Origin of the sequence: Eggerthella guodeyinii (genome assembly GCF_009834925.2) — a bacterium.
Taxonomy (GTDB): domain Bacteria; phylum Actinomycetota; class Coriobacteriia; order Coriobacteriales; family Eggerthellaceae; genus Eggerthella; species Eggerthella guodeyinii.
This window is the reverse complement of the sequence record NZ_CP063310.1, coordinates 574,108-689,450: the sequence shown is the minus strand read 5'-3', so window position 1 is coordinate 689,450 and position 115,343 is coordinate 574,108. Positions and strand designations below refer to the sequence as shown.

Sequence of the window (115,343 nt, the reverse complement as noted above, 5' to 3'; positions counted from 1 at the left end):
TCGAGCAGTTCGACACGGGCGGATGCTCGCGTCTGTTCCCCGCGCCGTCGGGCACCGCGTTCAACGCCGACGTGTACGATTGCGAGGCCATCACGAAGGAGCACCTCGACTCGTTCTGGCTCGAGCCGCGCATTGAGAGCGGCGCGCTCAAGAAGTGCGACACGCTCGACGAGCTGGCGAAGGCCATGCGGTTCGACGCCGACCAGACCGCCGCGTTCAAGGCCACCATCGAGCGCTACAACGAGCTGGTCGCTGCGGGCGAGGACGTCGACTTCGGCAAGCCGGCCTACCGCCTGAGCGCCGTCGACGAGCCGCCCTTCTACGCCGCACGCATCGCCGGCGAGCTGCTGGTCACCATCCACGGGGTGATCACGAACGCCGATTCGCAGCCGCTGCGCAAGGACGGCAGCGTCATCGACGGCCTGTACGTATGCGGAAACGACCAGGGCGGATTCTATCCCCACAACTATCCCAGCAACTTCACGGGCATCAACGCGGGCCGCACCGCCACCTTCGCCCGCATCGCCGCCAAGCACGCTTTGGGCGTGTAATAGGCTCGCAAGCGGTACCCCCGCACAATCCTCCTTCCCTCGCAGAAAGGCCCCACCCGGGGCCTTTCTGACTTTCAGAGCTTGGCGAGCGTCTTGCTGCACCAAAAGCACGCGCGCCAAAGGTACGGTGGGTTCGACACATCGAGATCAGCCTTTCCATGCGGTACGCCAACCAAGTTCCCGAGTTATGCACACTCGTGGCATCGAAAACCCTCCAAAAATGCCGGGTCCGCGAGTTATGCACCCTCCTGCACGCCTCAGGCACCATGCGGTCAACTTGCGACCTGGGAATACGCCATGCTTCCAATCATGAGAGCACCCAACCGAATGCAATCCTGCCTGACAATGGGGTGCATAACTCATGAACCGAGCGTGCGTCGAAGGCGTTTCGAAGGGACAGGGGTTCGACATGCGTCGAGGATTCCTTCGTTCACTCGACCGGCCTCCTCCAGATCTCCAGCGACGCACTCCATGTCCCATTTGGGGACAGTCCCCATTTGGGACAGATGCGACCCCTCAGTGCACCAAATCGATGAGCTCTTGGCGGGAGTGGACGTCGAGCTTGGCGTAGACGTGCTTGGCGTGGGTGGCGGCCGTCTCGCGCGAGATGACGAGGGCGTCGCGCACGTAGGGGATGGAGCGCCCGCGCGCCAGCAGGTCGAACACCTCCGTCTCACGCGGGGTGAGGCCGCCGCGCTGCGCGAGCTCGAGGATGCGAGCGGTCAGCTCGTCCACCTCCGACGCGGCATCGGCGACGGAATCGCCGGGGAGCGTCGGCGAAGGAGCGGACTCGCCGAGCGCCGCGGCCGCGACGTCCTCCTTGCGCGCACCGAACGCGAACGCGCGGCCGTCGCTGAGCACGAACATGGTCGCGCTCACCAGCAGCGCGATGGACACGGCAACCACCTGGTCGAGCGAGAACGCCCCCGCCGCCACGCCGGACTCGACCAGCACGAGCGCCACCACGCCCAGCAGGTCGCCGAGGTGCACGAAGATCCATCCCAAGCCGTACGATTGCACGGGCGTCGCCGCCCCCTGCACGGCGTAGCGCGCAAAGTACATCTGCGTGATCAGGCAAAACGCGAAGCGCGCAGCGATGGCCACCACGTAGGCGACGTACGCGCCCGCGCCCTCCCCCAGCACGATGAACGCCGCGAAACCCACCACGAGCGCCGGGCACATCCACCGGTAGAGGAAGGACAGCGACACGCGACGCGGCCCCGCCGTGGCCGACAGGCCCACCACCAGCATGAACACGATGCTCACGACGAGCGCCACCTGGGAGGCCGTCGCGTCGCGCCCCGACGCTCCCGGCCAGAACGAGCCCTCCACGCACACGAACAGACATGCCGCGAGGATGCCGAACCCGGCGCGCCCCATCGACTTCAGCACGCGCGGCAGCCCCTTCCGCGCGCTGTCGTGCGCCTCCGCGAATGCGCGCTGCTCGGCGGCGCCCCGGTACTCGGCCGTAGCGTCGCGCGCCTGCGCGTCGCGCCACGACAGCAGCAGGCACAAGCCCGACAACAGGGGAAACGCCGTCACCACCGCGAGCGCCATCCAGCCCTGCATCGCCGAAACCACCAGCACGAGCACAGCGGCCGCCACGGCTGACGCCGGCGCGAGGAACTCCACTTCCTCCTGGGTCACCTTCGCGTAGTACTCGCCCCACATCACCCACATGAAGCCGCTGCCGAACCCCGTGAGCACCGCGCCCACCACGAACAACGCCGCCGTCGCGCCGAAGTCGGGCAGCTCGCAGAACAGCAGCGGCGTGGAGACCGCGGTGGCCAGCGGCGCGATCCAGAACAGCGCCGCGTGCTGGGTGGGCGAGCCCAGCCGCTTCTCCAACACCACGATGAGCACGAGCATGACCACCGACATGGACACGGGCAGCCCCGTAAAGAACAGGTCCCAGCCCGCGCCGCCCGCCAGCGTCGAGGCCTTCGCGCCGGTGTAGCCGCTCACCGCGTTGGTGTAGAACACGCAGAACACCCAGGCCAGCAGGAACGCCCAGCCCAGACGCCGCAGCGGTGCGAACCGCTCGACCGCCGCCACGAGCGACCGCTCGCGCCGTCCTTGCGCGCTCTCAGCCATCCATCTGCCCCTTTCGCCGCCCGCTTTCCATCCGGCATTTGTACCACAGGCGACTCCACTTGGCAAAAGGGCTTGCACCGAGGGGGGGGGGCAGCTGATACAATGACAGGCAGCCGACCGCACGAGAAAGGAACGCCCGATGAGAAGCAGGGTCTTCGCACTGCCTGCGACCCTCACGTTGTGCTGCGTCCTGACAGGCTGCTCGGGTCTCGCCACTGCCGAGCAAAAGTCGATCTATCACGACGACGCCCGCATCGCCCGGGGGTTCGACACGTACACAGTCGTGGACAGCAGGGGCTCCCTCTTCGACCGCCATCTTGGCGAGCTGACCGGTCTGGAAACATGGCTCCAGCTCTCGGTTCCCGAGGAAGGCGGCACGTTCCGCGTCGACTACGACGTGACCGTGCAGGCCGGCGACTTCAAGATCGTGTTCGTCGACGGCAAGAATGTCGACGTCGTCTGCGAAGGAACGGGCGTCGGCAGCCGCACCTTCACGTTGGAGCCGGGCGACTACGCCCTCAAAGCCGTCGGCACGCACGCAGGTGCCGACATCGAGCTCGAGCTGCAGGCGAGCGAGGGCGTTACCGCCGTCGACCCCGACGGCCCGCTTGGCGATCCGCGCGACGTGGAGCTGGAACCGCTCGAAGACAACGCGTAGCACACGGCTCCCGCGCGGTCGGGCACGCGAATTCGCCCATGCTAAGCAATTTTTTCGTTTTGCGTACGATTCGGCGCTTCGAAGCGTCCTTGGATGCCGACCCTCGAAGGCAACTTTTACGTTTCCGCAGGTCGCGCGATCCGCGTTCGACCGTTGCGGGACAACACGCCCCTCAAACGCACGCAAAACGCAAAAATTGCTTAGAACTCGGCGATTTGCGCGCCGCGCAGCCGTGCCTATCCCGCGCCGCCGCCCCTACCCCGCCGCACGCATGACCATGCGCTTGACGTCTTCCCGGTGCTCGGGGCGCACGAGGTAGTACGCGTAGGCCTCGAGCACGGTTTGGAAGGCCACGCCGCGACCGACGATCTTGCAGTACCCGATACCGTACGAATCGTGAAGGTCGCGCACTTCCCGGTCGGTGAAGATCACCGGATGGCCCGGCTCGTGGTCGAAGAAGTCGGCGCGCTTCGCGATGCACTCGAACGGCCGCATGACGCCCGCCATCTGGTCCTCGCTGTTGTGCAGGTAGTGCTCCTGGCGATGCGGGCAGCGGTAGGCGCAGAACTCGTTCACCATGACCTCCACCTTGTCGCGGTCTTCGAGCGCCGCGAGGAACGCCGGGTCCTTGTGGCGGTTGTAGTCGAGCACCACGTAGTCGTAGCGCTTCGTCATGCGGTTCACCTCGGCCGCGTCCGCCAGCGCACGCGTGGTGGACAGCACGCAGCGCATGCCGTAGCGCTCGCGCACGTAGTCGCCCACGAGGTCGGCGTACACGATGGCCTCGGCACCGTAGCGGCTGGCGATGGCCAGCATCTCGTTCAGGTACTCGTCGCGCAGGTCGTCATCGCCGGCCAGCATGTTCGTCAGCGTGAGGCGCGCCTTCACGCCGTGCTCGGCCAGCAGCGAGAACGCCTCCTCCATCTGGCGGGGCGTGGAGCGCTCGCGCAGGAACGCGCGGCCGCCGTTCAAATTGCACGCGGGAAAGCATCCGTACACGCTGTCGATGCGCACGTCGTCCTTGAACAGCGCCGGACGCTGCTCGAGCAGGCGGATGAAGAACAGGTTGAGCCCGAGCCCCACCGTGAAATCCGGCAGCGTGTACTTGATCATGTCGATCCCTTCGAAAATCACCGGTTCCGACGGCCGTCAGGCCGCCGGAACCTTCTAGAACATGCACATCTCTAAGTCTTCGCCGAGCGTCGAGTGCAGCTTATCGTACATCGACGAGGGCTTGTTCGGGGTCCACGTGGGGCGTTTCATGGCGAAGCACACGGCTTCCTTGCCCATGAACTGCTTGATGGGCACGCGCCCGCTCACCGCGATGGCCTGCTCGGGGCAGATGCGCTCGCACAGGCGGCACTGCATGCAGGCGCTCGGACGGTGCACGATGCCGAACACGCCGTCCTCGTCGAGCTTCTTGATGGCTCCCGTGGGGCAGAACACCGCGCACATGCGACACGAGCTGCACCGATCGGCGTCGATGGACACGGCGCCGATCACGCGCGTCTCCACCTCGTCGGCCACCGGCTGGCCCACGTGCTGCAGATAGTTGTACAGGCGCACGCGGCGCGTGGGGACGAAGTGCGACAGCGTTCCGTCGGCCTCCACCTTGCGATACGCCGCGGGAACGGGCTCGGCTTCGGCCATCCCCAGCTCCTCGGCCACCGCCGCGCCGGCTGCACGGGTCGACGCGTCCTTGGCGGAGCGGAAGAAATCGCGCCGCCCCACCCCGTCGCCGCCGCCCTGGCCGTGCGACCCGCCGGACGCACCGGGTGCCAGCACGCGCTCGGGCACGCATTCCACCACGTCAACGGGCATGGAAGACCCGAACGCCTCAAGCAGGTTGCGCGAGCCTTCCACCACGTCGCGCATGAGCGCGCCGCCGGGAGCGTGCCGGCACGTCTCGCACGAGCCGCACGCGAGCGTCGCGTCGAAGGCGCGGTACGCCGCCAGCCCCACGAGCGCCGACTCGTCCATGCGGCCCAAGCACGGCACCACGCACGCGGCCGGCGCGTCGTCGGCCGCGACGTCGGCCGCCTCGAGCGCCGTCTCGCACACAATGACGGGATGGCCCTTCGTCGCCACGATGGAGTGCTTGAGCTGCGCCGTCAGCTCGGCATCCGTCGGGTTGCGCAGTTCGATGGCGCAGGTGGGGCACGCCGTGGCGCACGTGCCGCACCCGATGCAGCGCTCGGGCTCCACGAGCAGCTCGTTGTCGCGATACGCCAGCGCGCCCGACGTGCAGGCCTCCACGCAGCGCAGACAGTCGGCGTTGCGGTTGCGCACCGAGATGCAGCGCTCCTCGTGCACGGCGATGGCATCGCTCTCTATCTCGCCCAGCAGGGCCAACAGGCCGTTGATCAGGGACATGGCCTACCCCCTTTCCGGGATCTCGTCGTCGACGGGCAGCGCCGCGACCTGCGCCTGCTTCTTCGGCAGCAGCGGGAACGTGATGGCGTGCTCGGGGCACACGTCGGCGCAAGCGCGGCACTTGCTGCAGTCGTTGAGCGTGGTCTCGCCCGCCGCGATGTCGTGCAGGTTGATGCCCTCGGGGCACGCCTGCTCGCACAGGTTGCAGGCCTTGCCGCGGCCCTCGCGCAGGCACTTCTCGGCGTCCACCTGGGGGCGGAACGTCCGGTTCAGCCCGCTGAACAGCGAAAGCAGCGCGCCCAGGGGGCAGAAGCGCTGGCACCACTTGGGCAGCAACAGGACCTCCAACGCGATGATGACCGGGAAGGCGACGACCGTCCACGTGGCGTCGCCGAACGCGAACAGGCGCATGACCAGCAGCACCGTGGCGAACGTGAGGCCGATCGGGCAGACGAGGCAGAACACCGGGAAGCCGAAGATGAGCGTGGAGCCCAACGCCGCCGCGAGGATGCCGTGGCGGCTGTCGATCTTGATGCCCTTGGACTTGCCGCAGGGAGAAGCGCAGGTGGAGCAGGGAGTGCGGAGAGCGGGGACGGGGGCCGCCGCCTGCACCGCAGGTTCCCCTGCTTGCGCCGCATGGGAGACGGGTGAACCAGCGAAGTCATCCGCGGCGCCATGGGAGGGGGCGGGGACGGAGCCCGAGCCTCGCTTTCCCTTCTTCTTTCCCCGCGACATGAAGTGCACGGGGCATACCCAGGCGCAGAACACCTTGCCCAGCACGATGCACACCAGCAGCACGACCACCACGCTGATCACGGCCATCGGGATGGCCGTGCGCTCGGCGATCATGGCCAGCAGCGCGCCCAGGGGGCACAGCAGCGTGATGGACTCGAAGCCGATGCCGCAGAAGTTGCCGATGCCGCCGGCCGTGAAGTACCCCACGGCCACCACGGCGAGCACCGCCAGCATGATCAGGAACCGCAGTCGATAGGTTTTGAGCTTCTTCATCCCGCTCACGCCTCCACTTCTTCGGTCGGACGGACGACGATGGCGCGATCGGTAGCGCCGGCCGTGATGGAACCGGCCGACAGCGAGATGCACGCCAGCTCGCAGGCGCCGCAGCCGTTGCACGCGTCCACGTCCACCACCGGCACGTTGTCGGCGCCCAGCTCAAGCGCCTCGTAGTTGCACACGTCCACGCACTCGTGGCAGCCCATGCCCTTCGCGGCCAGGCACCAATCGCGGTTGAGCTCCGCCTTGCCGATGATCACCTGCGACGGGTCGGGGCACACGAGCGCATGCGTCGGACACACCGCGACGCACTTCGGCCCGCCTGGCTCGTTCTCGCAGAAATCGCACCAGCCGCTTTTGAAATCCATGCGCGGCGTGCGCGCGTTCAGGATGCCGTCCTCAAGATGAGCAGGCGCGATGGCGTGCTTCGGGCACACCTCGCGACACTTCTCGCAATGCAGGCACCCGCGCACGAGCTGCTCCTCGTCCTGCCCTCCCGGCGGCCTGAGCAACGTGGCGCTGGGCAGGTATTTCACGCCGCCCAGGCCGATGACGGCGCAGGCGCCCACGGCGCCCAGGGCGAACGTGCGGCGCGACACGCGGGGACCCGCATCGCGCTTGCGCTCGACATCGTGCTCGTCCATCATGCAACCTCGACTTCGACTTCGGCTTCGTTCTCGGACAGCACGGCATCCAGGAACTCCCGGTCGTTGCGCAGGAAGCCGTCGGTCAGCTTGCCCAGCCCCTTGTAGAAATCGGTTTGGGGGAATTTCTGCAGGTCGGCCGCCATCATGGGGTACCACGCCAGCAGGTGGTCCTCCAGGAAGTTGCGCTGCGACAGCAGCAGCTTCAGGCACTCGTCTTCGTCGCCGGCCTCGTACGCCGCGATGGCGCGCTCGCACAGGATCTGCTCGAACTCCAGCTCCAGCGCGATGTGGTCCTCGCCTTCCTTCCAGCTCTCCTGCTTGTCCAGGCCGAAGGCGCGGTACAGCACGAGCACCTCGTCGCGCGCGTCCTGCATCATGAGGCGCTTCGGGCTCGTGTACACCGACTCGTACGGGTAGGCGGCCGAGAAGCCGTCGTTGCCCGACCCGATGAACGCGCGCACGTAGTCCACCGCCAGATCGGTGAGCACGGTGCCGTCGGCCTGGCTCAGATAGCCGCAGATCATCCGATAGCCCTCGTCCACCAGCGCGTTGCCGGTGTTCGTCGGGAAGCGCATGGACACGAGCGTGTCGTGCAGCTCCTGGTCCACCTCCACGCGGAACAGGCGCGAGAGGAACTGGTAGGTTGCCCTGCGGCCGCGCAGCACGTCGGCGAAGTCGATTTCCTGATCATGGGACATGAGTAGCTCCTTCTCTAGCGTTCGGTCGAAGAGGTTGCGGCGAACACGCCGGACGCGAGCACGCTCCGGCCCAACTCGGTGATGGTCCAGCTGTCGCGCCATTCGATGGCGCCCGTCTCTTCCAACTTGCCGCGGAAGAAGCCGCAGAAGCGACGCGGCTCTTGGCACAGCGGGTCGCCGTCGACCGCCTGGTCGAGCTCCTTGGTGGGGCAGCCGCCCTCGCGCGCCGTCATCTCCAGCACGCGTTGGAAGATGGGCAGGTAGCGCTCGTCCTCCACGATTTTCTCCACCACGAGGCTCTCGTTGACGTGCGCCGCGATGGCGTCGAGGCCGGCACGGGTGGCCCGGTAGCGGCACGGCGCCGCGGGCGTCACCGAGATGAAGTCGCCCTCGTCCTCGGCGGGCACGGCGGCGTCGGCCGCATCCTCGGCACTCTCGTCCACGATGCGCTCGAGGGCGCCGTCGCGCTCGAGCAGCTGCACCACCTGCGCCGAGCTGTACACGCTCGTGGTGGTGGGATACGCCGCATCCAGATCGGCCACGGCCTCGTCCATCGTCTTCGGCTCCGTGCAGAACGCCACGGCGTGCAGCAGGCGGAACTGCTGGCCGGGGATGCCCGCCAACAGCTTCTCGATGCGCTCGGCCGGCGACAGCGGCACCACCGGAGGCACCACGCTCTTGTCGGCGTCGGGGATGGGCGGCAGGTAGTCGGCCTCGGCATCGTCCCGCTCGCCGTCGTCCAAACTCAAATCGGCCAGGGGATCGAAATCGTCATCGATCACGAATGCGTCGACATCGCTCATATCTATCAGTCCTTTCAAAACACCGGGGGTTGGGAATCGCGAGGGTCCGGCGGCCGGCAAGCCGCCGGAGCTCCTACATGGTCGTGGATGCGTAGAGCACCTTGGTGGGCAGCTCGCGCGGCACGTCGGGTGCCAGCGCCAGCACCTCGTCCGTGAGGGACGCGAACTCGGACGGCGCCACGCTCGCCAGGCGCTCGCCGTCGCGCATGAACACGCGCGTGGTCTGCACCTTGGTGAACGCGGTGTTCTCCAGGCGGTCGCGCGTGAAGCGCGTGCACACCGTGCGCTCGTCGGCCGTGGCCAGCACGTCGAGGAACAGGGCGCGCTCGCGCTCGAGGGCCACGCGCCGGTGGTCGATGGTGAACTTGTCGTCCACCGCGTCGTTCGCGGGAAGGAAGCCGTTCACGAGACCGGTGACGAACGCGGTGCGCACATGGCGCCCGTGGCAGCGCGCGTACGCGACGACGTGCACGGCGTCGCGCGCGACGTCCTCAACCGGGGCGCGGAACGCTTCGCGCGCCAGGTGCTCGACGTCGGCGTGCGCGGCATCGTCGCCCAGCAGCTCCACCAGGCGCGGGGACAACGGCATCCCGTGCGCTTCGAACAGCTCCACGGCGGCCGCGCGCGTCAAGCCGTCCGCGCAGGCGCGCTGCAGTTCGTCCAGCTCGTCGAGCGGGCCGTCGAACTTGCCGAAGATCGTCGAGGCGCGGTCGGCGTCCCGCTGCGTGCGCAGCTGCGCCACGGCCTCCGACGCGGCGATATCGCGTTCGCGAGCGTACGCCATCAGCTCCAAGAACGCATCCGAGCGCAGCAGCCAATCGCCAAAGCCCAACCACGAGCGCAGCGACGTGAAGTCGTGCGGGTCGAGGTGCAGGCGCAAGAAGGTGGCCAGCTTGAGGTCGGCGAAGCGGCCCTCGGTGCGGGGATCGCCCTTGATCTTCCCGCTGCCGAAGCCGCGCTCGACCGCGATGCCGCGCGCCTCGAGCGCGGCGGCCATGCGTGCGCCCCAAGCGGCGTTCGGCACCGCCACCAGCACATCGCGCGGAGCCACGCCGTCGGCCAGGCACTCCTCCACCGATGCGGCCACGAACGCGCATTCGGCCTCGGGGTCGTCGAGCGCGCGGCTCTCGCGCGCGGCCTCCGGCCGCTCGGTCGCCAGCGTCACCAGGCAGTCGGCCTCGTCGGCCAAGGCGCGGAACCCGTCGAAGCACGGGTACGGCTCCTCGGCGCTCGACGCGGCCAGCGTGCGGCCCGCCGCCACGAGGCCATTCGCAGCCAGATGGCGCACGAGGCGCTGCGACGCCTTGCTGAGCGACGCGTAGTCGTCCACCACGAGCGCCAGCGGCTCGGGCTCGACGCCGGCGGCCACGAGCCCGCGATAGGCCAGCGACGACACCTCGCACGGCAGCAGCGCGCGCCGCACCTCGAGGTTCTCGGTCAGGATGGCGTGCACGGTCTGCTCTTCGGCGGTGATGAGCCAGCGCTCGTCCTCGTCGGCGCACTCGCTCATGCTCTTGTAGAAGAACTTGAGCATCTCGCGCAAACGGCCGGGCTTGAGCCCGCTCACCTTCACGTCCTCCATGAGCACGGCCAGCTCGTTGTCGTCGAGCACGCGCGCGCCGCGGCCCACGGCGTCCTGCACCCGCGCGTCGCCCATGACGGCCAGGCCCAGCTCGCGCATCGACACCACGTCGGCGACGTTCAGCAGCGGGTCGTCGGCCAGCAGCGCCCGGTAGCGCCCGGCCGCCACGCCGTCGGCGCACACGATGCGCACGGGCGATCCAGCCGCGGCGATGCCGCGAGCGCACGCCAGCAGCGCCGGCGCGACGTCGTCGGACGCGTCGTGCTCCAGGCACGCGCGCACGCAGGCAGCCCCGCCGTCGGCTTGCGTTTTCAGTTCTTCAAGAAGATTGTTCGCCGCGTCTTCAACGGTCGCAGCAGTATAAGCACTCATATTCGGTCTCCATCCACGTTCTTCGGATGAAGCCCTTTGCTCGAAGCCCCCCAGCTTCATAGCGCTTTCACACCAACGAAGTATGCCCAACCGGCGCGGGCGCGTCTACCATCATTCCGAAACGGAATGGATGAAATCGAGCGCCTCCTGCTTGTCGCCCACGCCCAGCTTGCGGTACACGCCGCCCAGCACGTCGGCCACCTCGTCGCGCGACAGCCCCAGCTCGCCCTCGATGGCATCGAAGCCGCGCTCCTCCACGTACAGGATGAGCGCGCCCAGTTCGCGCTGGTCGAGCCCGCAGCGCTCGGCCGCGAGCCGGCACTTGCAGCGCAGCGCCGTGTCGCCCACGCCCGCGCGGGCCGCGCCCGCAACCCCCGCGCCCGCAGCCGCGCCCGCAGCCGGCCGCGCCGCCTGCCCGTCGCGCGCCGCGTGCACGAGCGCGACGGTGGCGCGCAGCAGCTTCTCCACCTGCCGCGCCTGGGCGTACAGCACGCCGCCCGCCTCGGTCAGGCTCACGCCGCTGCGATCGCGCACGAACAGGTTCGCGCCGAACTCGCGCTCGAGCAGGGCGACGTGCTTGCTCAGCGTCGACTGCGTAAGATGCAGCTCCCGCGCAGCCGCCGTGAAGCTGCCGCACTCGGCAACCTTCGCGAACTCGTGCAGGTACGTCGTCTCCATCGTCTCAGACCGCCTCGTCCTGCCCGGTCGTCTCGTGGGCCAGGTCGATGAGCTCCTGACGGTTGTCCACGCCCGTCTTCTGGTAGATGTGCCGGATGTGCGTGCTCACCGTGCCCGCCGAGATGAACAGCGTCTCCTGGATGCGCGAGATGGTGCGCCCCTCCAGCAGCAGCGGCAGCACGTCGGTCTCGCGCGGCGACAGGGCGAAGCGCTCCGAGATGAGCGCGCAGGGGTCCACGGGATCCGCCGGGTCGTCGGCGGGCACCTCCGGCTCCGCGCCCATCAGGCTGACCTCGCCGATGCCGATCTTGATGAGGTCCGTCTCCGTGAACAGGAACAGGTGCGCTATGAACAGCAGCGACACCGCCACCAGCGTGACCAAGGTGAGGTCGAACATGCTCACGCCCGTCGCCTCCAGCGAGTGGGCGAACAGCGACCCCACGGTCTCGCCGCCGTACAAGGCCACGAACCCCAGCCCGATGGTGCGCGCCGGGCTCACGCGAAAGCTCGACGCCACGTCGATGCATACCACGCACAGCACCAGCACGAAGCAGTGGTAGCCGCCGAAGATGAGCGCGCTCGAATACGTGTTGTTGTCGGACAGGAACGGCGTGGACAGGCAGCCCAGGCACAGCATCAGCATGGACACGCGGTACGAGAAGAAGATGCTGTCGCGATGCAGGAACACGGCGATCAGACAGATGGCGAGCGCCCCGACGAAGCCGGCCAGAAACAGGTACGCGCCGAAGATGTCCTGCACCGCATACGTTTTGAAGCCCGACACCACGTCGAAGAACCCCATCAGCATGCCGATGAGCATGGCGCCCAGAAGCGCCTTCGCGAACAGGGCGATGGTATGGCGCGAAAGCGGCTGCTCGGGCCCGCGCGCCAGCTGGGGCGTGGTGATCGAGCAGCGTCTGAGCAGCACCGCCGACAGCACGGGCATGGTCACGATGAGCGCGATCACCGGCACCGCCGGCCCCACGATCAGCACGAGCCCGATGGCGATCGCGGCGCACAGCGACGCCGCAAGCTCCACGAGCGCCAAGCGCCCGCCCAACCCCGACTCCAACTCGATCCAGCACAGGAACAGCACGGCCGAACCCGTTCCGGTCATGACGGCGCTCAAACCCAGCACGAGCATGCCGGCGGGCGTGGTGGGATCGGAGAACGGCGTGAGCACGCTGCCCACGCTCATCATGATGGCGGAACCCAGCACGATGGAGCGGTTGGCGCTCACCCGCTCGCGCCGCACAATGACGGCGACGAACAGCATGGTGACCACCATGGCGACGAGCGAAATGAGCAGGCTGGTGTACAGCGAGCCGCGCACGTCGGACGAGAAGCCGTACGGCACGATGCTGTAGAACATCATGAGCATCCACAGCCACTGTAGGGCGGCTCCCGCGATGCGCTTGAGCGACAGGCTCGTCCCCAACGCGGTATCCCATGCACTCCGAAGCTTTTCCATGCCTGCCCCACCCCCTGAGCCCGTGCAAAACGCTGCTCGCGTCGACCCCTCTGTCGACGCGTTCGATTATACGGAAAAGATGAGCGTCCCTCTTTGAGGAAATTATCCTAGTTTAGAGATAATTTATGATGACCGATCATCGTAATCCCAGATCAAACGACTATCGATTTTTTCATGATCACAAAATCATAAGAATTTATGATGCGGAAGATCGGCGCTTCCCAACCTTTGCACGATGCCCGGCAGGCCCTCGCATCCGTAAGGTCGGCTCATGCGATTCGGGGACTTTGCACCGCATGCGGCATCCAGCTTCACGCGGCAGCCCCCCTCCCCGTTCGCTCGAAGGTAGACGAGTAAGACGAGAACGAGGAGAAAGAAGGAGGAGGAGTATGGGTAACCTGACCATGTCACGACGCACGTTCGTCAAGACCGCCGCCATCACCGGAGCGGCAGCTGCGGCGTTCGGCGCTTCGACGCACACCGCGCTGGCCGAAGAGACGTACAGCAAAGTGTCCGGCAACGACACCGTGGCCGTGAAGACGTGCTGCCGCGGTTGCGGCAAGATGGAGTGCGGCGTCAAGGTCATCGTCCAGAACGGGCGTGCCATACGCGTCGAGGGTGACGAGGGAGCGTTCCAGTCCATGGGCAACTGCTGCACGAAGTCGCAGTCGTCCATCCAGGCGGCGTACCACCCCGACCGTCTGCACTACCCCATGAAGCGCACGAACCCGAAGGGCGAGGAGCCCGGCTGGCAGCGCATCTCGTGGGACGAGGCCATGCAGTCCATCGTGGACAACTTCATGGACATCAAGGCGAAGCACGGCGGCGAGGCCATCGCCTGCCAGGTGGGCACCTCGCGCATCTGGTGCATGCACTCGGAGTCCATCCTGAAGAACATGCTGGAGACGCCGAACAACGTGGAAGCCTGGCAGATCTGCAAGGGCCCGCGCCACTTCGCCACCACCATGGTGTCGCAGTTCGCCATGTCGTGGATGGAAACCATCACGCGTCCGCGGGTGTACGTGCAGTGGGGCGGCGCTTCCGAGCTGTCCAACTACGACGACTCCTGCCGCACCACGGTGGACGTGGCGTCGCGCGCCGACGTGCACATCAGCGTCGACCCCCGCATGGCCAACATGGGCAAGGAAGCCGACTACTGGCAGCACCTCCGCCCCGGCACCGACGGCGCCCTGGCCCTGGCCTGGACGAACGTCATCATCGAGAAGAAGCTCTATGACGAGCTGTACACGAAGAAGTGGACGAACGCCCCGTTCCTCGTGTGCGAGGACATGGAGCCCTCCGGCTTCCCCACCGTGCGCACCGACGGTTCGTACTGGGACGTGAAGACGCGCCTGCTCAAGGAAAGCGACATCAAAGAGGGCGGCAGCCCCTACAAGTTCCTCGTGTACGACAACAACTGGGAAAAGCTGAAGGCCGAGGGCGTCGAGCACGAGTACGGCGCGTTCACCTGGTTCAACGCTGACCAGGAAGGCGTCATCGACGAAACCGGCGGCTTCTGGGAGGGCGAGAACTACGACTCCGAGAAGGCGCGCGAAGGCCGCGAGGCTTCGCAGGACAACCTGCTGCCGGGCCAGACGCAGGGTTGGATCCCCGATCCCATGCCGTTCGACCCCGCCATCGACCCCGCGCTCGAGGGCGAGTTCGAGATCACGCTCAAGGACGGCAAGACCGTGAAGGTCAAGCCCGTGTGGGAGTACTACAAGGCCCGCGCCGCCGAGTACAAGCCCGAGGTTGCCGCGGAGATCACCGGCATCCCGGCGTCCGAGATCGAGGCGGCCGCCACGGCGTACGGCACGCGCATCGACCCGTCCACCGGCTACGGCAACGGCGGCATCCAGTACATGCTGGCCGTCGAGCACTTCTGCAGCGCCATCCAGAACTGCCGCGCCTTCGACAACCTCGTGGGCATCACCGGCAACATGGACACCCCGGGCGGCAACCGCGGCCCGACAATCGTCCCCATCGACGGCGACCTCCAGGGCTTCAGCGCCTGGGCCCCGGGCGCTACCACCCCGCCGGCGGAAGTCAACCTCAAGCAGGTCGGCATCGACAAGTTCCCGCTGCTCGGCTGGTGGCAGTACTGGTGCGACAGCCACTCGCTGTGGGATGCCGTCATCACGGGCGACCCCTACCCGGTGCGCGCCCTGTGGAACGAGTCCGGCAACTTCATGAGCCAGACGAACACCACCCGCGCCTGGGAGGCCCTGTGCTCGCTGGACTTCTACGTGGACCTCAACCTGTGGCACACGCCGCAGAACGACACCGCCGACATCATCCTGCCGGTGGCCCACTGGATCGAGCTCAACTCGCCGCGCGCGTCGCAGGGTTCCGCCGGCGCCATGGGCGCCACGGTCAAGTGCGTGCAGCCGCCTGCGGAAGCCAAGTACGACCCCGAGATCGTCATGGACCTCGCCAAGCGCATGAACTGGCAGTGGACGGACGAGCCCGGCAACGAGTGGCCCGACATCAACTGGCAGCTGGACGACTCCATCAAGCTGCTCACCGATGACGAGCTGACCTACACCACGTGGCATGTCGAGAACGGCAAGCCCACGTTCGAGCGCCACGGCGTTCCGATGGCCGAGGTCACGCCCAAGTACAAGACGTGGGACGAGTACGTCAAGGCCTTCCAGGAGCACGGCTGGTGGCAGGCGAAGGACATCGAGCCGCGCAACTGGGGCACGTACCGCCGCTACCAGACCGGCGCGATGCGCGCACGCGACCGCGTGTGGGGCCGCCTCGACTACACGGCCGGCAAGGGCATCGGCGACTGGAAGCCGGGTTGGTTCACCCCGACGATGAAGCAGGAGATCTGGTCCACCGTCATGGAATCGCACCATCCCAACAACCCCGAGTGGTTCGTCCCCAGCTACACCGAGCCGCCTCACGGCCCGAAGGACGGCGACCGCATCAAGGAGTACCCGCTGACCGCGACCACCGGTCGCCGCATCCCGGTGTACTTCCACTCCGAGCACCGTCAGCTTCCCTGGTGCCGCGAGCTGTGGCCCGTGCCGCGCGTGGAGATCAACCCGAAGACGGCTGCCGAGTACGGCATCGAGCAGGGCGACTGGGTGTGGATCGAAACCGAGTGGGGCAAGATTCGCGAGGTGGCCGACCTGTACTACGGCGTGAAGGAAGACGTCATCAACCTCGAGCACACGTGGTGGTACCCCGAGGTGAAAGACGCCGGTCACGGTTGGCAGTACTCCCAGGTCAACCAGCTCATCGACCACGGTGCCCAGGACCCGCACTCCGGCACGTCCAACCTGCGCGCCTACCAGGTGAAGATCTACAAGGCCACGCCTGAGAACTCGCCGTACAACAACCCCGTGCCGTGCGACAGCACCGGCACCCCCATCATCCATACTTCCGACGACCCCCGTCTGAAGGAATGGTTGCCGAACTACGAAGGGAGGGAGTAAACCATGACGAAGGCTATCATCACCGACCTCAACCGGTGCGTGGGCTGCCTCGCGTGCTCGGTCGCCTGCAAGGCGGTCAACAACGTGCCCATCGGCAGCTACTGGAACAAGGTCGTGCGCGTGGGGCCGAACCCCATCCCGGGCGGATCGGGACAGTATCCCGACGTGTACATGTACTTCCTGCCCATCAGCTGCCAGCACTGCGAGAACCCCGAGTGCGTGAAGGTGTGCCCGACCGAGGCGTCTCACGTTGCCGAGGACGGCTCCATCCAGATCGACAAGGAGAAGTGCATCGGTTGCCAGTTCTGCGTCATGGCCTGCCCCTACGGCGTCCGCTACCTCAACGAGGAAGAGAAGGTCGTCGAGAAGTGCACGCTGTGCGAGCAGAAGCTTGCCCAGGGCGAGCTGCCCCAGTGCGTCAGCCAGTGCGGCGGCAACGCCCGCTACATCGGCGACACCGAGGCCGGCTACGAGTCGTTCGAGGGTTCCGAAGACCCGTTGGGCAACCGTCGCAAGATGCTCGACTTCCTCGAGCCCTTCACCGACGCCGACGTGCACAGGCTGCCCGACGTGGGCAACAAGCCCTCGTACTCCTACATCCTACGCGACCATCACTGGGAAGGAGGTGATGAGTAATGGAAACTCAGTGGCCTCTCGTTATCTTCACGCTGTTCGTATGCTTGACCTGCGGCACGCTGGGCGGCATGTCCATCCTGGCGCTCAAGGGCGAAGGTAAGAACCTGCAGATGACCGCGCTCATCACGTCCGCCGTCTCGTTGGTGGTGGGCGGCATCGGAGCCTTCCTGCACCTCGAGCATTGGGAGCGCATCTTCAACGGCTTCGGGCACATCACGTCCGGCATCACCCAGGAGCTCATCGGGTGCGTGGCGCTGGCCATCATCATCGTCGTGTGGTTCGTGATGCTGCGCGGCGAGAAGCCGGTCTCCAAGGCGCTCGCCTGGGTGACCATCGTGGTGGCCGTGCTCATGGTGGCCGCGACCGCGCACTCCTACTACATGCCGGCCCGTCCGGCGTGGGGTCTGGCGCTCGTGGTGTTCTACCTGGGCAACGCCTGCCTGCTGGGCGCCGTGGCCATCTGGCTCATCTCCATCCTGAAGAAGGACGAGGCCGCCGAGGCGACGGGCATCCAGCTCACGTTCATCGCCGCTCTCGTGCAGCTCGTGGCCGACGTGGTGTTCGTCATCGCCTGCGCCCTGTCGAACTTCGCGCAGTACGGCTACTATGCCGACCCGACGTCCATGACCACGGCCCCGACGCACATCGACAGCCTGATGAGCGTCATGGTCACCGGCGCCGGCGCCCCGATGTTCTGGGGTTCCATCATCTCCGTCATCGTCGCGGCGGCGTGCGCCTTCGTGGCCAAGAAGAAGGTGGGCGCCTCCAAGACGCTCATGGTCGTCACCGCCATCGTGGCGCTGGCCACCTCCGTGATGTTCCGCGTGCTGATCTACCAGCTGGGCTACCCCGTGTTCCTGCTGTACTAGCACCAAGCACGTAACGTTCCACGATCCCGCGTTCCGGGGAGGAGCTGCAACCTCCCCGGAACCGATCGAAGCAAGCGGGGCAACCCCCTCCCTCCAGCCCCGTTTGCTTCGATCGCGCGCCGCCACCCCTCCCCTCATGCGGCGCAGCAGATCGACCCATCGGCCCGGCCGTCCGCCCCTCCCCCTACCTGCGGACCGCCGGGCATCCTTATGCCCCGGACCTTGCGCTGCGAGCGCGAGCGAGAATGCGGCTTCGCCGCAGGTGCAACACTACGCGCTCCGCACCCCGAGCTCGCGCTTCCGTCTCGAGTCGCCCACCAGCGGAAACCCTCATTTCGCGAAAAAGGGGTGATGCGCTTCGCCGGGCGCTTGCGTACGCTCGAACCGTCGTCGACGACAGCGATACGACACATCGGAGGGAAGGGGAACATCATGGGGAAGCACGAACAGCAGAACGGCGTTTCTCGTCGAAGCTTTCTGAAGGCATCGGGAGCCACCGCGGCCGTCGCCGCCGGCGCGCTTCTGTGGGGCTGCGCGCCCAGCAGCGCGCAGGACGGCGCCTCCACCGAGTCGGGCATCCCGACGTCGTGGGACGAGGAAGCCGACGTGGTGGTGGTCGGAGGAGGAGGCGCCGGCATGTCGGCCGCGCTCACGGCCGCCGAAGCGGGAGCCTCCGTCATCGTGCTGGAGAAGGGTCCCACCACCGGAGGATCGACCGCCCTGTGCGGCCAGGCCATCATGGGCGTGGGCACGTCCGTCCAGAAAGCCGCCGGCATCGAGGACTCGGTCGAGGAGGCCATGAAGTACTTCTCGGCCATCGGCGATGGGCGCGACGACCTCGTGCGCTTCGTGGTGGAGAACAGCGCCGACGCCGTGGAGTGGCTCATCGGCCTGGGGATGCAGGTGCCCGCCGAGATCGGCAACCCGGGCCTCGTGTTCGGCGGCCAGGAGAAGGAGCGCGCCGACCTCACCGCGCCCGTCATGCGCACGCACTACGCCGTCAAGCCCGATCCGGGCCTGTGGCCCGTGCTGCAGAAGGCGGCCGACGCGCAGGAGGGCATCGCCGTGCGCACGGGCACGCCGGTAACGAAGCTCGTGCAGCATCCCGACACCGGCGAGGTGCTGGGCGTGCTGGCGGGCGACGGGAGGCAGAAGGCCGTCAAGGCCCGCAAGGGCGTCGTGCTGGCGGCGGGCGGGTTCGCGCGCAACCCCGCCATGATGCACGCGCTCATCTCGCGCTACGACGTGCAGACCACCGCGAACGAATGCGACACCGGCGACGGCATGAACCTGGGCCTGTCGGCCGGCAGCAGCGTGGGCTACTTCGGCATGCTGTCGAACGTGCAGTTCTCCAAGCCCATCATGCCGTGCGCCTTCATCGTGCTGGGACCCGACACCATGGAGGGCACGCCGCCCTTCATCTCGGTGAACGTGCAGGGCGAGCGCTGGACCAACGAGCGCAAGTTCTACTCGTACATCTGCGACGACCTGCTGAAGCAGCCCGAAGGGCGCGCCTTCGTGCTGACGTGCGGCGACGCGGGCAAGGCGGGGTTGTCCCGCGCGGCCGACCAGGCGTTCTCGGGCGAAACCCTCGCCGAGGTGGCCGCCGCCATGAGCGTGGACGCGGATGCGCTGAGCGCCACGGTCGAGCAGTGGAACGCCTCGTGCGCCCAGGGCGCCGACGCGCAGTTCGGGCGGACGAGCGAGCTCTACCCGCTCGAAAGCGGCCCCTTCTACGCCGCCGAGGTGAAGCCGGGCGCCGCCTGCACGTTCGGCGGCGTGACCGTCGACACCGAGATGCACGCGATGCGCGCCGCGGGCGACGAGGCCATCCCGCGCCTGTACGCGGCCGGCACGAACAGCATGGCGCTGGGACGCTTCTACCCCACGTGCGGCGCCGCGGTTGCCACGGCGATCACCACGGGACGGCGCGCCGGCACGAACGTCGCGGCCGAAACGCCCTGGGAGGAGTAGCCCCGGCACGCATCCGTCATCGAGCATAGAGCAAAACGCGCGCGGAATCGCAGCTGAGCCGCGGCGCGTTTTGCTATGCTGGGCTCACCCCTCCGAACACCCGCATCGGACCCGAAGGAACGCATGAAACGCGCGCGCATCCATACCCTGCTCCTGCTTATGGGCGGCTTCATCGCCCACAAGCTCAGCATCCTGCTGGCATGGAACGGCGACGCCCTCGCCGAGCTTCCCTGGGGCGCCCTGCAGCCCGACTGCTTCGTCGCGCTGTTCTGCACCTGGGGCGTCGTCACGGGCGTCGTGCTGCTGGGCGCGTTGGCGCTGTTCGCGCGCAGGGGGCTGGGATGGCCGAGCGCCTCGCGGTTGCTGGCGCCCGCGTTCGCGCTGGCGCTGGGCGGGGCGCTCGCGTTCCTCTCGCTCGTGTTCTCCGGCTCGTCGATGCTGCTGGTCATGCTCGCAGCCGGCATCATGTCGGTGGGATACGCCCTGCTGCACTTCGTATGGGCCGTGCTGGCGCTGCGCTCCAGCCTGCTGACCGTCCTCGTCGCCCTCACCGTGGGGCAGCTGGTCACCTCGCTCTCGTTCCTGGCTCTCAAACAGGCCGGGACGGAGGTGCAGGCCAGCTTCCTCATCGCCTCGTGCGCCATCCTCTTCGTCACGGTGCACGCCCTGGCCGCGCACGAGGACGACGCCGACGACGGATCGCCGCTCGTGACGCCCGAGAAGACGCGCCCGCTGCGCGACCCGCTCGTCATCGGCATCGCCGCGTCCGCGCTGGGCGTGGGCATCCTGTGGGGCTCGTCGCCGTCGCTGCGCGATTACACGCTGTGGGTGTTCGGCGCCGTGGCGGTATGCGCCACGTTCTTCGCGGTGTCGCTCGCCCGCAAGCGCGAGGCGAACCCCGAGGCGCTCATCCGCCTCGTGTTCGCCATGCTGGGCATCGCCATCCTGCTGAACGCCGTCGTCCCCGACTGGCACGCCGTGTTCATGGGCGCGGTGTGGGTGGGCTACTCCATGCTGTCGCTGTGCGTGTTCCTGCTGGGCAGGAACGGCGGGGGCGCAAGCGACCGCCCCGACGGTACGCAGCTGGTCGTCGCCCTGGCCCTCTTCGACGTCTGCATCGCGCTCGGCCTGGCCACCGGGCGCGCCATGAGCGTTGCCGCGCCCTCGATCGAAACGCCCACCACGGTGGCGGTTGCGCTGCTGCTGGCGTTCATCTTCCTGTTCGGCACCCGCACGCGCGCCCGCGCGAACCGCGCGGAGACCCAGCCCGCCGACATCGAGGACATCAACGAGGTCATCCGCGCCCAGTGCCGGACGTTCGGCGCGCGCCACGACCTTACCGAGGCCGAATGCGACACGCTGTTCTACGTGGTGAAGGGGCTTACCATCAAGCGCATCGCCGGGGAGCGCTTCGTGTCGCTCAACACCATCAAATCCCAGATGACGAGCATCTACCGCAAGGTGGGCGTGCACTCGAAGCAGGATCTGCTGGCGATGCTCGAGCGCGAGCATCCGCGCGCGGACGCGTAACCGGAGGCCGCAGCATCATTTTGCGGTTTGCCGAGCCCAACTCGCTGCCGAAGTCCTACAATGTATCAAAGGGCTTGAGGACAGGAGATCCGATGCCGGGCAGCCGACAAAAGAGCGTCTCAACGCAAGGCCACACCTACGTCATCGATCGCTCGTACCGCGTCGTGTACCTCGACCGCGCGGCGCGGCGCGTATTCCCTGGCGGCCGCGTTGGCGAGCTGTGCTACGAATGCTTTCGCGGACAGACCGAGCCCTGCAAGGACTGCCCCTGGAACCCCGATTCCAGCGAGCACGCCACGCAAAGCGTCATCTACAGCGCGCGCGTGGGGCGCTGGTACGAGCTCACCTGCCTCGAGCTGGACTGGTTCGACGAGGGGCCCTGCGTGCTGTTCTCGGGCCACCCCATCGACGAGCACAGCCGCGGGCTGTTCAGCTCGCTGAGCGAGCCGTCCTCCTACGACGAGCTGTTCGAGCTCAACCTCACCGACGACGCGTACAAGGTGCTCTACCACGAGCCCGACAAATTCGTGGTCCCGGCCATCGAGGGACGCCTCAGCGTCATGTTCCCCGACGTGCGCGACCGCCTGATCCACCCCGAAGACCGCGATCGCTTCGCGGCGTTCTGGGATTTCGGCACGCTGCTCGGCCGCATCGAGGACGCGGGCGGCGCGCTGCGCGGGGAATTCCGCAAGCGCCTCGTGTCGGGCGGCTGGAACTGGGCGGCGCTGACCGTGGTGTCCGTGAAGCGCGGAGGCGGCGGCGAGCGCGTGGTGATGTGCTTCATCGCCGACGCCGAGGACGAGGTGCGGCAGCGCACGTCGCAGGCCGAGCGCTCCCAAATCCAGCTGCTGCGCGAGCGCGACCAGCTGACCGGCCTGTACAATGCGGCCACGTTCTACGACAAGGCCGAGCGCCTCGTGGCCGGCACGCCCGAAACCGCCTACGATGCCGCGTACATCGACATCGAGCACTTCAAGATCTACAACGAATGGCACGGCCGCGAAGCCGGCGACGCCATCCTGTGCGCCATCGCCGAGCGCATCGAGGCCATCGCACAGCGCCGCGGCGGCATCGCCGGCTACCTGGGCGGCGACGATTTCACGCTGATCATCCCCCACGGCCTGATCACCGAGGAGCGGGTGGAGCACGAGCTGAAGCAGGAGCCGTTCGACTCCGAGGACACCATCGGGTTCCAGCCGGCCTTCGGCGTGTGCGCCTTCGACCGCCCCGACGTGTCGGTGGTCACCGCCTGCGACCACGCGATGATCGCGATGAACTCGGTCAAGGGCACCTACACCAAGCGCATCGCCTGGTACGAACCCGGGATGACCGAGGAGATGGAAAACGAGGCGAAGATCCTCCTCGAGGTGAAGCGCGCGCTGACGAACCACGAGTTCGTGCTGTACTGGCAGCCGCAGTGCAGCACGCGCACCGAGCGCATCGTGGGCCTCGAGGCCCTCGTGCGCTGGCAGCACCCCTCGCAGGGGCTCGTGATGCCGGGCTCGTTCATCCCCGTGCTCGAGCGCAACAACTTCATCGCGAGCCTCGACCTGTACGTGTGGGACGAGGCCTGCCGGCACATCCGCTCGTGGATCGACCGCGGCGGCGCGCCCGTCCCCGTGTCGGTGAACATCTCGCGGGCCGACCTGTACGCCATCGACGTCGTCGAATCGCTCGAGGGGCTCATCGAGAAGTACGGGCTGGACCACAAGCTGCTGGAGCTGGAGATCACCGAGAGCGCGTACGCCGAAGATGAGAAGATGGCCGACGCAGTGGCCCGCCTCAAGGATCTCGGCTTCACCATCCTCATGGACGACTTCGGCAGCGGCTATTCCTCGCTCAACATGCTGAAGGACATCACCGTCGACATCCTGAAAATCGACATGGGGTTCCTCACGAGGCAGAACGAGTCGCAGCGCAGCGAGAGCATCCTCGAGGCCGTCGTGTCGATGGCGCGCTTCATGGACCTGCGCATCATCGCCGAGGGCGCCGAGACGAAGGAGCAGGTGGACTTCCTGCAAGACATCGGCTGCGACTACGCGCAGGGCTACTACTTCCACCGCCCCATGCCCACCGAGGCGCTCGAGGAGCTGCTGGCCCAGGACGATATCGTGGACCACCGCGGCGTGCTGAGCCCCAGCATGGAGCTCATCGACGTGAACGCGCTGCTGCACGACGACATGATCAGCCGCGCCACGGTGGACAACCTGATCGGCGGCCTGGCGATCTACGCGGTGTACGCCGACCACTTCGAGCTGCAGCAGGTGAACAACGAGTACTACCACGTCACCGGCTGCAATTCCGTGGACCTGCGCGAGCGGCAGCGCCTCATCTCGCGCCAGGTGCATCCCGACGATCTGGCGCTCGTCAACGCCATGTTCGACGAGGCGTACGAGCACCCCGTCACGGGCGCCGACGCCACGTTCCGCCGCTACCGCCTCAACGGCGACCTCATGTGGATGCGCATGCGCGCGTTCTTCCTGCGGCGCGAGCAGGATCGCACCATCTTCTTCGCCTCGCTGTCCGACGTGACCGAGCAGGAAGAGCAGGAGGAGGAGCTGCGCGCGTCGCAGGAAGTGCTGAGCAGCGCGCTGAACATCTCCTCCTCGCAGAAGTCGTTCGGCGACCTCACGGCCGACAACCGCCAGCTGGCCGCGCAGATCTTCATGCAGAACGCGCCCGGCGGCCTCATCGGCGGGTACTGCGAAGAGGGCTTCCCCTTCCTGTTCGCCAACGAGGAGATCGCCCACATGGCCGGCTACGACTCGTCGGCCGAGTTCATCGAAGCGCTCGACGGGCTGGTGAGCAACTCCATCCACCCCGACGACATGGCCCAGGTGATGGAGGACATCGGACCCGAGTTCTACGAGGGGCTCGAGTATTCCACCCAGTACCGCATGCTGCGCAAGGACGGGTCGTACTTCTGGGTGAGCGATCACGGCCGCGTGGTGCGCACGAAGACGAACCGCCTGGCCATCGCCAGCTTGTGCATCGACACCGACCACATGGTGAGCATGCAGCAGGAACTCGAGCTGGAGGACGAAATCCTGCACCGCATCATCCAGCAGTCGGACCTGAACGTGTGGGTGTACGACATCGCAACCGACCGCCTAGCGTTCCAGAACCTCTCGTCGAGCGGCATCGCCTCGCTGCTGGCCGCCTCGGCGGACGACGAGGACACCGCCAGCCTGGGCGACGACGTGAGCAACGTGCTGCGCCGTCTGTCGCGCGAGGCCATGTGGGGCCGCCCCGCCGCGCGCACGATCAAGGTGTGGTCGAACACGGGCGAGCCGCTGACGCTGCACATCGAGCGCGAGATCGTGCCCGATGCCAGCGGAGATCCCGCGCGCGTCATCGGCTACCTGGAGGATCCCACGCAGGATTCGCAAGCCAAGCTCACCCGCGCGAACGACAACCGCCTGCTCGACATCCTCAAGGGCACCGCGGTGGATCATTGGTACGTCAACGTCAACACGAAGAACTTCCTGAACTCGGCCGACCGCCGCGCGTGGCGCTACTGGGCCGGGCTGTCGCTGGAAGACTGGTCGAACGTCACGCTCGAGGACCGCATCGGGCCCTACCTCAAATCGAGCGAGGACACCGAGGCCATCGAGCGCTTCCTCGACTTCGACGACATGCTGCGGCGGTTCGCCGAAGAGGAGCGCTACGCCTCGCTCGAGTACCGGCAAACCGACGAGGCAGGCGAGCGGTGGATGGAGCTGAGCTACCGCATGGTGCAGCTCGAGGAGGGCGGCAACGTGTACGCCTACCTGTCGGTCACCGACATCGACGAGCGCAAGCGTCGCGAGCTCGACCTGGAGAACAAGGCCGAGCACGACGCGCTGACCGGCCTGCTGAACCGGCAGAGCGCCTCGCTGCGCATGACGGACGCGCTGGAGCGCACCGTGGAGCGCGGCTACCGCGGCGCGTTCGCCATCATCGACCTCGACGACTTCAAGCAGGTGAACGACACGTACGGCCACCTGTCAGGCGATACGGTGCTGGCCGGCGTGGCGCAGCACCTGCGCACGGCGTTCAGGAAGGGCGACCTCATCTGCCGCTGGGGCGGCGACGAGTTCGTCGTGTACTGCGAGGACATGGAGCGCGAGGACATGACGAAGCGCATCGCCGACCTGAGCGCGGGCCCCTGGAACGCGACGGTGCAAGGCGACCAGGTGATCGAGCTGTCGGTGTCGACCGGCATCGCGATGGTGCCGCAGGACGGCACCGCGTTCAAGACGGTGTACGAGCGGGCCGACCGCGCTCTCTACCAGGCGAAATCGAAGGGCAAGGCGCACTTCTGCTTCTTCGAGACGGGCTCGGACGCCTAAGGTGAGACAGGGGGACGGCGCTTTACACGCCGAGGCCCACCGTCATGTGCATCATGTAGAACGCGAACCGCATGATGAAGATGCCGCCGAGCATGAGCACGGCGGCTCCCACCGTGCGCGCGACGGACAGCCGGGCGCGACCCCACAGCGCCGCGGCGTCCAGGCCGATGCCCGCCATGCCCAGCACGCCGAACGCGCCGATCATCAGGCCGTAGGAGGGAACCAACTGCGCGGCCGTCAGGTACGAGTTCTCGATGGTGCCCAGGTCGGCGCTCTGCAGGCCGAACGTCACCACGTTGGCCGCCAGCGCGAGAGCGGCCACGACGGCCAGCACGCGCCCCATGCGCCCCTCGACGAGCTCGTAGCCCGCGATGCGCAGCCCCGCGATGGCGAGGACGGAGCCGCCCGCCAGCGCGTTGAGCACGAGGTTGAGCGGCACGTACGCGGTGTACCACGACACGATGGTGTCGGCGGCGTAGGCGAAGCCCACCGCCACCACGAACACGACGCCCGCCAGCATGGCCAGCGCGAGCCACACCCGCTGCAGCTGCCGTTTGGGATGCTCGACGAAGTTGTACAGCCAGTACAGGCCCGCCAGCGCGAGGAACACCACGGCGAAGAACACCTCGGTGGACAGCGGGCTGCGCCCCACGCCGATGAACACGTACAGCGCGTTGGCGGGGTTGCCCAGGTGGGTGGCCGACGCCACGAGCCCCACCATGGCCACGACGAGGGGCAGCCCCAGAAAGACGTTGAGCCGCTGGCGCAGGGCGTCAGACGCGCCGCCCGCCAGCGCGGGAAGCCCCATGCAGATGAACGCGACCACGCCCGACGGTGCCAGCGTCGTGAACAGCACGAGCGTGATCTCGCCGAGCGCGGTGTCGAATCCTGAAATCATGCAGGCGATCCTAGCGGTAGAACCTCGGGTAGACGACGTCCAGGGCCAGCTCGGCCTGGATGCCTTCGAGCGATGCTTTCGTGAGGCGCGCAAGCCCCTCGTAGAAGGGCTGGTCGGCCGCTTCGGCCAGCTGCTCGAGGAAGTGCGACGACCAGGTGAGCAGGTGCGCTTGCAGGAACTCGTCCAGGTCCTCGGGCTGGTTGCGCGCGATCCACGCCATGAGCACGAGCATGAGGCCGATGTGGTCCTCGGGGGTCTTGTCGTCCGCGAGGCGCGCGATGCCGCGCCCGCGCATCCACGCGCGCAGGGCCAGCGTGCTGGCGCCGAACACGACGCACTCGCGGTCGGTGTAGACCGAGCCCCAGGGAGGGGCCGGCTTCGGCGCGGGGCCGACGAACAGGCGGCGGTACTCCCACACGAGGTCGTCGGCCTCGCAGCCTCCGGCAAGGCCGCCCGTCATGAGGCCGAGCGCGGCGCGGGCCTCCCCCTCGTCGGCGAAGGGCCATTCGGCGGCGGCCTGGTCCGCATCGATCGCGGCCATGGCCGCGAAGGCGGGGCCGGCGTCGCCCTTCACCGGGTCTTGCAGGTAGAACGGCCCCAGCGTCTCGCCGACGAAGGCGATGGCCTCGCGCACGTCCTCGGACAGGGGCACGGTTGCTTCTTCGCTCATTCCATGATCTCCTTATCGGTTGCCCGAAATCCAACTTCCAACAGGTTCGCCACCGCGCCGTCCTTCGATTCCGCCGGGCGGGCGTCGGCGGGCGGCTTGATGAACAGGTTCGGCACCGTCGCTGCGGGGTCGGGCAGCGGCGCGACGGCGGCGCGCTCGCCCCGCTTCGCCATCTCCTCGGCAGGGCCGAAGTCCAGGGCGCGGGCCGGGCAGGCCTCCACGCACACCGGCTTCTCGCCCGCGGCCACGCGCGGGGCGCAGCCGTCGCACTTCACGCTGTGACCCTTGTCGCGGTCGACGCGCGGCGCGCTGTAGGGACACGACAGGTGGCAGTACCCGCAGCCGATGCAGCGTCGCTCGTTGACGCTGACCAGCCCGGTCTCGTCATCCTTGTGCATGGCCTCGGTGGGGCACACGCGCACGCACACCGGGTCGTCGCAGTGGTTGCACGCCACCGTCACGTTGTACGAAAAGCAGGTGGAGCTGAACGTGCCGTCGTCCGCGCGCACGGTGTCGCCGCCCGTGTACTCGTACACGCGACGATACGCGATGCCGACATCGAGGTCGTAGGCGTCTTTGCAGGCGAACATGCACGTCTTGCATCCTGAGCAACGCGTTCCATCGAAGAAAAAAGCCTGCTGAGACATGTGGCGACCTCCTCTCGTCAACACGGAACCGCAAGCACTCCCCCACGTCCAGAAAAGCGGGGCACGCCCATTCTAGCGTACCCCGCCCACACATGCGAACCGCCGGCTTTCCCTCGTGGCGCAGAGGCGGGGTTGCGAGCGAAGAAACGCACGCCGCGCCGGTTCGCGACGGACGCGGCATACGATCGGCGCGGCGCAGGACGCCCACATCCCGAATTCTTCGCCGCACCATGAAAAGCCAAGAAGGAAAGGCGGGCCTTATGGAGCAAGGGGCCGCTCGCGCGGCCCCCCGATGCTTCCTTACGCGACCTCGAGCGGGTTCACGATCTCGGCTGCGCCGACCGGCTGAGCGTCGGCGGATGCCTTGATGTAGATGTTCGGGCTCGTCTCGGAGGGGTCGGGCAGCGGAGCGATGTTGCCGCGCTCGCCCAGCTTCGCCATCTCCTCGGCCGTGCCGAAGTCCAGGGCGCGGGCCGGGCAGGCCTCCACGCACACCGGCTTCTCGCCTGCGGCCACGCGCTCGGCGCAGCCGTTGCAGCGCACGGCCTTCTTCTTCTCCTCGTCCACCTTCGGCGCGTTGTACGGGCACACGATGGCGCACGTGCCGCAGCCGATGCACTTCTCCTCGTCGATGGACATGAGGCCCGTGTCGGCGTCCTTGATGATGGCGCTCTGCGGGCACTTCTCGAAGCAGATCGGCGAATCGCAGTGGTTGCACGACATGGACAGCGGATAGCTGACGCACGTGGTGGTCAGGATGCCGTCGGCGTCCTTCACGGTGTCGCCGATGGTCACCTCGTACACGTGACGGAACGACAGGCCAACGCTGAGATCCTTGTAATCCTTGCACGCCATCTGGCAGGTCTTGCACCCGGTGCAGCGCGTGCCGTCAAAGTAGAATGCCTGTTGAGACATGGTATATCACCCTTTCTGCGGCTCGTCGCCCTACGCCTTGGTAACCTGGCAGATGTTCGTATGCTGAGGGTTGCCCTTCGACAACGGGGAGGGACGCTGAGTAGTCAGCGTGTTGATGCTGCCGCCCTTGTCAAGACGATCACCCGACATGTCGGCATCGTGCCACGCGCCCTGCGAGATGGCCACCGTGCCGGGAACCACACGCGGCGTAACCTTCGCCAGCAGCTCGACTTCGCCATGCGCATTCTTCACGCGGATCTTGTCGCCCTGCTTGATGCTGCGTTCCTTCGCGTCGGCGGGGTTGATCCACGCCTCCTGCGGGTTGACCTCCTTGAGCTCCTCGATGCCGCCCCACGATGAGTGCAGACGACCACGATAGTGGAAGCCGGTTAACGCCAGCGGGTACTCGTCCGTGGTAGTCTCGACGCCGTCCCACTCGGGAATATACACCGGAATCGGAGGCAGCGTGTCCATGCCGGGCAGCGTATCGCCCTCCGTCAGCTCCCAGCCGTCGGTGAACTGCAGCACGGCCTCGGAGAAGATCTCGATCTTGCCGGACGGCGTGTCGAGCGCGCTGCCAGTCGGATCGGAGCGGAACTTCTCCATCGCGATCTTGGGCTTGCCCTGGCGCGTGTAGACGCCCATCTCCATGGCCTCTTCGTACGTGGGAAGCGTGTCGTCCTTCTCGCGAGACTCCTCGTAGATGGACTTGATCCACTCTTCTTCGGTCTTGCCTTCGGTGAACTCTTCCTTCACGCCCAGCTTGTCGGCCATGAGCGACGCCATCTCGTACGCCGTCTTGCGCTCAAACTTCGGCGTGGTGCACGGCTGGCCGCTGATCATGTACGCGTTGTCGCCGCCGGTGCCGATCTGCGACACCTGCTCGAAACGGAACAGGTCGGGCAGGATGATATCAGCGTACTTCATCGAATCGCACATCGCTGTATCGATGCCCAAGATGAATTCGCACTTGCTCTCGTCAGCGAGGATATCGTGCGCACGGTTGATGTCACCATGCTGGTTCGTCAGGCAGTTGCCGGCGTAATTGATCATGTACTTGATGCCCGTGGAAAGCTGGTCCACGCCCTTCACGCCCGCGTTCTTCGACGTCATGTCGGGACCATGGTCGATAGCATCCGTGAACAGGAAGCATGGGATGGATGCCTTCACCGGGTTGTCGCCCTTGGGCAGACTGCTCAGCGACACGGAGTTGCTGCCCTCACGCGTGCCGTTGCTCGTGCCGGGGAGGCCGATCTGGCCGACGAGGCACGGCAGGGTCATGATAGACCACGCCGTCCACTCGCCATTGCTGCGGCGCTGCGGACCCCAGCCCTGGTTCACGTACAGCGGATGCGTGGTGCCGATCTCCTCGGCGAGGCTCTTGATGCGATCAGCCGGAATGCCCGTAATCTTCGCGGCCCACTCGGGGGTCTTCTCCACCATGTCGTAGCCTTCGCCCATAACGTACGCGCGATAGGACATGTTCTTGCCCTGGTACGCCTCGGGCATGGTCTCCTCATCGTAGCCCACGCAGTACGTGTGCAGGAAGTCGAGGTCCACCATATCGTTCGCGATGAGTTCATGCGCAATACCCGCAACGAGTGCCGCATCGGTGCCCGGGTTGATGGGCAACCACTCTTCGGAATGACCCATGATGGAATCGTTCATGCGAGGGTCGATCATGTAGATCTTCGCACTCGTCTTCTCGCGCAGATGCGCCCAATCGTAGTGCGATACGGCGCCACCCTGACGCGTCTCGGTCGGGCTGGACCCGAACACCAGAATGAGAGCTGCATCCTCGGCGGCAGACAGCGTGGAGCCACTCGACTGCTTCGAACCGTACATATACGGGGTGATGCAGGAGATCTGCGCGGTGGAATAGCTGTTGTAGAAGTTCAGATAACCGCCCACCAACGACAGCATGCGGTTGAACGGACGCGACGTCGTCGCGGACACGCCCGTTGCGTACGGCACGTACACCGCCTCATTGCCGTATTTGTCGATAACTTCCTGGAGCTTGGTGGCGGCGGTGTCGATCGCCTCGTCCCACGAGATTTGCTCGAACTTGCCTTCGCCGCGCTTGCCGACGCGCTTCATGGGGTAGTTGATGCGGTCGGGGTTCGCGAGCCAGCGGCGATACGTACGACCGCGCAGGCAGGCGCGAGGCTGCACCTCGTCGAAGCCGGCGTCCTTGCTCGTGTAGGTTTCCACCCAGGCGACCTCGTCGTCCTGCACGTGGAACTTCAGGCTGCAACGGCCGGGGCAGTTGATGGCGCAGTGGCCCCACGTCGTGGTCTCCTCGACGGCCTGCGTCGCAGCGGCGTCGCCGCCCTTCGCGCCGTCGGCGCTCGGCGAGCAGCCGAACAGCGACACGGCACCCGTGCCCATCGCAGCCGCACCCAGGCCGGCCAGCGCCGAGCCCTTCATGAACGTGCGGCGAGACACCTGAGCATTCTCCAACATGTTCGTCATGGTCCCTCCCTCTTTCACTCTCTCGTCCTGTGCTCCGCTTCCCAGGCGGAACGCTTCGCATTGTGGCACTCGCGCCCCTCCACCGTGTCACATAAAATATGCGAACTTGGAGTTTTGCCTGATCACAGGACAGCGCTTTGGTAACGCGTCACCCGTTCTATCTGACAATACCGTTATACTGGTGCGACGGGAACTATGAGCGGGCAACGTGACAAGCCGCGCGCGGGCGCGGTCTCGGGGGAGGATCTTTGAACGCAGCCACCATCGCCAGCATCTTGAAGCCGAACATCACCTCGCTCGGCTACGGCCTGTTCCTGGCCATCAACGCCGCGGGCGTGTGGGGCGGCGTGTTCCCGTTCCTGCCGCTGGAGTTCCAAACCACCGAGATCGTGTTCTGGTTCTTCCTCGCGCAATCGCTCGTGTTCTCGTTCAGCTACTTTGCCAGCGCCCTCGGGTCGTACTTCTTCCCCGGGCCCACGCGCACGTTCATCGTGCGGCTGGCCACCATGCCCTACCTTCTGGGATGGTGCTGCCTCATCGCGGCCATCTACCTCGACGCGTGGGCGCTGCCGCTCGTGATCGCCGGCGGGGCGCTGCTGGGGCTGGGGTCGGCCGGCTTCTACATGCTGTGGCAGCGGCTGTTCGCCAGCCAGGATTCCGACACCGGCAACCGCGACCTCATCCAGGGTACCGTATACGCGGCGGTGCTGTACTTCTCGCTGTACCTTATTCCGCAGGCGGTGACGGCGTTCCTCATCCCGCTCGTGTTCCTGCCGCTGTTCGGGTTGACCATCGTGCTGAAAAGCCGCGAGATCGACCTCGACCAAGCCATGTTCCAGGACGTGCCGCGCGACCACCCCCGCGTGTACCAGCGGCTCGCGAACGATTACTGGCGCAGCGCCCTGTGCGTGGGCGCGCTGGGATTCTGCACCGGCATCATGCGCTCGCTGGCCATCGGCGAGCCGGCGGTGGGGTCGCTCGTCAACGTGCTGTCGATGGGCGGCTCGCTGACCGCCGCCGTGGCGCTGCTGGTGCTGTGGCAGTTCAAGAACCTCAGCGTGAACGTGGTGGGCGCGTACCGCATCTTCTTCCCATTCGTCATCACGTCGTTTCTGCTGCTGCCGTTTCTGCCCGAGGAGTACGCACGCTGGCTGGCCGGCGGCCTGTACGCCGTGTACAGCGTGGCCATCATGCTCATGATGATCCAATGCGCGCAGGCTTCGCGCGACCGCGGCATCAATCCCGTGTTCACCTACGGGTTCTTCGGCGGCATCGTGTACGCGTTGCACGACGTGGGCTTCATCGGCGGAACGTTCGCCGAGCAGATCCTCGTGATCGGCATCGCGCCGCTGGCCGTGGTGGCGCTCGTGGCGGTGTACTTGCTGGGGCTCATGTACTTCATCGGCCAGGGCGGGTTCCGGCGCATCTTCAAGCACGGCGACGGCACCGATGCGGCGGCCAGCATCGAGCTTGTGGCGCTGCGGGCGCATGCGGTGGAGAAGAAGCCCGCGGTTGCCGAGGCCGATGCGGCGCCGGCCAAGAAGGCGGGCGGCAAGCGCGGCGAGCGCACCGCGCGACCCCGTCGCGAGGAGAAGGAGCGCGTGTACCTCGACCGCATCTCGAAGCAGGCCGCGCTGCTGCAGCAGCACTACCGCCTGAGCGAGCGCGAGACGGAGGTCATGGAGCTCATCGCCCTCGGCAACACCGTGGCGCGCATCGCCGAGGATCTCGTGGTGACCGAGAACACCATCCGCACGCACTCGAAGCGCATCTACGCGAAGCTCGACATCCACAAGAAGCAGGAGCTGCTCGACCTCATCGAGTCGTTCGACCCGAACGACCTGCAGGAGTAGGAGCCACGCGAAACGCGGGCGAGCGCCCTCCCCTAGCCAGCCCTCAACCCGTTCGAGGTCGTAATGCGCGATCTCCATTCTCGCACGGCGATCGGTTGAAGCCCCCCTATGTAACGTATATACTACAGGCGAGCCGCAGGGAGCGGTTACTCCCCACGGCTCTCGGATCGCCTTGGCGGTTTGGGTTATTGGTAGCGCTCCTTTCCCCTGCGGGTTAGGAGCGCGTCTTTTATCACCAGAACGAACTCGATGCCATCCCAGCATCTCGAAGCGCGCATGAAAAAACCGCCGGCACCCGATGGGTGCCGGCGGCTCGAGTGCCTCCGGGATGCGTGCGATGCTGTTACACCTGCAGGGCGTAGAACATGAGGCGCGCGACGAAGATGCCGATGAGCACGGCAGCGTTGCCGGCTACGAGCAGCGGGATCGCCGAGCGGATGCCCACGGGCGCGTCGGCGTCCACGTCCTCGCGATCGCGCAGCGGGATGGCCGCCGCAGCGCCCGCCGTCCGGCCCATCGCCGCCGCGTTGCGGCCGCCGGGCATGAGCGTGGCGCGCAGCGTCGCCAGCATGGCGACGAATCCCACGATGGAGATCACCAGGTACACCCACGAACCGGGGAGCACGTCGGCTCCCGGGAAGAACGCGCTGAACGTGGACTGGGCGAACAGCAGCTGGGCGCTCACGGCGACGATGGCCGCCACCACGCCGATGAACGCCGTGACGAGCGCCGCCGCGGGGAACTGCGTCCGGCGTGCCTCGGGCATCCCGCCCGCAACGGCCACGACGAGCGCGCCGAGCGGCACGCCGCCGGCTACGCAGAAGCCGACGATGCCGAGCGGCACGAGCGGCGAGTCCCAGGTGAGCACCGCGGAACCCATGTACATCACGCCGATGCTGAGCGACAGCAGCAGCGACGCCGCACCCACCACGGTGGCGAACACCTTGCGCGGACGCTCGTCCAGGTTGCCCGTCATCGCGATGATCCAGTACACCACCGCCAACGCCACGAACAACATGCCGGCAATGCCCACGAAGGACAGCGGTGCGATGTCGATGCCTTGGAACAGGCTCATCGCGTACTGCGGCGACGAGAGAGCCACGAACGACGCGATGTAGCCCACCGCCAGAATAGCAAGCGGCAGGAGCGTCCAGCGGTCGATGCGGGCGAGGTGCTCCTTGCTGAAGCGCGTGGTCAGAAACGCCACCGCCAAGCCGATGAATGCGCCCGATGCCATCGGCACGAGCGTGGTGAACAGAACCATCGGCAGTTGAAGCAGTGCGAGGTCCATACGCTTTCACCTCCTCAGGATTCACGACGAATCCTCTAGCTGTCATATCGAATGCGCCCCCATCGTAGGAGCATCAGCCGCCGCGTCAGCTGACTCGATATGACGTTTGGAGAGGCGTTGCCCACCCGTGGCTCGGTTGTCAGAGTGCCGCCCCCACCGACGGGGCGCAAGCTGGTACCGTAAGGTGTTCCACGAAAGGAGGGCCTGCGATGACCCGTATTCAAAGGAGCTGGGCGGTGGCCGCCGCACTGGCCGGAACCCTGTTCGCCTGCACGATCGCGCTCGTCGCAGCCGCCGCGATGCCGCCGGCCCCCGCAATCGCGCTGGCCCTCTTCGCGTTCGCCCTGTTCGTGATGGCGGCCCGCCAAGCGCGCCGCCCGTAGGCGGCGCGGAGGTCAGCGTCAGCCCAGGTCGAACACGTCGGCGATGCGGTAGACGCCGGCGGGCTTGCCGCACAGGTAGGCGGCGCAGTCGACGGCGCCGCGGGCGAAGCAGTCGTCGCTGTAGGAGTAATGGGTGATCTCCAAGCGCTCGCCGAAGCCGCCGAAGTACACCTTGTGGTCGCTCGTGATGTCGCCGGCGCGCAGCGAATGGAAGCCCACGCCGCCGGGCTTGCGCGCGCCGTGGCCGCCGCGGCCGTATTCGGCCAGCTCGTCCAGCGTGGTGCCCTTGAGCTCGGCGATCATGTTGCCGATGATGACGGCGGTGCCGCTGGGCGCGTCCAGCTTATAACGGTCGTGCTGGTCGATGATCTCGATATCCGTCTCGTCCACGAGGGCCCGCGCGGCGATCTCCACCAGCTTGAGCATCACGTTCACCATCTTCGACGTGTTGCATTTGAAGATCACCGGGATGCGCTGGCCCGCCGCCTCGAAGCGCTCGAACTGCTCGGGCGTGAACCCGGTGCTGGCGGTGACGAGGGCCTTCCCGTGCTCGACGGCCAGGTCGAGCGTGTCGAGGCACTGCTCCACGCTGGACACGTCGATGAGCGCATCGCACCGGTCGATGACGGATGCGAGGTCGTCCACCACGGGGATGCCCAGGTCGCGCCCGAGGCCCACCACCTGCCCGAGGTCGCGGCCGATGTAGTCGCGCCCCGCAGGGCCCACGCCGCCCACCAGCTCCATGCCCTCGCGTTCATCCACGAACCGGCTGATGGGCTGCCCCATCTGCCCATGACATCCGACGACGATCACCTTCATGCCGCGCTCCCTCCCCACCGTATGGCAGCGTCGCCTGCGGCGCGCTGTTCGTTGCCGTCAGTATAAGGGGTGCGCCCGGCGAGCGATAGCGCACGGCCGCGTCGGCGGCGTTCGGGCGGCGCGCGGCGCAAATCGCTCCGCGCCGCGAGCGCCCCGCCGCCTCACCGCCCCGCGCGCTACTCCCCCGCGTCCTCCTCGCCGAACAGCACGTCGAACAGGTAGCGCGTGATGGTGGCGCGGCGCACCACGCCGATGAGCTTGCCGTTCTCGTCGATGACCGGCACCTTCTTGAACTTCTTCTTCGCCAGCACGTCGGCGATCTCGCCCACGGTCTGATCGGCCGTGGCGCATAGCACCTTCTGCACGGCCAGCTCCATGACGTTGCGGTGCTTGAGCGCGCGGGCCTTCTCCTCGAAGGACTCGTTGTCGTACAGCACCATGTTGGCGTAACCGCCGCCGAAGATGGAGCGCGTCTTCTGCGCGGCCACTGCCTTCATGATGTCGCCGTCGCTGATGAACCCCACCACGTGGAGCTCTTCGTCCACCACGGCGAGGCCGCTCGTGCCCAGCTCGTTGAACAGGGCCACCACCTCGCCGAGATCCTGATCGTAGCGGCACGTGAACACGTCCCGCTCCATGATGGCGCCAATCGTCTGGTTCATCGTCCAGCCCCTTCCCGAGCCTCTTCCAAATCAACCGCGCGCGATGCCTCGACCTGCGGTGCGGGCGTCGCGGTCGCGCGGTTCTTCACGTTGCGCACCTTCAAGATGGCGATGATCAGCGCGATCGCCGCCACCGCCGCAGAGATGCCGTACGCCACGTCGATGCCCGCCGCCGTGGACAGCACGGGCCCGGCCTCGGCGTTCGCCGCGGTCACCATGGTCATCACCGTCACGATGAGCGCCGTGCTCACCGCTCCGCCCACCTGACGGCCCGTGTTGCTGATGGCGTTGCCGTGCGCGATCATGTCGTTCGACAGCGCGTTGATGCCCCAGGTGGTCACCGGCATGTTCGCCAGCGTCAGGCCCGAGGATTGGATGACGTAGAACACCACGAGGTACGCGACCACCGTCTTGTCGTCGACGAAGGACAGCGCCGCCAGCGAGGCGGTGAGCCCGGTCAGGCCCACGATGGCGATGACGCGCGGGCCGAACTTGTCGAACAGCATGCCGCTGATGGGGCTCAGGAAGATGGTCGCCACGGCGCCGGGCGTCATGAGGATGCCGGTTTCGAACGCCGTCAGCCCCAGGACGTTCTGCAGGTAGATGGGCAGGATGACGCTGCCTACGGCCAGCGCCGAGTTGACCACCGTCACGATGATGGCCGAGTATGCGAACGTGGGCGTCTTGAGGGCGCGCAGCTGCAGCAGCGGCTCGTCGATGTGCAGCTGGCGATGGATGAACCACACGAGCGCGACCACGCCCACCACGATGCTGCCAATGACCACGACGCTGCCCCAACCCAGCGTGCTGGCGCTGGAGAAGCCGTACAGCAGGCCGCCGAACGCGAACGTGGACAGCACGATGGACGGCACGTCGAGGTGCGGGCGCTTGAGCTCGCCCACGTTCGTGAGCAGGAAGAAGCTCACCACCAGCACGAGGATGGCCAGCGGGATCATCGCCCAGAACATCATGCGCCAGCCCCACGCGTCGATGATGCCGCCGGCCAGCACGGGACCGGCCGCCGGCGCGCAGCTCATCACGATGCCGGCCATGCCCATGGCCGTGCCGCGCTTCTCGGGCGGGAAGATGAGCATGGGCACCACGCCCACGAGCGGCAGCTGCACGCCCGCGCCGGCCGCCTGCAGCACGCGTCCCACGATGAGGAGCTCGAACGAGGGGGCCGCCGCGCACAGCGCCGTGCCCACGATGAACGAGACGAGCGAGACGAAGAACAGCTTGCGCGTGGAGAAGCGGTCGATGAGGAACCCGGTGATGGGCACCATGATGCCGTTGACCAGCATGTAGATGGACGTCACCCACTGGGCGGTGCCGGCCGAGATGGAGAACGCGTCCATCAGCTTCGGCAGCGCGGGCGACAGGACGGTTTGGTTCAGGATGGCGAGAAACGCGCCGGCCAGCACGATGCCGATGACGGTGATCTCCTTGCGGGTTACTTTGTGCTGCTGGGCTACCAGTTGTTGCTCGTTCAAGAGCGCATCGACTTCCTTTCGGACGCGTCGAGGACCAAGCCGATGCCCGACGTCGGGCGCATGGCAGCGCACGGCGACGGCGACCGGTCGTCGACTATGGGATTGAGATGGGGATGAGGGTTGCGGGACGCGTCAGCGCGGGCGCGTCACCCGGGCGAGCGCGTTCAGCGGTAGCCTTGCCACACGCCGGGACCGACCTCGCCCGCCGAACGGAACAGGGCCGTGCGCGAGCGACGCCTTGAAAGCTGGCGCTGGCTGGCGTAGCGCCGATATGTTTGCAGAAGCGGTTTCACAGCGGGCAAGTATACCGGAAGCCGAAACCCCCGTATCTTCGAGAAAGTGTTCCGCTTCAAGCGATTTCCACAGTTACGGCAAACATGGCAAGACGGCGCGGGGAGAGCGCGCTGGATCGCACGTCCTCCCCGCGCCGCAGAACAGGCGGGTGCCGAACAGGCGGGCGCCGTTACGCCTTCCGCACGTCCACCCAGAGGTCGAACTGGGCCGCGCCGCCGCCGATGGGGTCGGTGACGCCGCCTCCGCCGGCGAGCGTTTCCTCGGGCAGCAGCTCGTTCATGCAGAAGCCGCGGCCGCGCCCTCCGGCGAAGCCAGTCTTCTGCTTGCCGGGCTCGTCGCCGTCGAGGACGCCCTCTTCTTCCAGGTAGTCGGGTGCGGGGCCCACCGACGCGCCGTCGATGGTGACCGGGCGCGCGGCGTAACCCGCATGCCCGAACGAGTAGTTCGCGCCCACCACGCCGGGACGGATGCCCTCCGTCACGCGCACGTGGCCGGCCAACGCGCCCTCCGGCCCCACGACCTCCACGGCGTCGCCGTTCGCCAAGCCGCGCGCCTCGGCGTCGGCCGGCGCCATCCACACGAAGTTCTCGGTGGTCAGCTCGCGCAGCCACGACGAGGCGATGGTGCGATGCGTGCCGTTCGTGCGGGCCTTCCAGTTGATGAACGCGAGCGGGCGTTCGGAGGGACGCTCCATCGGCGTGCCGTCGGCGAAGGCGACGGGTGCCGCATGGGCCAGGCCGTCGAAGTTCTCGCCGGTCAGCGCATCTTTCAACGACGCGGTTTTCGGGTCGTAGAACGCGCACAGGCCGGCGTACCTCGTCTTGATGAGGTCGCCTTCGTAGCCGTCGTCCTTCGCGGGGTCGGCCGACGCGAAGCGCCCGCCGCGGTTGAGCACGTACACCACCTTCGGCCACTCCTCTTCCGTAACGGCGGCCTTCCACACCTCGAGGTCGAAGGCATCGCCCAGCGCGCGGGTGCGAGCGCGCTCGAACAGGGCCAGCTCGTCGGCATCGGCGTCGGGCACCGGCTGCTCGCCGGCGTACGCGATGTTCGCGGCCATCTTCAACCAGTAGTCGTACTCGGTTGCCAGCGCCGCCGCGGGGCCTGCGCCGTCCTTGCCCACCGGCACGGCATGCTCGCCCACGCCCGGCAGCTCGAGGCGCTGCATGATGTCGAGGTAGACGTCCTCCACCGAGCGCGGGCCCTCGTAGGCGCGGACGGCCGGCTGGCCCAGCTGGATGAGCTGGTACTGCTGGTTGGGGTAGAGGGACTCCTGGCTGAACCGCTCGAGGTAGGTCTTGTCGGGCAGCACGAAGTCGGCGAAGCGCGACGTATCGCCGATTTCCACGTCGAACGACACGAGCAGGTTGATCTTGGCGGGATCGCCCAGCACGTCGCCGAGGCGCTGGCCGCCCGGCGTGGAGTCCACGAGCGAGTGGCGGTGGATGAACAGCGCGCCCAGGTGGTCGTACACGTAGCCGGCGCGCAGCGTCGGGACGATCTCGTGCGACAGGTTGCCCGGCAGCGGGTACCACGGTCGCGGCGCAGGGTAGCCGTCCTGCTTGAAGTAGCTCGTCTTCTCGTACTCCGTCTTCTGACGCGTGATGGGAATGCCCCAGCCCGCGTGCGCGTCCGGCACGGTTTGCAGGTCGTAACGACCCGTGAACGGGGCGAACTTGGCACCGGCGGCGATGTGCCCGCCCTTCCAATCGTGGTTGCCGATGAGGAAGTTGAGGTAACCCACCGCGCGCACCGCGTCGAATCCGTTGGCGTGCATGGCCGGGCCGCGGTAGCTCATGACGCAGGCGCGCTTGCCATGCGACGTGAACTCGCGCGCGACCTCCTCCACCAGGGCGGGCTCGATGCCCGCGTCGGCGGCGTACTCCTCGAGCGTCCGCTCCTCGATGCGCTCCTTCAAAAGCCGGAACACGCTTTTCACGCGCGTCGGCACGCCCTTGACCTCCACCTGGGCGTCTGCCAGCAGATCGGCCGCGCCCTCCACGGCGTCGGCGGCGGTCAGCTCGCCGTCGACGAGCACGAACCGCGCATCGTCGGGCAATCCATCGTCCGTGCGCCCGAGCAGCTTCGCGGTGACGACGGGCCGGTTCGGCAGATCGACCGCCACGAGGTGCGTCGCGTCCGACCACGTGGGCTCGCCGAGCGCCGCAGCCGCTCTCTTGCCGGGCGCCGCCAAATAGCGGGCATCGTAGCGCTCGTTGGCGACGATCCACGACATCATAGCGAAGGCCAGCTCGGCGTCCTTGCCGGGCACCACGGGCAGCCACCTGTCGGCCTTCGACGCGCTGCGCCCCTGGCGCGGGTCCACCACATAGAGCTTCATGCCGCGCTCGCGCGCCGCCGACAGGCGCGGCGCCAGCCACGACGGCCCCTTGTTCGCTGTCATCGGCTCGGTGCCCCAGATGATGAGGCATTCGCAGTGGTCGATGTCGGCGTACATGCGCTTGTGGTTCGTCGTGGGATGCGTGCGCACGTTGGCCATGACGCCGGTCATGCCGCACACGCCGCCGTGGTTGAAGTTGTTGACCGAGCCGAACCCCTGCTGGGTGAGGCGGTCGCCGATGAGGAACATGCGGTCACCGCCGGCCGCGCAGAACAGGTTGGACTTCGGTCCCAGGTCGGGATGGTCCACGTCGATGAGCGTGTCGGCCCACTTCGCCGCGAACGCGTCTTGGGTCATCTCGCCGGATTCCACGAGCGCGGCGTCGGCCTCCACCTGCTTCTTCGGCGCGTACGCGTACCATTCGGCGATGCCGGGCGTGCCGAGGGCGGGCGATCCGTGCACGATCTCGTCGAGGGCCGTGTCCCAATCCACCGTCTCCCATTCGTCGCTTCCGCGCGCGCCGACGCGCCGCAGGGGGCGCGTGATGCGGAAGCGGTCGTGCGCCAGCTGGATGCCCGCCTGGCCCTTGAGGCAGATCATGCCGCCGTTGGCAGCGCGACCCGCAACCGCCATATCGTCGCCGGGAGCAAGCGCTTCCTCGGGACGCGTCGCATAGGGAACGGGCGCGTAGGGCTGCGAGTTGAGCGGCGAGTACGGGTTGCCGGCGATCTTGCGCACGAGCGCCGTGGCGCCCTCGTTCGCGCCCGCGCCGTCGGCCGCGTCGGCCACGCGCACCTTGATGGTGCAGTACGTGTTGCAGTTGTTGCACATCGACAGGATCACGTCGTCGGCCGCGTACGCGCCGGTGGCGGAACCGCGTCCGTGCGGCTCGTCGGTCAGCGGGTCGTCGGTTGCCATATAGGCGCCCAGGCCGCCGCCGGCCAGCACGGCGCCGGCGGCAACCGCGCACCCGGCGCCCACCACCGCGCGGCGCGACGGCGTGCCGAACACGCTCGCGCGCTGCGGCTCGCCTGCCGTGTCCCGCCGCTCTTCGTCTCTACGCTGCGCTTCCATCGCGCACCTCCTTGGTCCACGATCCCTCGCCGCTCGACGACGCACCCGCGTCGGCCACCGGTTCCGCATATGCGCTTTCCAACCGCTCCTCACCCTCGCTCGCACCCACGCGCTCGAGCGGCAGCAGCCGCACGGCCAGGCCGTAGCAACCCACGGCCAAGCCCAGCACGAACAGGGCCACCATCACCTCGCCCACGCTGGGCACGTACGCCGGCGCGGGCATGCCGGCCAAGAGCGGCACCGAGAACCCGGCCACCACCAGCACGTAGCGCAGCGCCAGCACGCCCGCCATGGCCGCCAGCGCGGCGGCCGCCGCCCACGCGCCTCCCGCGATCGCGGCTCCGCGGCCGCCGCGCGAACGCAGCGCGCCCACCGTCAGCAGCGCCGCGGGCGCCACGAGGCCCAACCCGATCTCGCCCAGCCAGAACAGCGGCGCCAAGGGGCCCGCCACCATCACCTGCACGGCCGCGGCCACCGCCGGGTCGCCCGACAGCAGCGCGGGCGCCACCTGGAAGAACACGCAGAATGCCAGCGCGAACAGCGACGCCGCCAGCACGCGGTTCAGCCCCACGAGCACGCCCGCGTCCGGCTGCGCGCCGCGCACGCGCGCGAGCAACCGATACACCACGATCAGAAACGCGGCGGCCGTCACGATGGCCATGACGTAGAACAGCACCGACGTGATGCCGCCCTCCCACAGCCCGCGGGTTTTCACCGCGGCGAAGAACATGCCCGTGCCGCCCGGAGGCCCCACGAACGACGTGGCCACGCCCACGCCGGCCAGCACGCGGATGGCCAGGTTCACGTTGCCGCGCCGCCTGAGCGCGTCGGCGCTCCCCGAGCCCGCAGCCCCGTCGCCATCGCCGCCCGCCGCAGCCTCCGCCGCGCGCTTGTCGTTCAGCAGCACGAGGGCGAACTGCACGACGGCGATCGCCATGAAGACCACGTACGCCTTGATCTCCCAGGCCAGCGGCGACGACCAGTGGAAGAACAGCAGCGTGCCCAGCGAATGCCGGATGGCGCCCAGGTCGATGCCGATGAAGATCATCGACACCGCAAGCGACACGATGCTCAAGCCCAGCGACAAACGCGCGATGGGCGCGAAGCGCGGCAGCCTCAGCAGGTACACGAGCGCCGACAGGAGGTACAAGCCGCCCGCCAGCCCCGAGAACCAGATGTACACCACCACCCACAAGCCCCAGGGCACGGCGTTCGTGGCCCCGGCCATGCCCAGGCCGTTCGCCAGCCGGTCGAACATGAAGAACGCGCCCGCTGCCAGCAGCACGCCCACGATAACGGCCCAGGCCGCGGTGGCGCGGCGCGAGAACGGCGCCGGCAGCGCGTAGGTCCGCAGCCGCGGCTCGCGCGACCCGGGAGCCTTCCGCGCCTCCCGATTCTCAGTTGTCGATGCCATAGCTCTTCACCTCGCTCATTTCAAGTAGTAGACAGACGGGTTCGTGCCCAGCTCCTCGCGCAGGCGGAACGCCCGCGGCGAGGCCGCCAGCTGCGCCACCTTCGACGCCGGGTCGTTCAAGTCGCCGAAGTACCGCGCATCGCCGATGCACGTCTCGCAGCACGCGGGCGCCTCGCCCTCGGCGATGCGGTGCGCGCAGAACGTGCACTTGCGCACCGTGCCGTACGTGCCGCGGTACGCGCCGCGCGCGCCGCGATCCACGCCGTACTCGGGCGCGGTCACCTGGTCGGCGGCCTGCATCTCAAGCGCGTACGACGAGCCCTCGTCGGCCGAGCGCGCGCCGTAGGGGCAGGCGGCGATGCAGTACTTGCAGCCGATGCACCGGTCGGCGTCGATCACGACGATGCCGTCTTCGCCGCGGTACGTGGCGCGCACCGGGCACACCGACACGCACGCCGGGTTCTCGCACTGCATGCAGGGACGCGGCACCGCCTCGATGCGCACGTTGGGGTACGTGCCCGTCTCCTGCTCGAGTACCACGTTGTACGTGATGCCGGGAGGCGTGCGGTTCTCGGCCTTGCATGCGACGGTGCACGAGTCGCACCCGACGCACTTCGCAAGGTCGATGACCATGCCCCAATGCGGAACGTGGGAGTCTTCCATGGATGGCACCTCGATTCGTCTGAAAACAGGCGGGCGCCACGCGGAGGGGGATGCGCGGCGCCCTGGGGAGGGGGAACGGCGGCTCCGAAGGGGATCGGGCCGCCCGCGTCCCGCCGGGGGGGGGTGGCGGGACGCGCGGATAAGCAGCGTAAGCGAACTACAGGAACAGCACCGGCAGCGCGGCCAGGATGACCAGCAAGCGCAGCATGAAGCCGCCCACGAGCACGCCGGCCTCGCCGATGACGCTCACCACGAGCGAGGTGGTCGACGTCTCGACGCGCTTCGCGATGAACACCGGGTAGCCCTCGATGAGGAACGGCGCCACGAGGCCCAGCAGCACGATGCCGCCCCAGAACGCCGGGGCGTACTGCCCGGCCACGAGCGACTGCACCGACGCCGCGCCCTCGAAGCTGCCCGCCGCAACGATGATGAGCATCGTGGCGAGCACCACCATCTCGATGGCCGACAGGATGACGTGCGACTTCTTGATGAGCCACATCTGCTCGAAGCGCTCGCGATCCACGATGAGGCCCACGAGTGACGTGGCCGCGAGGCCCGCCGACAATGCCGACACCACGAACAGGATGGGCAGGACGGCGTTGTTCCACAGCGGGTACGCCTTCACGACGCCCAGCAGGAAGCCGGTGTAGGCCGCCACGGCGAACGCCGCCACGATGCCGATCCACGTGAGCCACTTCGGCACGCGCTTCTTCAAGATCTCAAGCAGCGCCACCACGAGGGCCACCGGCATGTACACGCAGATGAAGTACACGCCCAGCGTCATCACCGAACCGGGGTTCGAGACGAGCCAGAAGAAACGCAGCGGGTTCATGAGCCCGGCTTCGGCGTCTAGCATGAGCATCAGCAGGCCGATGCCGACGAACACGGGAGCGATGATGCGGCCAGCGACGCGCATCTTCACGCTCTCAGGGTACTTGGCTTCGACGAACGCGGACGTCAGGAACGCTCCCGCCGACGCGCCGGCCAAAAACAGGTACCAAGCGATCATAGGTCCCCAAACCATGGTTCATCACCTCACGTAGTAGATCTTGGATACGGTCAGATTGCTGCCGAGCGGTTGCGCATGGTACTGCGCGATGGCCTGGTTGATCTCGCTCTCGGGATCGTCCAGGTCGCCGAAGATGCGCGCGCCCGAGATGCAGGTTCCCACGCACGCGGGCGGGTTGCCCGGATTCTCGCCGTCCCAGCAGAAGCGGCACTTCTCCACCACGCCGGTCTTCTCCTGCACGATGCGTGCCTGGTAGGGGCACGCGGCCATGCAGTACTTGCAGCCGATGCACTTGTTCTCGTCCACCAGCACCACGCCGGAATCGGTGATATAGGTGGCGTGCGTCGGGCACACGGCGGCGCAGGGAGCGTCCTCGCAGTGCATGCACTGGGTGGGGACGATCTCGTTGTAGACGTTGGGGTACTCCCCCGTCTCGATCTCGTGATACGTGATGAACGATTCCTCGGGTTCCAGATGGTTCTTCATCTGGCAGGCGATGCGGCAGGCCGAGCAGCCGACGCACTTCTTCGTGTTGATGAGCATTCCGTAGCGTGCCATGTTATGCCTCCACCTTCTTCACCGTGACGGCTACTTCCTGGCTCATCATGGAGCCCACGCCCGGCTCGGCGTCGAGGGGGATGAAGTCGTTCAGGCTGATGCCGTACTGATACGCGCGCGTCTGCTGCGGCGAGTCTCCGCCGTAGTGCGTGGGCAGGAACACCACGCCGGGCTTGAGGCGCTGCGTCACGCGCACCTCTACCTGGCCGGTGTGCTCGCTCGACGACACCTCCACCGTGTCGCCCGTCTGGATGCCCAGACCCTCGGCGTCCTTCGCGGCCATCCACAGGCGCTCCATGTGGTACTCGCGCGAGATGGCGTTGAGCGCGGCGATGTTCTGCGTCATGGTGTGGGAGTGGATGCCCTGCTTGCCGCCGATGATGGAGAACTCGCCGTCCTTCGGCGTCACCTTGCGCGGCACCCAGCCGATCACCGGGTTGAGGCCGGCCTCGCCCACCTTGTCGGTTTTGAACTCGAACGTGCCCGACGCCGTCTTGAACGCGGGCACGCCGTACTTGAAGCCCGGGTCGGGCAGCTCCACCACGCCGTCCTGCTTGATCTGGTCGAGCGTCACGCCCACGGTTTCCAGCTGGGCTTCGGCCCAGTCCTCGGCGGTGAACTGGAAGTACTCACCCACGCCGCAGGCTTCGGCCAGGCCGTTGAATATCTCGTCGCACGTCTTCGTGTCGGGGTGGATCTTGTCCAGCACCACCGTGCGCATGCCCACGTAGTGCTTCTTGCCGCCCACGAACTCGGGAAGCTCGAGGCGCTCGAGGTAGGTCACCTCGGGCAGCACATAATCGGACTGCAGCGCGGTCTCGGACATCTGCACGTCGATGGTCACCACGAGCTCGGCCTTCTCGAGGGCCTCGGCCCACTTCTTCGGCTGCGCATAGCCCTTCGCGGCGTTCGAGTTGTAGAAGAACACACCCTTCATCGTACCGTCGAGCATGGCCTGCAGCGCGGCGATGTTCGTGCCGGCGCTGGCGATGGCCAGCGGGTACTCCTGATCGCCCACGCGCTTGGCCTCGGGTTTCGCGGGCGCCTTGAAGCGGGCGTCCTCGATGGTGCCGGCCTTCGGCGAGGACGTCAGCAGCGCGCCGCCCTTCGCGCCCCAGCTGCCCAGCAGCGCGTTGATGGCCGTCGCGGCGCGCGCCGTGTCGAACGAGTTGTTGTACGAGCAGCCTATGACGGCGCGCCAGCCCGACTCGATGGAGGCCGCCGGGGCCGCCTTCGCCATGGCGCGGGCAAGCTCTTCGATGGTGGCCGCCGGGATGTCGGTGATCTTCTCGGCCCAGGCCGGCGTGTACTCCTTGGCCTGCGCGGCGAACTCGTCGAAGCCGGAGGTGTACTGCTCCACGAAGTCTTGGTCGTACAGGTCCTCCTCGATGAGCACGTTCGCCATGGCCATGAGCAGCGCCAGGTCGGTGCCGGGATTGATGGGCACCCAATCGCTGGCGAAGATGCCGGAGTTGTTGAGGCGCGGGTCGACGATGACCACGCGCGTGCCGTTCTCGGCCGCGTCGGCCAGGCTCTGCACCGACGAGGGACGGATGCCGTCGCCGTAGCTGCGGCCGATGAACATGACCATCTTGGCGTTGGCGAAGTCGTTCGAGTAGCCCGTGGCGCCGATGGTCAGCTGGTAGGCGCTCTCCTTCGACAGGTTGCACGACGAGGAGTGCGCATACACGTTCGCCGAGCCCAGCGCGTTCATGAAGCGGGCCGAGTACTGCTTGCCCGAGGGGCGCGGGTCCTGGATGATGGCCAGCGACTCGGGACCGCTCTGCGCGATGAGGGCCTTCGTCTTCTCGCCGATCTCCTGAAACGCGGTGTCCCAGTCGATGGGCTCGAACGAGCCGTCGTCCTTGCGGCGCAGGGGCTGCGTCACGCGCTCGTCGGAGTACGCCATCTGGGCCAGGCCGTGGCCGCGGCCGCAGATGCGTCCCTTCGCGTACGGGTGCGCCTCGTTGCCCTTGAGCGTCCACAGCTGGCCGTCCACCGTGGTGGCCACGAGCCCGCACTTGCTGGAGCAGCCGTTGCACAGCGACGGAGCCGTTTTGGTCGCGCCCGGTTCGGCCGCTACGGCGCGCTCCGCCTGCCATGAGCCGAGCGAGATGGAACCCGCCGCGCAGGCGAGCGCGGCCGTTGCGGCCGAACCCTTGAGAAACGTTCTACGCGATACCGTTGTCTCCCTCATTCCTTTCCTCCCTTTCTTGCCGTTCACTCGTCTTGTCTATCGCCTGTCGCCCTGAGCGCAGGCGCGAAGCGATGCGTCGCGCCCGTCCAGGACGGAGAGGGTTATCCTGTTCGCCAGCGCCGTGAGCGCCCGCAAGAACGCGATGCCGTCCAGCAGGTTCCGGCGGCGTGCGGGCTCGAGCGCCCCGTTGTGCGCCACCATGTCGGCGCGATCGGCCAGCGCGGCGTCGTAGTCGCCCAGCCAGTCGAAGTGGTCGGTTACCAGCTGGCGGGCGGCGGCGTCGTTTCCTGCCTCCAGCAGCAGCGCCAGCAGCTCCAGCTCGAGCGTCAGGTGGTCGGGCATCGAGGCGAACGCCTCGGGCACGCGGATGGCCAGCTGCTCGTACACCGCGCCGAGGTGTCGAGCCGGATCGCCCAGGTACAGCCCCCGGGTGGCGCCGAACGCGTTGCCCTCCTGCGCGGACCACGCCTTGTACAGCGACTCCACCGGCATCGCGGCCAGCGGCATGCCCGACACCAGCAGCTCGTTCTGGAACGACGAACGCGCCTCCCACGCCGGGAGCGCGAGCGCTTCGCCCAACGAGGGGCCCGCCGCAACGCGCACATCCTGCCAAGCCGCGTTTTGCAGCACATGACCGTAATCCTCATCCTTCAGGTAGGAAAACAGCGGCGCAATGAGCGATAATAGGGAGGCTGTGTTCTTCGTAACGGGCACGGTTCGTCCTTTCTCGACGTGGCCCATCCTAGGCGCGATGCGAGCGGGCCGGGTAATCAGTTTCTGGTGATTTGAATGTTTTGCCTGATAGGGGGCTTGGTTTGAGCACTCGGCTGGCGGTTGCGCGCGACCGACGCAGCATGCGCATGGTGTGGAAGACGTTGCGGTTCCGCCATGTCGGCCTCGCCTTTTTCTGGGCGTGCAGCATGCTCACCTTCCGCAGCTCCATCCTGCTGCAAGGGCCCGCCAACACGCCGGAGCTCGAGACGCTCGTCGTGCTCATCTCGTTCATCGCGAACATGACCACCCTGTTCGCCATCGCCGCGTTCATGGAGCGCGACCCCCGCACCTTCGACCGGTTGCCCGGCTGGCTGTTCTGCGCGTTCATCGTCGCGGGCCTCGTGGTCATCGACGTGGCGGGGCGCGCCGGCTCGGGCGGCGCGATGATGGCGCTGCTCGTGGGCGGTTCGGTGCTGACCGGCGTCGGCTACGGCTACTTCTGGGGAAGCTGGGCGGAGTACCTCGGGCGGATGCACCCCTCGCGCACGTCGTTCTACGTGCCGATGTCGTTCCTGCTGACGGCGGCCCTGTTCCTGCTCGTCTCGCTGGCGGCCGAGTACGAGAGCGTGCCGCCGCTCGTGCTCATGCTGCCCCTGCCCATCCTGTCGCTCGTGTGCCTGAAGCGCTGCCATGCGGAGGTGCCCGACGGGCGCTATGCGCGCACGGTGAACTCGAAGCGCTACCTGACGGCGCTCGCGTCGCTCGTCTCGCTCATCGTGGCCAGCCTCGTGCTGTCGCTGCTGTTCGGCCTCGTATGGGAGATGACCGTGCTGTCGGTGGGGTCGGTGAACGAGGCGCACCAGGCGCCGCTCGTGGCGAACCTCGTAGTGGCCGTGTGCCTGATCGGCCTCGTGCTGTACGCGCACAAGCGGTTGGATCTGGCGCTGGCCTTCAGCGTCATCGTGCCGGTGATCGTCATCCTGTTCGCCGTGCTGCCGTTTTTCTGGGAGACGAACCCCGTGGCGCTCAACGTCATCATGAGCGCGAGCTACGGGGTGTTCGACGTGATCATCTGGTACATGGTGGCATCGACCGCCTACGACTTCGCCGTGTCGGGCTTCGTCATCGGCGGCCTCGTGCGCGCGCTGTCCATCCTGGCGCGGCTGCTGGGCATCGGCATCGGCTACCTGCTCATGCTTATCCCCGGAAGCCCGTCGCTGCTGATCGTGGGCGTGTCGGTGGGCGCGGTGTACGTGCTGGCCATGCTGGGGCTGTTCTACCGCACGCGGCGCCGGGGCGCGCCGATCGTCGCCGCGGAGGAGCCGGAGTCCGAGACGGCCGCGCCGACGGCAGCCGCCGCAACGACGCCGGCCGAGCCCGCGGCCGCCGCCGTGCCCGTGCCCGCGGCCGCGGCAGCACCCAAGCCGCTGCTCGACGCGGAGGCGGGCGACGAGCCCGCCGCGCCGGGGCCCCTCAGCGAGGAGGCGGCGTTCGAGATGATCGCCGAGGACTTCAGCCTGACGCGCCGCGAGGCCGAGCTGCTGCCCTTCATCGCGCGCGGGCGGCCGGCGCGCGTCATCGCCGATGCGCTGTTCGTGTCCGAGAACACCATCCGCACCCACACCCGCCGCATCCTCGAGAAAACCGACCTGCACTCCAAGCAACAGGTCATCGACCTCATCGAGAAGTACCGCTAGCGCGGCAAACTGGCAGAGAACGCGCCAAATGTATGGATTTTCGAGCCGCGAGGCTGAGCGGGAAAGAGACGACCTGGGGTTTTGCAGGCAGCAGACAACCGCAGGCAGCGAGAATCTATACATTTGAGGCGATTTCTGCCATTTCGGGCCCTCGGACGGGGACGACCCTCCCCCACGGCGGCGCGCTTCGGCTCGCATAACGCGAAAGCGGCCCCCTCGCCGGTTCTCGGCGAGGGGGCCGCATGAGGGCGCCGCGGAGGGGGTTGCGGCACCCTGCGGATCGTGCGACTTAGACTTACAGGTACAGCACCGGCAGCGCGGCCAGGATGACCAGCAGGCGCAGCAGGAAGCCGCCCACCAGCACGCCGGCCTCGCCGATGACGCTCACGGCCATCGAGGTCATGGACGTCTCGACGCGCTTCGTGACGAACACCGGGTAGCCCTCGATGAGGAACGGCGCCACGAGGCCCAGCAGCACGATGCCGCCCCAGAACGCCGGGGCGTACTGCCCCATGATCAGCGATTGCACCGACGCCGCGCCCTCGACGCTGCCTGCGCTCACGATGATGAGCATCGTGGCGAGCACCACCATCTCGATGGCCGACAGGATGACGTGCGACTTCTTGATGAGCCACATCTGCTCGAAGCGCTCGCGATCCACCAGCAGGCCCACGAGCGACGTGGCCGCGAGGCCCGCCGACAGCGCCGACACCACGAACAGGATGGGCAGCACCGCGTTGTTCCACAACGGGTACGCCTTCACCACGCCCAGCAGGAAGCCGGTGTAGGCGGCCACCGAGAATGCGGCAACCACGCCGATCCACGTAAGCCACTTCGGCACGGGCTTCTTGAGGATCTCAAGCAGCGCCGAAACCAACGCCACGGGCATGAACACGCAGATGAAGTACACGCCCAGCGTCATCACGGAACCGGGATTCGCGATGAGCCAGAAGAAGCGCAGCGGGTTGTACAGGCCGGCTTCCGCGTCGAAGATCAGCATGACCAGGCCGATGGCCAGAAACACGGGAGCGATGATGCGGCCGGCCACGCGCATCTTCACGCTGTCAGGATACTTGGCCTCGACGAACGCGGACGTCAGGAACGCGCCGGCCGACGCGCCGGCCAGAAACAGGTACCAAGCGATAAGGGGTCCCCATACCATTGTTCATCACCTCACGTAGTAGATCTTGGATTCGGTCAGGTTGCTCGCGAGCGGCTGCGCGTTGTACTTCGCGATGGCCTTCGAGATCTCGCTCTCGGGGTCGTCGAGGTCGCCGAAGATGCGGGCGTTCGTGATGCAGGTGCCCACGCACGCCGGCGGGTTGCCCGGCTCGCCCTCGTACCAGCAGAAACGGCACTTCTCGACCACGCCGGAGTGCAGCTGGACGCGCACGCCGTAGGGGCACGCCGCCATGCAGTACTTGCAGCCGATGCACTTCTCTTCCTCCACGAGCACCACGCCCGAGTCGGTGGTGTACGTCGCGTGCGTCGGGCACACCGACGCGCAGGGAGCGTCCTCGCAGTGCATGCACTGCACGGGAACGTTCTCGGCGTACACGCTGGGGTACGACCCCGTCTCCAGCTCCTCGTAGTGGATGAACGCCTTGTCGGAGTCCAGGCCGTTGATCATCTGGCAGGCCACGCGGCAGGCGTAGCATCCCACGCACTTCTTCGTGTTGATGAGCATTCCGTACCGTGCCATGTTATGCCTCCACCTTCTTCACCGTGACCGCCACTTCCTGGCTCATGGTCGAGCCGACGCCCGGCTCGCCGCCGTGGAACGGCACGAACTCCGTCATGCTGATGCCGTACTCGTACGCGCGCGACTGGTACGGCGACGATCCGCCGTAGTGCGTGGGCAGGTACAGCACGCCCGGCTTGAGGCGCTCGGTCACCTTGCACCGCACCTGGTCGGCGTACTCGCTCGACGCCACTTCCACGAGGTCGCCGTCGGCGATGCCGCGCTCGGCGGCGTCCTTCGCGCTCATCCACACGCGCTCGAGGTTGTACTCGCGCGAGATGGCGTTGAGGGCCTCGACGTTCTGCGTCATGGTGTGGGAGTGGATGGACTGCTTGCCGCCGATGAAGTGCAGCTCGTCGCCCTGGGGCATGACGAGGCGCTCCACGTAGCCGATGACCGGGTTCAGACCCGCAGCGCCCGCCTTCTCACTGGTGAACTGGTACTTCTCGGTGGGCGTCTTGAACGTGGGCACGCCGTACTCGAACGCCTTGGACGTCACTTCGACGATGCCCTTCTCCTTGAGCTCGTCCACGCTCACGCCCAGCGTGTCCATCTCGGCCTTCGCCAGGTCCTCCACGGTGAAGTCGAAGTACTGGCCCACGCCGCACGCCTGCGCGAGACCGGTGAAGATCTCGTCGCACGACTTCGTGTCGGGGTGCACGCGGTCGAGCGCCTGCGCACGCAGCGCCACGAACTGCTTCTTGCCGCCGATGTAGTCGGGTGCCTCCATGCGCTCGAGGTAGGTGCACTCGGGCAGCACGTAGTCGGCCTGCATGGCCGTCTCGGACAGCTGCACGTCGATGGCCACCATGAGGTCGAGCTTCTCGAACGCCTCGGACCACACCTTCGGCTGGGCGTAGCCCTTCGCCGCGTTGGAGTTGTAGAAGAACATGCCCTTGATGCGGCCGTCGAGGGCGGCTTCGAGGGCGGCGATGTTCGAACCGGAGCTGCTCACCGCGCCGTACTCCTTGTCGCCGATGCGCTTGCCTTCGGGCTTCGGCGGATCGACGAAGCGCTCGTCGTCGATCTTGCCGGCCTTGGGCGAGCCGGTGATGAGCGCGCCGCCCTTCTGGCCCCACGAGCCCAGCAGGGTGTTGACAGCCGTCACGGCGCGCGCGGTGTCGAACGAGTTCTTATACGCACAGCCGAACGCGGCGCGCCAGCTGGGCTCGACGGCTGCGGCCGGGGCGGCCTTGGCCAGGGCCTGCGCCAGCTCGCGGATGGTGTCGGCGGGCACGTCGCAGATCTTCTCGGCCCACTCGGGCGTGCAGTCCTTCGCCTGGGCGGTGAATTCCTCGAAGCCCACCGTGTGCTGCTCGACGAACTCGTGATCGTAGAGGTCCTCCTCGATGAGCACGTTGCAGATGCCCATGAGCAGCGCCAGGTCGGTGCCGGGGTTGACGGGCACCCAGTCGGTGGCGAAGATGCCCGCGTTGTTGAGGCGCGGGTCCACGATGACGACGCGGGTGCCGGCCTCGGCGGCGTCGGCCAGGCTCATGGCGTGGGACGGGCGGATGCCGTCGCCGTAGCTGCGGCCGATGAACACGACCATCTTGCACGAACCGAAATCAACCGAGTAGTTCGATGCGCCGATGGTCTCGGTGAGGCCGGCTTCCTTCGACAGGTTGCACGCGGCTGCGTGCGTGTAGATGTTGGCCGAGCCCAGCGCGTTCATGAAGCGCTTCGTGTAGTACTTGCCCGACGGGCGCGGGTCGTGGATGAGCGCCAGCGACTCGGGGCCGTTCGCGGCGATGATGGCCTGCACCTTCTCGCCGATCTCCCGATACGCGGTGTCCCAGTCGATGGGCTCGAACTCGCCGCTCTCCGTGCGGCGCAGCGGCTGCGTGACGCGATCCTCGCTGTACGCCATCTGGGCGAACCCGTGTCCGCGGGCGCACAGCTTGCCCTTGGAATACGGATGCTGCTCGATGCCGTTCAGCGTGAACAGCGAGCCTCCCAGCGTGGTGGCCATGAGGCCGCACTTGCTGGAACAGCCGTTGCACAGCGACGGCGTGACGGCGCGGTCGCCGCCGGCCGCAAAGGCGCGGTCGGTGCGCCACGCGCCCAACGAAAGCGATCCGACCGCCGCGAGCGTGCCCGCCGCCGCCGATCCCTTCAGAAACGTTCTGCGCGAAACCTGAGATTCGAACATTCCTCCTCCTTGCTTCTCGTCTTCATACGCTGCGGCCGAGCCGCAGCGCCCTCCCTGCCGGCGCGTTGCCCTCACGCCGTGCCTTCGGCCCATCCGTGCACGGCTCCGTCGATCGAGCGAACGACACCGCGCATGAAAGCGATGCCCTCCGCAAGGTCGCGGCGCTTCTCCTCGTCGAAGGCCGGGGCGCCTGCAGCCTGCTCCGCTCGTGCAGCAAGCGTCGCGTCGTAGGCCCCCAGCCAATCGAAGTGGTCGTGCACCAGCATGCGGGCCGAAGGCTCCGCGCCGGCTTCGAGAAAGAACGCGAGCAGCTCCAACAGCAGCGTCAGATGATCGGGCATCGCCGCGAACGCCGGGGGCACGCTCAGCCCGCACGCGTCGCATAGCGCCCGCACGTGCTGCGCCGACTCGCCGCCGTACATGCCGCGCGAGGCGCGCATGACGCCGTCGGGCGTGCACCACGGCTTGTGAAGCGACTCCACCGGAAGCGCCGCCAGCGGCAAGCCCGCAACCAACAGCTCGCGCTCGAACGCGCGCCGCGCTGCAGCACGCGGCGTCGTCACCGCCTCGCCGGCAAGATGCGCCATGGCTTCCCACGAGCCGCGCTCGCCCGCCTCGTCGGGGCCCTCGAAACCCGGCGGCGCGAACAGCGGCGCAGCGTCCACGCAGGCGTTCCGCAGCAGGGCTGCGGGCGGGGCCAAAGGGGTTGCAGGGGCGTTTGCGGCGTTCGCATCGGGGTTCACGGGCGTCCTTTCTCGTCGGCGCAACACCCTAACCCCAGTGAATCGCTTGCTTATCATCAATAATTGATGATAATGGTGTTTAGGCTGATGAGGTATAGTATCGTCAGCGCGCTTCGAGGGAGGCGCTATCCGCAGCAGGGGTCGTGCGACCCCCGTCGAATCAAGCCCGGTATCGTCGAACGAGGGGAGTTTGCTGACCCATGCCCGAGTGTCCGCCCGAAGCGAACGAACGACGCAGCATGCGCATGGTATGGAAGACGCTGCGGCTCCGCCATCTCGGTCTCGCGTTCTTCTGGGCGTGCAGCATGCTCACGTTCCGCAGCTCCATCCTGCTGTCGGGACCCGTGCATTCCACCGGATATCAGACGCTCGTCGTGATCATCTCCTTCGTGGCGAACATGACCACGCTGTTCGTCGTGGCGTCGCGCATGGAGCGCGACCCGTCCTTCTACGACAAGCTGCCGCCTTCGGCGTTCACCGCGAGCATCGTGGCGGGCCTCGGGCTAATGGCCGGCTCGGGCGTCGCCGGGAGCGTCGGGCTGCTGCCCGCGTCGCTGGCCATCCTGCCGCTCGTGGCGGGCGCGGTGCTGGCCGGCGTGGGGTACGGCTACTTCTGGGGAAGCTGGGCCGAATGCCTCGGGCGCATGCACCCCGCGCGCACGTCGTTCTACCTGCCCGTGGTGCTGCTGCTGACCGCGCTGCTGTTCGTGGCGTTCTCGTTCTGCTCGGAGGAGTTGGGCGTGCCCGCGCTGCTGCTCATGCTGCCGCTGCCCGTGCTGTCGCAGCTGTGCCTGACGCGCTGCAACCGCGAGGTTCCCGACGAGCGCGCCACCCTCGCCGCCGATTCGGGCCGGTACCGCACGGCGCTCGGCTCGCTCGTGAGCCTCATCGTGGCCAGCCTCGTGCTGTCGTGCCTGTTCGGCTACGTGTGGCAGATGACCGTGGTGTCGGTGGACTCCGCCTACGAGGCGCACCGGCTGCCGCTCATCGCCAACATCGTGGCCGCCGTCGCGCTCATCGGGCTCGTGCTGTTCGCGCGGCGCCGCACCGACCTGGCGCTCACGTTCAAGGTGATCGTGCCCATCCTCGTGGTGCTGTTCGCGCTCATGCCGGTGTTCTGGAGCACGAACCCCGTGGAGCTCAACATGGTGATGAGCGCCTGCTACGGCGTGTTCGACGTGATCATCTGGTACATGGTGGTGTCCACGGCCTACGATTTCAGCGTGTCGGGCTTCGTGGTGGGCGGCATCGTGCGCGGCGTGTCCATCATCGCGCGGCTCGTGGGCATCGGCATCGGCTACGTGGTGATGCTCATCCCCGAAAGCCCGTCCATGCTGGTCATCGGCGTGTCGGTAGGCGCGATCTACGTGCTGGCCATGCTCGCGCTGTTCCAGCACACCGGCAACCGGTTCTCGTTTCTGAGCTTCGGCGCCGCGAAGGCGAGGGAGGCGGAAATCGAAGCGGCTCCCAGCTGCGCGGCGGCGTGCGGAGCGGCGTGCCCGCTGCAGCAGGAAGGCGAGGCCCCTGCCGCGCAACCCGCTTCCAGGTCTGCCGCCGAACCCGTCGAGGGGCCCGCGGACGCATCCGGCAACGCGTCCGGCGACGCGCCCGGCAACGAGCCCGGCGGCGACGTGTTCGACCAGATAGCGGCCTACTACGGGTTGACGCGGCGCGAGGCCGAGGTGCTGCCCTACCTGGCGCGCGGACGCTCGGCCAAGGTGATCGCCGAGGCGCTGTTCGTGTCGGAGAGCACCGTGCGCACGCACACGCGGCGCATTCTGGAGAAGACGGCCCTGCATTCGAAGCAGGACCTCATCGATCTCATCGAGAGGTACGAGTGAGCGCCATGAACCCCGCCCCGCATACCCCCTGCATCCGCGCCTGCACCGTCGGCGTCATCCGCGTCATCACGGAAGACCGGGAACGGACGGACGCGCACGGACAGCTCATCGAGCGCGCGTTTCCGCAGGTGCGCACCGTGTCGCGGTGCATTCCCGACCAACCCGAGGGCGTGCACGACGCCGCCACGAAGCGCGCGGCCGAGCCGAAGGTGGTGGCGCTCGCCTGCCAGCTGGTCGAGCAGGGCGCCGACGGCATCATCGTGAGCTGCGCCGACGACCCCGGCGTGGCCGAGGCGCGCGCCATCGTGGGCGTGCCGGTGGTGGGCGCCGGCGAGAGCGTGGCCGCCGCCGCGGCGCGCTTCGAGGGGCCCGTGGGCGTCATCGGCATCACGCCGGACGCGCCGCCCGCGTTCCCGCGCATCCTGGGGAAGCGCCTGCTGGCGAACCTCGTGCCCGACGGCGTGCGCGACACGCGCGACCTGAACGCGCCCGCAGGTCGACGGGCCGCGATCGCGACCGCGCGGCAGCTGCGCGTCGAGGGCGCAGCGGTCATCGCGCTCGCGTGCACGGGATTCTCGACCATCGGATTGGCGCCGCAGCTCGAAGAGGCAGTCGGCATCCCCGTCATCGACCCGGTAACGTGCGAAGCGCAGGCGCTGCTGCGCGCGCTCAGCCTTCGGTGACGTCGCCGGACTGGTTGAGGCTGATGGGGTCGCCCACGAACGTCGAGGGCACCTGGAACAGCGTCTTGAAGAAGTCCTTGGTGCGCGCGGGCACCTCGCGCAGGTCGTACTGGAACTGCTTGGAATAGTCGTGGTAGTCGCTGGCCACGCCGATGGCCTCGAGGCCGAGGCCCTGCGCGGCGTACAGCGCGCGGTACAGGTGGTAGGTCTGGGTGGCCACCACGATGCGCTGCGCCCCGAACACGTTCTTCGCACGGTACATGCTCTCGTACGTGGAGAAGCCCGCGTGGTCGCAGAAGATGTCCTGGCTGGGCACGCCTTGGGAGATGGCGTAGTCCTTCATCACCTGCACCTCGTTGTACGACACAGTGCTGTTGTCGCCGCTCATGATGAGCTTCGGCGCCACGCCCGCCTTGTACAGCGCGATGCCGTCGTCGAGGCGATCCTGCAAGATGCCCGACGGCGTGCCGTCGGCGAACACGGAGGCACCCAGCACCACGACGGCATCGGCGTCGAAGCCCTCGGCCGCCTGCGGTTCGACGATGCGATCCTTCGTCGTGGCGACCGTCACCACGTTCGTCACCGCGAACACGGCAACGACCACGAGTATGCACCCGAGCACCAAACCCAGCATCGTCTTCAACCATCCATGTTTCTTACGTCGTGTCATAGGGGTCGATGATAGCAAACCCGAACGGCGCGCTGCCCGACGTTATCCTGTTCGTCATCGAAATTCAAAGCCGATTACACGATAATTGCGCTTGCCCTCATCCCTCTTCAGTCCTCGATGCCCAGCAACTCGTACAGTTCGTCGCGGCTGTGCACCCCCAGCTTGCGGTAGATGCGGCTCGTGTGGGCCTTCACCGTACCGCGCGCCACGAACAGGTTCTCCTCGATCTGGGTCGAGGTTCCCTTGCGCGCGAGCAGCTGCAGCACCTCCTCCTCGCGCGGGCTCAAGCTGTGCTCGCGCGACAGGTCGGACACGCGCATGGCAAGCAGCCCCGGCGAGAACACGTCGTCGCCGTCGGAACTCTGCTTCAAGCTGATGCCCCATTTCGCCGACAGCCGCTTCTCCGTGAAGAACAGCACGGCGAACGCCAGCGCCACGATCGCCACGATGCCCAGATGCACCATCGTGACGGCGTCTTGCGGCAGGTAGAGCGAGGTGAGCGCGAACAGGCTCCAACCGCCCGCCTCCACCAGATAGCGGATGCCGCGCTCGATGCCGTTCAGCCAGGCCGCCGAGATGCCGAACCGATACGCGATGTTGCTCAAGACGATCATGATGAAGATGGACAGCATGGTGTACCCGGCATCGTAGCAGCCCGCCGCCGTCTGCGAGTCGAGCGAGAACTGCGGCGCGATGAGCAGGAGCCCCACGATCATGAGCGGGAACGCCAGCTGGTATATGGTGTCGAAGTTGAACCACTTCGACGACGAAAGCACGCCGAAGAACACGAACGCCGCAACCAGCATCGTGCCCACGATGTTCCCCGCCACCAAGGGCTGATCGGGCAGCACGCCGAACCCCGTCGCGAACGTGCATATCCCCATGAGGGCAATAGGCTTCCAGGGAACCTCGGAAAGCCCCGCCTTGCCCATGGGTTTGGGCAGGTCGATGTCCGGCAACCGCTTCATGGAACGGCGCACCCAATCGAGGGAGACGAGCGGAAGCACCACGGAAAACACGGCGATGTACGCAGGATCGAGCCCGCTGAACAGCCACTTGAGGATTTCCCCCAAGAAGATGGCACCGGCATAATACGCGGCCACGCGCATAGGATTGAGCGAGCCGAAAAACTCCGTCCACATGAGGATGAGCAATCCGAGACCCGCGCCCGCCAACACGAGCCCCGCATACTTGAGCGCCGCGATCTGCACCCAGAAGCACGCGACCACGCACAGCATCGACCCGCCCACCATGCTGACGGCGGTCAGCCCCACCGCGACCCGATTCGACCAGAGCGGCGTGATGCGGCGCGCAAGAAACACCACCGCGAACGACGCAACGCCGATGGCGCCCTCGAACAGAGCGTAATCGAAGAAGTCGATGGTCGGGAACGCATCGTAGCGAAAGAACGTCGCAAGCCACGCGCGATACAGCCCGATGCCGAGAAACGCAACGGGCAAAGCGCCGACGCGCACCAGCATGTCTTTCCAGCGGTCGAAAAAATCCTTCATGCAGATCCTCCCCTCCCTGCACTTCCGGTTTTTCATCTTACCTCGAAATCCCGCGACGCACGGGGCGTTTTGCCTGGGGTTACTGATTTAAACCAGGGTTGGGTTACCTATTGAACCCCGTATCAGGCGGCCGACGCGCCGCCGCGGTGCTATGTTTTCGTCGTCCCGAACAGAACGGCCGTAAAGGTCGGCACACCATGGGAGGCGGGACTGGAAACAAGGAGGATGAGCACGATGACAGGACTTTCACGCAGGCAGTTTCTGACCGGTGCGGCGCTCGCAACGGCGGGCGGCGCGCTGACGTTGGGCGGGTGCGCTCCGTCGGGAAGCGCCTCGAAAGAGCTTTCCGAGGACGCGAGCGTCGCCACCGTGGGCAGCGGCATGGGCAAGCACGGCGCCATCCAGATCGAGGTGGTCACGAAAGACGGCGCCATCGAGCGCATCGACGTGCTGGATTCCCGCGAGTCCGCAGGCTTGGGCGATGTGTGCATGGAGAAGCTGGGCAAGCTCATCGTGGACAACCAAACGCTGAACGTCGACGTCGTCACCGGCGCGTCCTTGTCCAGCATGGCGTACCTCACCGCCGTCGCCGAGGCGCTGGACAAGGCGGGCGAGAAATCGTCGGAATGGAAGAAGCGCGACAAGGCCGTGCAGCAACCGGCGAGCGACATCCCCACCGCTTACGACGTGGTGGTCGTGGGCGCGGGCGGCGCAGGGTTCACCGCCGCCATCAGCGCGGCCAACAAGGGCAAGAAGGTGCTGCTCATGGAGAAGCTGGGCGTGTTCGGCGGCTCAACGGCGCTGTCCGGCGGCGAGATGGCCGTGCCCGGCAACTGGATTCAGCAGAACTCGGGCCTGGCCGACAGCCCCGAGCAGCTGGCGAACGACATGCTGGAAGGCGGCGACAACCGCGGCGATCCGGAGCTGGTGAACGTCATCGCAAACGGCGTGTTCGATGCGGCGCAATGGCTCACGTACGAGGGCGGCATCTCCTGGGAGCACAACCTGCTGTTCTTCGGCGGCCATTCGGTCAAGCGCTCCATCATCCCCTCGGGGCACATCGGCAACGCCATGACGACGAAGCTGACCACCCGCGCCCAGTCGATCGACGACATCACGCTCATCGACAACACGAAAGCCACCGCGCTCGTGCAGGATGCAAGCGGAAGCATCAGCGGCATCAAGGCGACGAACACCGTCACCGGCGACGAGTACACGTTCGACTGCAAAGCCGTCGTGCTGGCATGCGGCGGATTCGGCGCGAACGTCGAGATGCGCGCGCAGGCGAACCCCGAGTTCGGCGAGCAATTCAACTCCACCGACTCGGTGGGAGCGCAGGGCGAAGGCCTCACCATGGCATCCGCCATCGGCGCGGAGCTGGTGGACATGGAGCTCATCCAAACCTATCCCATCTGCGACGTGGACACCGGCGCGCTGCTGTACCTGGACGACATGCGCTTGGACGAGCGCACGGTCATGTTCAACAAGGAAGGCAAGCGCTTCGTGGAAGAGCTCGGCCGCCGCGACGTGCTGTCGAAGGCCATTCTCGCGCAGACCGACGAGCGTGCCTACGAGATCTGGGATCAGGCCGCAGCCGACGAGACCAAGGTGGTCGACATCCATTCCGACGAGTTCGAGAACCTCACCTCGCGCAAGCTCTGCACGAAGGCGGACACGCTCGAAGAGGCGTGCGAGCCCTTCGGCATCGACGCCGCCGCGCTTGCGAAGACGATCGAGCAGTGGAACGGGTACGTCGACGCCGGCTCCGACCCCGATTTCGCCTATCGCGGCACCATGCACAAAGTCGATACGCCGCCCTACTACATCATGACCTACAAGCCGGCCGTGCACTACACCATGGGCGGCCTGCACATCAACCCGAACGCCGAAGTGCTCGATACCGACGGCAACCCCATCCCCGGACTGTTCGCCGCAGGCGAGGTGGCCGGCCACAAGATGGGCACGAACCGCCTGGGCTCCACGTCCATGGCCGACATTTACACCTTCGGCCGCGTAGCGGGCGACAACGCCGCCGACTACGTGGGCTAGCGCTCCGCCAACTCCCTCCCTCCCCTCAACGAAAGCGGCTCGGATTTCCGAGCCGCTTTCGCGGCTACGGCAGGATGCAGCGGTGGCCCGGCGAGGAGCTGCAGCCGTTGCACGAGACGCAGCGCGGTTTTGCGTGCGGGTCGATCTGCCAGCGATGGGGGAGGTCGGGCTCGCAGATGAGCGGGCGGCACAGGCCGAAGCCCGCGATGCCGCCCTCCGTCGCGAGGCGCTCCATCGCGTCGAAGCGGCGGTTGCCGCCCGTGAGGATCACCGGGATGCCCGCCTCGCGTGCGAGCCGTTGCCCGTAGGACGCGAAGAACGGCTCGCCGGCGTAATCCTTCGCACGACAGGCGCGCCAGTTCCCGCTCACCTCGATGGCCGACGCCCCGTGCGACGCCAGCAGCTTCGCCACCTCGACGCTGTCGCCCTCGGTCAAGCCGCCCTCCACGCCGTCGGAGCTGTTCAACTTCACGAGCAGCGGAAACGCCGCGCCCACCCGCGCTCGGACGGCGTCGACGACCTCGACGAGGAAGCGAGCGCGGTTCTCGAGGGAGCCGCCGTATTCGTCCGCACGCCGGTTGAACAGCGGGCTCAAGAACTGGCTGAGCAGGTAGCCGTGCGCCGCGTGCAGCTCCACGCCGTCGAACCCCGCAGCTCGGGCGCGAGCGGCGGCGTCGGCGAACGCGCAGGCGAGCGCCCGCAGGTCGGCAGCCGTCGCCTCCAAGGGGACGATGCCGGTCTTCGGGTTGGCGACGGCCGACGGCCCGAGGATGCGCGCGCTGGGCGGATCCAGCTTCGTCGCCGAGCCGCCGTACACGATTTGCGACACGACGCGCGCGCCACGTTCGTGCAGGTCGTCAACCAGCGCGCGATACTCGGGAACGAACGAGTCGTCGTAGATGCCCAGCATGCGCGGGTTCGGCTGCTCGTCGCGCACGACGTGCGCGTAGCTCACGATGATCGTTCCCGCCCCGCCGTCGGCGAGCTCCTCGTAGACGGCGCGCAGCTCCGGCGTCATATGCCCGTCGTCGGTGGCCAGCGCCTCGTAGGTGGCCGCCCGCACGAACCGGTTCCTCGCCCGCAACGACCCGATCTCCAACCCCTCGAACAAGACGCTCATGACATCGCCTCCTCATGCACGGACGCAGCGTCGGGAAGCGCGCCCTTCGTCGCAGCGCGCCTTGCGGCGTCGCGCAGGAAGAGCTCGCCGATCGAGCGCCAGCATTCCGGTGCCGAACTATGACGTACGAGGATATCCATGATCGCACTGTACCATCGAAGGCGGGTCGGCACCCCGATTCTGGCAGAAAACTACGTGGTCGGCGGCCCGCAAGAGCGCCCCGGCACGACTACGGCTGAGGCGTTTCCCGCACGCGCCAATCCATGAGCTTTTGCTTGCCGAAAGAAGTCAGCCGATAGGCGTTCTCCAGCTGCGCGCCGTTCTTCAAGTAGCGCGGGGTCACTTTGAGCGCGCCCTCCTTCTGCAACAGCTTGCATATGCGACGGACCTGGCCGTTCGACAGTTCCAAGGATTGCCCCAGGTTGCCGTACGACAAGCAGGGAAGCCTGCCGGACTCGGCAAGCCTCTCAAGATGCGAGAGCACCAGCATCTTCCGCCTCTTCATCACCGCGTTCGACGTTCTCGCCAAAACGAGCCCCCTTTCTTCTCACCCGTGGCAGCACCTCACGACGCCACGATCTTGGTTCCCAACTCGGCCCCGTTGAGAGGCTGCGAAGGATCGTCCAGGCTGTAGGTGCCGATGGTCACCACAACGGGATACGTACCCGCATCGAGCGCCCTGTTCAAGCGCATCGAAGGGATAGCCTGGCCAGGCGGAACCAACTCGGATTGATACAGCACCTCCCCGCCGTCCTTCAGCTTCACGGTGAACCGCATGTAGCACGGGTTGCCCTCGGTGTTGATGAGGGGCACGTCCACGGTGTCGGTCCCCGCCGGCATGTCCCACTCGGAATACGTGGGTATGCGGATCCTGCCCTGCTCCCCGCCGGGGTTCTCATAACCGGGGATGCTGTAGTCAGCGGCCGCAGGGTCGATGCGCGTACCGTCGTCCTGCGGCTGCGTGAGGAAAACCGTCGCCGCAACCGCGGCGCCGATGAGCACGAGGAGGACGAGTACGGCAACAGCGATGCGCCCCGTTCGCCGGGAATGCTGTTGGTCATTGGTCAACGCGTTGCTCAACGTCGATTCCGCCTTTCTGGGATATCGGAGCGCGAACCGCCGCCCCGTCGCGCATGCGGCGGGGCGGCGCACGATCCGGGAAACGTCGAGCTTACGCGCCCGTCTGGTCCTCGTAGCTGAAGGTGAGCGTGTCGGAGTGGGCGCCGCCCTCCGTGGCGTCGCCCGTGCGCGTGGCCACGCCCGTCGCCGTGTGGTTCGTCTTGTCGAACGTGCCGATCACGGTTTTCGTCGTCACCGATTGATCGAACAGCGCCTTGGAAACGCCGCCGCCGGTGTAGGCGATCTCGTAATTGACGGGATCGGACGCGCCCTTCATGAGCGTGAAACCGTTGGCAGACTGCAGATGGAGCTTCGCCCCGCCCGCAGGCAGCGTCGTGATCTGGTCGACCGAGCCGCCGGGCGTGGTGTTGAACAGGTTCACCGACGCATCGACGGTCACGCTCTTGTCGGCGCCGAAGGGGATGGAGGTGGGAATCTCGAAGCCCCATCCGTTGGTGCCCGGCACCTGCTGCGAAGACGAGTACGTCACGTTCGTGGTACCCGACTGATCGGCGGCGAACGCCGGCACGGCGCTTCCGACGACCAGCGCGGCGGCGCAAGCGCCCGCCAGCAGAACACGCCCCATGTTGCGGTTCATCTTGATGTTCATGCTATCTTTCCTTTCATTCGCATGCTTTCGGGCATGCACGGCTGCTTGCTTCGGAAACCGGCATCGTGCCGCTTCCTCGCTTCTATGTTCACGCACTCTCATGCGGTTGAACCTTGCTTGCGTCGTCGACGCGGACCCGACAGCGGCTGGCGCATCGCGTGGTGCACCATGCGCAGAGCGCCAGCAGAACCAGGGCGCTCGCGCCGATCCAGAGGCAATCGCCCGTCCGCGTCAAGCCGATGGGCACCGGCTTGCCTCCGCTGCCCGCGGCGGCGTTCCCGCCCGGAGCCGCGTCGCCGAACACGACGACCATGTCGACGTGAGCCTCTTCCGCCGCCAACGTCATCGTCCCGTCTTCGGCGAACGCGTCGGAGGCGTCTTCGCCGCCGATGCGCACCGACACGAGCGAGGCGCCGGGGTCGGGCACGGCGCGAAACACGAGCTCCTGGCCGCGCAACACCTCGAGGTCGACCGTTCCGTCGCGCACGACGATTCCCGGCGCCGCCGCCTGAGGCGCTTGCCGAGCCGCCGGGGCATCCTGCGCGGGCGGCAGGACTTCCACCAGCTCGAGCTGCCCGCACCCGTTGGCCGAAATCGAGAAAGGCCAGCTCTGCGGCGTGTATTCGACGATGGCACTGCCCGAGAGCTCGTCCGCCCAGGCTCGCGACGCAGGCGGGGCCGTCGTCAGCGCGAGGAGCCCCAAGAGCGTCGCGAACACGGCAAGCGCCACGCGGAACCGCCGCGGCAGCGAGTGCGTCATCATGAGGTCGCCCCCTTCTGCACGATGTCGACGCGGAACGTCATCGTCCCCGCATAGCGGGCGTTCGCGCTGAACGCCGTGGACGGGTCGACGCTCGCCAGCATGAACGACCCCGTCCTCTTCGCGCCGTCGTGCGGATCGATCGTCATGAGCGGCGTGGGGACAGCATCCGGATTGTCGGTGTCGTTGACGCCGGGGTCGTACGCGCTCCCGTCGGCCCTCAGCACCTGGATCACCTTGTCGGCATCCCCGTCGCCCGAAAGCGCAAGCAGGGACGTGTCGGCATCCGGTCGCGTGACCGACACCTGATACACCTGGTCGGAGGGCCACGTCGCACCGGGAAGCTCCGACTCGGCGCCCACGACCACCGCGTGGTCGTCCGCAGGCGCGTCCGGGACGGACGACTTCGAGTAGAGCTTGCCGCCGTAGGGTTCCAGAGCGACGTGCTGCGGAATCGAGAGGAATCCGAGCAGCGCCGGGTCGTCCGCACCGTAGTCCACGGCCTTCCACTGCGCGTACAGCGTCACGGCTCCCCCGTCGACGGGCGCAGGATCGGGGGTTGCAAGGGAAGAGCCGGGCGAAAAGAAGTTCGTCCCCTCCGCGCGGTCGCTCTCGGCCAGATCGGGAGACGTGGCCCAACCGACGAACTCGTAGCCGCCCATCTCGAAACCGTTTTCGGGAAGCGTCGCGGGCTCGCCGTAGGTCAGCCCGGCCAGCTCGCCCATCGTCCCCGATACCCAGGCGCCGTCGGGCACGACGCCGTCCGGATCGTCCGGGTCTTCCGTGCCCAGCTTCGGGTCCTGCGCCACCATGCTGTTCCAGTTGTTGTCGAAGGACACCGCATAGGAATTCGCGATCCACCGATTGTAGAACGAGGGCGAGGTTCTGCCCACGGCCTGCACCGTCTCGGGGTCTATCGGCTCGCCCGTTGCAGCCCCGGTCCCGGTTCTCCATCCTGCGTTTGCCACGGGGTCGTACGCGCCGCCCAGGGTGTGGTAGCCCGGTTTGTTCACGCCGAAGTTCCCGACACCATGCGATTCTTCAGCGGGAAAGCGCCCTATAGCAACCCATTGGATATGCGTTTCCGGAGAACCCGTGAAATCCGGATTGTCGTAGTAGCTGAACCCGAAAGGAACCCCCTTTTCCACATAAGACAGCGTCACGGTGCCGTGCGAGAGCGCGGCCGAGCCTCCCGTTCGCCACACCTCGTACCCGTAGGTGAACGTCGTATCGCTCGGTTCGATGTAGCTCTTGTCGTACGTCGCCACGTGATCGACCTTCCACGTATCGGCGTTGTCGGGCTGGATGTTGGTGCCAACGCCCACCACGTTCAGGCCCACCGCGTCCACCCGGTCATGCACCAACCCGAGTGCGTGAAGCGCCTCCAGTATGATGTCGGCCTTGTCGGGCTGGTCGGAGTCGCCCCAGATAGCAGGCTCGTCAACCGTTTGATCTGCAAGAACGTTCGCACCGACGTTCTCCGGCACGTCGAGATGACTATTTGCAGGAAGCTCCAGATCGGTCATATGGTTGCCCGCGAACGCCTCGTCCCCCACAAACGCCAAGGTATTCGGCAGCTTCACGTCGCGAAGGTTGGCGTTTTTGAACGCGCTCGGCCCGATCGAGGTGATCGATCGCCGGTCAAGGGGCAGGTAACCGAGGGGCGTGTTCGGGTTGAGCGGGTCCGGAAAATCGCCCAGGTTGGTATTCATGAACGCTTGGGCGCCAATCTTGACGCTGATTTTCGTCGAGCCGCTCGATGGCGAGGGAATGTCGATGAAGGAGAGTGCCGTGCAATCTTTGAAGGCCGAGTTGCTCACCGTGACGACAACCTGCGATTGCTGTCCGAAGGTACCGGTTCCCACATGGAACTCTTTCAGCGACGAGCACCCTTGGAACGCGGCCTGCCCGATGGCATTGCCGTTCATGCTGTCCGCCAAAGGTGCGTCGTTGAGATCGAACGACTGAAGATTGATACAATCCTGAAACGCACGATCTCCGACACGACGAAGAACATTGCCTTTCGGAATAGATACCTTGATCAGGCTCGTCAGTCCCTGAAATGATTCGGCCGAAATAGCGAGCCAGCTTTTGGATAGGGTTATTTCTGTCACATCGGGGTTATTCGCGATAATACCCGGCGAAGGAAGAGCCGTTTGATCACCCGCGAAAGAGATCGCCCCCGACAACTTGTTGTTCGCGAACGAGTAGCCGCCGAGCGACGAGAATTTTTGCCCTTCGAAGGGGTTGTTCGCAATGAGGTTGTCTCGAAAGGCGCCATCGAACACATCGACCGAATTCGCCTCGAACGTCACGGCAGTGATCTTGTTGCCCCGGAAAGCAGAGCCTTGCACGCTGGTTATGCTCGCAGGAAGCGTCAGTGGTCCAGATAGGGCATTGCCATTGAACGCGCTGCCGCTGATGGAGGTGAGAGCCGTATCGTTCGGAATGACGAGAGACGTGAAGTTGCAGTTCCTGAATAGTTCGGCACCCATCGTTCTCAGCGATTTCGGGAGCACGAGCGGACCCGTCAGACCCGAAGATCCGTAGAAGGCGTAATTGCCCGTCGAAACCAGGTTGGGAGGAAGGACCAAGCCCGTCAGACCGAGGGAATCCTTGAACGAGTATCCCTCCAGGCTCGTCAGTTTCACGCATTGCGAAAGATCGATGGCTCCCTGCAGACCCGAAGAGGAGAACGCGAACTGCTCTATACGCTCCAGATTGACCGCAGCGGAAAAATCGATCTGGCAGCGCAGATTCTTGTACATTTCGATTTTGCCCGCAATCGACACGACCTTCTTGCCCGCAGGGCTCACGGCCGGCACGTGTACCGTTCCCGACGTGATCGTGCCGCCGTTGTAGCCGTTGATCTTGCACGTATCGGCATCGATATCGGCGAACTTCCAGGAGAACCCCGCAGGGTCGGCGGCCAAAGGCGCGGCGGCCAACGCGCCCTCGTCCTCCGCCTCGAGGTCGTCGGATCCGGTCGCAAGCGACCCTGATTCATCGAGGGCGGTGTCGGTGTCGGGTGCTTCGTAGCCATCCTGCACGGGCTCGTCGCCCTCGTCGAGCTGGGGATCGCTCGCCTCGCCCTCGACGGGCTGCGGCGACGAGGGCTGCATCGGGGAATCCTCCTGCACGGACTCGTCGGGAGGAGCGACGTCGGAATCGGGAACGTTCAACGATGCGCCATCCGAAACTGCGACGTCGTCGGAGAGAGCGTCGTCGGGGAGATCACCGTCGCTCGGCGTTGCCGCAGGCGCCTCGACGACAACCGGGTTCGTCTGCGCAGACCCGTCCTGCGTTCCCTCGCCAACGGCATCGGAAGGCATCGGCAGGGCAGCCACCAGCAGCAGCGTCGCGCACATGACGCCCAGGCATGCCTGCACGTTTCGCTTGACGCGCTTGACGACGCGACGGATATTGCTTTGTTTGACCTGCGTTTTCGCCATATAAGAACCTCTGAGCATCCTTTTCATTCGCGCACTTCCAACAATCCCGGCCCCTCGCACCCGTCCGGCTTTTCCCGGACGTCGGGATCAATCCGCTTCGCGCGCGGCACGGCGTTCGCGCTCAGCCCCCCCCCCCCCCGCGGACAGGCGCGCTTCGAAGGAAGCCCTGTCCAGCGGGGGAGCATGCAGATACCCTTGCGCGCAATCGGCCCCTGCGTTCCTGAGGAACGAGGCCTGCTCCTCGGTTTCAACGCCTTCGACGACGACGATCAAACCCAGATCGTGAGCAAGCCGCACCAGGGATGTGATGACGATGCCGTCGCGGTCGGTCAGGTGCGATCGCAGAAAGGCCTTGTCGAGCTTGACGACGTCCACCGGAGAACCCGCCAGGGAATCGAGCGAGGTGGACCCCGTGCCGAAGTCGTCCACCGCAAGGGAGAACCCTGCGGCGTGCAGCTGCGAAAGCATCGCTTTGAGCTGGGCCGCATCGACGCTCCACGCCTTTTCGGATACTTCCAGCCTGAGCAAGCAGGACGGCAGACGATACGCGCTCAGCAGCGACTCGAGCCTGCGCAGCAAATCGGGCGCGCGAAGGGAGAGGCGGGACAGGTTGACCGAAACGGGAACCACCTTGAACCCCGCATCGATCCAGTCGCGCAGATGCACGAGCGCGCGCACGATCATGTGCATGTCGAGCTCGGCGATGAACCCGGCTTCCTCGAGCACGGGCACGAACCGGGCCGGGCTTGGAGGCGCGTGCGTCGGACGATTCCAGCGCGCAAGGATCTCCACCCCGGCCAACCGGTTGCCCGGATACGAGACGATCGGTTGAAATCGAGGACTGATCAGGCCGTTTCTCAGTGCCGGAGCGAACTCCCGAACGATGTCCTGAAAGAAGAATGCCTCGTCGCGCAAATCGCGCCGATAGACGCACGTACGCTTCTCCCCATCGTCGTGCTTTGCCGCGCGGAGGGCAAGGAGAGCGCAATCGAGCATGTGATCGGCAGAATGGCGAGCATCGAGCTCAACTTCGTACACGCCCGATCGGACGCTGCAGAAAACGCCGTCGGGACAATACGAGAAGCGCGTGAGAAACGCGATTTCGCTCAGCAGCGAGCGAGGGGCGAACAGCGCGAAGCGATCCGCGTGCAAGCGCGCCGCCGCGCTCTGCGACGACAGCAAGCGGGAAAGCGCGTTGCCGAGGTTGACGAGGAGGGAATCGCCGGCGCCGTATCCGAAGCGCGCGTTGTATGCGCAGAAGCGATCCACGTCGACGCATACGAGAGCATAGCGCGTTTGGGGATGCGCTGCGGAAAGCTCCTCTACATGAGCGAGGAAGCCGGCGCGCGTTTCGAGCCCGGTGAGGGCATCGCGCTCACCGGCAGAAGACCGCAAAGAGTACGGTGAGGCACCCCCCCCCCCGCTCGCGTTATTTTGCCGACCGGACGGGGCCGAGGAATCAGAGGCTACAAATCGAGGCAGCGAGGAGGTGCGACACGACGCCCCCCCCCGTCGTATTTGAACTGCCGGGAACCGACGGAATGACCATCGCGTCAGCTTGAGCTGCGGATATCTGATCCATGTCCCATCCTCCCGAATTCCTATCGTTTTTATAGCAAATCTAATGATTTGGACAAGTATGATGGGGAAACACGTATTCGTCAACCCTGAATATGACGAACACGCTTTCTTTATGGGAAGAAACCCTCGAACACGTAAAGCGGGACGGCCCGGAAAACCGAGCCGCCCCGCGTTCGCGCTGCGTGCGTTGTTCGCGTGCGCCTACTTCGCGACGATGTTCACCAGGCGACCGGGCACCACGACGACCTTCTTGACGTCCTTGCCCGCAAGCGCCGCCTCGACGGCGGCGAGGCCGGCGGCCTTCACGTCGTCCTCGGGCGCGTCGGCTGCAACGGTGATCTTGGCCTTCACCTTGCCGTTCACCTGCACGGCCAGCTCGATCTCGTCGGCCTTGGCCTGCTCGGGGTCGAACGTGGGCCACGGCTGCGTGTGCACGGAGCCATCCTTGCCCAGCACGGCGCTCCACAGCTCCTCGGACCAGTGCGGCGCGATGGGGGCCATGAGCTTGACGATGACCTCGGCCACGTCGGCGTCGATGGCGCGGGAGCCTTCGCACGCCGCGCGCTCCTCGGGCGAGCATTTGCGCAGGTAGTCGCTCGCCGCGTTCGTCAGCTCCATGACGGCGGCGATGGCCGTGTTGAAGTTGTTGCGATCGAAGTCGTCGATGACCTTGCCCACCACGCGATGACGCTCGCGGTTGAGCTTTTGCAGGGCTTCGACGCCCTCGGCCTCGCTTGCGCCGGGCTGGTAGAGCGACTCGTCGCCCGCGTGGCCCACCAGGTCGTTCACGATGCGCCACGCGCGGTTCATGAACTTGAAGATGCCGGCCAGGCCGCCCTCGTCCCACAGCAGATCCTTGTCGGGCGGGGCCATGAACAGGATGTACGCACGCACGGCATCGGCGCCGTACTCGGCGATCATGTCCTCGGGGGCGATGACGTTGCCCTTCGACTTCGACATCGTCTCGCCGTGCTCGTCCTTCACCATGCCCTGGCACAGCAGGTTCGCGAACGGCTCGTCGAACTCGAGCATCCCCAGGTCGCGCAGCACCTTCGTGTAGAAGCGGCTGTACAGCAGGTGCAGGATGGCGTGCTCGATGCCGCCGATGTACTGGTCGACGGGCATCCAGCGGTTCGCCTTCTCGGGCGCGAACGGCAGCTCCTCGTTGTGCGGATCGGTGTATCGCAGGTAGTACCAGCTCGAGCACGTGAACGTGTCCATCGTGTCCGTCTCGCGCTTCGCCGGGCCGCCGCACGTCGGGCACGTCGTGTTCACGAACGCCTCGTGCGTGGCCAGCGTCTCGCCCGCAGCGAGGTCGATGTCCTCGGGGAGGCGCACCGGCAGGTCGCTTTCGGGCACGGGCACGAGCCCGCACGTCGGGCAGTGAACGGCGGGGATGGGGTTGCCCCAGTAACGCTGGCGGCTGATCAGCCAGTCGCGCAGACGGAACTGCACGGTCTTCTTGCCCTTGCCCTCGGCGGCGAGGTCGTCGATGATGGCGTCCACGGCCGGGCTGTGCTTGCCTCCCGTCATGCCGGTGTACTTCCCGGACTGCACGAGCACGCCCTCGGCGTCGTAGGCACGATCCCAGTCGACCGTGGTCACCACGCGCTCCTGCACGCCGTTGAGCTCGGGATACAGCGGATCGTCCTCGCCCAGGATGATGGGAATGATGGGCAGGTCGTACTTGCGCGCGAACTCGAAGTCGCGCTGGTCGCCGCACGGTACGGCCATGACCGCGCCGGTGCCGTAATCGCTCACGATGTAGTCGGCCACCCACACGGGCACCTTCTCGCCGTTGACGGGGTTCACCATGTAACGGCCAGTGAACGCGCCATGCTTCTCGCGGTCGCCCTGGGCGCGCTCGACGGCGCTCACCTTGGCGGCCTGCTCCACCACCTCGCGCACGCCGGCCTCGTACTCGGTGCCTTCGACCAGCTCCATGAGGCCCTGGTACTCGGGCGCCAACAGGAAGAACGAGCAGCCGAACAGGGTGTCGGGACGCGTGGTGAACACGGTGATGGTGTCGGCCTCGGTGGGCTCGGCCGGCGCTTCGCCGTCGGGCCCGCACAGCACGAAGTCGATCTCGGCGCCTTCGGAGCGGCCGATCCAGTTCGCCTGCATCTGCTTGACGCGCTCGGGCCAGCCGTCCAGCTGATCGAGGTCGTCGAGCAGCTCCTGGGCGTAGTCGGTGATCTTGAAGTACCACTGCGTGAGGTCGCGCTTCTCCACCGCGCCGTGGCAGCGCCAGCACTGGCCCTCGGTGACCTGCTCGTTCGCCAGCACGGTCTGGCAGTTGGGGCACCAGTTCACCGGGCTGTTGCGGCGCTCCACCAGGCCGCGCTTCCAGAACTGCAGGAAGATCCACTGGCCCCAGCGGTAGTATTCGGGATCGCACGCCACCACGGTGCGGTCCCAGTCGTACGAGAAGCCCATGCGCTTGAAGCTGGCCTTCTGCGTGTCGATGTTGGCGTAGGTCCACTTCGCCGGGTGGCTGTTGTGCTTGATGGCCGCGTTCTCGGCCGGCAGGCCGAACGCGTCCCAGCCCATGGGGTGCAGCACGTCGAAGCCGCGCATCTTGTAGTAGCGCGCCGTGACGTCGCCGATGGTGTAGTTGCGCACGTGGCCCATGTGGATGTCGCCCGAGGGATACGGGAACATCTCGAGCACGTACTTCTTCGGCTTCGAGGCATCCTCGGTGACTTTATACAGGTCGATGTCGGCCCACTCCTGCTGCCAGCGGGGCTCGATCTCATGCGGGTTGTACGGTTTCATGGTCATGGGCGTATCCTCGTCAGGCCGTCGCCCGCCCGCGCGCGTCCGCACGGAGGGCCTTTTGTTCGCGAATGTTCCTATTATAGTGATATTGGTCGAAACGCGAAGCGCGGGATGAAGAATTTGCGGACGATCGGGAAGAAGCGATCGACGCTCTACCGCGAATCTGCCTGCACCGTCTTCAGCAATCCGCTCTCGCCTGCCGTTTCGGTCAAATCCACCACGCGAAGCGTTTTTCCCAGAGGGGCGAGCACCTTGATCAGCGTATCGAGACGCGGAGCCGTATCGCCTTTTTCGAGCCGTGCGATAACGGGCTGCCGCACCCCCGCCGCCTCCTCAAGCTGGTTTTGGGACAGTCCGCTGGCTTTCCGCGCAGATGAAACCTCCTCTATCACTCTGTTTCGTTCGGTCTCCTCAATCTCGGCCCCCTTCCCGTTCTCATACAGCTCGTTTCCGGAAAGGTCGAGATCGTCGTTCCACGATACGCCGTAGCCGCCACCGTCGACCCTTACTTGAGAGAACAGCAGAGGATCTCGCAAGGCCTCGAAGGCTTTCCAGGTTTTCGTCAGGGGCTCCACGTCGTAAAACTTGGCTTCGCCACCCTGAAACCACACCAGTAAGGTCATTCGATACAGGGGATATACAGCCGTCACCTTCCTGAACACTGTTTCACGATCCTTTCGTTACGCCAGAGGGGATGGGGAGGGTTGTGCTCGCTTTGCTGAAAGTACATGCGAATGACGATACCGTAGAACACTGCAATGATCGGCACCCGCAATCCCCTCTTCATGATACTTTTGAAGCATTGTATCATAATAACTTATTAGTATGTATGAGAGAAAATTCTATTGTACGAACACCAAACAGTCGTCGGTGGAGCGCTCCTCGTCAAGCGCGTAGCCGGCGACGTCGAAGGCGCGCAGGTCATCGGGGCGCTCGACGCCGTGCTCGGCGCACCAGCGCACCATGGAGCCGCGAGCGGCCTTGGCGGCGGTCGAGCGCTGCACGAGGCGGCCGCGCGCGTCGATGGTGCCGAACAGGCAGGTGACCATGCGGCACGGGCCCGCGACGTGGGGCGCGACGGCCTTCGCGTACTCCACCGATGCAAGGTTCACGATGACGTCGGTCTCTGCGGCGAGCGCGCGGTACAGGCGGTCACCCCAGAACTCGTACAGCGTGCGCGCACCGTCCACCGCCAGCTTGGCCTGCATCTCGAGGCGATAGGGCGTGACGCCGTCGAGGGGGCGCAGCACGCCGTAGAAGCCGGAGAGGATGCGGAGGTGCTGCTGCAGGTAGTCCAGCTGATCGGCCGTCATCACCTGCGGCGCCACGTGCTGGTACTGGATGCCCTCGTAGGCCAAAATCGCCGGCGTCAGCGCGCCCGCGCGCACGTCGAGCGTGCGGAAGCGCTCGAAGTTGAGCTCGGCCAGCGCGTCGCTGCACTGCCACAGCGCCTTCACCTCGTCATACGCCAGCGCCCGCACCGCGTCGGCCAGCCGCGCGGCCTCGTCCGCGAACATCGGCAGCTCGCGCCACCCGAACGCGTCGTCCACCACATTCATCTTCTTAGCAGGCGAAACAATGATCCGCATAACGCTCCTTCACCTCGCACCGGCTTCTGCCCAAAGAGGAAGTATGGCAAAACGATGCGGGCCCCGCAAGGAGCCCGCATCGAATCAACGCGTGAGAAGAAGCCGCATCCCCGTTAGCGCGAAGCCTTCCGCTTGCGCACGGCAATCGCCAGCGCAGCACAGGCGACCAGCAGGAAAGCCGAAGCCCCCGTCGTCAGCGGAGCGGATGCGTCGCCCGTCGCGGCAAGCGTTTTCCCGCCATCGGTTGCACCGCCCTCGTTCCCCGACGTTTTCGGCAACGTCGTCGGCGTGGTCGTCGGCTCGTCGCCTTCCTGGTTCTGGGGAACGCCCGTCACCACGTAATCGCTGAAGTGCTCGGTGACGAAGTACAGGCTGTCGCCCTCGACCCACGTCTGCTTTTCCTCAACCGTTCCGTCGGGGCCGACGTAATGGACCTTCAACGCCATGCCCTGGTTGAGCAGCGCCCGCATGGGAGCCGAGAGAGCCACCTTCACCGTCAACGTGACCTGGCCGTCCTTGTCGGTGCCCAGCACGATGGTGTCGCCGTTGTCTTTGGTGAAGCGGATGTCGAACGTCTCGGCAACCTTCGCGCCCGATTCCGTCAGCTTCTCGATGGCGTCCTTCGCGGGCTGCGTCAGCTCGACGATGGATTCCACGACAAGGTTGACCCCCTCGTCGGCGTATTGGTCGAGCACCTTCGCCGTCTCCGAGTCGGACACGATCACGCTGGCCGCAAAGCCCGACTCCTGGGGAGCCGCCGTGATCTGCCTGCTGTTCACCGTCAGCTTGCACGCGGCGGAAACCGCGCCAGCCGTCGCCGTGATGGTAGCGCTTCCCGCCGCCTTGACGGTGACGAGGCCGTTCGCATCGACCGTCGCGACGTTTGTATCGGACGAGGACCACGCAACGGCGCCGTCGGCATCGACGGGAGCAACCGTGGCCTTGAGCGCGAGGGGGTCGTCCCCCACCGTCGCCGTCACGGCGGTATCAGAAAGCGAGATCGACGTCGCCGGGTTCGTCACGGTCACCACGCAATCGCGCGTGAACAGCGAATTGAGCATGGTGTCGTTATCCACGCGCGTCTCGGTCTGCACCACCAGCCGCACCGAACCGAGGCCCGACTTCAACGCCGTCACCGTCGCCTTGGGACCGTCTCCGGATACGCTCGCGACGCTTTCGTTGCCCGTCCACCAGCTCAACGTCTTCGGCGTATCCAACTCGCCCGGAAGATCGCCCGCCAGCGTCGCCTCAAGCGTCGTAGACGAGCCCTTGATCAGGCTTATCGATTTTTCCAACTCCACGCGGGTGATGGGGTTGCACACTGTGATCGCGCACGTTGCTGCATGCTCGCCGTCCGCCGTCGTCGCCGTGACGACGGCTGCGCCCTTGCCGACCGCCGTCACCGTACCGGAGGCGTCGACCGTAGCCACCTCCGTATTGGACGACGACCACGCAACGCTCTTGTCGGACGCGCCCTCAGGAGCAACCGTAGCCGTCAGCGTCGTCGTCTTCGCGCCGATGATGGTGGCGGTTTCCTTGTCAAGCGAGATACCTTCAATCGGCTGCGTCACCGACACAGCACACGAAGCCTCGAAACCACCGTCCACCGAGGTGGCCGTGATGGTGGCAGAACCCGCACCAACCGGCACCACCGTGCCGTCGGCGTCCACCGTCGCAACCGAGGGATCGGACGAAGTCCATGTCACAGCGGCGTTCGATGCAGTCGACGGGGAAACCGTCGCCTTCAATGCCGATGCGCTCCCCCCGACGAACAGTTGGAGAGTCGACGAGTCCAAACCGATGCCCGAGACCGGCGTGGTCACCGTGATGGGATCGGTCGATGCCGAAACCGCGTCGATGGATGCTGTAACCGAAGCCACCCCGTTGCCCACCGCCGTCACCGTACCGCCCTGATCAACCGAAAGCACCCGGTTGTCAGACGAAGACCACACGATCTCGTCGATCTTGTCCGCAGGCACGACTGTCGCGGAAACCTTCTGGGTGTCACCTGCGATCATCGTTGTCTTGACGGCGGTCAGCTCGATGCTGGTTTCAGGTTCAGGCGCGACCACCGTCACGGCGAACGAGTCCGACACGCTTCCAACGGTGGCGGTAATCGTGGCCGTGCCCGGTGCGATCGGCACCACCTTGCCCGCGTCATCGACTTCGGCAACCGCTTCATCCGAAGTCGTCCAAATCAATTCGTCGACGTTGTCCGCATCCTCAGGAGCGACCGCAGCGGACAACTGCAGCACGGAACCCATCTCCACTTCGCTGGAGGGAGCCGATATCTTAATGGACGTCACCGGATTCGACTCAAGATCGTCGCTGATCACATGCACAGTCAGCGTACCGAACTGCACGAGATCCCACTGATCGAGATACTCGAGCGACCCGTTGAAGTCTCTACCCACCGACAAGCAAGCGGACACGTTCACCGTTCCCACATTGCGCCCCAGGATCTTGCAGATATACGCCTGCTCGGAATTGTTGAACGTAACAGGTGCGATGTAGCCGTTATCGGTTTTGAACGCCAGCAGAAGGGGCATCTTGGCGATCATCGGATCGAGATCGTCCATCCCCTCCACCAACGTGGAAAGGTCGAACACCTCGCCCTGTTTGACGGTGATCTCGTCGCGGGAAAGTGAGAGCTTCGGAGCCTCGTCCGCAGGATCCTTCACCGTCACGACGCAGGTGCCGGAGTTGCCCCACACGTCCTTGATGGTCACGCTGGTCGTTCCCGGCCCGACCACGTTTAAACTGCCCTCCTCGGTCACCTTCGCGACCGATTCGTTGCTGCTAACGGCTTCGACCACGCGCACATCGTTGACGGACACTCCGAATGTAAAACCGTTCGGATGATGAGCGAGAACCTCCCGCAGCTCAGCGTTGTCGACATACGACGCAAGCGCACGACCCGATTCCGGATTGACGATAGGAAGCTGGATACTTCCCCTCTCAGGATGACTCCAGATCATCTCGTACGTTTCCGCGATTTCAAGCGTAGGGCCTTCCACTTCGCTCACGTTGATCTGTACGGTAATGGGCTCGGTCTGTACGGGCTCCCCTTGCGCCACCTGCGTCACCGCAGTGATCGTCGCCGTGCTCACGCCCGGCTTGCTTGGATTGAGCCGCAAAGCGTAATCGCAGTCCATATTCTGAGGATCGGTCACGATCTGCGCATTCACTACGCTTTCGTCGGAAAGCGTCACTTCGATATTTGCCGAGACAGTAGGCAACCGGTCGGGATACTGCGTTTTCACTTCGATCGGAACGAAGACAGCATTATCGACACTGTGATGGGATTTCCCATCGATAGAACAGTCTGATTCGTAGATGAGATCAACCGTCGGCGAGCAGGAAATCGACACGATGGGATTGACGCTTTCCGCCACCGTGAAATCGACAATCTGCTGGCCTTCGTACGTTCCGTATTCTCCCTCGAAACGATAGTCAACGGTAATCGTAGCTGTCCCCGCCTGAAGCGCTTTCACCTGGATTTTTTTGCTAGGATGCGAATCCTCATCGTCAACGACGCTCACAGCGACGACCGAGGAGTCACTCGAAACTGCATGGAAGTTGTCCGGGGCGAAGCGACTGTCCCAGGCTTCGTTGCTGAAGTTCGCATACTCATCTTGCGCAGGCGTAAAGGTGTCGCCGAACACAAAATACGCGACATCGCCAGCAAGCAATGTACCTTGGGCAATATGTTCGCTGATAACCTTCAAGCAAGCATCCTGATGCTCGTTTTGGGGCAGCACGGAACTCGCACCGAATCGTTCGACCAACCCGGACGTATCGTCGATTTCGTTGTACCTGCAAGAAAAGCCGGTAACGCTTGCCGGAATAGCCGAAACATCTAGCCGTGCAAGCTTGTTCCCATCCAAGTACAATCCCCTCAGACTCGCACACGAAGACACATCAAGAGAAGAAAGCGACGTTCCGTGAATGCTGAGATCCTCCAAATTGACAAGCATTGAAAGATCAAGGGACTCCATTGCGCTTATCCCGGAAATCGACAGCGACTCAAGGCCGCTCAACTGCTTTTTGCTGAAATCAGGAAGGTCCAGCTGAGGACAGTTGCCGACAGCGTACGAGTTTATCTCAACATCAGGACCCATCTCGAACGACGCAAGAGCATTGCAGAGTTCGAAATGTATGTTCTTCAGATTCCGCGAATTGCCGAGATCGATCGACGTCACCGAGGAAACGCGCTCCACAATAAGGTTGGCAACCGACGTACACATCGACAGATCGATACCGGTAACAGCTTCGTTGGTCCATGAAACAACGCCGCCATGTTCCGTGCTAACGACCGAGCCTAACGTTAGGCTGAGAGGGTTTTCCACCCGGACTACTTCCTCACTGCCGTCTGATCGCTTTGTCTTCAAATCGAACGAAGCAGGAATCTCGACCGTTCCCGACGCGTTTTCAATATTGTCGATGGTCACATACATACGATCACGCTTGAAGGTGCCGTCTTCGTTGTAGAAGGGGAATCCGTTTTCGTCGTACGAGGTCTCGTAATGCACGCTTCCCACGAAAACGGGTTCGGCTGCGAATGCTTGAGGCACCGCCAAGATCGGCACCAGCCCAAACGCCAACACGACCGCCAAGGCCAAACGTACCGTCTTCGAGCCTCCGACGAGCGCGCCGCCCGCAAACCACTTTGCGATTGCTTCCATCATTTCCCCTGTCAAACGATCACAACGAAACCCGATTACGCATGGCACCAGGCATTATCTTGCTTATTTTCGTCTGAAACATTGACGTTGAAAAGGGGTATGTAACGACAGCATTCCATTATGTAATAAGTAATGCTATTCCATCCGAAATGCCCGGCGCCCGGTATTCGACTTCCAGCGCATCGCCCGTCCAAGATGAAAACGACAGGGGGGATGGGCTATGCTTCGGCCTTCAAAATCATGGTGGTTCGATAGACGTCGGTTTCTTGGGCGGTTTCCAGTTTGCCGTCGTGGCGGTCGGCGAGGGTTTTGAGGATGCTGAGGCCCCAACCGTGCTCGGGCAGACGCCCGCCTCGCGAGCGCGGCGAACGCCGGCGCTCGCCCGCCCTCAGCGGCGCGCAGCTGTTCTCCATGCGCACCACCAGGTAGCCGGCGTCCACGCGTGCCTTCAATTCGATGAACCGCGCGCTCGCAGGAACCTGGGCGCACGCGTTGATCGCATTGTCCAGCAGGTTCGAGAACACCGCGCACAGCTCCACGCTGGGCAGCGGGATGTCGTCGGCCAACGCCAGGTCGAGCGAAAGGCGGATGCCCGACTCCTCGCACACGGCGGCCTTCATCGAAACGAGCGCGTCCACCACAAGATGCTCGCACGAGCGCTTGCACGCAGAGTCCATGATGCCCACCGCCTTCATCAGCCCCTGCGACGCCGCCTCGGCCTCGCGTTGCTCCAGCAGCTCGTCCACCGCGGCAAGCTCGCGAGCGACGTCCTCGCGCACACGGCGCGCCTCGTCGATATCCGCGGACAACCGCTGCAGATACTCCTCCTGCGCCTGCAGCTGCTCCTCGAGCAGGCGCACGCGCTCGCGCGAAAGCTCGCGCTTTTCGGATTCTTCCAGCGCCCTGAACAGCAGCAAGTCGACCGGGCCGCACAGGGTGCCCACAACCACGATCAGCACGAACATCCAAAGCGGCAAGGAATAGGCGATGGCGTAGTAGAACAGGAACACCACGATGCACAACTGGCTGAAGGGGAACAGCAGGTTGATCAAAAGGCGCGCCGGCGGCACGTCGCGCAACCGACGGGCAAGCACCGCCATGATCGAGCACATCAGCAGCAACACGCACACCGCAACGGCAACCCTCACGACCACGAGCCCACCCCTTCGCCCTCATCGGAACCCGAACACAGGCGCCGCACCAAAACGAGGTGCTCGCGCGCTTCTTGAAACCTTCCGCGCTCCGCCAACGCCAGAACCACCTGCACGTGATTTCCCAAGTCGTGACGCAGCCATACCGTGCGTTCGACGCCCTCGACGAATTCCCCGTACCGCGCCAGGTACCGATCCAACTGCGCCTCGAGCATCGCCGCGCGCTCGTCGTCGCGCCGTTTCTGATCGTAGCGATTCATCGCGACGATCAGCAGCAAGTCGGCCACAAGGCCCAGCAGGGACAGCTGAGTGCCCGCCACATAGTACGGCATCGATTCGTCGATCAGGCCGAACGTCAAGAACAACATGGCGCTCACCAGCACGAGCTGCAGCAGCGTGAACAGCGCGGGAAGCCACGCGACGCGCCCGCGCTCCTGATCCTTATCGTCGAACCGGCGGACGATCGCGCAGAGAAGCGCGAGCAGCACGGCAAGAAGAGCGAGGTGAATAGCATGCATGAAGAAGAACGCGCCCAGGTGCTGCCGAACCGCGTCGTAATCGGAGATGGGAACGCCCGTCATCGCCATCCACAGCGCCCCGCCCGGCAGCTCCACGAAAAAGATGACCAGATGCGCCAGCACGATGATCAATATCCTGCGCGCCAGGCTGCCCTTCGACATGACCAAAAAAACGAGCACCATCAGCACGGACGCGATCGGCCTGAACCCGAAGTCCATGTGCGACCGCAAGCCCGTCACCAGCAGCACGAGCCCCAGGTACAACGCCCAATAGACGGGAAGATTGCGTATGGTGAGCATCTTCGACAGCGCATAGGCGAAGACGATTTGGGCAGGCATGACCCCCAGGATGTCGATCAGGCTATCGGGCATGCGGCGACGCAGCCCTTACAGCTTGCCCTGGATGTGCGCGAAGATCGCCTCGCGTACGAGCTTGCGGCGTTTCTGGCTGACGGGGACGGCCTGGTTCGATGCGAGCATCACGCTGTCGCCCTTCAGCTCCCTGATGCAATCCATGTTCACGAGGAAGCTCTTGTGGCACTGGATGAACGAAGCGGGCAGCTCGGCCGCGATATCGGACAACGACGCGTACGTCTCGATATCCTCGGCCCCCACATGGATGTGGACCTTGCGCCGATCGCTTTCGATATAGCTGATCTGCTCCGGCGCGACGAGCACCACCTTGCCGCCGAAGCGAATGCTGAGCGGCTTGCTCGCACGCGCCGCGAGCCGCTCGAAAGCGCGGTCGAACGCGTCGTCCAGGTCGTCCTGCGCAACGGGCTTGGCCAGGAAGTACACGTGCTCGGTACGGTACACGCTCGTGCAGTACTCGACGAAGCCGGTGACGTAGATCACCTGCGTGCCGCTTCCCGCCGGAACATGGCGCTTCACGAGGTCGATGCCGTTCGCGTCTTCCGACCCCAGCTCGATGTCCATCATGAGGATGTCGACGGGCGAGCCTTCCGCAAGGCGCACCTCCAAAGACGCGGCATCGGAGATATGTTCGACGACTACCTCGCCGCCGCGCGGGGAACGCCCGACCATGCGGCGCAGGATCTCCGCTTGAGTGGCGTCATCTTCAACTAGAACGACCTGGTACATGGCATCGGCTTACGTCTTTTTGGCTGATAGGAAGGGCGAAGCGGGCTTCGTCTGACGAGATTATATACGATGAAGCCCCCCCCCCCCCGCCAGGTTTCTGATCACTTCGGCACATAATATGATCCGAACGATGATATATGCTCGCGGGCACGCGCATAGTCGCCGCGCTCGGCAAGGGCCATGGCCGCATGCGCCTGGTTGCGCACATCGTGGCGCATTTTCGCCGTCTGCTCAGCTTCCGCGACGAACGCGTCACAACGCATGAGGCATGCGTCGAGGTTCCGTTGGAGCAATGCGGCGCGCTGATCTTCGCGTCGCTTGCGGGCGTGTTTCTCCATCGAAACCAGCAACAACCAGTCGGTCGCCAGGCAGAGGGACACCAAAGCACCGAGAATCCCCACCATCCCGGTATCCAAGTCGACGAGCGCGCACAAAAGGCCCAACGACAGGAACAGCATGCACTGAACCGCGGGAAAGGCCAGATACAACCAGTTCACCGGCGCTTCGCTATAGGAGCTCAAGCGAAGAAGAAACCGTCGCAACCATGCGAGCAGCACCCCAAGCAACAAGGCGCTCACCACGCAAGATACGGCATATTCCGGCAGGCTCCCCCACGCCGCATAGCTGTAGGCTACCGGATCTTCCGGAATCGTGATGCCCGTCAAGAGAGCCCAGAGAACCTCCCTCGCAATGTCCGATGCAGCTTCGCATGCAAGGCAGATCGCCACGGCAACCACTTTGAGCGACGTCTTGCCTTCGAAGAGGAGGAACGGCACCACCCCGAGGGAGAAGGCCATCAGAATCAAAGCGGCCGCACCATCGATGAACTGGTTCGCCACCGTGTTGAGAAACAGCAGGGGAAAGAACACCGCCGACGCGATCAGCCACGGATGACGAGTCGGCAGCAACCTCGAGTATCCGATGGCGAGCACGCCGCCGTTCAAGCAGAAAGACAGAGTGCTCACCGCAAGATCGACCGCATCCACGCCCTACTCCTCGGCCAGGGCGTCCAGCGCCCATTGGGCGGCTACCATGCTGCCTTTGACCAGGACGCTTTCGTCCACTTCGTAGTAGCAGCTGTGCTGCGGATGCTCGGCGCCCACCTCGGGATTGCGGCAGCCGATGAACGCGAACACGCCCGGCACCCGGCGCAGGTACTCGCTGAAGTCCTCGCCCGACAGCGTGCCCTCGTACGAGCCGACGGCTTCCTCGCCCAGCACCTCCACCACGGCGCGGCGCGCCAGCTCGGCGCAGGCCGGGTCGTTCGCCAAACCCGCGTTGCCTGACTCGAACGTGAAGCGCGCCTCGGCATTGAACGCGCGCGCGATCTTGCCCACGATGCGCTCGAGGCGGTCGGGCACCTCGGCGCGCAGCCGGTCGCTCCACGTGCGCACCGTGCCCGTGAGGTAGGCCGACCCCGCCATGATGTTGCGCGCCTCGCCGCCGTGGAACTCGCCCACCGTGACCACCACCGGCTCGAACGGCGACACGTCGCGGCTCACGAGGATCTGCAGCGCGGTGACCATCTCGGCGCCCACCACGATGGCGTCCACGCCCTTGTGCGGCATGGAGCCGTGCGCGCTCACGCCCTCGATATCGATGCGGAACCAGTCGGTGTGCGCCATGCGCTGGCCCGGCTCGCACGAGACGAGGCCCGCGTCGAGCTCGCTCCAGATATGCGCGCCGAAGATGGCGTCCACCCCGTCGAGCGCGCCGGCGTCCATCATCATGGTGGAGCCGATGGAAATCTCCTCGGCCGGCTGGAACAGCACGCGCACCTCGCCGTGCAGCTCGTCGCGCAGGTCGTTCAGCAGGCGCGCGGCGCCCAGCATCATGGCCATGTGGCAATCGTGGCCGCAGGCGTGCATGACGCCCGGGCACGCGGAGGCGTAGGGCGCGCCCGTCTGCTCGGTCACGGGAAGCGCGTCGATGTCGGCTCGCAGCGCTACGCACAGCCGCCGCCCGCCCGACGCGGTGCCCGCGATGGACGCCACCACGCCCGTGCCCGCCACGCGCTGGTACGGAATTCCCAGCTCATCAAGTTGCGCACACAGCTCGTCGGACGTCCACCGCTCCTTGCCGCTCAGCTCGGGATGACGGTGGAAATGCCGCCTCAGCGCGATGACGTCCGGCTCGATCGCGGCGCCCATCGCGCGGAGACGCTCGGTGGTGGTCGGTTGGTCCGTGCTCATCGGAGTTCCTTCTCGCCGGGTGCTTTTCCCAGCAGCGTACCACACCTGCGACGCTAGAGGCTGATGCCGTAGGTCATGTGCATCATGTAGAACGCGAACCGCATCACGAACAAGCCGGCGAACACCAGCACCGACGCCATCGCGGCCGACGCCTTCGACACGCCGCGCCCGCGCAGCATCCCCGCCGCGTCCACCGCGAGGCCCGCCACCGCCAGCAGGCAGAAGGCGAGCACCATCGCGCCGTAGGTGGGCACGAGCTGCTCGACCGACACAAGGTAGTTCCGCATGGCCAGCACGCTCGCGCCCTGGGCGACGAACACGCCCACGTTCGCCACGAGAGCCGTCAGCGAGAGCGCGAGCAGCGCCCCGCCCGCGCGCCCCGCAAGCGGCGACCAACGCGAGAACCGCAGGCCCGCGAGCGCCAGCACCGGGCCGCCCACCAGCGCGTTCAGGCACAGCGCAACGGGGACGAAGGGCGTGTCCCAAGTGACCACCGTCCTGCTGGCGTAGGCGAACGCCACCGAGGCCAGGAATGCGAACGACGCGACGATAGCCGCTCCCAACAGCGCGTTCTGCACGCGCGGGCGCGCGTGTTCGGCGAACTGGTAGAGCCAATGCGAGCCCGACGCGCCCAGGAACAGCACGGCCGCGCACACTTCGTTGGACAGCGGGCTTGCGCCCACGCGCGAGAACACGTACAGCGCGTTGTCGGGGTTGCCCAGGTGGGTGGCCGACGCCACGAGCCCCACGAGCGTCACGAGGAAGGGGACGAGCAGCGCGCCGCTCACCCGCTTGCGCTCGTCGCCCCGCGCACGCAGCGCCGCCGCGCCCATGATGGCGTACGCCACCGCGCCCGACGGGGCCAGCGTGGTGAACAGCACGAGCGTGATCTCGTTGAACGCGGTGTCGAAACCGGTCATCGCACGCGCCTACCGATAGAAGCGCGGGTAGGTCACGTCGAGCCCGCGCACCTGCTGAACGCCTTCGAGCGTGGCTTTCGCAAGGCGGGCGAGGCCTTCGTAGAACGGGTGCGCGGCCGCCTCGGCCAGCTGGTCGAGGAAGTGCGACGACCAGGTGAGCAGGTGCGCCTGCAGGAACTCGTCCAGGTCCTCGGGCTGGTTGCGCGCGATCCACGCCATGAGCACGAGCATGAGGCCGATGTGGTCCTCGGGGGTCTTGTCGTCCGCGAGGCGCGCGATGCCGCGCCCGCGCATCCACGCGCGCAGGGCCAGCGTGCTGGCGCCGAACACGACGCACTCGCGGTCGGTGTAGACCGAGCCCCAGGGAGGGGCGGGCTTCGGCGCGGGGCCGACGAACAGGCGGCGGTACTCCCACACGAGGTCGTCGGCCTCGCAGCCTCCGGCCAGGCCGCCCGTCATGAGGCCGAGCGCGGCGCGGGCCTCCCCCTCCTCGGCGAAGGGCCATTCGGCGGCGGCCGCCCCGGCGTCGATCGCGGCCATGGCCGCGAAGGCGGGGCCGGCCGTGCCGGTTCGGGGGTCTTGCAGGAAAAACGGGGCGAGCGTATCGCCCGCGAACGCGACGGCCTCAAGCTCCGCCTGGCATTCGTCGATTCGAGCATCCATGGTTGTTCCCCTCACACTAGTTCGCGTATGTTGTGGACCATGCCTTCCGCAAGCACCCGATCCACCTGCTCCTCAAGGCACACGGGAAGGCCCAGCACCAGGTTGGGAGCCGTTTTCGACGAGTCGGGCAGCGGGGGCATGTTGGCCGCCCAGCCGTAGCGCGCCCGCAGGTCGGCGATCGGCCCGAAATCGAGCGCGCGCAGCGGGCAGGCTTCCACGCAGACGGGGCTGCGTCCTTCGCGCACCCGTTCGAGGCACCCGTCGCACTTCACGCTGTGCCCCACGGTACGATCGACCTTCGGCGCATGGTACGGGCACGACAGCGCGCAGTAGCCGCAGCCGATGCAGCGATGCTCGTCCACGCTCACGAGTCCCTGCTCGTTCTTGCCCATGGCACCCGTCGGGCACACCTCCATGCACGCGGGGTTCGAGCAGTGATTGCACGCCGAAGACACGTAGAACGCAAAGCAATCTTGCGTCCAGCACCCGTGCTCGTCCTGCTTCCAGCTGCCGCTTGCCACCTCGTACACCTGGCGAAACGACACGGAAGCGTCCAGATTGCGGTAGTCTTTGCACGCGAGCATGCACGTCTTGCAGCCCGTGCATCGTTTCGCATTGAAGTAGAAACCGACTTGCTCCACCGTGTCCTCCCCCGATCCGTCGGTCGTGCCGACGCGCCGCCCGTCCCCTGGCGGCCCATCGGGTGTCGCGCCAACCTCGCCGCGCGACACCCGCTTGGTTCTGCTCAGAAGATTCTACGCGATCTCGCGCTCGTTGAGCACCGATCCCGTCGTATCTCCAGCCGGTTTCGCGTTCACCGGTTCGGTGATCACGATGTTCGGCTTCGTCTCGTCCGCGCTGGGCAGCGGTGCCACGGCCGCCACCTCGCCGTACTTCTTCCGCAACTCGGAAATCTCGCCGAAGTCGAGCGCGCGCAGCGGGCATGCCTCCACGCAGATGGGTTGCTTGCCTTGCGTCACGCGGTCGGCGCACAGGTCGCAACGGACGGCCTTCTTCTTCTCCTCGTCCACCTTCGGCGCGCTGTACGGGCACACGATGGAGCACGTGCCGCATCCGATGCACTTCTCGGGATCGTTGTTCACGATGCCGGTGTCGGGATCCTTCGAGATAGCCCCCTGCGGGCACTTCGCCATGCAAGCCGGGCTATCGCAATGATTGCACGCAACGGAGACGTGGTACACGTAGGTATCGCACGTCCATGCGCCCGCATCGTCCTGCGTCCACGATCCACCGCCGTACTCGTACACCTTGCGGAACGAGATATCGGTGGACAGGTCCTTCTTATCTTTGCACGCCAGCACGCACGTCTTGCAGCCCGTGCACCGCGTGCCGTCGAAATGGAAACCGTACTGAGTCATGGTCTACCCCCTAGGCCTTCGCGATTTGGCCGATATTGCTGTGCTGCGGATTCGCCTTCGCAAGCGGCGACGGACGATAGATGGTCAACGTGTTGATGTTGCCGCCATGGTCGACGCGATCGCCGCTCATGTCGGCGTCGTGCCACATGCCCTGCGGGATGGCCACCGTGCCCGGGATAACGCGCGGCGTCACCTTGGCTTCGATGCGAATCTCGCCGCGATCGTTGAACACGCGGATGGTGTCGCCATCCTTGATCTTGCGCTGCTCGGCGTCAACCGGATTCACCCACGCCACGTGCTGCGCGGCAGCTTGGATGATCTCGTTGTTGGCGTAGGAGGAGTGCGTGTGCGCCTTGTAATGGAAACCGCAGATGAGCAGCGGGTATTCGTCCGTCAGGCTCACGTAGCTCTCGAAACCGGGATCGAACTCGGGAATGGGGCTGACCACCTCGTCGTCGGCCAGCTCCCACGTGTCGGCAAAGCCGGCGAGCGTCTCGGAATAGATCTCGATCTTGCCCGAAGGCGTCTTCAACGGGTTCCCCGCAGGGTCGTCGATGAACGCCTTGAGGCCGATCAAGGGCTCGGGGGTGCGCTTCCACACGCCCTGCGCCATACCGGTGTCCCAGTCGGGCAGCTCGGGGTACTTCTCGCGCGACTCGTCGAGAATCTGGCGCAGCCAATCCTCGCGCGTTTTGCCCCCGTCGGTGAATTCGTCCTTGATGCCCAGCTTGTCGGCGATGTCGGTGCACACCTCGTAGATGCCGCGACGCTCGAACTTCGGCTCGTACACCGGGCTGCCGTACACGATGGCTTCCATGTTGTCGGCGTAGCCGTTGGCGGACAGGCTGTACTGCTCTTGCAACGTGAGGTCCGGAATGATGATGTCGGAATACTTTGCCGAATCGGTCATGAACACTTCGCTCGTCACGATGAACTCGCACAACGACTCGTCCTGCAGCAGGTCGTGCGTCCCGTTGATGTCGGAGTGCTGGTTCGTCAGCGTGTTGCCCGCGTAGTTGAAGATGAACTTGATGCTGGACGACAGCTTCTCGGCCTTCTGAACGCCGGCGTTGAGCGCCGTCAGCTCCTCGCCGCGACGGATGGCCTCGGGCCACATGAACGTCGGAAGGTTCGTCTTCACCGGGTTCTCACCTGCGGGGAAGCTGGAAAGCGCGAACGCCGACCTCCCTTCGCGACGCCCGTCCGACGTGCCCGGCAGACCGATCTGGCCAACCAGCTGAGGAAGCACCATGATGGCGCGCGACGTGATCTCGCCGTTGGCGTGGCGCTGCGAACCGTAGCCCTGGCAGATGTAGACGGGCTTGGTGGTGCCGATCTTCTCGGCCAGCTCCTTGATCTTGGCGGCGGGGATGAGCGTGATGGACGCGGCCCATTCGGGAGTCTTCGGCGTCAGGTCGTAACCGGTTCCCAGGATGTAGTCCTTGAACGACTTGTTCTGCCCCTTCGCGCTTTCGGGCATGGTTTCCTCGTCGTAGCCCACGCAATACGTGTGCAGGAACTCCTCATCGGCCCAACCGTTGTTGATGATCTCGTACGCGAGCGCCGCGCACAGCGCGCCATCGGTTCCGGGACGGATGGGAATCCATTCGCCGCCCTGCCCGCACACCGTGTCGTTCATGCGGCAATCGATGTTGATGACCTCGAGATTCTTCTCCTCGCGCATCCACGCGAAATCATGCGTGTGGCCCGCGCCGCCCATGCGAGTATCGGCGGGACTGTTGCCGAACATGACCACCAGCTGGTTGTCCTGCAAGGTGAGGAAGCTGCTGCCGTACGTGCCGCCTCCGTAGGTGTACGTGCCCGCGGCCGAGATATGGGCCGAGCTGTACGTTCCGTAGTAGTTCAGGCATCCGCCGTTGAGGTTGATCAGGCGATTCACGACGGAGCTGCCCATAAGCCCCGACGACACGCCGGACGAGTAGTGCACGGTGATGGACTCGTCGCCGTAGGTTTCGCGGATGCGTTTGAGCTCGCTCGCGATGGTGTCGACCGCCTCGTCCCAGCTGATCTGCTCGAACTTGTCCTCGCCGCGCTTGCCCACGCGCTTCATGGGATAGTTCAGGCGATCGGGGCTCTGCAGCCAGCGGCGCAGCGAGCGGCCGCGCAAGCAGGCGCGCAGCTGGGGCTGATCCATCTCGGCGCTGCCCGTGTTGTCGGATTCGATGTACTTGATCTCGCCGTCCGCCACGTGGCACTGGAGCGCGCAGGTGCTGCCGCAGTTGACCGCGCAGTGCGTCCAGACGATCTGCTCCTCCACCGCTTCCGTGTTGGCGGCGTCGTCTTTCGCGCTTTCCGCTTGGGGCGAGCACGCGAACAGGGTTCCCGTGCCCAGCGTGGCGGCGCCCAATCCGGCCAGGGCCGAACCTTTCACGAACGCGCGGCGAGAAACGGCATGCTCTTTCGTTTTCGTCATGATCCCTCCTTGATTCCCTCGTCTGCTCATCCGTTTCGCATGGACGAAACACCGCGCATTGTAGGCCGGACGTCGCGACCGCGTGTTACATGAAATATGTACATTTTGCATTTTGCCTGTTCAAGCGCTTGCGATGTCCGTGACGAGCGCCGGATTCCCCCGCTTTCGCGCCAGCTCCCCCGCTATACTGATGCAAGGGGTATTCTACCCGTCGAAGGCTATCATCCAGGGGAGGATCATAGTGAACGCGCCGACCGTACTGCGCGCTTTCAAACCGAATACCACGCTGTTCGGCTACGCGTCGTTCCTTGCCGTGAACGCCGCCGGCGCATGGGGCGGCGTGTTCCCGTTCCTGCCGATGAAGATGCAGGAGCCGCAAACGCTGTTCTGGTTCTTCCTCGTGCAGTCGCTCGTGTTCGCCGGCTGCTTCTTCCTGAGCGTGGTGGGCTCGTACCACATGCCCGGGCCCACGCGGTTGTTCATCGTCAGGCTGTCGGCCGTGCCGTATCTGCTGGGATGGTTCTGCCTCATCGGCTCGATGTACTTGGACGCGTGGATGATGCCCCTCGTCATCGCGGGCGGCGGGTTCATCGGCGTGGGATCGGCCGGGTTCTACATGCTGTGGCAGCGGCTGTTCGCCAGCCAGGACTCCGACACGGGCAACCACGACCTCATCTTGGGAACCGCGTACGCCTCGGTGCTGTACTTCGCGCTGCATCTCATCCCCCGCGCCGTCACCGTGTACCTTATTCCGCTGGTCATCATGCCGTTTTTCGCGCTGGCGATATCGCTGAAGAGCCGCGAGATCAATTTCGACCAGCCCATGTTCGAGGACGTGCCGAAGAAGAACAAAGGCGTGTACCGTCAGGCGATCTCCACCCTTGCACGTCCGGCGTTATGCGTGGGGTCGCTCGGGCTGTGCGCGGGGCTCATCCGCGCGCTCGCCATCGACGATCCTTCCATCGGCTCGCTCGTGAACGCGCTTTCCATGGGCGCGTCGCTGGTCACCGCCGTCGCGTTTCTGGTGCTGTGGCAGTTCAAGAGCGTCCGGCTCAACGTGGTTTCGCTGTTCCGCATCGTGTTTCCGGTGATCATCACCGGATTCGTGCTGCTGCCGTTTTTGGGCGACGGGTACGCGCGCTGGCTCGCGGCCATCCTGTACGCGGCGTACAGCGTCACCATCATGCTCATGATGATCCAGTGCGCCCAGTCGTCGCGCGACCACGGGACGAACCCCGTGTTCGTGTACGGGTTCTTCGGCGGCGTGGTGTATGCCCTGCACGATGCGGGATTCATCGGCGGAACGCTTGCGGGGCAGGTGGCCATCCCGGGCCTCTCGTCGCATGCCGTGGTGGCGCTCGGCGCCGGGTACCTGTTGGGATTCATGTACTTCTTCGGGCAAGGCGGCTTCCACAGCGCGCTGCGCGGAGCGCAGGGCGCTGTTCCGGACGTCGAGCTCGTGTCGCTGGGGCCGGTGCCCGACGCGACCGTCAAGCGCGAAGGAACCGCCCGCTCCGCGCACAGGCATGCCGAAGGCGAGCCCGTCTACCAGGACCGCATCTCCAAGCAGGTGGCCCGCATCCGCCAGGAGTTTCGGTTGAGCGCGCGCGAAACCGAGGTCATGGAGCATATCGTGCGCGGCAAGACCGTGGTGCGCATCGCCGAAGAGCTGGTGATCTCGGAAAACACCGTGCGCATGCACTCGAAGCGCATCTACGCCAAGCTCGACATCCACAAAAAGCAAGACCTCATCGACCTCGTCGATTCGTTCGACCCTGAACCGGAGAGCTAGCCGCACGCCTTCGCTTCTTCGAGTCGCTGCTTGAGGTATGCGAGGTGCCTGCTCTCTTCGCCGGTCCAGTCGCCGAACAGAACGTCCCGCAACGCTTCGCTCGCGCGCCCCTCGCCGTCGGCGTCGGAGAACAGGCAGCGCTCGCTGCGGCTGTAGAGGCTGACGTTGTCGAACATGCCGGAATCTTCGAGCGCTTCCAGGTTGTCGACGATGCCTTCGACGATCAAGAGGTGGTGCGCCGGATCGACCGCTCGCGGCTCCGTGCCCGCGATGCGCATCTGCTCGTAGCGCAACTGGCAGCTCACCAGCGATATTTCGGGCTTCACCGCCATGAGCGCCAGCGAAACGCGATAGCCCCGACCGCGCAGGAGCGCCGCCGTTTTGAGGGGAACGTCGGAGGTGCGCAGCGTCCCCTCGATGACGAGGTTGTACCCCATGATGGAAAGGGCGTCGATGACCGCCTCGACCATCCGGCCGGCCCATGCAGCCGTATGAGCCGGAGCATCGATGCCGTATTGTGCGCATAGTTGTTTATACCGCGGATGGAAAGAGCGATACTCGTCACCGTTGACGATAATCACGTTACCGTTCAGCGCATTGCGAAAGACGTTGTGCAACGTCGTCTTTCCCGATCCACTTTGACCGCCAAGCAAAACAGCTTGCGGGTTGTCTGAAGGTGCAAGACACGCACCAATAACCAATGCGCTGACAACCTTCTGTAGCTCTCCATGAAATTCTTCATCCGAGTAGCACTCGAGGTTCTCCATGCTATGCGGCTTTCGCTTCACGAGTCTTCACCAAAAGCTCCATGCATTCGATTTGACCTTTGATCTCCGAAAGCCTCACCTTGTTCAAATGCCCTTCGTCGATAATGCGTCGCTTAGCCAACGCCAGCTGCATGAACGCATCCTCGTACACCGCTGCGGAGATCGCGTCCCCCTTCTCCTGAGCCGCAGCGCGCAAGCGCGAAACGTCCCCCATCAACTGCGCAGCTTGCTCGTTCAGCACTTCCTGTTGCAGCGTGATCTCGTACATCTCGTTGATGTCCATGATGTCCCCGTCCTCGTCGAACGTCACTAAGGCGTAAATGATCTGCTCGGTTTTGCCGCGCTGCTCCTGAGAAAGGAGGTCTCCGTCGCGCTTGAGGCAATCCAGCATGAACGCAGGATCGTTGGCGGCGCGTATGAGGTTCGCGTTCGCCTTGCTGGGCTTCTGCCCGTTTTCGTACCGCACGACGCTCGCCTCGCCGAGCCCCAGCAAGCGCGCGAAACCCTGCTGCGTCAAGCCGTACTGCTCCCGAATACGCTTGATATCCCGAGCCGTCAGATCCTTCGACATGCCAACCTCCATTCAATCATTTGATTGTCTCTACTATATCATATGATCGATTCACACACGAGAGCAATCCAACAAAAAAGGGAGGGTGCCGCCTCGCGACACCCTCCCGCCAAATCCGCACGCTCCGAACGGTCTTCTACGCCCAATCCCTCCGCATGACCTCCCATTTCGCATCGCGCGCGGCTTCGACCTCCGCGATGTCCTCGTCGGCGAGGGCCTTGAAGCGGCCTTGACGACGCAGGTACGCCTCGACGCTGGCGAATTCGCGAGGGTTGCGGTTGAGCTTGAACGCGCCGCCCTCGTACTCGGCCAGGTACCACAGGCCGCAGTCGACGATGTCCTTCGAGATGTCCACCGTCTCGTCCACGTCGCAGCCCCACCCGGTCGGGCACGGCGCCATCACGTGGATGTACTTCGTGCCGCGGATGGTGGCGGCGTGCTCCACCTTGCGGATGAAGTCGGTGAGGTAGCCGATGGACGCGGTGGCCGCATACGGGATGCCGTGCGCGGCCACGATCTCGAACATGTTCTTCTTCTGCGTCAGACAGCCGCGCATGTTCGAGCCGGCCGGCGTGGTGGTGGTCTTCGCGCCGAACGGCGTGAGCGAGCTTTTCTGGATGCCCGTGTTCATGTACGCCTCGTTGTCGTAGCAGATGTACAGCACGTCGTCGTTGCGGTCGATGGCGCCCGACAGCGCCTGGATGCCGATGTCGGCCGTGCCGCCGTCGCCCGCGAAACCCACCACCGTGCAGTCGTCGGGCTTCTTGCCCTGGGCGCGCAGGCCGGCCTCGATGCCGGTCAGCACGCTGGCCGTGGCTGCAAACGGCGTGATCATCGCGTTGTTGGCGAAGCTGAGCTGCGGGAAGTTGAAGCCGACGGCGCTCATGCAGCCCGCGGGCAGCGCGCACACCGCGTTCGGCCCGAGCACCTTGAGCGCCGCGCGCACGGCGAGCGACCCGCCGCAGCCGGCGCACGCCTTGTGGCCGAAGAAGAACTCGTCGTTGGAAATGGTCTTGGCATTCACGGCCATGGTTACTCCGCCTCCTTCTCGACAGCGCCCAGCGCGTCGGCGGGCGAGTCGATGCCGAGGAACGAGACCCTCGGGTGATCGACGCCCTCGGCCACCTGCTCAAGCATGCGGTACATGCCCGCCACCTGCGTCTCGGATATGTCGTCGCCGCCCAGACCGCCCACGAAGTTGTAGGTGGGCACGCCCACGGCCGCCTGCTGCAGCGCGGAATTCACGTTCGTGAACACGGTGCCCTCGGCGCCGAACGACACGTCCTTCTCCAGCACGCCCACGGCCTTCGCACCGCGCAGCGCCTCGGCGATGAGCGCGCTCGGCATGGGGCGCAGGTAGCGGATGCGCAGCATGCCCGCACGCACGCCCTGGGCGCGCAGCTGCTGCACCACCGAGCGCACGAGCCCGGCCGCCGACCCCAGCGTGACGAGGATCACATCGGCATCGTCGCAGTTCAGCGTTTCGATCATGCCGGGATACTCGCGTCCGAACACCTCGGCGAACCGCTTCTCCACCTCGCCCACCACAGCGGGCGCATCGAGCATGTCGCGGTGCTCCCAGTACTTGAAGTAGCGGTTGTACTCAGGACCGGCCGAGAAGCCGATGTTCACCGGGTTCTCGAAGTCGAACCGGTTGCCCGCAGGCTCGTAGGGAGGCAGGAACGCGTCGGCCTCCTCGGGCTCGGGCACGTCCACCGTCTCGTAGGTGTGCGTGAGCGCGAAACCGTCGAGGTTCACCATCACGGGCGTGGCCACGGCGGGGTCCTCGGCCACGGCGTAGGCCATGAGCGCCAGATCGAGCGCCTCCTGGTTGTCCTCGGCGTACACCTGAATCCAGCCGTGGTCGAGCAGCGCCAGCGAGTCGCGCTGGTCGCCGTAGATGTTCCAAGGCAGCGCCGTGGCGCGGTTCGCGTTCATCATGACGATGGGGAACCGGCCGCCCGACGCGTAGGTCAGGCACTCGGCCATGTACAGCAGGCCCTGGCTCGACGTGGCCGTGAACGTGCGCGCGCCCGTGGCCGACGCGCCGATGGCGCACGACAGCGCCGAGTGCTCGCTTTCCACATGCACGTACTCGGCGGCCAGCGAGCCGTCCTCCACCATCTCGCTCAGGCGCTCCACCACCACCGTCTGCGGCGTGATGGGATACGCGGAAATCACCTGCGGACGCGCCAGGCGCACGCCCTCGGCGAACGCTTCGTCGCCGGAAAGGAACCGTTTCATCGGGCATCCGCCTCGCTTTCAAGGATCATCGTGATGGAACCGAACGCGCACGCCTTCGCGCAGATGCCGCACCCCTTGCAGAAGTCGAGGTCGATGGCCACCGGCGCACACGTTGTCGCAGGTCCTGCGACGTCAGCGAGGGTTTTCGTGGTGCCCGAGCTGGGGTCGATGGCGGAGGCGTGGCGTGCTTGCGCACGCGAGCCTTCGTCAGCGGCCGCAGATCGGGTGCCACGGGAAGCCGCAGCGTCGGCCACCTTGTACACGGTGCCGTCGGGACAATACAGGTAGCACTGGAGGCACCCTGTGCACGACGCGGCGTCGATCACGGGGCGCAGGTTGCGCCACCCGGCGTTCTTCACCGTGAGGTAGCCCGCCTCGAAGCACGTGGAATGCGCGAACTCGGAGGGGTCGAGAGCGGCGGAGCGGAGGGTGGGGATGTGAGTATCCTCGTTGCGAAGGGGGCTCGACTCACAGCCCGCCTCTTTGCGCGGCGCGGCGGCTTCGCTGGCTCCGGCAGCCTTACCCGTCGTGCACGGGATTGGTGCGCTGGACGAGGACGTGCGGGCCATCCTCAGCGCCTCCCGAGCCGCCTCCACGATCGCGATGTTCTTCGCGTGCAGCTTCGCCGGCATGTACTGGCGGATGGCCTCCTGCACGTTCTCGACGCTCACGCGGTCGCACAACGCCGACAGCGCGCCGAGGAACACCGTGTTCGGAATCGCCCGACCCAGGATGGCCGCCGAGATGCCGTCGGCGTCGAGCGCCACGATGCGCGCGTCGTCGAACGCGCGCGTGCTGTTCACCAGCACGACGCCCCCTGGCTTCAGCTCGTTTTCCCAGCCCGCACCCAGCAGCGTGTCGTCAAGGTAGATGACGTAGTCGGCCCGGGACACCGCGCTGCGATCGCCGATAGGCTCGTCGGACAGCTTCGTGAACGCCCGCATCGGCGCGCCACGCCGCTCGGGGCCGAACGAGGGAAACGCCAGCGCATGCGCGCCCGCGTCCAGCGACGCCGCCGCGCCCAGCAGCCGCGCCGCCGTAAAGGCACCCTGGCCGCCTCGGCCGTGCCACAGGATCTCAATCATGAACTCTCCCCTTCGCATCTTCGCACGTTGGTCATGCAAGTATAGCGCTCGCGCGCGGGGCGGCACGGCGCGCTCCGGCCAAAGCGCGCACGTTGACGGCCAAACTGCACAACGAGCTCAATCTTGCTTGAGCCGCACGCACCACCATCCCCTCCTCTACGGCGGGCAGCAGCACGGAATCGGCGATTTCGCGCTGGCGGGATTTCCCGCGCGCTTTCTCCCGCCCGCCTCCGGGCGCGCGGCGACAGCTGCACTTCTATTTGATGCCTGTGGATATCGCACATCCGGTTCGCGATGAACTATACTTTTCAAAACACGACGCGGTTCGAGAAGGGACTGAGAAGCACAGCATGGCGCGCTTCACGTTCAAAAAGGAACAGGCCAAGGGTTCGCACGCTCGGCAGGAGGACGACCTCGAGCGCTCCGACGACCTCGCCGACGGCGCGCCCGCGCCGTCCGACACGACGCCGTTCCTCGGCGCATCCTCGCGCGAGCGTCGCGAGGCGGCCGGAAGCAAGCCCCGCAAGCCCAACTTCATCACGCGGCGCGTCAACCGCTGGTGCAACCGGCTGCTGGGCGCGGTATCCGAGCGCTCGCTGGCCGACCAGGAGGAGGAGTACGCCGCGCACCGCACCACCCGCGACTACGTGTGGAACACGGTGGGCGTGGGCGCGTGGGGCATGGTGTTCCCCATCCTCACCGTCGTGGTCACGCAGCTCGTGGGCGTGGAGCAGGCGGGCATGTTCTCGCTCGCGTTCGTCACCGGCACGCTGCTCATGATCCTCGCCAACTACGGCGTGCGCACCTACCAGATATCCGACGTGACCGAGGAGCATTCGTTCTCGGATTACCAGATCAACCGGTGGATCACCTGCGCGTTCATGGTGCTCGTCGGCGTGGTGTACTGCATGGTGCGCGGCTACGAGAGCCAGATGTTTACCATCAGCCTGGGCGTGTACCTCTACAAGATGGTGGACGGCCTGGCCGACGTGTACGAGGGGCGGCTGCAGCAAGTGGACAAGCTGTACCTGTCGGGCGTGTCGCAGGCGTTCCGCTCCGTCGTGGTGCTCGTGGCGTTCTCGCTGTGCCTGCTGATCACCCGCAACCTGGCCGTGTCGTGCGTGGTCATGGCCATCGCGGCGTTCGCCACCTTCGTCGTGTTCACGTTCCCGCTGGCGATGTTCGAGACGCCGAGGTCGAAGCGTTGGAACCTCGGCAGCATCGTCGAGCTATTCAAGCAGTGCTTCCCCCTGTTCATCGCGCTGTTCCTGTACGCGTTCATCGATAACATGCCGAAGTTCGTGATGGAAGGCGTGCTGAGCTACGACAACCAGCTGTACTTCAACGCGCTGTACTTCCCCGCGCAGGGCATCCTGCTGACCGTCGGGTTCATCTACAAGCCGCTGCTCGTGAAGATGGCGAACGTGTGGGCCGACCCTGCGAAGCGCAAGCGGTTCGACCTGATCATCGTCGTGATCATGGCGGTCATCGTCGCGGTCACCGGCGTCACGGCGCTCGCCATGGCGTGGATCGGCATCCCCGTGATGAGCTTCCTGTACGGCGTGGACTTCGAGCAGTTCCGCGGGCTGTGCTACATCATGCTGGCCGCGGGCGGCGTGACGGCGGCGATCGACTTCCTGTACCAGGTGATCACCGTGCTGCGCCAGCAGCGCGCCGTGACGAAGCTGTACGTGATCACGTTCGGGTTCGCGCTGTTCGTGCCCATCCTGCTGGTGAACTTCACCGGGCTGCCCGGCGCCGTGATCGGCTACCTCATCGTGATGTGCATCCTGTTCGTGCTGCTGATCTGGGAGTACATGCGCATCCGCATGGCGCTGTCGCACGAGGAGGCCACCACGGCCGAGATGCCCCGGCCGATGCGTCCCAGCGAGGCGCGTGCCGAGCGCGCCCGTCGCGAGCAGGTGCGCGCGAAGTGGGGCGCTCACGGCACGCCGCCCGTCAGCGACGACGCCCTCGACCTGGCCGGCCGACCCCACCCCCTCGACGAGGACGACGATCCGCTACCTCAGTAGCCTGTCGGCTTCGAGCAGGACGAGGACTCGCCGGTCGCCTTCGCGCAGCGCTTGATCAACCCCACGATGAACAAAGATGCCGTTTACGAATGTTTCACGTGAAACATTCGTACGTGTTGTACGGCGTCGCGCACCGGCGCCCCTCCCCGGTGGCGCAAAAAAGCGCCCCTCCTTGGAGGGGCGCTTCACGTTGCGAGGGGATGCTTCCTAGAACCGTGCGTACTTCTCGAGGTTCTTCTTGAGGGTGTCGACGAAGCGCTGACCGATGTCGCTGAGCTGCTGGCCCTTGCGCACCACGTAGCCGAGGTGCAGCTTCACGTCGGTGTCGAGCGGCACGGTGTTGAGGCCCGCGCCGTCGGAGATGCCCACGAGGATACCGCTGGTCACCGTGTAGCCGTTGAGCGCCACGATGAGCTCGGACAGCGACGCGCGGTCGGTGCACGCGATGCTCTTGGCGCGCGGCACGCTGGCCAGCGCCTCCTCGGCGAAGGCGACCGGCGAGTCCTCGTCCTGCTCGAAGTAGAGGTACGGGAAGTCCTCCATGTCCTCCAACGTCAGGACGCTGGCGTTCACCATCGGGTGGCTCTTCGGCAGCGCCACGCGCGGGGCCGACTGGATGAGCTCGACGAACTCGAGGCCCGCCGCGTCGAGCGCCGCGTTCACCTCGTCGGCCGTGGCCGACGTCTCGAACAGCACGCCCAGCTCGCTCTTCCCGTCGACGACGTCGTCGATGACGCCCTGCGTGGTGCGGTCGCGCAGCGCGTAGCGGTAAGAATCGCCGCCGAGCGCCAGCACGGTGTGCGCGAACGTCTGCACGTTGAACAGATAATGCTGGCCGGAAACGGCGAAGGTGGTTTCAGTGGTCATAGGTGATCCCTTCCCTAGCGCGTAACGCAGCCGCGCTCGTCAATAAACCTGGAGGCCTTGTGTTCGGACGACGTACCCAGCTTACCTGCATCATACACGATGACCTTGGCGGGGCGCACGCCCGTGTGCGCCTTGAGCGCGGCCTCGGTGCGGCTTGCCACCTCGTCGTAGGGTTCGTCGCTGCCGAGCGAGCGCTCGACGGACACCTCGTACTTGCAGGTGAAGTTCTTCTCGTACACGCGGATGGAGTACTCGCCCGTCAGGCCGTCCAGGCCGCGCACCACGTACTCGATGTCGCTGGGGAACACGTTGACGGCGCCCACGATGAACATCTCGTCCTTGCGGCCGGTCACGTGGATGCGGGCCAGCGTGCGGCCGCATTCGCAGGTGTCGGCGCTCACGTAGCCGATGTCGCCCGTGCGGAAGCGGATCATCGGGCGGGCCTTCTTGCACAGCGTCGTGTACACGAGCTCGCCCGTCTCGCCCGGCGCCAGCACCTCGCCCGTGGTGGGATCGACCGTCTCCACGAGGATCTGGTCCTCCACGATGTGCAGGCCGTCGTGCGCCTCGCAGGCCGCCGCGCACGCGCCGTAGATGTCGGACAGGCCGTAGAAGTCGACGACTTTCGCGCCCCACAGGTTCTCGATGGCCTCGCGCGTGGACGTGATGGAGCCGCCCGCTTCTCCGGCCACGATGATGGTGTGGATGTTGAAATCGGTCTTGGGATCGAAGCCCTTCTCCTTCGCGATCTCGCCGAGATGCCACGCGTAGGACGGCGACGTCCAGATGACCGTGGGCTGGTACTGCTTGAGCACGAACAGCAGGCGGTCGGACGGCACGGCGCCCACCCAGATGGCCAGCGCGCCCAGGCGCTGCGCGCCGATGACGTCGGGGCCGCCCACGTACAGGGCGAAGTTCAGGCCGTGCACGTACCGGTCGTTCGGACGCATGCCCGCCTGCCAGAACAGGCGCGCCTCGGTGTCCTGCCACAGGTCGAAGTCCTCCTGCGTGAAGGGGCTGACCGTGGGGACGCCCGTCGAGCCGGACGAGGTGGCCATGAAGACGACCTCCTCTTCGGGCACGGAGCACATCTCGCCGAAGAAGCTTCCCACGTGCTGCGTCTCGCGCTCGGTCTTCTTGTCGCAGAAGGGCAGCTTCGCGATATCCTCGAGCGTCTGGATGTCGTCCGGCTTCACGCCGGCCTCGTCGAACGCGCGCTGGTAGTAGACGGTGTTGTCGTATGCGTAGGCCACCATGTCCTTCAGGCGTTGCAGTTGCAGCGTCTCAAGCTCCGGCCGCGGCATGCATTCGATCTCCGGATCATAGTACTTCTGATCGTAGGGGATGTCCTTCGCCATGGTTGCTCCTTGTTCGTTTGCGTATATGCAGCGTATTGCATGAAACCACGAACGCGGCCGAAACACAACCTCCCGGGTCATTCGATGTTTTGATGGTTTGCTATCTATCGGATAGATAGCTGGGTAAAATGACGGAAAGAACGTCGAACGAACCATCCCGGCACGGAAGGCACCTCCCATGACCCTTCAGCAGCTGCGCTACCTCATCGCCATCGCGGAGTACGGATCCATCAACGCGGCGGCGCAGAACCTGTACGCGTCGCAGTCGAACCTGTCCACCGCCATCAAGGAGCTGGAGCAGGAACTGGGCATCACCGTGTTCACGCGCAGCAACCGCGGCGTGACGCTGACGAACGACGGCACCGAGCTGCTGGGCTACGCGCGCCAGGTGATCGAGCAGGCCGACATGCTGGAGATGCGTTACGCCGACAAGGGCTCCACCCACCTGCGGCTGGCCGTGTCCACGCAGCATTACGCGTTCAGCGTGCAGGCGTTCGTGAACGTGGTGGAGGAATGCGTCGGCGAGGAGTACGAGTTCATCCTGCGCGAAAGCACCACGGCCGAGATCATCGACGACGTGCGCACGTTCCGCAGCGAGGTGGGCATCCTGTACACCGACGACTTCAACCGGCGCGTGCTGCAGAAGGCGTTCGACGACGCCGACGTGGCCTACGCTCCCCTGTTCGACGCGCGCGTACACGTGTTCGTGGGCGAGCACCACCCGCTGGCGGGCGCCGCGCTGCTGCGGCCCGACGACCTGGCCGACTACCCGCGCTACTCGTTCGAGCAGGGCACCACCAACTCGTTCTACTACTCCGAAGAGCCGCTCAGCCACCTGCCGCACAAGCGCAACATCCGCATCTCGGACCGCGGCACGCTCACCAACCTGCTGACCAGCTACAACGGCTACACCTTGTCGACCGGCGTGCTGTCGGCCGAGATGCACTCGGGCATCGCCAGCATTCCGCTCGACGTGGACGAGGCCATGCAGGTGGGCTACATCATGCACAACGAGCGCCGCCCGAGCGACCTGCTGCTGCGCTACATCGACGAGCTGCACGCCATCATCGAAGCGAACCCGAGCGTCTCCGCGCTGCCGTCCTGACGGCGAGGGGCGCGCCTGCGGCCAGCGCGGCCGTAGCAAGCCCGAAGGCATCCCATGCAAATGTTTCACGTGAAACATTTGTTTGTGTTGTTCATGTAGCACGCGCTATGCGCTCTTCCGACAAAGCGCCGCCCGCGGGTGCGGACGGCGCTTCGAGGTGCGTTGGCGCGCTGAGTGCGAGCGGCTTAGTGGATGGTGCTGCTCACGTAGGGGGTTTTGTCCTTGAGCACCACGTCGTGGGCACCGCCCTCGACGATGGACGTCGACGACACCACGGTGAGCTTCGCCTTGTCCTGCAGCTCGGGGATGGTGAGCGCGCCGCAGTTGCACATCGTGGACTTCACCTTCGACAGCGTGAGGTCGACGTTGTCCTTGAGCGTGCCGGCGTAGGGCACGTAGCTGTCCACGCCCTCCTCGAACGACATGCCCTTCTTGTCGCCGCCCAGGTCGTAGCGCTGCCAGTTGCGGGCACGCGCGGAGCCTTCGCCCCAGTACTCCTTCATGTAGGAGCCGTTGATGTTCACCTTGTTCGTGGGGCTCTCGTCGAAGCGGGCGAAGTAGCGGCCCAGCATGACGAAGTCGGCGCCCATGGCCAGGGCCAAGGTCAGGTGATGGTCGTACACGATGCCGCCGTCAGAGCAGATGGGGATGTAGACGCCCGTCTCCTCGAAGTACTCGTCGCGGGCCTTCGCCACCTCGATGGTGGCCGTGGCCTGGCCGCGGCCGATGCCCTTCTGCTCGCGCGTGATGCAGATGGAGCCGCCGCCGATGCCGATCTTGATGAAGTCGGCGCCCGCATCGGCCAGGAAGCGGAAGCCCTCGGCGTCCACCACGTTGCCCGCGCCCACCTTCACGTCGTCGCCGTAGTGCTCGCGAATCCACTCGATGGTGAACTTCTGCCAGTCGGAATAGCCCTCGGAGCTGTCGATGCACAGCACGTCGGCACCGGCCTCCACGAGCGCCGGCACGCGCTCGGCGTAGTCGCGCGTGTTGATGCCCGCGCCCACCATGTAGCGCTTGTGGGAGTCCAGCATCTCGTTGGGGTTCGACTTGTGCGAGTCGTAGTCCTTGCGGAACACCAGGTACATGAGGCAATCGTCGTCGTCCACCACGGGCAGCGAGTTCAGCTTGTTGTCCCAGATGATGTCGTTGGCAACCTTGAGGCTGGTGTCGGCCGGGGCCACGATCATCTTCTCGCGCGGGGTCATGAAGTCGGCCACCTTCGCGTCCATGGACATGCGGGACAGGCGGTAGTCGCGATCGGTGACCACGCCCACCAGCTTGCCGTGAGCGGTGCCGTCGGCGGTGACGGGCATCGTGGAGTGGCCGTGCTCTTCCTTGAGAGCCACCACGTCGGCGAGCGTCATCTCGGGCGACAGGTTCGCGTCGCTCGTCACGAAGCCGGCCTTGTAGTCCTTGACGCGGGCGACCATGGCCGCCTGGTTCTCGATGGTCTGCGAGCCGTAGACGAACGACAGGCCGCCTTCGGTGGCCAGCGCGATGGCCATGCCGTCGTCGGACACGGCCTGCATGATGGCGGACACCATGGGGATATTCAACGAGATAGGGGCTTCTTCGCCACGCTTGAACTTCACGAGCGGCGTCTTCAAGCTGACGTCGGCGGGAATGCACTGGGCCGACGAATAGCCGGGGACAAGCAAATACTCGTTAAAAGTACGGGACGGCTCGTCGAAATAGTATGCCATGAACTCCTCCATCTGCGATCGGTGCGGTGATCCGGCGTCCCGGCGGCGCGCGATCGCGTCGTCAAGTCCACCGTTACTCAGGTGTTACCCGCTATTATAGCCACGGGAGCCCCGCCCACGCGAGCATTCCCAGGGAATATGGAGAAAAACATGCGGGGTGCACGGCGCACGGCCATAGGGCGCTTTTCGTTTCTAGCGGCTTCTTCCTTGCTGCTCGACGACGCTCATGAGCTCTTGTTTGGAGTGGACGCCGGTTTTCGCGTAGACGCGCTTGATGTGCGCCCACGCGGTGTTCTCGGAAATGACCAGCGTCTCGGCAATGAACTTGGCCGAACGGCCGCGCGCCAGGTAGCCCAGTATCTCGCGCTCGCGCGGCGTCAGCTCGAACCGCGCCGCCACCGCGTCGACGCCCGCGCCCAGCGCGTCGTCGACGGTGAGAACGGCATCCGCGCTCGGCGCGCCTTCCCCGCTCTCCCCCGCCGCAGCGGGAGACGCGTCCTGCGGGTGCGCGCGGCGCAGCGCAACCACCAGCACGATGGCCAGCGGGTAGATGGCCGCGAACGCGAGCAGCGTCAGCAGCGACAGCCCGTAGTCGGCGCTGAGCGCGCCCAGAGCGCTGCCGATGGACAGGCCGATCACCAAGAACAGGCCCGAGCCGCCCAGGTACACGCTGGACAACACGTAGCTCGACATGCGCAGCGTGCGCGCCCGATCGACGATGAACAGCAGGAACACCATGCCGCACACGTCGTAGCACGTGATCATGACGAGGCCTGCCAACCCGCCGAGCGCCTCGCCGAAGAACGGCAGCAGCGAGAGGATCGCCAGCATCGCGGGAAGGCAGCCTTTGTAGACGGCGGTGGGATCGGGATGGCGCATGGTCAGCCCCGCCACCAGCGCGGTGATCGCCGTCGCCGCCACCAGCGGCATCCACATGTTCACATCGCCCACGATGCTCTCGGACTGCGAGCCCAGCACGGTGGTATGCAGGATGCCCACGACGCCCACCAGCACGAACAGGCACAGGCACGCTTGCAGCAGCGTGAGGCGGTCGCCGCGGCTGGCGGGAAGGAGCGCGGCGTGCTCGGCAAACGCGAGCGTCCGCTTGCACCGCACGAGCAGGCACGCCGAAGCGGCCACCGCCACGATGGACAGCACGCTTGCCGCAAGCGATCCCAGCAGGGGCAGCACCGACACCAGCACGCATTGCACGACGAGCCCGCCCACGATCTGGTACACGCCGTACGCGGCCTCGGGCTCCGCCACGAACACCTCGAGCCACGCGGCGTTGAGCACCGTGAGCGCGAAGCCGCACAGCACGCCGTAGAACACGGCCGCCACCGCGAACGGCAGCCCCGTCATCACGCCGGTGGCGCTCAAGAAGAACCCGACGAGCAGCGCGATCACCGCCGGAACCTGGGACAGCGCGCCCGGGCGAAGCCGCCCCGCGCGCACGAGCGCGATGATGACGAGCGCCGTCGTAAACGAAGCGGCGTTCATCGCGAACATGAAGTCGAGCTCGGACACGAACCCGACGGTGGAGGACACCGACCCCATCGCCGTGATGTAGGCAACGGAAATCGCGGTCTTGCACAGACCGAAGCCGAGCGCCCCGAGGGCTATGCCTGCAAACTTGTTCGACACGCAATTTCCTCCCGGTTGCATTGTACCTTGTCTTGCGTGGGACAACGCGGGCACCGGCTGGAAAACCGTCCGCAGTTCCCCGCAAGCAAATGTCATTGACCAGGCTATACGCAAAAAATAACCGAAAATGGGCGAGACGGAAACCGTCGATTTCGACACGTGTACCGATTATCGGGGTCGACTCCGACCACCCCTTCTGGCGATACTCACTTCGTTCATTTCGACGAGGCGCGGCGATGCCGACGCCCCGTCGACCGATCGAGGAGGGAGCTTCATCATGGAACTCAATCGCAGGGACTTTCTCAAGGGATCGCTCGCATTCGGCGGCGTTGCCGCGCTGGGCGGCTTGGCGGGGTGCGCCGCTCCGCAGCAGACGAGCGACGGCCAGGCGAAGGATGCCGAGCCGGAGAAGAAGAGCGTGCCCGAAAGCTTCACCGACGGCAAGTGGATCGGCACGGCCATGGGCCACGACGACAACCTGCTGGTGCAGGTGACCGTCGCCGGCGGCGACATCGCGGGCATCAGCGTGCTGCGCTGCGACGACACCATCGGCATCGGATCGACCGCCGCGCCGATGATGGCCGCGAAGATCCTCGAGGCCAAGAACCTCGACGTCGACACGGTCACCGGCGCCACCACCACCTCGATGGCCGTGCAAAGCGCCGTGGCCGACGCCATCACGAACGCCGGCGGCAACCCCAAGGACTTCCGCTTGGGAGCCACGGCCCCCAGCGGCGGCACCGCGCAGACCGCCGACGTGGATGTGGCGTTCATGGGCGCGGGCACCGCGGGGCTCATTGCGGCGACGCGCCTGCTGGAAGCCGGCAAGACGGTGGTGCTCTTCGAGAAGCAGGACCTCGCCGGCGGCTCCATGCCCATGACGTACTCGGGCGTCGCCGCCGCCGAATCGCAGCTGCAGACGAACTACGCGCTCGGCCGCGCCGACGACAACCCCATGTACAACAAGGAGGGCATGCTGGGCGTCATGCAGAAGTACCTCGTCCCCGAGAACGACCGCTTCGATGGCGCCATGCCGTACCAGACGGCCATGTACTCGAACTCGGGGCAGCTCGTGGACTGGATGCACGGCATCGGCGTGGGCTTCTACAGCCTGGGCGTGAACAAGGCGTACGGCGTCACGCCGTACCTGGCCCCCGGTTGCTACATGGGCGGCTGCGGATACGCGAAGGACTTCCTGGTCGACCGCATCGGCGCGCTCGGCGGGCAGATCGTGTACGCGACGAAGGTGACCGAGCTCGTGCAGGATGCCGACGGTCGCGTGACCGGGCTCAAAGCCGAAGGGCGTGACGGCTCCACCTGGACCGTCACGGCGAAGGCCGTGTGCCTCACGTCGGGAGGGTTCGCGGCGAACAAGGACATGATCAAGGAGCACTACCCCCAGTACGCCGACTTCAAGTTCAACTGCGCCCCCGGCTCCACCGGCGACGGCATCGAGCTGGGTCAGAAAGCGGGCGGCGCCATCGAATGCATGGGCCGCGACCTGGGCGCGTTCCTGTCCACCACGAACCAGGCCGGCTCGAACTTCGAGATCGCCTTCCTGTACCAGACCACGCCCGGCATCCTCGTGAACGCGTCGGGCAAGCAGTTCGGCAACATCATGTCGGACAACCACGGCGTGCTCGGACGCGCGCTGCTCGACGAAGCCAACGGCGGCGCGTTCTACTACATCACCGACGAGGCGGGCCGCATCACCACGAACAAGAACGAGCTGTACGCCATGGACACCTACAAGTGCCTTGAGCACCGCGGCGACATGGTGCACTACGATTCCGTGGAAGCGGCCGCCGAGGAGCTGGGGCTAACCGACCTCGTCGCCACGCTCGAGACGCACAACGCCCACGCGCTCGCCGGCGAGGAGGACGAGTTCGGGCGCAAGAAGCTGCCCTACCTCGACACGCACGACGGCGTTTGGGTGGTGTCTTGCATCCCCACGTTCTACCTGACCACGGGCGGATTGGCCATCGACACCGAGGGACGCGTGCTGAACGAGGCGGGCGAGGCCGTCGCCGGCCTGTACGCGGCGGGCGACGTGTGCGGATCCATCGAGGAGAAGGACGGCCGGCCCTACGCGATGGGCTTCGACGCCGCCATGAACTACGGCTACCTCATGGCCGAAACCGTGAAGAGCGAGATCTAAGCCGCATTCGAGGCCCACAGCGCCTTCCCTCCGGCGCTGTGGGCCTATCCCATCCCCAGCCAGGTTCGCACGATGGGCACGTAGCCCGCCACGAACACCACCGTGATCAGGCCCGGCAGCACGAAGCGCACGTACAGGCGCGTCCAATGCGGAAAGCCGATGCCCTTGCCGGTGTCGGCCTCGCGGATGAACGCGTCCCAACCCCAGCCGCGCTTCGACGTGCAGAACAGCAGCAGCACGAGGCTGCCGATGGGCAGCACCGTGTTCGAGATGAGGAAGTCCTCGATGTCGAGGATGTTCCCGATGCCCGGCACCTCCACGCCGGCCCACAGGTTGAAGCCCAGCACGCACGGCAGCGACAGCAGCGCCAGCGCCGCGCCGTTCACCAGGCACGCCTTCGTGCGCGGCAGGTTCCACTCGTCCATGCTGAAGCCCACGATGTTCTCGAACACCGCGATGACCGTGGACAGCGCCGCGAAGCTCATGAACAGGAAGAACAGCGCGCCCCACAGCTGGCCGAACGGCATGTGCGAGAACACCGAGGGCAGCGTGACGAACACGAGCCCCGGGCCCGCGCCCGGCTCCACGCCGAACGCGAAGCACGCCGGGAAGATGACGAGGCCCGCCATGATGGCCACGAGCGTGTCGAGCCCCGCGATGCTGAGCGCCTCGCCCGTGAGCCGCCGATCCTTGCCGATGTAGCTGCCGAAGATGGACATGGACCCCACGCCCACCGACACCATGAAGAACGCCTGGCCCATCGCCGCGAACACGGCCTCGAAGAACGTGCCCCACTGCTCGGGCGGCGTGGCCCCCGCGAACAGCTTCCCGAAGTCGGGCATGAGGTAGAACGCGAGGCCCTCCCCCGCGCCCGGCAGCGTGACCGCGCGCACGCACAGGATGGCGAGCACGGCGAACAGCGCGCCCATCATCACCTTCGTCACGCGCTCGATGCCCTTTTGCAGGCCCGCGCGCGTCACCGCCACGCCGATGCCCACCGTGAGGACCATGTACGCGGCCGACTCGACGGGGTTCGCCAGCAGCGCGTCGTACACCGCCGAGACGCCGGACGCGTCAAGCCCCTCGAACGTGCCCATGGCGCTGCGCACCATGAACGCCAGCATCCATCCCGTCACCACGGTGTAGAACATCATGAGCAGGTAGTTCCCGCCCAGCGCGATCCATTTGAAGCGGTGCCACTTCGACCCGGCCGGTTCGAGCGTGTCGTAGCTGCGCGCGATGCCCTTCTGGCTGGCGCGCCCCACCGAGAACTCCATGATGAGGATGGGCAGCGCGAACACCAGCAGGAAGAACATGATGAGCAGCACGAAGGCCGCGCCGCCGTACTGCCCCACGATGTAGGGAAAGCGCCACACGTTGCCCAACCCGATGGCGCACCCTGCGCTGATCAGGATGAACCCCAAGCGCGAGCCGAATTTTTCTCGAGCCATGAATCCTCGCTTATCGAAAAGCGCCCGGATCGAGCGTCCCGGGCGCGCATATGCAATGCGAGCAGTGTAGCGGAAAACGACGATACGGCCAATTGACAGTTCGGCAGCGTACGGCGCATCGTCAGCTCGAAGCGCCTCCCGTTCTGCGCCCCCGCCTACGTAAACTGAATTATCGCTAACCGGTTTATCTAATTTATAGATAACTACTGTCCAAAACTACGAATGACCAAACCCCTTGCCTCCGGCGCGGCATCCGTTGATAATGCTTTCACCCCACCGACGAGAGGAGAACCCGTGCTCATGCGAATGCAATCGCCCCAGCTCACGCATCCCGGCGCCCGCTTTCACCCGCATCCAGCCTTCCTGCTGCCCTCAGCGCACCGGGAACGACACGGCAGATGAGAACAGGAAGCCCCGCGGCTTCTTTTTTATGCCCTGCCACCCCGTCCACCAACCGTATTCGCACCCATCGAGACGAAGGATCGAATCCATGACCACCCGCAGCGAATCCCCTGAAGCCCCTTCCGAATCGCGCCCGCCGCGAACCCGCCGCGTCATCGCAGCCCTTGTCGCCTGCCTGGCCGCCGCCCTGCTCATCCTGCCCGGCTGCACGTCGGCCGACGGCGCCGCCGACGCCAAAACCATTCGGGTCGGCGTGTGCGCAGGGCCGTATCAGGACATGTTCGAGCAGGCCATCGAGCCCTCCCTGACCGAGCAGGGCTACACGGTGAAGTACGTCGAATTCTCCGACTACGTGCAGCCGAACAACGCCCTGGCCGACGGCGAGATCGATCTCAACCTGTTCCAGCATGCCACCTACCTGGAGAGCTTCTCCAGCCAGCACAACCTCGACCTCACATCCGTCGTCGAAGTGCCCACCGCCGCCATGGGCGTGTTCCTGGGCAAAGCCGGCTCGCTCGACCAGCTGTCCCCGCACGCCACCGTCGCCATCCCCAACGACGACACCAACCTGTCGAGAGCGTTGCGCGTGCTGCAGCAATCCGGCCTCATCACGCTGGACGCCGCCGTCGATCCCGCGAAAGCAGGGGTGAACGACATCGCGGAAAACCCGCGCGAACTCTCGTTCCAGCAGGTCAACGCCGAAGTGCTTCCCACCGTGCTGGACAGCGTCGACGCTGCGGTGATCAACGGCAACTACGCCATCGGCGCAGGCCTCGACCTTGCCGACGCGGCGTACGTCGAGCAGCTGTCCGAGGGATACTACAACGTCATCGCCGTGCAGGGCGCCGACGCCGACGCCGAATTCGCCCAGGCCGTGAAAGGCATCGTGCAGTCCGATGCGTTCAAAAGCATCATCGACGACCCCGACAACATCTTCGCCGGCTTCGGCAAACCGAGTTCGTACTAGATTCGTACTAGATTCGCACGAGAAAACCGTCGCAAAGGAAGGGCGTTCCATGATAGAGCTGAAAAACCTCCAGGTTGAGTTTTCCCGAGACGGGGTTTCCGCCGCAGCCGTCGACGACGTGAGCCTGACCATCCGGGAAGGCGAGGTGTTCGGCATCATCGGGTCGAGCGGCGCCGGCAAGTCGACGCTCGTGCGCACCATCAACCTCCTACAGGCGCCCACGGCGGGAGATATCGTGATCGACGGCACGTCCATCGTGGGCCAAACCGGAGCCCGCCTGCGCGAAACGCGCTGCGGCATCGGCATGATCTTCCAGCACTTCAACCTGTGGAACGCCAAAACCGTCTACGACAACGTGGCCTTCCCCCTGAAGAACGCCGGCTGGAAGAAGCGGAGCATCGAGGAACGCGTGACCGAGCTGCTGGAATTCGTGAAGCTGAGCGAGAAGCGCGACGCCTACCCCCAAACGTTGAGCGGCGGGCAGAAGCAGCGCGTGGCCATCGCGCGCGCCCTGGCCGCCAACACCCGCATCCTCCTGTGCGACGAGCCCACCAGCGCGCTCGATCTTGAAACCACGAAATCGGTGCTCGACGTGCTGAAACGCGTGAACGAGCAGCTCGGCGTGACCATCGTGGTCATCACTCACGAGCTGGATGTGGTGAAAAGCATCTGCGATCGCGTCGCGGTGATGGACGGCGGACGCGTGGTGGAGGAAGGCGAAACCTACGAGGTGTTCTCCAACCCGCAGTCCGAGATGCTGCGAGGTCTGGTGCGGCACTCCCAGAACTTCGCCCTGCCGAGCGACGTGTTCGAGCAAAGCGGCTCCATCATCAAGCTCACCTATGCAGGGGAAAACGCCACCGAACCCGTGCTGTTCGAGGCGGGGAAGCTGTTCGACGTGCGCCTTTCCATCCTGCACGGAAAGATCGAGTACATCAACGAAAAGCCTTTCGGCATTCTGTACGTGCGAGCCGAGGGCGCTCACGACCAAATCGACCGAGCGACTGCGCATCTGAAAGAGCAGGTCGAGCAACTGGAGGTGCTGAAGCATGCCGGATAACATCAGCGAGATTCTTCTCGAAGTGGGCAAAACGCTGGGAGAAACCGCGTTCATGTGCAGCATCGCGCTGGTCATCGCCATCGTGGCGGGCGGCGCGCTGGGCATCCTGCTCTACGCTTCCAGCACGCACCTGTTCATAAACAGCCCCTTGCTCAACAAGGTGCTGGGCGTGACGGTGAACGTGGTGCGCTCTATTCCGTTCCTGATCCTGCTCATCTTCCTGCTGCCGCTCTCGGCATTGGTGGTGGGCACGAAAATCGGCACCGAGGCCGTGGTGATTCCCCTGGCCGTCGCGGCGGTGGCCTTCTTCGCGCGGCTGAGCGAGGCATCGCTGGCCGAAGTGGACAGGGGCATGATCGAGGCTGCGTTCGCCAGCGGAGCCAGCAAGCTGAAAACGATGTTCTGCATCGTGCTGCCGGAAGCGCACGTGCCGCTGGTGAAGGACGTCACCATCACCGCCATCTCGCTGCTGGGATTCTCGGCCATGGCGGGACTCGTGGGAGGCGGGGGCCTGGGCGACCTCGCGTACCGGTACGGCTACCAGCGCTACAACGTGGGAATCATGATCGCGTGCATCGTGGTGCTGGTGGTGCTGGTCCAGATCATCCAGGCAGCAGGCGACGGCTACGCCAACCGCATCGAACGGAAGCGCTCGTAAGAACGCTGCACCGCGCACTCGCGACGAGGGGCGGGACGCCTTCGCCGCGTCCCGCCCCTCGCGATTTCGGCTCCTACGCGTTCTTCAGGAACGCTTCGTAGCCCTTGAACGCCTCGTAGATGTCGGCTTTGCTGGTGACTTCCCACGGGGAGTGCATCGACAGCACCGGCACGCCCGAGTCGATCACGTCCATGCCGTACTTGGCGGGGATGTAGGCGATGGTCCCGCCGCCGCCCACGTCCACTTTGCCCAGCTCGGCGGTCTGGAACGACACGCCTGCGTCGTCCATGACGCGACGGATGCGCGCGACGTACTCGGCGTTCGCATCGTTGGAGCCGCTCTTGCCGCGGCTGCCTGTATACTTGTTGAACACGAGGCCGCGCCCGAGGAACGCGGAGTTCTTCGCCTCGAAGGCGCTCGCGTAAGCGGGGTCGAAGCCGGCGGACACATCGGACGACAGCATGCTGGAGGACGCCAGCGCGCGGCGCAGCGGCAACGGGCCGCCCTCGCCCGCCAGCTCCATGATCTCGGCGATGGTGTTCTCGAAGAACTGCGACGCCATGCCGGTGGCGCCCACGCTGCCGATCTCCTCCTTGTCCACGAGCACGCACACGGCGGTCTTCGCCGGCTGCTCCACGGCCAGCTGCGCGACCAGCGAGGTGTAGGCGCACACGCGGTCGTCCTGGCCGTAGCCGATCACCATGCTGCGGTCGAACCCGAGGTCACGCGCGCGACCGGCGGGAACGATCTCGATCTCGGCCGACAGGAAGTCCTCTTCGTCGATGCCGTACTTCTCGGCCAGCAGCTTGAGCGCGAACGCCTTGACGGATTCCTTCTCGGCGTCGTCCGCCGGGGCGGCGGTTGCGTCCGCATCCTGCGCGGCGCTGACAGCCGGGCGATTGCCGATGAGGATGTCGAGGTCCTCGCCCTCCACCACCTCGTTGGCTTTCTTCGCCATCTGCTTGCCCGCCAGGTGGATCAGCAGGTCGGTGACGCAGAACACGGGATCGTCCGGGTCGTCGCCCACCTGGACGTCCACCACGGTGCCGTCCTTCTTGGCGATCACGCCGTGCATGGCCAGCGGCAGCGTGACCCACTGGTAGTTCTTGATGCCGCCGTAATAGTGTGTGTCGAGCAGCGCGAACCCGTTCGATTCGTACAGCGGGTTCTGCTTGAGGTCGAGGCGCGGGCTGTCGATGTGCGCGCCCAGGATGTTGAGGCCCGCCGCAAGCGGCTCCTCGCCCAGCTGCACGAGGATGAGCGCCTTGCCGTGCGCCTGCGCCCACACCTTGTCGCCGGTCTTGAGCGCGCGACCTTCGCGCACCGCGTCGTCGAGGCTGAGGTAGCCGTGCTCCTCCGCCAGCGCGATAGCCGCCGCCGCGCATTCGCGCTCCGTCTTGTTGTCCGAGATGAAGTCGATGTATTCGGCCGCCAGATGCTCGAGCGCCTCAAGGTCGGCGTCGTCGTATTTCTTCCAAGCCACGTCCCGTTCCATGTTCACGCGTCCTTTCGTCGCAAGTATTTTGTTCCATACCATTATCGCCAAGCTTGGCGCTGGCGAAACCCGGGAAGAGCAATCTCCCGCAAATCGTAAGCAAGGGGGCACGAGAGGATTTCCGCACTCGAATCCGCGCCTCAGCGCACAAAAAGCAGCGACGTGCGAGCTTCGAGGCACCTTGCACCGTCTCGCAGAAAGAACCGTGCACGCAGCGCCACGCTGGCACGATTTGCGACCTGGGATTACACCGGCGATGCCATCGCAGCCGACAAAGGCGGCGTTCGGCCGTATCGCACGTCGCTGCTTTTTGTGCAAAACGACTGCATTTTCGTGCATCCGGGCAAAACACGCTGCAAAGCCCGAACTCCTTCCCCCTTTGGGCTGTTATATGGAACACTGCCGGCTCAAAGGTAACCGTTCGGTAAACTCGGTGAAGATTGGGGATTCTCACGGGGGTAAAGCGGGAGAATCTACCATGATTGACGAACTATCAACCAATACGTAACGCTTGCGCATCCGTAGGGGATGCACCGAAAGGCACCTCATGCTGCAACTGCTCAATATATGCAAGTCGTACACGACGGCCGACTTCACGCAAACCGCGCTCGACAACGTGTCGGTTTCGTTCCGCGACAACGAGTTCGTGGCCATCCTGGGCCCCTCGGGCTCGGGCAAGACGACGCTGCTCAACATCGTGGGCGGCCTCGACCACTACGACTCGGGCAACCTCATCATCGACGGCATCTCCACCGAACAATATAAAGATAAGGATTGGGACGCCTACCGCAACAACCGCATCGGCTTCGTGTTCCAAAGCTACAACCTCATCCCTCACCAGACGGTGCTGTCCAACGTGGAGCTGGCGCTGACGCTGTCGGGCGTGTCGCGCGCCGAGCGGCACGACCGCGCCGTGGCCGCGCTGGAGCAGGTGGGCCTGGGCGACCACATCAACAAGAAGCCCAGCCAGCTGTCCGGCGGCCAGATGCAGCGCGTGGCCATCGCGCGCGCCCTCATCAACGACCCCGAGATCCTGCTGGCCGACGAGCCCACCGGCGCCCTCGACTCCAAGACGAGCGTCCAGATCATGGACCTGCTCACCGAGATCGCGAACGACCGCCTGGTCATCATGGTCACGCACAACCCCGAGCTGGCCGAAGACTACGCCACGCGCATCGTCACGCTCACCGACGGCGTCATCCGCTCCGACACCGACCCCTTCGACCCCACCGTCGAGGACATGCGCGAGAGCGAGAAGCCCGCGCGCCGCACGAAGATGTCGTTCCTCACGGCGCTGTCGCTGTCGTTCAAGAACCTCATGACGAAGAAGGGCCGCACGCTCATGACGGCGTTCGCGGGCTCCATCGGCATCATCGGCATCGCGGCCATCCTGGCGCTGGCCAACGGCGTGAACAACTACATCAAGTCCGTCGAGGAGGAGACGCTGTCGGAGTACCCGCTGCAAATCCAGAGCACCGGCTTCGACATGACGTCCATGATGTTCGGCGCGGCGGACGAAGGCGCGGAAGCCTCGGGCGCCGCCGAGGACAAGGGCGAAGACTCCGTGCACGTCGTGGAGATGGTGTCGAACATGGTGTCGAGCATCGGCTCGAACGACCTGGCGTCGCTCAAGGAATACCTCGACAGCGGCGAGAGCGACATCGACCAGTACACGAGCGCCATCGAGTACACCTACAGCGTGGCGCCGCAGATATTCAGCGCCGACACCGAGAAGCTGCGCCAGGTCAACCCCGACAAATCGTTCTCCGCGCTGGGCCTGGGCTCCTCCACCAGCTCGAACAGCCTCATGTCCATGTCCATGAGCACCGACACGTTCTACGAGATGCCGAGCGACCCCAACCTGTACGAGTACCAGTACGACGTGAAGGCCGGCAGGTGGCCCGAGAACCACAACGAGGTGGTGCTCGTGCTGACGGGCAACGGCGGCATCAGCGACTTCATGCTGTACACGCTGGGCCTGCGCGACTCGGCCGAGCTCGACGACATGGTGAAGAAGTTCGCCGCCGAAGAAGAAGTGACCGCGCCCACCGACATGGAGGACCCCTCCTACGAGGATATCCTGGGCGTCTCGTTCAAGCTGGTCAACGCCGCCGACTACTACGTGCACGACGACGAGTTCAACGTGTGGAAGGACAAGACCGACGACGAAGCGTACATGCGCGAGCTGGTGGAGAACGGCGAGGACATCGAGGTGGTGGGCGTGGTGCAGCCGCGCGACGACGCCACCGCCACCATGCTGAGCTCGGGCATCAACTACCCGGCGACGCTGACCGACTACGTGATCGAGGAAGCCGCCAACAGCGCCATCGTGAAGGACCAGATCGCCCATCCCGACACCAACGTGTTCACGGGCAAGTCCTTCGACGACGAAGACGGCGACGAAGACGGCTTCAGCATGGAATCGCTGTTCACCATCGACGGCGACGCCATCCAGGCTGCGTTCAAGTTCGACGAGAGCGCGCTGACCAGCGGGTTGTCCGGCATGTCGCTCGACCTGTCGGGGCTGTCGCTCGACATGGGCTCGCTGCCGGCGTTCGACGGCTCGGCCATCGCCATCGACCCCACGAGCATCGACATGGGGCAGTACCTCGATTTCAGCGACATCAAGCTCGACCTGGGCGACGTGCAGCCGGACATGGATTCGGCGAAGATGCAGGCGGCCATGAAAGAGATCATGGAGGGCTTCTATCCCTGGTACGCCCAGTGGGAAGGCTTGGATCCCTCCGATCCCAACA

At 65.8% G+C, this 115,343-nt stretch carries 86 protein-coding genes (2 of these 86 only partly in view); 22 read left to right on the top strand and 64 right to left on the bottom strand.

The genetic code is table 11. The features are described from left to right. Positions 1–551: the 3' portion of an FAD-dependent oxidoreductase gene (locus GS424_RS02765; protein ID WP_160943583.1), read on the top strand. It extends 1,165 nt beyond the left edge of the window; only the last 551 of its 1,716 coding nucleotides appear in the window; its start codon lies off the left edge, out of view; it ends in the stop codon at positions 549–551. Between the two features lie 516 nt (positions 552–1,067). Here GS424_RS02765 and GS424_RS02760 read toward each other — a convergent pair. Then, positions 1,068–2,645, bottom strand: coding sequence for a helix-turn-helix transcriptional regulator (locus GS424_RS02760; protein WP_160943584.1), 1,578 nt, complete (start codon positions 2,643–2,645; stop codon positions 1,068–1,070). Between the two features lie 139 nt (positions 2,646–2,784). Between GS424_RS02760 and GS424_RS02755 the strand changes: the two genes are divergently transcribed. Beyond that, positions 2,785–3,303: a hypothetical protein gene (locus tag GS424_RS02755; protein WP_160943585.1), complete on the top strand. Its 519-nt coding sequence runs from the start codon at positions 2,785–2,787 to the stop codon at positions 3,301–3,303. Positions 3,304–3,558: 255 nt separating this feature from the next. Here GS424_RS02755 and GS424_RS02750 read toward each other — a convergent pair whose 3' ends face one another. The 9 genes from GS424_RS02750 to GS424_RS02710 all read right to left on the bottom strand — a co-directional run bounded on the left by GS424_RS02750 (position 3,559) and on the right by GS424_RS02710 (position 12,938). Then, positions 3,559–4,416: a hypothetical protein gene (locus GS424_RS02750; RefSeq protein ID WP_160943586.1), complete on the bottom strand. Its 858-nt coding sequence runs from the start codon at positions 4,414–4,416 to the stop codon at positions 3,559–3,561. Between the two features lie 54 nt (positions 4,417–4,470). Then, positions 4,471–5,676 (bottom strand): 4Fe-4S dicluster domain-containing protein, encoded by a 1,206-nt coding sequence (locus GS424_RS02745; RefSeq protein WP_160943587.1) that lies wholly within the window; start codon positions 5,674–5,676, stop codon positions 4,471–4,473. A gap of 3 nt (positions 5,677–5,679) precedes the next feature. Next, positions 5,680–6,684 (bottom strand): 4Fe-4S binding protein, encoded by a 1,005-nt coding sequence (locus GS424_RS02740; RefSeq protein ID WP_160943599.1) that lies wholly within the window; start codon positions 6,682–6,684, stop codon positions 5,680–5,682. A 5-nt stretch (positions 6,685–6,689) separates the two neighbouring features. Further along, positions 6,690–7,331, bottom strand: coding sequence for a 4Fe-4S dicluster domain-containing protein (locus tag GS424_RS02735; protein WP_114533677.1), 642 nt, complete (start codon positions 7,329–7,331; stop codon positions 6,690–6,692). Then, complete coding sequence (locus GS424_RS02730) at positions 7,331–8,032, bottom strand: TorD/DmsD family molecular chaperone (protein WP_160943588.1); 702 nt, start codon at positions 8,030–8,032, stop codon at positions 7,331–7,333. Before GS424_RS02730 ends, GS424_RS02735 begins: the two co-directional genes overlap by 1 nt. A gap of 14 nt (positions 8,033–8,046) precedes the next feature. After that, complete coding sequence (locus tag GS424_RS02725; protein WP_160943589.1) at positions 8,047–8,835, bottom strand: hypothetical protein; 789 nt, start codon at positions 8,833–8,835, stop codon at positions 8,047–8,049. A gap of 73 nt (positions 8,836–8,908) precedes the next feature. Continuing rightward, positions 8,909–10,789: a PD-(D/E)XK nuclease family protein gene (locus tag GS424_RS02720; protein ID WP_160943590.1), complete on the bottom strand. Its 1,881-nt coding sequence runs from the start codon at positions 10,787–10,789 to the stop codon at positions 8,909–8,911. A 111-nt stretch (positions 10,790–10,900) separates the two neighbouring features. Continuing rightward, positions 10,901–11,467, bottom strand: a complete 567-nt coding sequence (locus GS424_RS02715; protein WP_160943591.1) for a LysR family transcriptional regulator — start codon at positions 11,465–11,467, stop codon at positions 10,901–10,903. A 4-nt stretch (positions 11,468–11,471) separates the two neighbouring features. After that, on the bottom strand, positions 11,472–12,938 hold the full coding sequence (locus GS424_RS02710) for a helix-turn-helix transcriptional regulator (RefSeq protein WP_160943592.1): 1,467 nt from the start codon (positions 12,936–12,938) through the stop codon (positions 11,472–11,474). A gap of 389 nt (positions 12,939–13,327) precedes the next feature. Here GS424_RS02710 and GS424_RS02705 point away from each other — a divergent pair, with 389 nt between their 5' ends. The 6 genes from GS424_RS02705 to GS424_RS17890 all read left to right on the top strand — a co-directional run bounded on the left by GS424_RS02705 (position 13,328) and on the right by GS424_RS17890 (position 25,721). Then, complete coding sequence (locus GS424_RS02705; protein ID WP_160943593.1) at positions 13,328–16,381, top strand: molybdopterin-containing oxidoreductase family protein; 3,054 nt, start codon at positions 13,328–13,330, stop codon at positions 16,379–16,381. Positions 16,382–16,384: 3 nt separating this feature from the next. Then, a complete protein-coding gene (locus GS424_RS02700; protein WP_101721530.1) occupies positions 16,385–17,017 on the top strand; it encodes a 4Fe-4S dicluster domain-containing protein in 633 nt (210 codons plus the stop codon). After that, positions 17,017–17,886 (top strand): dimethyl sulfoxide reductase anchor subunit family protein, encoded by an 870-nt coding sequence (locus tag GS424_RS02695; RefSeq protein WP_160943594.1) that lies wholly within the window; start codon positions 17,017–17,019, stop codon positions 17,884–17,886. The genes GS424_RS02700 and GS424_RS02695 overlap by 1 nt, the downstream gene beginning before the upstream one ends. Positions 17,887–18,318: 432 nt before the next feature. Continuing rightward, positions 18,319–19,860 carry an FAD-dependent oxidoreductase gene (locus tag GS424_RS02690; RefSeq protein ID WP_160943600.1) on the top strand — a complete coding sequence of 514 codons (1,542 nt, stop codon included), beginning with the start codon at positions 18,319–18,321 and terminating at the stop codon, positions 19,858–19,860. Positions 19,861–19,983: 123 nt separating this feature from the next. Next, positions 19,984–21,390 carry a helix-turn-helix transcriptional regulator gene (locus GS424_RS02685; protein ID WP_160943595.1) on the top strand — a complete coding sequence of 469 codons (1,407 nt, stop codon included), beginning with the start codon at positions 19,984–19,986 and terminating at the stop codon, positions 21,388–21,390. Positions 21,391–21,482: 92 nt separating this feature from the next. Next, positions 21,483–25,721, top strand: coding sequence for an EAL domain-containing protein (locus tag GS424_RS17890; protein ID WP_244977645.1), 4,239 nt, complete (start codon positions 21,483–21,485; stop codon positions 25,719–25,721). Positions 25,722–25,743: 22 nt separating this feature from the next. On the opposite strand, the gene GS424_RS02675 is transcribed toward GS424_RS17890, so the two are convergent. The 5 genes from GS424_RS02675 to GS424_RS02655 all read right to left on the bottom strand — a co-directional run bounded on the left by GS424_RS02675 (position 25,744) and on the right by GS424_RS02655 (position 31,323). Continuing rightward, positions 25,744–26,619: a dimethyl sulfoxide reductase anchor subunit family protein gene (locus GS424_RS02675; RefSeq protein WP_160943596.1), complete on the bottom strand. Its 876-nt coding sequence runs from the start codon at positions 26,617–26,619 to the stop codon at positions 25,744–25,746. Positions 26,620–26,629: 10 nt separating this feature from the next. After that, positions 26,630–27,289 (bottom strand): Tat proofreading chaperone DmsD, encoded by a 660-nt coding sequence (gene dmsD, locus GS424_RS02670; RefSeq protein WP_193666539.1) that lies wholly within the window; start codon positions 27,287–27,289, stop codon positions 26,630–26,632. Further along, positions 27,286–27,936: a 4Fe-4S dicluster domain-containing protein gene (locus tag GS424_RS02665; protein WP_160941872.1), complete on the bottom strand. Its 651-nt coding sequence runs from the start codon at positions 27,934–27,936 to the stop codon at positions 27,286–27,288. Before GS424_RS02665 ends, dmsD (GS424_RS02670) begins: the two co-directional genes overlap by 4 nt. A 300-nt stretch (positions 27,937–28,236) precedes the next feature. Further along, complete coding sequence (locus tag GS424_RS02660) at positions 28,237–28,851, bottom strand: 4Fe-4S dicluster domain-containing protein (protein WP_160941873.1); 615 nt, start codon at positions 28,849–28,851, stop codon at positions 28,237–28,239. Between the two features lie 30 nt (positions 28,852–28,881). Then, a complete protein-coding gene (locus GS424_RS02655) occupies positions 28,882–31,323 on the bottom strand; it encodes a DMSO/selenate family reductase complex A subunit (RefSeq protein WP_160941874.1) in 2,442 nt (813 codons plus the stop codon). Between the two features lie 248 nt (positions 31,324–31,571). Between GS424_RS02655 and GS424_RS02650 the strand changes: the two genes are divergently transcribed. Beyond that, positions 31,572–33,176: a helix-turn-helix domain-containing protein gene (locus GS424_RS02650; RefSeq protein ID WP_160941875.1), complete on the top strand. Its 1,605-nt coding sequence runs from the start codon at positions 31,572–31,574 to the stop codon at positions 33,174–33,176. Between the two features lie 343 nt (positions 33,177–33,519). Here GS424_RS02650 and GS424_RS02645 read toward each other — a convergent pair whose 3' ends face one another. Next, complete coding sequence (locus GS424_RS02645) at positions 33,520–34,467, bottom strand: dimethyl sulfoxide reductase anchor subunit family protein (RefSeq protein ID WP_160941876.1); 948 nt, start codon at positions 34,465–34,467, stop codon at positions 33,520–33,522. 209 nt (positions 34,468–34,676) lie between these two features. Between GS424_RS02645 and GS424_RS02640 the strand changes: the two genes are divergently transcribed. Next, positions 34,677–34,850 (top strand): hypothetical protein, encoded by a 174-nt coding sequence (locus GS424_RS02640; protein ID WP_186938256.1) that lies wholly within the window; start codon positions 34,677–34,679, stop codon positions 34,848–34,850. Positions 34,851–34,868: 18 nt separating this feature from the next. On the opposite strand, the gene dapB is transcribed toward GS424_RS02640, so the two are convergent. The 10 genes from dapB to GS424_RS02590 all read right to left on the bottom strand — a co-directional run bounded on the left by dapB (position 34,869) and on the right by GS424_RS02590 (position 48,085). After that, positions 34,869–35,669: a 4-hydroxy-tetrahydrodipicolinate reductase gene (dapB, locus tag GS424_RS02635; RefSeq protein ID WP_160941877.1), complete on the bottom strand. Its 801-nt coding sequence runs from the start codon at positions 35,667–35,669 to the stop codon at positions 34,869–34,871. Between the two features lie 176 nt (positions 35,670–35,845). After that, positions 35,846–36,331 (bottom strand): CBS domain-containing protein, encoded by a 486-nt coding sequence (locus tag GS424_RS02630; protein WP_154333546.1) that lies wholly within the window; start codon positions 36,329–36,331, stop codon positions 35,846–35,848. Continuing rightward, the gene (locus GS424_RS02625; protein WP_244977644.1) at positions 36,328–37,821 is read right to left on the bottom strand and encodes an MDR family MFS transporter; all 1,494 of its coding nucleotides are present in this window, start codon (positions 37,819–37,821) and stop codon (positions 36,328–36,330) included. Before GS424_RS02625 ends, GS424_RS02630 begins: the two co-directional genes overlap by 4 nt. A 463-nt stretch (positions 37,822–38,284) precedes the next feature. Further along, positions 38,285–41,530: a molybdopterin-dependent oxidoreductase gene (locus tag GS424_RS02620; protein ID WP_160941878.1), complete on the bottom strand. Its 3,246-nt coding sequence runs from the start codon at positions 41,528–41,530 to the stop codon at positions 38,285–38,287. Beyond that, positions 41,514–42,944, bottom strand: a complete 1,431-nt coding sequence (nrfD, locus tag GS424_RS02615) for an NrfD/PsrC family molybdoenzyme membrane anchor subunit (protein WP_160941879.1) — start codon at positions 42,942–42,944, stop codon at positions 41,514–41,516. Before nrfD (GS424_RS02615) ends, GS424_RS02620 begins: the two co-directional genes overlap by 17 nt. Before the next feature lie 15 nt (positions 42,945–42,959). Then, a complete protein-coding gene (locus GS424_RS02610) occupies positions 42,960–43,607 on the bottom strand; it encodes a 4Fe-4S dicluster domain-containing protein (protein WP_160941880.1) in 648 nt (215 codons plus the stop codon). A gap of 157 nt (positions 43,608–43,764) precedes the next feature. After that, entirely contained in the window at positions 43,765–44,631 is an 867-nt protein-coding gene (gene nrfD, locus GS424_RS02605) for an NrfD/PsrC family molybdoenzyme membrane anchor subunit (protein WP_160941881.1), read from the bottom strand. Positions 44,632–44,637: 6 nt separating this feature from the next. After that, positions 44,638–45,174: a 4Fe-4S dicluster domain-containing protein gene (locus GS424_RS02600; protein ID WP_154333541.1), complete on the bottom strand. Its 537-nt coding sequence runs from the start codon at positions 45,172–45,174 to the stop codon at positions 44,638–44,640. A gap of 1 nt (position 45,175) precedes the next feature. After that, positions 45,176–47,371 carry a molybdopterin-containing oxidoreductase family protein gene (locus tag GS424_RS02595; protein WP_160941882.1) on the bottom strand — a complete coding sequence of 732 codons (2,196 nt, stop codon included), beginning with the start codon at positions 47,369–47,371 and terminating at the stop codon, positions 45,176–45,178. Positions 47,372–47,407: 36 nt separating this feature from the next. Then, positions 47,408–48,085, bottom strand: coding sequence for a molecular chaperone TorD family protein (locus GS424_RS02590; RefSeq protein WP_160941883.1), 678 nt, complete (start codon positions 48,083–48,085; stop codon positions 47,408–47,410). A 101-nt stretch (positions 48,086–48,186) separates the two neighbouring features. Here GS424_RS02590 and GS424_RS02585 point away from each other — a divergent pair, with 101 nt between their 5' ends. Then, positions 48,187–49,782 (top strand): helix-turn-helix domain-containing protein, encoded by a 1,596-nt coding sequence (locus GS424_RS02585; protein ID WP_160941884.1) that lies wholly within the window; start codon positions 48,187–48,189, stop codon positions 49,780–49,782. A gap of 295 nt (positions 49,783–50,077) precedes the next feature. Here GS424_RS02585 and nrfD (GS424_RS02580) read toward each other — a convergent pair whose 3' ends face one another. The 4 genes from nrfD (GS424_RS02580) to GS424_RS02565 form a co-directional block, all read right to left on the bottom strand. Beyond that, positions 50,078–50,944, bottom strand: a complete 867-nt coding sequence (nrfD, locus tag GS424_RS02580; RefSeq protein ID WP_160941885.1) for an NrfD/PsrC family molybdoenzyme membrane anchor subunit — start codon at positions 50,942–50,944, stop codon at positions 50,078–50,080. Positions 50,945–50,950: 6 nt separating this feature from the next. Beyond that, positions 50,951–51,484 carry a 4Fe-4S dicluster domain-containing protein gene (locus GS424_RS02575; RefSeq protein WP_160941886.1) on the bottom strand — a complete coding sequence of 178 codons (534 nt, stop codon included), beginning with the start codon at positions 51,482–51,484 and terminating at the stop codon, positions 50,951–50,953. 1 nt (position 51,485) lies between these two features. Next, positions 51,486–53,675 carry a molybdopterin-dependent oxidoreductase gene (locus tag GS424_RS02570; RefSeq protein ID WP_160941887.1) on the bottom strand — a complete coding sequence of 730 codons (2,190 nt, stop codon included), beginning with the start codon at positions 53,673–53,675 and terminating at the stop codon, positions 51,486–51,488. Positions 53,676–53,746: 71 nt separating this feature from the next. Beyond that, a complete protein-coding gene (locus GS424_RS02565) occupies positions 53,747–54,418 on the bottom strand; it encodes a molecular chaperone TorD family protein (protein ID WP_160941888.1) in 672 nt (223 codons plus the stop codon). Between the two features lie 239 nt (positions 54,419–54,657). Between GS424_RS02565 and GS424_RS18040 the strand changes: the two genes are divergently transcribed. Further along, positions 54,658–56,259, top strand: a complete 1,602-nt coding sequence (locus tag GS424_RS18040; RefSeq protein ID WP_193666538.1) for a helix-turn-helix transcriptional regulator — start codon at positions 54,658–54,660, stop codon at positions 56,257–56,259. A 5-nt stretch (positions 56,260–56,264) separates the two neighbouring features. Beyond that, positions 56,265–56,942 carry an aspartate/glutamate racemase family protein gene (locus GS424_RS02555; RefSeq protein ID WP_160942061.1) on the top strand — a complete coding sequence of 226 codons (678 nt, stop codon included), beginning with the start codon at positions 56,265–56,267 and terminating at the stop codon, positions 56,940–56,942. Here the strand turns inward: GS424_RS02555 and GS424_RS02550 are convergent. Then, on the bottom strand, positions 56,929–57,576 hold the full coding sequence (locus GS424_RS02550) for a SanA/YdcF family protein (protein WP_154333613.1): 648 nt from the start codon (positions 57,574–57,576) through the stop codon (positions 56,929–56,931). The genes GS424_RS02555 and GS424_RS02550 overlap by 14 nt on opposite strands. Before the next feature lie 143 nt (positions 57,577–57,719). Beyond that, on the bottom strand, positions 57,720–59,123 hold the full coding sequence (locus tag GS424_RS02545) for a helix-turn-helix domain-containing protein (RefSeq protein ID WP_193666537.1): 1,404 nt from the start codon (positions 59,121–59,123) through the stop codon (positions 57,720–57,722). A 234-nt stretch (positions 59,124–59,357) separates the two neighbouring features. On the opposite strand from GS424_RS02545, the gene GS424_RS02540 reads away from it, so the two are divergent. Beyond that, on the top strand, positions 59,358–61,172 hold the full coding sequence (locus GS424_RS02540) for a flavocytochrome c (RefSeq protein ID WP_160941890.1): 1,815 nt from the start codon (positions 59,358–59,360) through the stop codon (positions 61,170–61,172). Between the two features lie 64 nt (positions 61,173–61,236). On the opposite strand, the gene GS424_RS02535 is transcribed toward GS424_RS02540, so the two are convergent. The 21 genes from GS424_RS02535 to GS424_RS02435 form a co-directional block, all read right to left on the bottom strand. Continuing rightward, positions 61,237–62,292, bottom strand: a complete 1,056-nt coding sequence (locus GS424_RS02535) for an NADH:flavin oxidoreductase (protein ID WP_160941891.1) — start codon at positions 62,290–62,292, stop codon at positions 61,237–61,239. Positions 62,293–62,521: 229 nt separating this feature from the next. Next, positions 62,522–62,821, bottom strand: a complete 300-nt coding sequence (locus GS424_RS02530) for a hypothetical protein (protein WP_160941892.1) — start codon at positions 62,819–62,821, stop codon at positions 62,522–62,524. A gap of 35 nt (positions 62,822–62,856) precedes the next feature. Next, a complete protein-coding gene (locus tag GS424_RS02525; protein ID WP_160941893.1) occupies positions 62,857–63,360 on the bottom strand; it encodes a hypothetical protein in 504 nt (167 codons plus the stop codon). Between the two features lie 103 nt (positions 63,361–63,463). Beyond that, positions 63,464–64,021, bottom strand: a complete 558-nt coding sequence (locus tag GS424_RS02520; protein WP_160941894.1) for a hypothetical protein — start codon at positions 64,019–64,021, stop codon at positions 63,464–63,466. Positions 64,022–64,109: 88 nt separating this feature from the next. After that, entirely contained in the window at positions 64,110–64,784 is a 675-nt protein-coding gene (locus GS424_RS02515) for a hypothetical protein (protein ID WP_160941895.1), read from the bottom strand. Continuing rightward, positions 64,781–68,233 (bottom strand): leucine-rich repeat protein, encoded by a 3,453-nt coding sequence (locus GS424_RS02510; RefSeq protein WP_160941896.1) that lies wholly within the window; start codon positions 68,231–68,233, stop codon positions 64,781–64,783. Before GS424_RS02510 ends, GS424_RS02515 begins: the two co-directional genes overlap by 4 nt. An 87-nt stretch (positions 68,234–68,320) precedes the next feature. Then, entirely contained in the window at positions 68,321–69,628 is a 1,308-nt protein-coding gene (locus GS424_RS02505; RefSeq protein ID WP_160941897.1) for a bifunctional diguanylate cyclase/phosphodiesterase, read from the bottom strand. Between the two features lie 387 nt (positions 69,629–70,015). Next, positions 70,016–72,589, bottom strand: coding sequence for a leucine--tRNA ligase (gene leuS, locus GS424_RS02500; protein ID WP_160942062.1), 2,574 nt, complete (start codon positions 72,587–72,589; stop codon positions 70,016–70,018). Positions 72,590–72,744: 155 nt separating this feature from the next. Next, on the bottom strand, positions 72,745–73,254 hold the full coding sequence (locus GS424_RS02495; RefSeq protein ID WP_218958877.1) for a helix-turn-helix domain-containing protein: 510 nt from the start codon (positions 73,252–73,254) through the stop codon (positions 72,745–72,747). Between the two features lie 180 nt (positions 73,255–73,434). Further along, a complete protein-coding gene (gene yaaA / locus GS424_RS02490) occupies positions 73,435–74,181 on the bottom strand; it encodes a peroxide stress protein YaaA (RefSeq protein ID WP_160941898.1) in 747 nt (248 codons plus the stop codon). A 113-nt stretch (positions 74,182–74,294) separates the two neighbouring features. After that, positions 74,295–78,869, bottom strand: a complete 4,575-nt coding sequence (locus GS424_RS02485) for an Ig-like domain-containing protein (protein WP_193666536.1) — start codon at positions 78,867–78,869, stop codon at positions 74,295–74,297. A gap of 215 nt (positions 78,870–79,084) precedes the next feature. Beyond that, on the bottom strand, positions 79,085–80,020 hold the full coding sequence (locus GS424_RS02480; protein WP_160941900.1) for a sensor histidine kinase: 936 nt from the start codon (positions 80,018–80,020) through the stop codon (positions 79,085–79,087). Next, positions 80,011–80,907 (bottom strand): hypothetical protein, encoded by an 897-nt coding sequence (locus GS424_RS02475; RefSeq protein WP_244977643.1) that lies wholly within the window; start codon positions 80,905–80,907, stop codon positions 80,011–80,013. The genes GS424_RS02480 and GS424_RS02475 overlap by 10 nt, the downstream gene beginning before the upstream one ends. Positions 80,908–80,922: 15 nt before the next feature. Next, positions 80,923–81,636, bottom strand: coding sequence for a LytR/AlgR family response regulator transcription factor (locus GS424_RS02470; protein WP_160941901.1), 714 nt, complete (start codon positions 81,634–81,636; stop codon positions 80,923–80,925). 101 nt (positions 81,637–81,737) lie between these two features. After that, positions 81,738–82,622, bottom strand: coding sequence for a hypothetical protein (locus GS424_RS02465; protein ID WP_160941902.1), 885 nt, complete (start codon positions 82,620–82,622; stop codon positions 81,738–81,740). A gap of 3 nt (positions 82,623–82,625) precedes the next feature. After that, positions 82,626–83,828 carry an amidohydrolase gene (locus GS424_RS02460; RefSeq protein ID WP_160941903.1) on the bottom strand — a complete coding sequence of 401 codons (1,203 nt, stop codon included), beginning with the start codon at positions 83,826–83,828 and terminating at the stop codon, positions 82,626–82,628. 53 nt (positions 83,829–83,881) lie between these two features. Continuing rightward, a complete protein-coding gene (locus GS424_RS02455) occupies positions 83,882–84,748 on the bottom strand; it encodes a dimethyl sulfoxide reductase anchor subunit family protein (RefSeq protein ID WP_160941904.1) in 867 nt (288 codons plus the stop codon). A gap of 9 nt (positions 84,749–84,757) precedes the next feature. Continuing rightward, on the bottom strand, positions 84,758–85,411 hold the full coding sequence (dmsD, locus tag GS424_RS02450; protein ID WP_160941905.1) for a Tat proofreading chaperone DmsD: 654 nt from the start codon (positions 85,409–85,411) through the stop codon (positions 84,758–84,760). Between the two features lie 11 nt (positions 85,412–85,422). Next, entirely contained in the window at positions 85,423–86,052 is a 630-nt protein-coding gene (locus GS424_RS02445; protein WP_160941906.1) for a DMSO/selenate family reductase complex B subunit, read from the bottom strand. A gap of 114 nt (positions 86,053–86,166) precedes the next feature. Beyond that, complete coding sequence (locus GS424_RS02440) at positions 86,167–86,790, bottom strand: DMSO/selenate family reductase complex B subunit (RefSeq protein WP_160941907.1); 624 nt, start codon at positions 86,788–86,790, stop codon at positions 86,167–86,169. 10 nt (positions 86,791–86,800) lie between these two features. Continuing rightward, on the bottom strand, positions 86,801–89,224 hold the full coding sequence (locus tag GS424_RS02435) for a DMSO/selenate family reductase complex A subunit (RefSeq protein ID WP_160941908.1): 2,424 nt from the start codon (positions 89,222–89,224) through the stop codon (positions 86,801–86,803). Positions 89,225–89,465: 241 nt separating this feature from the next. Between GS424_RS02435 and GS424_RS02430 the strand changes: the two genes are divergently transcribed. After that, positions 89,466–91,016 carry a helix-turn-helix transcriptional regulator gene (locus GS424_RS02430; protein WP_160941909.1) on the top strand — a complete coding sequence of 517 codons (1,551 nt, stop codon included), beginning with the start codon at positions 89,466–89,468 and terminating at the stop codon, positions 91,014–91,016. Here GS424_RS02430 and GS424_RS02425 read toward each other — a convergent pair. From GS424_RS02425 to GS424_RS02405, 5 genes are all read right to left on the bottom strand, one after another. After that, complete coding sequence (locus GS424_RS02425) at positions 91,013–91,783, bottom strand: zeta toxin family protein (protein WP_160941910.1); 771 nt, start codon at positions 91,781–91,783, stop codon at positions 91,013–91,015. The genes GS424_RS02430 and GS424_RS02425 overlap by 4 nt on opposite strands. A 1-nt stretch (position 91,784) precedes the next feature. After that, positions 91,785–92,354: a helix-turn-helix domain-containing protein gene (locus tag GS424_RS02420; RefSeq protein WP_160941911.1), complete on the bottom strand. Its 570-nt coding sequence runs from the start codon at positions 92,352–92,354 to the stop codon at positions 91,785–91,787. A gap of 136 nt (positions 92,355–92,490) precedes the next feature. Continuing rightward, entirely contained in the window at positions 92,491–93,384 is an 894-nt protein-coding gene (locus tag GS424_RS02415) for a thiamine pyrophosphate-dependent enzyme (protein WP_160941912.1), read from the bottom strand. Between the two features lie 2 nt (positions 93,385–93,386). Next, positions 93,387–94,598 carry a transketolase C-terminal domain-containing protein gene (locus GS424_RS02410; RefSeq protein WP_160941913.1) on the bottom strand — a complete coding sequence of 404 codons (1,212 nt, stop codon included), beginning with the start codon at positions 94,596–94,598 and terminating at the stop codon, positions 93,387–93,389. Then, positions 94,595–95,683, bottom strand: coding sequence for a 2-oxoacid:acceptor oxidoreductase family protein (locus tag GS424_RS02405; protein ID WP_160941914.1), 1,089 nt, complete (start codon positions 95,681–95,683; stop codon positions 94,595–94,597). The genes GS424_RS02410 and GS424_RS02405 overlap by 4 nt, the downstream gene beginning before the upstream one ends. Positions 95,684–96,033: 350 nt before the next feature. Here GS424_RS02405 and GS424_RS02400 point away from each other — a divergent pair, with 350 nt between their 5' ends. Further along, complete coding sequence (locus tag GS424_RS02400; protein WP_160941915.1) at positions 96,034–97,716, top strand: lipopolysaccharide biosynthesis protein; 1,683 nt, start codon at positions 96,034–96,036, stop codon at positions 97,714–97,716. A 207-nt stretch (positions 97,717–97,923) separates the two neighbouring features. On the opposite strand, the gene GS424_RS02395 is transcribed toward GS424_RS02400, so the two are convergent. Further along, positions 97,924–98,583: a LysR family transcriptional regulator substrate-binding protein gene (locus GS424_RS02395; protein WP_160941916.1), complete on the bottom strand. Its 660-nt coding sequence runs from the start codon at positions 98,581–98,583 to the stop codon at positions 97,924–97,926. A gap of 14 nt (positions 98,584–98,597) precedes the next feature. Next, the gene (locus tag GS424_RS02390; RefSeq protein WP_160941917.1) at positions 98,598–99,941 is read right to left on the bottom strand and encodes a phenylacetate--CoA ligase family protein; all 1,344 of its coding nucleotides are present in this window, start codon (positions 99,939–99,941) and stop codon (positions 98,598–98,600) included. 178 nt (positions 99,942–100,119) lie between these two features. On the opposite strand from GS424_RS02390, the gene GS424_RS02385 reads away from it, so the two are divergent. After that, positions 100,120–101,046, top strand: coding sequence for a LysR family transcriptional regulator (locus GS424_RS02385; protein WP_160941918.1), 927 nt, complete (start codon positions 100,120–100,122; stop codon positions 101,044–101,046). Between the two features lie 185 nt (positions 101,047–101,231). Here the strand turns inward: GS424_RS02385 and GS424_RS02380 are convergent, their stop codons facing one another. Both GS424_RS02380 and GS424_RS02375 read right to left on the bottom strand, forming a co-directional pair. Then, the gene (locus GS424_RS02380; RefSeq protein ID WP_160941919.1) at positions 101,232–102,752 is read right to left on the bottom strand and encodes an IMP dehydrogenase; all 1,521 of its coding nucleotides are present in this window, start codon (positions 102,750–102,752) and stop codon (positions 101,232–101,234) included. Between the two features lie 192 nt (positions 102,753–102,944). Further along, positions 102,945–104,396 (bottom strand): helix-turn-helix transcriptional regulator, encoded by a 1,452-nt coding sequence (locus tag GS424_RS02375; RefSeq protein ID WP_160941920.1) that lies wholly within the window; start codon positions 104,394–104,396, stop codon positions 102,945–102,947. A gap of 277 nt (positions 104,397–104,673) precedes the next feature. Here GS424_RS02375 and GS424_RS02370 point away from each other — a divergent pair, with 277 nt between their 5' ends. Next, complete coding sequence (locus GS424_RS02370; protein ID WP_160941921.1) at positions 104,674–106,554, top strand: FAD-binding protein; 1,881 nt, start codon at positions 104,674–104,676, stop codon at positions 106,552–106,554. A gap of 44 nt (positions 106,555–106,598) precedes the next feature. Here the strand turns inward: GS424_RS02370 and GS424_RS02365 are convergent, their stop codons facing one another. After that, positions 106,599–108,005: a sodium-dependent transporter gene (locus GS424_RS02365; protein WP_160941922.1), complete on the bottom strand. Its 1,407-nt coding sequence runs from the start codon at positions 108,003–108,005 to the stop codon at positions 106,599–106,601. Positions 108,006–108,495: 490 nt separating this feature from the next. Between GS424_RS02365 and GS424_RS02360 the strand changes: the two genes are divergently transcribed. Genes GS424_RS02360 through GS424_RS02350 form a run of 3 tightly spaced genes read left to right on the top strand, consistent with a single transcriptional unit; the run spans position 108,496 to position 111,092 of the window. Beyond that, positions 108,496–109,374: a MetQ/NlpA family ABC transporter substrate-binding protein gene (locus GS424_RS02360; protein WP_160941923.1), complete on the top strand. Its 879-nt coding sequence runs from the start codon at positions 108,496–108,498 to the stop codon at positions 109,372–109,374. Between the two features lie 49 nt (positions 109,375–109,423). Then, positions 109,424–110,434 carry a methionine ABC transporter ATP-binding protein gene (locus GS424_RS02355; protein WP_160941924.1) on the top strand — a complete coding sequence of 337 codons (1,011 nt, stop codon included), beginning with the start codon at positions 109,424–109,426 and terminating at the stop codon, positions 110,432–110,434. Further along, the gene (locus GS424_RS02350) at positions 110,424–111,092 is read left to right on the top strand and encodes an ABC transporter permease subunit (RefSeq protein ID WP_160941925.1); all 669 of its coding nucleotides are present in this window, start codon (positions 110,424–110,426) and stop codon (positions 111,090–111,092) included. The genes GS424_RS02355 and GS424_RS02350 overlap by 11 nt, the downstream gene beginning before the upstream one ends. Before the next feature lie 73 nt (positions 111,093–111,165). Here the strand turns inward: GS424_RS02350 and GS424_RS02345 are convergent, their stop codons facing one another. After that, entirely contained in the window at positions 111,166–112,587 is a 1,422-nt protein-coding gene (locus tag GS424_RS02345) for an aminopeptidase (protein ID WP_160941926.1), read from the bottom strand. A 547-nt stretch (positions 112,588–113,134) separates the two neighbouring features. Here GS424_RS02345 and GS424_RS02340 point away from each other — a divergent pair. Further along, on the top strand, positions 113,135–115,343 hold the 5' portion of the coding sequence (locus tag GS424_RS02340; protein WP_160941927.1) for an ABC transporter ATP-binding protein/permease. The gene runs 1,058 nt beyond the window's last position; the window shows 2,209 of its 3,267 coding nt (coding positions 1–2,209); its start codon is at positions 113,135–113,137; its stop codon lies beyond the right edge, outside the window.

What these genes read in the sequence shown, in the direction of transcription:
- GS424_RS02760 (WP_160943584.1), bottom strand. Translation starts at nt 2,645, where the DNA reads ATGGCTGAGAGCGCGCAAGGACGGCGCGAGCGGTCGCTCGTGGCGGCG.
- GS424_RS02755 (WP_160943585.1), top strand. Translation starts at nt 2,785, where the DNA reads ATGAGAAGCAGGGTCTTCGCACTGCCTGCGACCCTCACGTTGTGCTGC.
- GS424_RS02750 (WP_160943586.1), bottom strand. Translation starts at nt 4,416, where the DNA reads ATGATCAAGTACACGCTGCCGGATTTCACGGTGGGGCTCGGGCTCAAC.
- GS424_RS02745 (WP_160943587.1), bottom strand. Translation starts at nt 5,676, where the DNA reads ATGTCCCTGATCAACGGCCTGTTGGCCCTGCTGGGCGAGATAGAGAGC.
- GS424_RS02740 (WP_160943599.1), bottom strand. Translation starts at nt 6,684, where the DNA reads ATGAAGAAGCTCAAAACCTATCGACTGCGGTTCCTGATCATGCTGGCG.
- GS424_RS02735 (WP_114533677.1), bottom strand. Translation starts at nt 7,331, where the DNA reads ATGGACGAGCACGATGTCGAGCGCAAGCGCGATGCGGGTCCCCGCGTG.
- GS424_RS02730 (WP_160943588.1), bottom strand. Translation starts at nt 8,032, where the DNA reads ATGTCCCATGATCAGGAAATCGACTTCGCCGACGTGCTGCGCGGCCGC.
- GS424_RS02725 (WP_160943589.1), bottom strand. Translation starts at nt 8,835, where the DNA reads ATGAGCGATGTCGACGCATTCGTGATCGATGACGATTTCGATCCCCTG.
- GS424_RS02720 (WP_160943590.1), bottom strand. Translation starts at nt 10,789, where the DNA reads ATGAGTGCTTATACTGCTGCGACCGTTGAAGACGCGGCGAACAATCTT.
- GS424_RS02715 (WP_160943591.1), bottom strand. Translation starts at nt 11,467, where the DNA reads ATGGAGACGACGTACCTGCACGAGTTCGCGAAGGTTGCCGAGTGCGGC.
- GS424_RS02710 (WP_160943592.1), bottom strand. Translation starts at nt 12,938, where the DNA reads ATGGAAAAGCTTCGGAGTGCATGGGATACCGCGTTGGGGACGAGCCTG.
- GS424_RS02705 (WP_160943593.1), top strand. Translation starts at nt 13,328, where the DNA reads ATGGGTAACCTGACCATGTCACGACGCACGTTCGTCAAGACCGCCGCC.
- GS424_RS02700 (WP_101721530.1), top strand. Translation starts at nt 16,385, where the DNA reads ATGACGAAGGCTATCATCACCGACCTCAACCGGTGCGTGGGCTGCCTC.
- GS424_RS02695 (WP_160943594.1), top strand. Translation starts at nt 17,017, where the DNA reads ATGGAAACTCAGTGGCCTCTCGTTATCTTCACGCTGTTCGTATGCTTG.
- GS424_RS02690 (WP_160943600.1), top strand. Translation starts at nt 18,319, where the DNA reads ATGGGGAAGCACGAACAGCAGAACGGCGTTTCTCGTCGAAGCTTTCTG.
- GS424_RS02685 (WP_160943595.1), top strand. Translation starts at nt 19,984, where the DNA reads ATGAAACGCGCGCGCATCCATACCCTGCTCCTGCTTATGGGCGGCTTC.
- GS424_RS17890 (WP_244977645.1), top strand. Translation starts at nt 21,483, where the DNA reads ATGCCGGGCAGCCGACAAAAGAGCGTCTCAACGCAAGGCCACACCTAC.
- GS424_RS02675 (WP_160943596.1), bottom strand. Translation starts at nt 26,619, where the DNA reads ATGATTTCAGGATTCGACACCGCGCTCGGCGAGATCACGCTCGTGCTG.
- dmsD (WP_193666539.1), bottom strand. Translation starts at nt 27,289, where the DNA reads ATGAGCGAAGAAGCAACCGTGCCCCTGTCCGAGGACGTGCGCGAGGCC.
- GS424_RS02665 (WP_160941872.1), bottom strand. Translation starts at nt 27,936, where the DNA reads ATGTCTCAGCAGGCTTTTTTCTTCGATGGAACGCGTTGCTCAGGATGC.
- GS424_RS02660 (WP_160941873.1), bottom strand. Translation starts at nt 28,851, where the DNA reads ATGTCTCAACAGGCATTCTACTTTGACGGCACGCGCTGCACCGGGTGC.
- GS424_RS02655 (WP_160941874.1), bottom strand. Translation starts at nt 31,323, where the DNA reads ATGACGAACATGTTGGAGAATGCTCAGGTGTCTCGCCGCACGTTCATG.
- GS424_RS02645 (WP_160941876.1), bottom strand. Translation starts at nt 34,467, where the DNA reads ATGGACCTCGCACTGCTTCAACTGCCGATGGTTCTGTTCACCACGCTC.
- GS424_RS02640 (WP_186938256.1), top strand. Translation starts at nt 34,677, where the DNA reads ATGACCCGTATTCAAAGGAGCTGGGCGGTGGCCGCCGCACTGGCCGGA.
- dapB (WP_160941877.1), bottom strand. Translation starts at nt 35,669, where the DNA reads ATGAAGGTGATCGTCGTCGGATGTCATGGGCAGATGGGGCAGCCCATC.
- GS424_RS02630 (WP_154333546.1), bottom strand. Translation starts at nt 36,331, where the DNA reads ATGAACCAGACGATTGGCGCCATCATGGAGCGGGACGTGTTCACGTGC.
- GS424_RS02620 (WP_160941878.1), bottom strand. Translation starts at nt 41,530, where the DNA reads ATGGAAGCGCAGCGTAGAGACGAAGAGCGGCGGGACACGGCAGGCGAG.
- nrfD (WP_160941879.1), bottom strand. Translation starts at nt 42,944, where the DNA reads ATGGCATCGACAACTGAGAATCGGGAGGCGCGGAAGGCTCCCGGGTCG.
- GS424_RS02610 (WP_160941880.1), bottom strand. Translation starts at nt 43,607, where the DNA reads ATGGAAGACTCCCACGTTCCGCATTGGGGCATGGTCATCGACCTTGCG.
- nrfD (WP_160941881.1), bottom strand. Translation starts at nt 44,631, where the DNA reads ATGGTTTGGGGACCTATGATCGCTTGGTACCTGTTTTTGGCCGGCGCG.
- GS424_RS02600 (WP_154333541.1), bottom strand. Translation starts at nt 45,174, where the DNA reads ATGGCACGCTACGGAATGCTCATCAACACGAAGAAGTGCGTCGGCTGC.
- GS424_RS02595 (WP_160941882.1), bottom strand. Translation starts at nt 47,371, where the DNA reads ATGAGGGAGACAACGGTATCGCGTAGAACGTTTCTCAAGGGTTCGGCC.
- nrfD (WP_160941885.1), bottom strand. Translation starts at nt 50,944, where the DNA reads ATGGTATGGGGACCCCTTATCGCTTGGTACCTGTTTCTGGCCGGCGCG.
- GS424_RS02575 (WP_160941886.1), bottom strand. Translation starts at nt 51,484, where the DNA reads ATGGCACGGTACGGAATGCTCATCAACACGAAGAAGTGCGTGGGATGC.
- GS424_RS02570 (WP_160941887.1), bottom strand. Translation starts at nt 53,675, where the DNA reads ATGTTCGAATCTCAGGTTTCGCGCAGAACGTTTCTGAAGGGATCGGCG.
- GS424_RS18040 (WP_193666538.1), top strand. Translation starts at nt 54,658, where the DNA reads ATGCGCATGGTATGGAAGACGCTGCGGCTCCGCCATCTCGGTCTCGCG.
- GS424_RS02555 (WP_160942061.1), top strand. Translation starts at nt 56,265, where the DNA reads ATGAACCCCGCCCCGCATACCCCCTGCATCCGCGCCTGCACCGTCGGC.
- GS424_RS02550 (WP_154333613.1), bottom strand. Translation starts at nt 57,576, where the DNA reads ATGCTGGGTTTGGTGCTCGGGTGCATACTCGTGGTCGTTGCCGTGTTC.
- GS424_RS02545 (WP_193666537.1), bottom strand. Translation starts at nt 59,123, where the DNA reads ATGAAGGATTTTTTCGACCGCTGGAAAGACATGCTGGTGCGCGTCGGC.
- GS424_RS02540 (WP_160941890.1), top strand. Translation starts at nt 59,358, where the DNA reads ATGACAGGACTTTCACGCAGGCAGTTTCTGACCGGTGCGGCGCTCGCA.
- GS424_RS02535 (WP_160941891.1), bottom strand. Translation starts at nt 62,292, where the DNA reads ATGAGCGTCTTGTTCGAGGGGTTGGAGATCGGGTCGTTGCGGGCGAGG.
- GS424_RS02520 (WP_160941894.1), bottom strand. Translation starts at nt 64,021, where the DNA reads ATGAACATCAAGATGAACCGCAACATGGGGCGTGTTCTGCTGGCGGGC.
- GS424_RS02515 (WP_160941895.1), bottom strand. Translation starts at nt 64,784, where the DNA reads ATGATGACGCACTCGCTGCCGCGGCGGTTCCGCGTGGCGCTTGCCGTG.
- GS424_RS02510 (WP_160941896.1), bottom strand. Translation starts at nt 68,233, where the DNA reads ATGGCGAAAACGCAGGTCAAACAAAGCAATATCCGTCGCGTCGTCAAG.
- leuS (WP_160942062.1), bottom strand. Translation starts at nt 72,589, where the DNA reads ATGAAACCGTACAACCCGCATGAGATCGAGCCCCGCTGGCAGCAGGAG.
- yaaA (WP_160941898.1), bottom strand. Translation starts at nt 74,181, where the DNA reads ATGCGGATCATTGTTTCGCCTGCTAAGAAGATGAATGTGGTGGACGAC.
- GS424_RS02485 (WP_193666536.1), bottom strand. Translation starts at nt 78,869, where the DNA reads ATGATGGAAGCAATCGCAAAGTGGTTTGCGGGCGGCGCGCTCGTCGGA.
- GS424_RS02475 (WP_244977643.1), bottom strand. Translation starts at nt 80,907, where the DNA reads ATGCCCGATAGCCTGATCGACATCCTGGGGGTCATGCCTGCCCAAATC.
- GS424_RS02470 (WP_160941901.1), bottom strand. Translation starts at nt 81,636, where the DNA reads ATGTACCAGGTCGTTCTAGTTGAAGATGACGCCACTCAAGCGGAGATC.
- GS424_RS02460 (WP_160941903.1), bottom strand. Translation starts at nt 83,828, where the DNA reads ATGAGCACGGACCAACCGACCACCACCGAGCGTCTCCGCGCGATGGGC.
- GS424_RS02455 (WP_160941904.1), bottom strand. Translation starts at nt 84,748, where the DNA reads ATGACCGGTTTCGACACCGCGTTCAACGAGATCACGCTCGTGCTGTTC.
- dmsD (WP_160941905.1), bottom strand. Translation starts at nt 85,411, where the DNA reads ATGGATGCTCGAATCGACGAATGCCAGGCGGAGCTTGAGGCCGTCGCG.
- GS424_RS02440 (WP_160941907.1), bottom strand. Translation starts at nt 86,790, where the DNA reads ATGACTCAGTACGGTTTCCATTTCGACGGCACGCGGTGCACGGGCTGC.
- GS424_RS02435 (WP_160941908.1), bottom strand. Translation starts at nt 89,224, where the DNA reads ATGACGAAAACGAAAGAGCATGCCGTTTCTCGCCGCGCGTTCGTGAAA.
- GS424_RS02425 (WP_160941910.1), bottom strand. Translation starts at nt 91,783, where the DNA reads ATGGAGAACCTCGAGTGCTACTCGGATGAAGAATTTCATGGAGAGCTA.
- GS424_RS02420 (WP_160941911.1), bottom strand. Translation starts at nt 92,354, where the DNA reads ATGTCGAAGGATCTGACGGCTCGGGATATCAAGCGTATTCGGGAGCAG.
- GS424_RS02415 (WP_160941912.1), bottom strand. Translation starts at nt 93,384, where the DNA reads ATGGCCGTGAATGCCAAGACCATTTCCAACGACGAGTTCTTCTTCGGC.
- GS424_RS02410 (WP_160941913.1), bottom strand. Translation starts at nt 94,598, where the DNA reads ATGAAACGGTTCCTTTCCGGCGACGAAGCGTTCGCCGAGGGCGTGCGC.
- GS424_RS02405 (WP_160941914.1), bottom strand. Translation starts at nt 95,683, where the DNA reads ATGATTGAGATCCTGTGGCACGGCCGAGGCGGCCAGGGTGCCTTTACG.
- GS424_RS02400 (WP_160941915.1), top strand. Translation starts at nt 96,034, where the DNA reads ATGGCGCGCTTCACGTTCAAAAAGGAACAGGCCAAGGGTTCGCACGCT.
- GS424_RS02395 (WP_160941916.1), bottom strand. Translation starts at nt 98,583, where the DNA reads ATGACCACTGAAACCACCTTCGCCGTTTCCGGCCAGCATTATCTGTTC.
- GS424_RS02390 (WP_160941917.1), bottom strand. Translation starts at nt 99,941, where the DNA reads ATGGCGAAGGACATCCCCTACGATCAGAAGTACTATGATCCGGAGATC.
- GS424_RS02385 (WP_160941918.1), top strand. Translation starts at nt 100,120, where the DNA reads ATGACCCTTCAGCAGCTGCGCTACCTCATCGCCATCGCGGAGTACGGA.
- GS424_RS02380 (WP_160941919.1), bottom strand. Translation starts at nt 102,752, where the DNA reads ATGGCATACTATTTCGACGAGCCGTCCCGTACTTTTAACGAGTATTTG.
- GS424_RS02370 (WP_160941921.1), top strand. Translation starts at nt 104,674, where the DNA reads ATGGAACTCAATCGCAGGGACTTTCTCAAGGGATCGCTCGCATTCGGC.
- GS424_RS02365 (WP_160941922.1), bottom strand. Translation starts at nt 108,005, where the DNA reads ATGGCTCGAGAAAAATTCGGCTCGCGCTTGGGGTTCATCCTGATCAGC.
- GS424_RS02360 (WP_160941923.1), top strand. Translation starts at nt 108,496, where the DNA reads ATGACCACCCGCAGCGAATCCCCTGAAGCCCCTTCCGAATCGCGCCCG.
- GS424_RS02355 (WP_160941924.1), top strand. Translation starts at nt 109,424, where the DNA reads ATGATAGAGCTGAAAAACCTCCAGGTTGAGTTTTCCCGAGACGGGGTT.
- GS424_RS02350 (WP_160941925.1), top strand. Translation starts at nt 110,424, where the DNA reads ATGCCGGATAACATCAGCGAGATTCTTCTCGAAGTGGGCAAAACGCTG.
- GS424_RS02345 (WP_160941926.1), bottom strand. Translation starts at nt 112,587, where the DNA reads ATGGAACGGGACGTGGCTTGGAAGAAATACGACGACGCCGACCTTGAG.